This is a genomic window from Aequorivita sediminis, assembly GCF_032080575.2.
GTDB classification, from domain to species: Bacteria; Bacteroidota; Bacteroidia; order Flavobacteriales; family Flavobacteriaceae; genus Aequorivita; species Aequorivita sediminis.
The window spans coordinates 115,343-230,685 of the sequence record NZ_JAVLSO020000004.1 but is presented as its reverse complement, the minus strand read 5'-3'; the positions used below and the strand labels follow the sequence as shown (position 1 = coordinate 230,685).

Annotated in this window: 99 protein-coding genes and 1 tRNA gene (2 of these 100 running past the window's edge); 50 read left to right on the top strand and 50 right to left on the bottom strand. The window is 35.9% G+C overall.

Features of this window, described 5'->3' with window-relative positions:
- A protein-coding gene (locus RT250_RS09450) for a PKD domain-containing protein (RefSeq protein WP_313114320.1) crosses the window boundary here: on the bottom strand, positions 1–1,661 show its 5' portion. The gene continues 31 nt to the left of window position 1, outside the view; 1,661 of the gene's 1,692 nt are visible here — the first part of the coding sequence; the start codon lies at positions 1,659–1,661; its stop codon lies beyond the left edge, outside the window.
- A gap of 223 nt (positions 1,662–1,884) precedes the next feature.
- Here RT250_RS09450 and RT250_RS09445 point away from each other — a divergent pair, with 223 nt between their 5' ends.
- Complete coding sequence (locus tag RT250_RS09445; RefSeq protein WP_313114319.1) at positions 1,885–3,819, top strand: M1 family metallopeptidase; 1,935 nt, start codon at positions 1,885–1,887, stop codon at positions 3,817–3,819.
- Between the two features lie 146 nt (positions 3,820–3,965).
- Here RT250_RS09445 and RT250_RS09440 read toward each other — a convergent pair whose 3' ends face one another.
- Together RT250_RS09440 and RT250_RS09435 are read right to left on the bottom strand one after the other, a co-directional pair.
- Entirely contained in the window at positions 3,966–5,858 is a 1,893-nt protein-coding gene (locus RT250_RS09440) for a M56 family metallopeptidase (protein WP_313114318.1), read from the bottom strand.
- Positions 5,859–5,860: 2 nt separating this feature from the next.
- Entirely contained in the window at positions 5,861–6,226 is a 366-nt protein-coding gene (locus tag RT250_RS09435) for a BlaI/MecI/CopY family transcriptional regulator (protein ID WP_313114333.1), read from the bottom strand.
- 205 nt (positions 6,227–6,431) lie between these two features.
- Here RT250_RS09435 and RT250_RS09430 point away from each other — a divergent pair, with 205 nt between their 5' ends.
- Complete coding sequence (locus RT250_RS09430; RefSeq protein ID WP_313114317.1) at positions 6,432–7,007, top strand: PhnA domain-containing protein; 576 nt, start codon at positions 6,432–6,434, stop codon at positions 7,005–7,007.
- A gap of 280 nt (positions 7,008–7,287) precedes the next feature.
- Here the strand turns inward: RT250_RS09430 and RT250_RS09425 are convergent, their stop codons facing one another.
- From RT250_RS09425 to RT250_RS09415, 3 genes are all read right to left on the bottom strand, one after another.
- Positions 7,288–9,039, bottom strand: coding sequence for a tetratricopeptide repeat protein (locus tag RT250_RS09425; RefSeq protein ID WP_313114315.1), 1,752 nt, complete (start codon positions 9,037–9,039; stop codon positions 7,288–7,290).
- A gap of 5 nt (positions 9,040–9,044) precedes the next feature.
- Positions 9,045–10,817 (bottom strand): TPR end-of-group domain-containing protein, encoded by a 1,773-nt coding sequence (locus tag RT250_RS09420; RefSeq protein ID WP_313114314.1) that lies wholly within the window; start codon positions 10,815–10,817, stop codon positions 9,045–9,047.
- A 244-nt stretch (positions 10,818–11,061) separates the two neighbouring features.
- Entirely contained in the window at positions 11,062–12,450 is a 1,389-nt protein-coding gene (locus RT250_RS09415) for a dipeptidase (protein WP_313114313.1), read from the bottom strand.
- A gap of 194 nt (positions 12,451–12,644) precedes the next feature.
- Between RT250_RS09415 and RT250_RS09410 the strand changes: the two genes are divergently transcribed.
- Together RT250_RS09410 and RT250_RS09405 are read left to right on the top strand one after the other, a co-directional pair.
- A tRNA-Leu gene (locus RT250_RS09410) sits at positions 12,645–12,726 on the top strand.
- 267 nt (positions 12,727–12,993) lie between these two features.
- Entirely contained in the window at positions 12,994–13,506 is a 513-nt protein-coding gene (locus RT250_RS09405; protein ID WP_313114311.1) for an NADPH-dependent FMN reductase, read from the top strand.
- Between the two features lie 206 nt (positions 13,507–13,712).
- Here RT250_RS09405 and RT250_RS09400 read toward each other — a convergent pair whose 3' ends face one another.
- The 6 genes from RT250_RS09400 to sbnA all read right to left on the bottom strand — a co-directional run bounded on the left by RT250_RS09400 (position 13,713) and on the right by sbnA (position 20,720).
- Complete coding sequence (locus tag RT250_RS09400) at positions 13,713–14,243, bottom strand: T9SS type A sorting domain-containing protein (protein ID WP_313114310.1); 531 nt, start codon at positions 14,241–14,243, stop codon at positions 13,713–13,715.
- Between the two features lie 21 nt (positions 14,244–14,264).
- Positions 14,265–14,933: a hypothetical protein gene (locus RT250_RS09395; protein WP_313114308.1), complete on the bottom strand. Its 669-nt coding sequence runs from the start codon at positions 14,931–14,933 to the stop codon at positions 14,265–14,267.
- Positions 14,934–15,250: 317 nt separating this feature from the next.
- Positions 15,251–16,174: a ClpXP adapter SpxH family protein gene (locus tag RT250_RS09390; protein ID WP_313114307.1), complete on the bottom strand. Its 924-nt coding sequence runs from the start codon at positions 16,172–16,174 to the stop codon at positions 15,251–15,253.
- Between the two features lie 420 nt (positions 16,175–16,594).
- On the bottom strand, positions 16,595–18,037 hold the full coding sequence (locus RT250_RS09385) for a type III PLP-dependent enzyme domain-containing protein (protein ID WP_313114305.1): 1,443 nt from the start codon (positions 18,035–18,037) through the stop codon (positions 16,595–16,597).
- Positions 18,037–19,746, bottom strand: coding sequence for an FAD/NAD(P)-binding protein (locus RT250_RS09380; protein WP_313114304.1), 1,710 nt, complete (start codon positions 19,744–19,746; stop codon positions 18,037–18,039). The genes RT250_RS09385 and RT250_RS09380 overlap by 1 nt, the downstream gene beginning before the upstream one ends.
- On the bottom strand, positions 19,737–20,720 hold the full coding sequence (gene sbnA / locus RT250_RS09375; protein ID WP_313114303.1) for a 2,3-diaminopropionate biosynthesis protein SbnA: 984 nt from the start codon (positions 20,718–20,720) through the stop codon (positions 19,737–19,739). Before sbnA ends, RT250_RS09380 begins: the two co-directional genes overlap by 10 nt.
- A 528-nt stretch (positions 20,721–21,248) precedes the next feature.
- Here sbnA and RT250_RS09370 point away from each other — a divergent pair.
- A complete protein-coding gene (locus tag RT250_RS09370; RefSeq protein WP_313114301.1) occupies positions 21,249–21,605 on the top strand; it encodes a winged helix-turn-helix transcriptional regulator in 357 nt (118 codons plus the stop codon).
- A 60-nt stretch (positions 21,606–21,665) separates the two neighbouring features.
- Here the strand turns inward: RT250_RS09370 and RT250_RS09365 are convergent, their stop codons facing one another.
- From RT250_RS09365 to RT250_RS09335, 7 genes are all read right to left on the bottom strand, one after another.
- Positions 21,666–22,838, bottom strand: a complete 1,173-nt coding sequence (locus RT250_RS09365; protein WP_313114299.1) for an MFS transporter — start codon at positions 22,836–22,838, stop codon at positions 21,666–21,668.
- A gap of 55 nt (positions 22,839–22,893) precedes the next feature.
- Positions 22,894–23,625, bottom strand: a complete 732-nt coding sequence (locus RT250_RS09360; RefSeq protein ID WP_313114296.1) for an MgtC/SapB family protein — start codon at positions 23,623–23,625, stop codon at positions 22,894–22,896.
- Positions 23,626–23,692: 67 nt separating this feature from the next.
- Positions 23,693–24,940, bottom strand: a complete 1,248-nt coding sequence (locus RT250_RS09355) for an amidohydrolase family protein (RefSeq protein WP_313114293.1) — start codon at positions 24,938–24,940, stop codon at positions 23,693–23,695.
- 262 nt (positions 24,941–25,202) lie between these two features.
- On the bottom strand, positions 25,203–25,583 hold the full coding sequence (locus RT250_RS09350) for a nuclear transport factor 2 family protein (protein WP_313114289.1): 381 nt from the start codon (positions 25,581–25,583) through the stop codon (positions 25,203–25,205).
- A gap of 2 nt (positions 25,584–25,585) precedes the next feature.
- Positions 25,586–26,155: a YceI family protein gene (locus RT250_RS09345; RefSeq protein ID WP_313114287.1), complete on the bottom strand. Its 570-nt coding sequence runs from the start codon at positions 26,153–26,155 to the stop codon at positions 25,586–25,588.
- Between the two features lie 125 nt (positions 26,156–26,280).
- Positions 26,281–27,795 carry a catalase gene (locus RT250_RS09340; protein WP_313114285.1) on the bottom strand — a complete coding sequence of 505 codons (1,515 nt, stop codon included), beginning with the start codon at positions 27,793–27,795 and terminating at the stop codon, positions 26,281–26,283.
- 229 nt (positions 27,796–28,024) lie between these two features.
- Complete coding sequence (locus RT250_RS09335; RefSeq protein WP_313114284.1) at positions 28,025–29,065, bottom strand: endonuclease/exonuclease/phosphatase family protein; 1,041 nt, start codon at positions 29,063–29,065, stop codon at positions 28,025–28,027.
- A 100-nt stretch (positions 29,066–29,165) separates the two neighbouring features.
- On the opposite strand from RT250_RS09335, the gene RT250_RS09330 reads away from it, so the two are divergent.
- From RT250_RS09330 to RT250_RS09290, 9 genes are all read left to right on the top strand, one after another.
- Entirely contained in the window at positions 29,166–30,635 is a 1,470-nt protein-coding gene (locus RT250_RS09330; RefSeq protein WP_313114282.1) for a T9SS type A sorting domain-containing protein, read from the top strand.
- A 175-nt stretch (positions 30,636–30,810) separates the two neighbouring features.
- Positions 30,811–32,250 (top strand): pyridoxal phosphate-dependent decarboxylase family protein, encoded by a 1,440-nt coding sequence (locus RT250_RS09325; RefSeq protein ID WP_313114279.1) that lies wholly within the window; start codon positions 30,811–30,813, stop codon positions 32,248–32,250.
- On the top strand, positions 32,247–33,464 hold the full coding sequence (locus tag RT250_RS09320) for a BaiN/RdsA family NAD(P)/FAD-dependent oxidoreductase (RefSeq protein ID WP_313114277.1): 1,218 nt from the start codon (positions 32,247–32,249) through the stop codon (positions 33,462–33,464). The genes RT250_RS09325 and RT250_RS09320 overlap by 4 nt, the downstream gene beginning before the upstream one ends.
- A gap of 82 nt (positions 33,465–33,546) precedes the next feature.
- A complete protein-coding gene (locus RT250_RS09315) occupies positions 33,547–34,590 on the top strand; it encodes a T9SS type A sorting domain-containing protein (RefSeq protein ID WP_313114276.1) in 1,044 nt (347 codons plus the stop codon).
- A gap of 164 nt (positions 34,591–34,754) precedes the next feature.
- On the top strand, positions 34,755–37,538 hold the full coding sequence (gene acnA / locus RT250_RS09310) for an aconitate hydratase AcnA (RefSeq protein WP_313114275.1): 2,784 nt from the start codon (positions 34,755–34,757) through the stop codon (positions 37,536–37,538).
- A 7-nt stretch (positions 37,539–37,545) separates the two neighbouring features.
- Positions 37,546–37,872 (top strand): hypothetical protein, encoded by a 327-nt coding sequence (locus tag RT250_RS09305; protein ID WP_313114273.1) that lies wholly within the window; start codon positions 37,546–37,548, stop codon positions 37,870–37,872.
- A 115-nt stretch (positions 37,873–37,987) separates the two neighbouring features.
- Positions 37,988–39,055, top strand: coding sequence for an NADH:flavin oxidoreductase/NADH oxidase (locus RT250_RS09300; RefSeq protein WP_313114271.1), 1,068 nt, complete (start codon positions 37,988–37,990; stop codon positions 39,053–39,055).
- A gap of 106 nt (positions 39,056–39,161) precedes the next feature.
- On the top strand, positions 39,162–40,169 hold the full coding sequence (locus tag RT250_RS09295) for an LLM class flavin-dependent oxidoreductase (protein WP_313114270.1): 1,008 nt from the start codon (positions 39,162–39,164) through the stop codon (positions 40,167–40,169).
- A gap of 88 nt (positions 40,170–40,257) precedes the next feature.
- Positions 40,258–40,914, top strand: a complete 657-nt coding sequence (locus RT250_RS09290) for an HAD family hydrolase (RefSeq protein ID WP_313114269.1) — start codon at positions 40,258–40,260, stop codon at positions 40,912–40,914.
- 92 nt (positions 40,915–41,006) lie between these two features.
- Here the strand turns inward: RT250_RS09290 and RT250_RS09285 are convergent, their stop codons facing one another.
- Entirely contained in the window at positions 41,007–42,485 is a 1,479-nt protein-coding gene (locus RT250_RS09285) for an exonuclease domain-containing protein (protein ID WP_313114268.1), read from the bottom strand.
- 179 nt (positions 42,486–42,664) lie between these two features.
- Between RT250_RS09285 and RT250_RS09280 the strand changes: the two genes are divergently transcribed.
- Positions 42,665–43,441 carry a DUF1206 domain-containing protein gene (locus RT250_RS09280; RefSeq protein WP_313114266.1) on the top strand — a complete coding sequence of 259 codons (777 nt, stop codon included), beginning with the start codon at positions 42,665–42,667 and terminating at the stop codon, positions 43,439–43,441.
- A gap of 129 nt (positions 43,442–43,570) precedes the next feature.
- Here the strand turns inward: RT250_RS09280 and RT250_RS09275 are convergent, their stop codons facing one another.
- Positions 43,571–44,779 carry a Bcr/CflA family multidrug efflux MFS transporter gene (locus RT250_RS09275; RefSeq protein ID WP_313114264.1) on the bottom strand — a complete coding sequence of 403 codons (1,209 nt, stop codon included), beginning with the start codon at positions 44,777–44,779 and terminating at the stop codon, positions 43,571–43,573.
- 277 nt (positions 44,780–45,056) lie between these two features.
- Between RT250_RS09275 and RT250_RS09270 the strand changes: the two genes are divergently transcribed.
- Together RT250_RS09270 and RT250_RS09265 are read left to right on the top strand one after the other, a co-directional pair.
- Complete coding sequence (locus RT250_RS09270; protein ID WP_313114262.1) at positions 45,057–45,326, top strand: helix-turn-helix domain-containing protein; 270 nt, start codon at positions 45,057–45,059, stop codon at positions 45,324–45,326.
- Positions 45,327–47,297 (top strand): DUF2075 domain-containing protein, encoded by a 1,971-nt coding sequence (locus tag RT250_RS09265; RefSeq protein WP_313114261.1) that lies wholly within the window; start codon positions 45,327–45,329, stop codon positions 47,295–47,297.
- Here RT250_RS09265 and RT250_RS09260 read toward each other — a convergent pair.
- The 11 genes from RT250_RS09260 to RT250_RS09210 all read right to left on the bottom strand — a co-directional run bounded on the left by RT250_RS09260 (position 47,286) and on the right by RT250_RS09210 (position 56,661).
- The gene (locus tag RT250_RS09260) at positions 47,286–47,666 is read right to left on the bottom strand and encodes a (deoxy)nucleoside triphosphate pyrophosphohydrolase (RefSeq protein WP_313114259.1); all 381 of its coding nucleotides are present in this window, start codon (positions 47,664–47,666) and stop codon (positions 47,286–47,288) included. The two genes, RT250_RS09265 and RT250_RS09260, sit on opposite strands and share 12 nt — an antisense overlap.
- 48 nt (positions 47,667–47,714) lie before the next feature.
- A complete protein-coding gene (locus RT250_RS09255; RefSeq protein WP_313114258.1) occupies positions 47,715–47,954 on the bottom strand; it encodes a Kazal-type serine protease inhibitor domain-containing protein in 240 nt (79 codons plus the stop codon).
- A gap of 51 nt (positions 47,955–48,005) precedes the next feature.
- Positions 48,006–48,977 (bottom strand): L-histidine N(alpha)-methyltransferase, encoded by a 972-nt coding sequence (locus RT250_RS09250; RefSeq protein WP_313114256.1) that lies wholly within the window; start codon positions 48,975–48,977, stop codon positions 48,006–48,008.
- Between the two features lie 14 nt (positions 48,978–48,991).
- Positions 48,992–50,173: an ergothioneine biosynthesis protein EgtB gene (gene egtB / locus RT250_RS09245; RefSeq protein WP_313114255.1), complete on the bottom strand. Its 1,182-nt coding sequence runs from the start codon at positions 50,171–50,173 to the stop codon at positions 48,992–48,994.
- A gap of 132 nt (positions 50,174–50,305) precedes the next feature.
- Complete coding sequence (locus RT250_RS09240) at positions 50,306–50,758, bottom strand: energy transducer TonB (protein ID WP_313114253.1); 453 nt, start codon at positions 50,756–50,758, stop codon at positions 50,306–50,308.
- Between the two features lie 48 nt (positions 50,759–50,806).
- A complete protein-coding gene (locus RT250_RS09235; RefSeq protein ID WP_313114251.1) occupies positions 50,807–51,241 on the bottom strand; it encodes an energy transducer TonB in 435 nt (144 codons plus the stop codon).
- A gap of 15 nt (positions 51,242–51,256) precedes the next feature.
- Complete coding sequence (locus RT250_RS09230; protein WP_313114249.1) at positions 51,257–52,081, bottom strand: thymidylate synthase; 825 nt, start codon at positions 52,079–52,081, stop codon at positions 51,257–51,259.
- Positions 52,082–52,235: 154 nt separating this feature from the next.
- Positions 52,236–53,948, bottom strand: coding sequence for a NupC/NupG family nucleoside CNT transporter (locus RT250_RS09225; RefSeq protein WP_313114331.1), 1,713 nt, complete (start codon positions 53,946–53,948; stop codon positions 52,236–52,238).
- A 93-nt stretch (positions 53,949–54,041) separates the two neighbouring features.
- On the bottom strand, positions 54,042–54,665 hold the full coding sequence (locus RT250_RS09220; RefSeq protein WP_313114248.1) for a bifunctional nuclease family protein: 624 nt from the start codon (positions 54,663–54,665) through the stop codon (positions 54,042–54,044).
- Between the two features lie 155 nt (positions 54,666–54,820).
- Entirely contained in the window at positions 54,821–55,786 is a 966-nt protein-coding gene (locus RT250_RS09215; RefSeq protein ID WP_313114246.1) for an electron transfer flavoprotein subunit alpha/FixB family protein, read from the bottom strand.
- A 134-nt stretch (positions 55,787–55,920) separates the two neighbouring features.
- Positions 55,921–56,661, bottom strand: coding sequence for an electron transfer flavoprotein subunit beta/FixA family protein (locus tag RT250_RS09210; protein WP_313114241.1), 741 nt, complete (start codon positions 56,659–56,661; stop codon positions 55,921–55,923).
- A gap of 329 nt (positions 56,662–56,990) precedes the next feature.
- Here RT250_RS09210 and RT250_RS09205 point away from each other — a divergent pair, with 329 nt between their 5' ends.
- From RT250_RS09205 to hemL, 5 genes are all read left to right on the top strand, one after another.
- The gene (locus RT250_RS09205; protein ID WP_313114240.1) at positions 56,991–57,971 is read left to right on the top strand and encodes a pyruvate dehydrogenase complex E1 component subunit beta; all 981 of its coding nucleotides are present in this window, start codon (positions 56,991–56,993) and stop codon (positions 57,969–57,971) included.
- Between the two features lie 249 nt (positions 57,972–58,220).
- Positions 58,221–60,713 (top strand): DUF5686 and carboxypeptidase-like regulatory domain-containing protein, encoded by a 2,493-nt coding sequence (locus tag RT250_RS09200; protein WP_313114238.1) that lies wholly within the window; start codon positions 58,221–58,223, stop codon positions 60,711–60,713.
- Positions 60,714–60,777: 64 nt separating this feature from the next.
- Positions 60,778–61,701 (top strand): 1-aminocyclopropane-1-carboxylate deaminase/D-cysteine desulfhydrase, encoded by a 924-nt coding sequence (locus RT250_RS09195; RefSeq protein WP_313114236.1) that lies wholly within the window; start codon positions 60,778–60,780, stop codon positions 61,699–61,701.
- A 1-nt stretch (position 61,702) separates the two neighbouring features.
- Positions 61,703–62,530: a glucosaminidase domain-containing protein gene (locus tag RT250_RS09190; RefSeq protein ID WP_313114330.1), complete on the top strand. Its 828-nt coding sequence runs from the start codon at positions 61,703–61,705 to the stop codon at positions 62,528–62,530.
- An 87-nt stretch (positions 62,531–62,617) separates the two neighbouring features.
- Positions 62,618–63,907, top strand: coding sequence for a glutamate-1-semialdehyde 2,1-aminomutase (hemL, locus tag RT250_RS09185; RefSeq protein WP_313114329.1), 1,290 nt, complete (start codon positions 62,618–62,620; stop codon positions 63,905–63,907).
- Positions 63,908–63,970: 63 nt separating this feature from the next.
- Here hemL and RT250_RS09180 read toward each other — a convergent pair whose 3' ends face one another.
- The 3 genes from RT250_RS09180 to RT250_RS09170 all read right to left on the bottom strand — a co-directional run bounded on the left by RT250_RS09180 (position 63,971) and on the right by RT250_RS09170 (position 66,747).
- Entirely contained in the window at positions 63,971–64,507 is a 537-nt protein-coding gene (locus RT250_RS09180; protein ID WP_313114234.1) for a DUF4136 domain-containing protein, read from the bottom strand.
- A 12-nt stretch (positions 64,508–64,519) separates the two neighbouring features.
- Positions 64,520–66,502, bottom strand: coding sequence for a urocanate hydratase (gene hutU / locus RT250_RS09175; protein WP_313114232.1), 1,983 nt, complete (start codon positions 66,500–66,502; stop codon positions 64,520–64,522).
- Between the two features lie 74 nt (positions 66,503–66,576).
- Positions 66,577–66,747 (bottom strand): C1orf53 family protein, encoded by a 171-nt coding sequence (locus RT250_RS09170; protein ID WP_313114230.1) that lies wholly within the window; start codon positions 66,745–66,747, stop codon positions 66,577–66,579.
- Between the two features lie 100 nt (positions 66,748–66,847).
- Between RT250_RS09170 and era the strand changes: the two genes are divergently transcribed.
- Together era and RT250_RS09160 are read left to right on the top strand one after the other, a co-directional pair.
- Entirely contained in the window at positions 66,848–67,735 is an 888-nt protein-coding gene (era, locus tag RT250_RS09165) for a GTPase Era (RefSeq protein WP_313114228.1), read from the top strand.
- Positions 67,735–68,523, top strand: coding sequence for a M90 family metallopeptidase (locus tag RT250_RS09160; RefSeq protein WP_313114226.1), 789 nt, complete (start codon positions 67,735–67,737; stop codon positions 68,521–68,523). The genes era and RT250_RS09160 overlap by 1 nt, the downstream gene beginning before the upstream one ends.
- Positions 68,524–68,569: 46 nt before the next feature.
- On the opposite strand, the gene RT250_RS09155 is transcribed toward RT250_RS09160, so the two are convergent.
- Positions 68,570–69,061, bottom strand: coding sequence for a GTP-binding protein (locus RT250_RS09155; RefSeq protein WP_313114224.1), 492 nt, complete (start codon positions 69,059–69,061; stop codon positions 68,570–68,572).
- 242 nt (positions 69,062–69,303) lie between these two features.
- Between RT250_RS09155 and der the strand changes: the two genes are divergently transcribed.
- A complete protein-coding gene (gene der, locus RT250_RS09150) occupies positions 69,304–70,611 on the top strand; it encodes a ribosome biogenesis GTPase Der (RefSeq protein WP_313114327.1) in 1,308 nt (435 codons plus the stop codon).
- Between the two features lie 57 nt (positions 70,612–70,668).
- Here der and RT250_RS09145 read toward each other — a convergent pair whose 3' ends face one another.
- Positions 70,669–71,307, bottom strand: coding sequence for a YczE/YyaS/YitT family protein (locus RT250_RS09145; RefSeq protein WP_313114222.1), 639 nt, complete (start codon positions 71,305–71,307; stop codon positions 70,669–70,671).
- Positions 71,308–71,412: 105 nt separating this feature from the next.
- Positions 71,413–73,104, bottom strand: a complete 1,692-nt coding sequence (gene lysS / locus RT250_RS09140) for a lysine--tRNA ligase (protein WP_313114220.1) — start codon at positions 73,102–73,104, stop codon at positions 71,413–71,415.
- A 216-nt stretch (positions 73,105–73,320) separates the two neighbouring features.
- Between lysS and RT250_RS09135 the strand changes: the two genes are divergently transcribed.
- The 3 genes from RT250_RS09135 (at position 73,321) to RT250_RS09125 (ending at position 74,916) form a co-directional block, all read left to right on the top strand.
- Positions 73,321–73,479, top strand: coding sequence for a YqaE/Pmp3 family membrane protein (locus tag RT250_RS09135; protein WP_313114218.1), 159 nt, complete (start codon positions 73,321–73,323; stop codon positions 73,477–73,479).
- Positions 73,480–73,485: 6 nt separating this feature from the next.
- Positions 73,486–74,226: a hypothetical protein gene (locus RT250_RS09130; protein ID WP_313114216.1), complete on the top strand. Its 741-nt coding sequence runs from the start codon at positions 73,486–73,488 to the stop codon at positions 74,224–74,226.
- A gap of 150 nt (positions 74,227–74,376) precedes the next feature.
- Positions 74,377–74,916 (top strand): hypothetical protein, encoded by a 540-nt coding sequence (locus RT250_RS09125; RefSeq protein ID WP_313114214.1) that lies wholly within the window; start codon positions 74,377–74,379, stop codon positions 74,914–74,916.
- Positions 74,917–75,013: 97 nt separating this feature from the next.
- Here RT250_RS09125 and RT250_RS09120 read toward each other — a convergent pair whose 3' ends face one another.
- From RT250_RS09120 to rnhB, 3 genes are all read right to left on the bottom strand, one after another.
- Positions 75,014–77,287, bottom strand: coding sequence for a zinc-dependent metalloprotease (locus RT250_RS09120; protein ID WP_313114211.1), 2,274 nt, complete (start codon positions 77,285–77,287; stop codon positions 75,014–75,016).
- A gap of 234 nt (positions 77,288–77,521) precedes the next feature.
- On the bottom strand, positions 77,522–79,963 hold the full coding sequence (locus RT250_RS09115) for a hypothetical protein (RefSeq protein ID WP_313114209.1): 2,442 nt from the start codon (positions 79,961–79,963) through the stop codon (positions 77,522–77,524).
- A gap of 115 nt (positions 79,964–80,078) precedes the next feature.
- A complete protein-coding gene (rnhB, locus tag RT250_RS09110) occupies positions 80,079–80,678 on the bottom strand; it encodes a ribonuclease HII (protein ID WP_313114206.1) in 600 nt (199 codons plus the stop codon).
- A gap of 618 nt (positions 80,679–81,296) precedes the next feature.
- Between rnhB and RT250_RS09105 the strand changes: the two genes are divergently transcribed.
- Positions 81,297–83,180 carry a putative porin gene (locus RT250_RS09105; protein WP_313114204.1) on the top strand — a complete coding sequence of 628 codons (1,884 nt, stop codon included), beginning with the start codon at positions 81,297–81,299 and terminating at the stop codon, positions 83,178–83,180.
- Positions 83,181–83,401: 221 nt separating this feature from the next.
- On the opposite strand, the gene RT250_RS09100 is transcribed toward RT250_RS09105, so the two are convergent.
- Positions 83,402–84,544, bottom strand: a complete 1,143-nt coding sequence (locus RT250_RS09100; protein ID WP_313114202.1) for an acyl-CoA dehydrogenase — start codon at positions 84,542–84,544, stop codon at positions 83,402–83,404.
- A gap of 239 nt (positions 84,545–84,783) precedes the next feature.
- Between RT250_RS09100 and RT250_RS09095 the strand changes: the two genes are divergently transcribed.
- From RT250_RS09095 to RT250_RS09070, 6 genes are all read left to right on the top strand, one after another.
- A complete protein-coding gene (locus tag RT250_RS09095) occupies positions 84,784–85,905 on the top strand; it encodes an anhydro-N-acetylmuramic acid kinase (RefSeq protein ID WP_313114200.1) in 1,122 nt (373 codons plus the stop codon).
- Positions 85,906–86,034: 129 nt separating this feature from the next.
- Complete coding sequence (locus RT250_RS09090) at positions 86,035–87,261, top strand: Glu/Leu/Phe/Val dehydrogenase dimerization domain-containing protein (RefSeq protein ID WP_313114197.1); 1,227 nt, start codon at positions 86,035–86,037, stop codon at positions 87,259–87,261.
- 166 nt (positions 87,262–87,427) lie between these two features.
- On the top strand, positions 87,428–88,147 hold the full coding sequence (locus RT250_RS09085) for a MotA/TolQ/ExbB proton channel family protein (RefSeq protein WP_185099701.1): 720 nt from the start codon (positions 87,428–87,430) through the stop codon (positions 88,145–88,147).
- Positions 88,147–88,539 carry an ExbD/TolR family protein gene (locus RT250_RS09080; RefSeq protein WP_313114192.1) on the top strand — a complete coding sequence of 131 codons (393 nt, stop codon included), beginning with the start codon at positions 88,147–88,149 and terminating at the stop codon, positions 88,537–88,539. Before RT250_RS09085 ends, RT250_RS09080 begins: the two co-directional genes overlap by 1 nt.
- A gap of 95 nt (positions 88,540–88,634) precedes the next feature.
- Positions 88,635–89,453, top strand: a complete 819-nt coding sequence (locus RT250_RS09075) for an energy transducer TonB (RefSeq protein WP_313114189.1) — start codon at positions 88,635–88,637, stop codon at positions 89,451–89,453.
- Positions 89,454–89,568: 115 nt separating this feature from the next.
- Positions 89,569–90,786 (top strand): bifunctional folylpolyglutamate synthase/dihydrofolate synthase, encoded by a 1,218-nt coding sequence (locus RT250_RS09070; protein ID WP_313114325.1) that lies wholly within the window; start codon positions 89,569–89,571, stop codon positions 90,784–90,786.
- A gap of 56 nt (positions 90,787–90,842) precedes the next feature.
- On the opposite strand, the gene RT250_RS09065 is transcribed toward RT250_RS09070, so the two are convergent.
- Positions 90,843–91,187 (bottom strand): hypothetical protein, encoded by a 345-nt coding sequence (locus RT250_RS09065; RefSeq protein ID WP_313114187.1) that lies wholly within the window; start codon positions 91,185–91,187, stop codon positions 90,843–90,845.
- A gap of 348 nt (positions 91,188–91,535) precedes the next feature.
- Between RT250_RS09065 and RT250_RS09060 the strand changes: the two genes are divergently transcribed.
- Positions 91,536–92,519, top strand: coding sequence for a YheT family hydrolase (locus tag RT250_RS09060; RefSeq protein WP_313114184.1), 984 nt, complete (start codon positions 91,536–91,538; stop codon positions 92,517–92,519).
- 43 nt (positions 92,520–92,562) lie between these two features.
- On the opposite strand, the gene RT250_RS09055 is transcribed toward RT250_RS09060, so the two are convergent.
- The 5 genes from RT250_RS09055 to RT250_RS09035 form a co-directional block, all read right to left on the bottom strand.
- Entirely contained in the window at positions 92,563–93,360 is a 798-nt protein-coding gene (locus tag RT250_RS09055) for a TPM domain-containing protein (RefSeq protein ID WP_313114181.1), read from the bottom strand.
- Between the two features lie 18 nt (positions 93,361–93,378).
- Complete coding sequence (locus RT250_RS09050) at positions 93,379–93,840, bottom strand: TPM domain-containing protein (RefSeq protein ID WP_313114179.1); 462 nt, start codon at positions 93,838–93,840, stop codon at positions 93,379–93,381.
- A 99-nt stretch (positions 93,841–93,939) separates the two neighbouring features.
- A complete protein-coding gene (locus RT250_RS09045; protein WP_313114176.1) occupies positions 93,940–94,545 on the bottom strand; it encodes a LemA family protein in 606 nt (201 codons plus the stop codon).
- A 14-nt stretch (positions 94,546–94,559) separates the two neighbouring features.
- Positions 94,560–94,889, bottom strand: a complete 330-nt coding sequence (locus RT250_RS09040; protein WP_313114175.1) for a MerR family transcriptional regulator — start codon at positions 94,887–94,889, stop codon at positions 94,560–94,562.
- 51 nt (positions 94,890–94,940) lie between these two features.
- Positions 94,941–95,918 (bottom strand): M23 family metallopeptidase, encoded by a 978-nt coding sequence (locus tag RT250_RS09035; RefSeq protein ID WP_313114172.1) that lies wholly within the window; start codon positions 95,916–95,918, stop codon positions 94,941–94,943.
- A gap of 212 nt (positions 95,919–96,130) precedes the next feature.
- Between RT250_RS09035 and alaS the strand changes: the two genes are divergently transcribed.
- The 8 genes from alaS (at position 96,131) to RT250_RS08995 (ending at position 107,279) form a co-directional block, all read left to right on the top strand.
- Positions 96,131–98,743: an alanine--tRNA ligase gene (alaS, locus tag RT250_RS09030; RefSeq protein WP_313114170.1), complete on the top strand. Its 2,613-nt coding sequence runs from the start codon at positions 96,131–96,133 to the stop codon at positions 98,741–98,743.
- An 85-nt stretch (positions 98,744–98,828) separates the two neighbouring features.
- A complete protein-coding gene (locus tag RT250_RS09025) occupies positions 98,829–99,824 on the top strand; it encodes a GSCFA domain-containing protein (protein WP_313114168.1) in 996 nt (331 codons plus the stop codon).
- Between the two features lie 132 nt (positions 99,825–99,956).
- Entirely contained in the window at positions 99,957–100,481 is a 525-nt protein-coding gene (locus RT250_RS09020) for a Riean_0653 family protein (RefSeq protein ID WP_313114165.1), read from the top strand.
- Positions 100,482–100,674: 193 nt separating this feature from the next.
- On the top strand, positions 100,675–102,540 hold the full coding sequence (locus RT250_RS09015) for an outer membrane protein assembly factor BamB family protein (RefSeq protein WP_313114163.1): 1,866 nt from the start codon (positions 100,675–100,677) through the stop codon (positions 102,538–102,540).
- Between the two features lie 167 nt (positions 102,541–102,707).
- Positions 102,708–102,965 (top strand): hypothetical protein, encoded by a 258-nt coding sequence (locus RT250_RS09010; protein WP_313114161.1) that lies wholly within the window; start codon positions 102,708–102,710, stop codon positions 102,963–102,965.
- Complete coding sequence (locus RT250_RS09005; RefSeq protein ID WP_313114159.1) at positions 102,958–104,859, top strand: tetratricopeptide repeat-containing sensor histidine kinase; 1,902 nt, start codon at positions 102,958–102,960, stop codon at positions 104,857–104,859. Before RT250_RS09010 ends, RT250_RS09005 begins: the two co-directional genes overlap by 8 nt.
- A gap of 81 nt (positions 104,860–104,940) precedes the next feature.
- On the top strand, positions 104,941–105,588 hold the full coding sequence (locus RT250_RS09000) for a response regulator (protein WP_313114157.1): 648 nt from the start codon (positions 104,941–104,943) through the stop codon (positions 105,586–105,588).
- Between the two features lie 146 nt (positions 105,589–105,734).
- Positions 105,735–107,279 (top strand): M20/M25/M40 family metallo-hydrolase, encoded by a 1,545-nt coding sequence (locus tag RT250_RS08995; protein ID WP_313114155.1) that lies wholly within the window; start codon positions 105,735–105,737, stop codon positions 107,277–107,279.
- A 154-nt stretch (positions 107,280–107,433) separates the two neighbouring features.
- On the opposite strand, the gene metK is transcribed toward RT250_RS08995, so the two are convergent.
- Positions 107,434–108,690 (bottom strand): methionine adenosyltransferase, encoded by a 1,257-nt coding sequence (metK, locus tag RT250_RS08990; protein WP_313114153.1) that lies wholly within the window; start codon positions 108,688–108,690, stop codon positions 107,434–107,436.
- A gap of 372 nt (positions 108,691–109,062) precedes the next feature.
- On the opposite strand from metK, the gene RT250_RS13645 reads away from it, so the two are divergent.
- The 5 genes from RT250_RS13645 to RT250_RS08965 all read left to right on the top strand — a co-directional run bounded on the left by RT250_RS13645 (position 109,063) and on the right by RT250_RS08965 (position 113,063).
- Entirely contained in the window at positions 109,063–109,215 is a 153-nt protein-coding gene (locus tag RT250_RS13645; protein ID WP_435373073.1) for a hypothetical protein, read from the top strand.
- 433 nt (positions 109,216–109,648) lie between these two features.
- Complete coding sequence (locus tag RT250_RS08980; RefSeq protein WP_313114151.1) at positions 109,649–110,083, top strand: OsmC family protein; 435 nt, start codon at positions 109,649–109,651, stop codon at positions 110,081–110,083.
- Positions 110,084–110,121: 38 nt separating this feature from the next.
- The gene (locus RT250_RS08975) at positions 110,122–111,063 is read left to right on the top strand and encodes a pyridoxal-phosphate dependent enzyme (protein WP_313114149.1); all 942 of its coding nucleotides are present in this window, start codon (positions 110,122–110,124) and stop codon (positions 111,061–111,063) included.
- A 129-nt stretch (positions 111,064–111,192) separates the two neighbouring features.
- Positions 111,193–112,302 (top strand): acyloxyacyl hydrolase, encoded by a 1,110-nt coding sequence (locus RT250_RS08970; protein WP_313114146.1) that lies wholly within the window; start codon positions 111,193–111,195, stop codon positions 112,300–112,302.
- Between the two features lie 11 nt (positions 112,303–112,313).
- The gene (locus RT250_RS08965) at positions 112,314–113,063 is read left to right on the top strand and encodes a head GIN domain-containing protein (RefSeq protein WP_313114142.1); all 750 of its coding nucleotides are present in this window, start codon (positions 112,314–112,316) and stop codon (positions 113,061–113,063) included.
- Here RT250_RS08965 and gldA read toward each other — a convergent pair.
- Entirely contained in the window at positions 113,050–113,949 is a 900-nt protein-coding gene (gene gldA / locus RT250_RS08960; RefSeq protein ID WP_313114140.1) for a gliding motility-associated ABC transporter ATP-binding subunit GldA, read from the bottom strand. The two genes, RT250_RS08965 and gldA, sit on opposite strands and share 14 nt — an antisense overlap.
- Before the next feature lie 410 nt (positions 113,950–114,359).
- On the opposite strand from gldA, the gene RT250_RS08955 reads away from it, so the two are divergent.
- Positions 114,360–115,343: the 5' portion of a chorismate mutase gene (locus RT250_RS08955; protein ID WP_313114138.1), read on the top strand. 99 nt of this gene lie beyond the right edge of the window; 984 of the gene's 1,083 nt are visible here — the first part of the coding sequence; it begins with the start codon at positions 114,360–114,362; the stop codon falls past the right edge of the window.

Below are 115,343 nucleotides of genomic sequence, written 5' to 3'. Positions count from 1 at the left end.
GTGTGATTAAAGCCGTTAGAATGTGAGAACTTTACACTATACGGAGTTTCAAGATCTATCTTGTACTTATTGTTGCTTATAAATCGTTGTTTTAATCGCTTCTTCCCATTTTGAGATTCGCTTGAAATTATTGAACTTATATCCTGTGGAGTACAGTCTAAACCGCTTTCTACATAAATTGGACCGGTTGGAGTTATGGTTTTGGTTCCATTTTTTCTGTAACGGAACTTGTGAATAATTTTAGTTCCTCCGAATATAGGCCATCTATTCTTGATCTTTATTTTTAATTTCATTCTTTTTCCGTCTACTTTTTCTTTGTAAACTTCACTCATCTTGCCTCTCTTACAAGAATCCCAAGATTGCATAGAGGTAGTAACTGTGTTTACACATAGATTTAATTTTTCTATTGTTGCTGTTACATTGAAAGTTTCAACCGAACAAGGGGTAGGAAATGTATGAATTACCGTGTTGTTGTTCATTATAGTCTCCGGTGAACTGCCGTCTCCAAAATCCCAAGTTACACCGTAGTTTTGTGCGTTACCTAAGCCTTCCAGGGTAAATAACCACTTCCCATTTTTTGCGTCTAAAGGGGTTTTAGAAATTGAGATTGGACAATCTAAATTAAGTGATAAATTGTCCCTATCCATACAACTATTTCCACTCATAGGGTTTAAAACTCCAACCAAATCAACTAGCAGAAGAGGTACATAGGTGTTATAATTGGAATAATCTATATCTATAAAAACCTCATCACCAAGATAAGCCCAGCCAGCACCTTGTATTCCCCAGTCGATGTTTTGGCTTCCAGGCAATGAACCTCCAACAATTTCAACACTCGTAAAATCTGATACATTAGAAATGTAAAATGATGATTGTGGATTGCTTCCAATAGGAGCAATATAATTTGCTTTAAGTTTTATAGAAATTTGGCTATTCACCGCATCATGACTTAAAATTTCATGACTTATATAGGCTTGGAACCCACATTCGGACCCACTTTTTGTTTGATATCTCGGAGGATCATTTTTAATTGTAAGATTTTCTACGCTAATAGTTTCAAAATCGAAACGATTGTCTTGACAAATATCAATATTGCTGATTTTTTTATCGTTTACAAAAAAAGACATTTTCTCTTGAGCAAGCGGAGAACCGTCATATGTTTTTGCGAACTCGGAAAAACTTAGCATTGTACTATAATCAGAGCAATTATTAAATGGTATACGGTAAATAACACATCCGTCATCCCATATATATAGGTGTTCTCCAATTATTACCATCCCATCCTCGTTTAGGATAGTTTCTAATATAATATCACTAGTGTAATTCCATGAATCAAAATTTGGATCTTCTGGAATTAAACCATTATCCATATCCTCATCTTTTTTGCGTAGAGAGTAAAATGAAAGATCTTCTTCCCAAGTATTCAATGTTTCCTCATCTTGAGTAATGCTATATTCATTATATAAATCGCGATGGGTATTTTGAATTTCATCTAAAGAATCGAATTTCATAATTGGTTTTCCATCACAGGTAGGACCAGATGAAAATGAATTTTGATTATTAGGGTCTAACTGAATTTCAGAGTTTAGATTTTCTGGTTGACAGCCAACCAATAAAATTGCTGCTAAGAGCCAGAAAAAAGTGATTTTTAATTTTTTCATGATAATTTGTGTTTAGGTTAAACTTTGTTTTTATACTCCTATATACCTCTACAGTAAAAATGTTACCCCTAAATCATTTATCTTTTTGTATTATTATTATTATTATTATTTAAGAATTTAAAATAGTCTTGAGTACAAGAATATAATATTGGTTATTACTTTAATGGCACATTAAATTTTCAATTTACTATCTTCGCTAGTTGACTTATAAAAATTGAATAATATGAAGTATTTCAATAGCAGTTTATGGATAACGCTGCTTTTTTCCGTTGTGTCTTTTACCCTTTATGCACAAGATGTAAACCCAAACAATCAAAGTCTTTTCGATAATTTCACTTATAGACAGGGAAATGAATATCGCACAGCTTCGGGAAAACCAGGGCCAAAATATTGGCAAAACTCAGCCGATTATCAACTTGAAGTAACTTTAGACGAGAAAAACCACATAGTTACAGGGAATGTTGCTATTCAATACATCAACAATAGTCCGGAAGAACTAGATTTTATTTGGTTATACCTAGAGCAAAATCGTTTCACAGAAACTTCTCGTGGTACTTTAACTTCCCCTCTTGAAGGAGGTCGCTATAGCGGAGACGTTGAAGGTGGCTATAAACTTTCAAATTTTTCAGCTAAAACGAAAACAGGAACTTCTTCTAAATATCTGATTTCAGATACGAGAATGCAAGTTTTCTTAGATAAACCTTTAGCAGCTAATGGAGGAGAGGTTGAGATAAAAATGAATTTTGAATACAAGATTCCTGTTGAAGGAATGGACCGTATGGGTAGGTTTGAAGCAAAAGACGGAACAGTATATGCAATTGCACAATGGTATCCGCGTGTAGCAGTTTTTGACGATGTTGTTGGTTGGAATACAGATCCGTATTTAGGAGCAGGAGAATTCTATTGTGAGTACGGAGATTTTGATGTAAAGATTACCGCTGCTGCAGATCAAACAGTTGTATGTTCAGGAATACTACAAAATCCAAATGAGGTACTTACAAAAAACCAACAAAAGCGTTTAGCAAAAGCTGAGAAAAGTGATAAAACAGTTTACATTATTAAACCAGATGAAGTTGGTAAATCCGTAGCTCAAGCTAAAAATAACGGCACACTAACTTGGCATTTTAAAATGGAGAACACTCGAGATGTAGCATGGGCTTCCTCTAGAGCTTTTATTTGGGATGCGGCAAAAATGAATCTAGGAAATGGAAAAGTTGGATTGGCACAGTCTGTTTATCCTAAAGAAAGCGATGGCGAACACGCTTGGGGTCGTTCTACCGAATACACTAAGGCTTCTGTAGAATTTCACTCTAATACTTACTATCCTTATCCATATCACAACGCAATTAACGTAGCGACTAGTGTAGGTGGAATGGAGTATCCAGGTGTTAGTTTTTGTGGGTACCAAAGAGGAGGAGCTTCACTTTGGGGGGTTACCGATCACGAATTTGGACACAACTGGTTCCCAATGATTGTTGGTAATAACGAACGTCGTTACCCTTGGATGGACGAAGGCTTAAATATTTTTATTAATCACTACAGTACAGCTGCCTTTAATAATGGCGAATATCCAACTAGAACAGACAAACCACGTGACTTGGTTCAATACCTAACCTATGGAAATCGTGAAGGAATAGACACTTACCCAGATATTGCTAATGCACGAAACTTAGCCTACACTGCCTATTACAAACCAGCTGCTGGACTTTATATGCTTAGAGAATACATATTAGGGGAAGAGCGATTTGACTATGCTTTTAAGAGTTATATCCGTCATTGGGCCTATAAACACCCGCAACCAAACGACTTTTTTAATCATATTGAAAACGCTGTAGGCGAGGATTTATCTTGGTTTTGGAAAGGTTGGTTCTTCGGAAATGGAAATATAGATTTAGGAATATTATCGGTAGAGCCTTACCAAGGAAACTATTTAATTACGGTAGAAAACAACGGTGATATCCCAATGCCAGTTGAATTGTTGGTAACTTATGCTGATGATACTACGGAAATCATTAAGCTTCCTGTTGAAATTTGGCATCGAGGGAATGTTTGGAGCCACCTACTTAAAACAGATAAGCAGGTAAAACGCGTTGTTCAAGACCCTAACAAAATGATACCTGATATCAATATATTAAATGATACTTGGAATAAGTTATAATCTGTTTGACCATAAAAAAAGCCTCTAAAATCTAGAGGCTTTTTTTATTGTCTGTTCGAGCGCAGTCGAGAACTATGAGGTTTCGACTTTAGGTTATCCTGAGCGTAGCCGAAGGACTCAACCTGACACACTTAATTTTATTAAATTCAGCATCCACCTAAATGTACATCTGGGTATTTGCTAACATCTATAGTTGCTTCGTTGTTTTTCCGCACCAATTCAATCGCCTCATCTGTACTGTATTTGTGAGGGCCTATATAAAAAGTAGCGCCTCTTTTGCCTAATTCTTTAATATATTCCACCAAATCTTTATTTGGCGGCGGTGGGGCCTGGGATGCCGTGTATAAATTTCCGTTTTCTGCTGAAGGTGCTTTTGGAGCTGGCGGTGGAGGTGGCGGGATATCGCTTTTTTCACCTTTATTTACCTTTGGGGCTGATGGTAGAGGTGGTGGTGGTGGTGGCGGAGGAATACACTCCGGAAAAGGCTCCGCTTTTGCTTTTTGCGCGTCGGTCATTTTGCGATAGATAATCTCCAAACGCTCTAAATCTTTCTTTTTAATGATGCGTTTTTCAATGTCTACTGCATTGTATTTTATTGCGAGTTTGTTGTATTCGGCTATTTCAGCTTTGGTGGCTTTTTGTTGGATTATTTTTCCAGTGTTTTCGTCTCTCTCAACCTCTTCGCCCACAACAATCGACCACGGATTGTTTTTGTCATTTTTTATGTTTTGAGCTGCCTTTTTATACTGTTCATTTTTTTTCTGATTCTCTTGGTACAAAACTTCTGCTTCTTCAATAGATTTTCCAACCATAGGATTTGTCCACGGAATATGTTTAAGTCCAGAAGCTTTTTCTCCCTCAAGACTAGTTTCACTCCAACTTCTTATATTACTCGAATATAGTATTTCTCTTATTTTTTCGAAAAGGTTTCTTTGGCTATCAGCTTCAATAGTAATAGTTGCTGAAAGGTATTTTTGCTTTTGTTCTATTGTTAGGCTTGTGTTTAACTTGTTTATTTCTTCTTTTAAAGAAGAAAAAGCAACCGTTTTACCATTCAATGAAATTTTTGAATTTCTATCGATTCTTATTTGAATATCTTCAATAGAATTATTTGTTGAGGTTTTGATGTTTGAAAAGTCTTTTTGAACAACTTCTTTCGTGCTAAAACCATAAATTAATATGGATAGCAACGGTAATAACAATAAACTTCGAAGCCAAACGGCTCTTTTTGAGGTGTGTGTTTTCATAACTGTAAATCGTTTTTTGACCTGCCCGAATGAATTTTTTAAAATTAATCCGTTCAGGCGGGTGGATGAATAATTGATTGAATGTGCCAATGACGGCGTTAAAGCATTTGATGAGAATGCCAGTAATATTTTTTGATACTCTGAAGTTTCTGCGCCAGCGCTTAAAACAGCTCGGTCTGCTAAAAATTCGTGGTTTAGTTTAATGCTTTTTTTAATGAAATATAACAACGGATTAAACCAAAATACAATTTGTAAAAGTTCAACAAAAATTACGTCGAAACTGTGTTTTTGGCGTGCGTGTGCTTCTTCGTGAAGCATAACTTCCGCTGGAATTTCGTGATTTTCAAATTGTGTTTTGTTTAGAAATATGTAGCTGAAAAAAGTATGCGGAATTACATTTTCACTTAAAAGAATATTGATGAAACTACTGTTTCTGAACTTTGGGTTCTTCTTAATTTTTTGAATTAAACTGAAAAGATTTCTGAAAAATTTTAAAATAAAAAACAATACGCCCAAACCGTAAACCGTCCATAAAACAAACGACCAGTAATTTACTGTAGTTTCGGTCTCTATAAAAATCTGCTGTGGTGTGGCTGCTGTATGAGTTGCAATAATTGGCGATGCTTCAACATAGGTTGTAAAAGTTATCAGCGGAATTAAAAAAGAGGCCAATAAACTTCCTGATAAATAAAAACGTTTAAAATTATGAATGGAAGTGTTTTCCAAAAATAGCTTGTAAAAAGCGAAGAACAGTGCGAGGCAAGCGGCGGATTTTAAAAGATAGAGTTCCATAATTACTTTTTTTGAATTTCGGAATCGATTAAAGTTTTTAATTCTTCCAGCTCTTTTTTGGAGAGATTAGTTTCTTCAGTAAAAAATGAAGCAAATTGCGATGGACTGTTATTGAAGAAATTTTTAATCAACCCATTTACGTGTTTTGAAAAATAGTCTTTCTTTTTCACCAATGGGAAGTACTCACGCGATCGCCCAAGTTGAATATAATCCACAAATTTTTTATCCTGCATGCGTTTTAAAAGCGTGGCAACTGTAGTTGTGGCGGGTTTTGGCTCAGGATAGGCTTCAACTAAATCTTTCATAAAAGCACGCTCCTTTTTCCAGAGGAGTTGCATTAATTGTTCTTCAGCGTTTGAGAGAGTCATCATTGTGATTTTAAAATTAACTCTACAAATGTAGAACAATTATTTTAATTCTACAAGTGTAGAGCAGTTAATTTTGTCTTTTTGACTAATATGGGGATTCATTGGGTCATACGTATTCAACTAGTGGTAGGTAAATCTCACGAAAAATATATCTTTGCCTCATCAATCTCCAAAGCCTTGGCAACGGACTTAATTATTTTACATTATGAGCCTAGAAAAAGAATTACAACAGAGAAGCGAAAATAAATGTGAACTATGCGGAAGTGAAGAAAACCTCGGTGTTTTTGAAGTGCCTAATTCGCCAACGAGTGGAGCCGAAGCTTCAGTTTACATCTGTAGTACGTGTACAGAGCAAATTGAAGATCCAGAAAAAGTAGATGCAAACCACTGGCGTTGCTTAAACGACAGTATGTGGAGTACTGTGCCAGCTGTTCAAGTAATGGCGTGGCGCATGCTTAATAGATTAAAAGCTGAAGGTTGGCCACAAGATTTGTTAGATATGATGTATATGGAAGATGATGTAAAGGAATGGGCAAAAGCTGGCGTAGCAGAAACTAAAGCAGATGCGGTTATTCATCGTGATAGTAATGGTGTTGTTTTAGAAGCAGGCGATTCTGTTGTGTTAATTAAAGATTTAAAAGTGAAAGGAAGTAGTATGGTTGCTAAACAAGGTACTGCTGTACGAAGAATTTCTCTTGATCGTGAAAACGAAAAATATATTGAAGGTAGAGTAGATGGTCAGCAGATTGTGATTATCACCGATTATGTAAAGAAAGTATAAACTTTTAGACCTAACTGGTCCTTTTCATTTATCCTTAAAAATGTTGCCGCAGGCCTCCTTGTAGGTATAATCAAGAGATCGTTTTTTTCCCATTTTTACTAAAATTAAATTGCATTAAATTATCCTCGTAAACACGTAGATTACTTTATTGGTTCGTATATACCCATTTTGTGAGGAAGATTAAATATTTAGACCTGACAGGGTTCTACAACCTGTTAGGTCTTTTCTATTTGTATTCTGGCTTGTCGCCGCAGGCCTCCTTGTGGGTATTAAGCAGAACCTAATACTTATACCCAAGTTTTTTTATAAAAGCTTTAAATCGGGCTTGGTTTCTATAGGCTTCAAACATAGGTTCATTTGGTAATTCAATCAGCCCAAGATCCTTATAATTATGTGCTTTCTCCAGCCAATAGTACATTTTATCTTCTTTTTTAAGGACCGCATAGGTAGCAGCAATTTGATAGCTCCAAGACTTTTCATGATCAGCAATCAATTTCATTAATGCTGCTTCAGATTTTTCCTGATTGTCTAAAAGATGATAAATCATAGCTTCAGTATGTAGTCTAAAACCTGCTAAAGGTTCCTTTTTTATCACCTCTAAGGCCTTGCTATAATTCTCCTGGTTCATTAGTATTAATGCATACAATGAATACGCAACATCTTGGTTTGGATTAAGCCTAATGGATTCCTTAATATTTTTTTCAGCCTCTTTAAAATTTTTAGCCATATAATAAGTATTGGCCAAACTGTAATAGTTAGAAGCGTTTACGGGATCTATTGTTATTACTCTTTTGTGAATTGCTATGGCTTCTTCAGTATTCCCTCGTAAAAGTGCTACTTCTGAAGCTCTGTGCAAAGCGGTTTCATTATTGGTGTCTAATTGTAAAGCCTTTTGTGCTAGTTTGCCCGCTTTTCCAATATCATTTTTATACTCTAAGGAAAGTAAAGACATAAAGGCATAGATTTCGGCATAGGTGCTGTCTGCTTTTATAGCTTTTTCGGCTACATCGTAGGTCAATTTTTTTCCAGTTTCATAATCAATAATTCCGTAGTTGTTTTGTGTGTGATAAATATTACCTAATGTTATCAATGCTGCTGCGTAGGTAGAATCTATGGCTAAAGATTTTTTTAATAACTCTTCAGATTTAAGCAAAGATTCTGTATTGTAATTATTTTGATAGATGTAACGACCTTCTAAAAACAGAGCGTACGCTTCAGTATTCGATTCTACTACTCTTGGGATTATATTATCTAAAATTCGCAATTGAAGATTTTCTGCAACTGCTTCGGCTATTTCATTTTGAATCTTAAAAATGTTTTTGAGTTCCTTTTCCCAAGTCTGCGACCAAATATTATTGTCGCCATTAGTTTCAACAAGATTTACATTTACTCTAATTATACTGTCGTGAGTACGTACGCTTCCTTCTAGTATGTAAGAGACATTTAAGGTTCTTGCTATTTCCTGCAGGTCTATTTTTTTGTTTTTAAATGAAAATGCCGAGGTGCGTGAAGTAACTTGGAGTTCGTTTATTTTTGCGAGTGAGTTTAATACTTCTTCTGCCAAACCATCGGCAAAATACTCTTGTTGTTTGTTAGGCGACATGTCAGAAAAAGGTAGGACGGCAATCGATTTATCTGCTTTTGTTTCGAGAGCAACGGCATTTTCTTTATTTTCAGAACGCAGTCTAAATCTATCAACAAATAATAAGATTATTGCTATGGATAAAAATGCGATAATGAAAGTGTTGAGTTTTTGCCCTGTTTTTTGTGTGATAGACTTTTCCTTTGGAACATCTTTAGTTTTTTTAATACCGTCTGTAGTGATTTCAAAAAACCAGGAGATACAAATCCAAACAGGAAGCAAAACGATTAGGATAATCAAAATTATTTTCCCAAACCAAATAGGAGCGTTAATTATAGGGCTAAGAATAGCGATGACCTGAAGCAATACCCATGAAAAAATTAAATAAGAAACGGTGCCTTTAAAGACATTCCTTCGTTTTAATTCGTTAAAAAAATCGTTGAGATTCATTTGGTTTATTTTTCAATTTTTGGGAAACCCATTTTATCAATAAACTTTTGCCATCTTTTATCTGAATGTAAACTTCTAAAACGCGGTTCGGACAATACTTCATTTAAACCCACGTCGTGAACTTTATAAGCTTTGGTTAACCATTTGAATGCATTTTCCTTATCGTTTCTAAAAGCGTAGCTTTCGGCAATTTGATAGGCCATATCATTAGTGTATTTAGAAATAAGTTCCTGCATATAGGCATCGGACTTTTCTATATCGCCGAGTTTAAAGTAGATATCGGAATGTATCTGCAAACTCCATCCTTCATCATCTTCTTGTTTTATGGCTTCTAAGGCTGCAGCTACTTTATTTTGTTGCAATAAAATTCGTGCGTAATAATAATGCAAGGCATAGCGGTTTGGTTGTAATTCAATACACGTTTTAGCGGCCTCCACAGCTTTTTCAAGTAGGTCTGCACAGTAGTATGCATTCATTAATTGATAATGTGTATCTGGATTAAGCGGGTCTAAACTTGCTGAGTATTCTTGTAGTCGAACGGCGCTATCTACATTGCCTAAAGACAGAGCAAGGGTAGCCGTAAGGCTTATAATTTCTGGGTTTGAACCATCTAATTTTAAGGCAATTTCATTCAGTTGTTTCGCCTTTGCAAAATTCCAATCATAACTCAATTCATCATCTGCCAAATAAGCATAAGCAAGCGCGTTTTTCGGGTCTATGTCCAAAACTTTGTTGGTTGCTTCCTTAGCTAGGGTATAACCTTGTTTAAATCCTAATGTGCCGTTATTTGCTTGAGTTTCATAAACTCTTGAAAGCAATAACCAAGCTGGTATATAATTGCTGTCTATATTTAGTGCTTGTTTCGCTAAATCTACAGCTTCAATAAGTTTTTGTTTATCGCTAGAAAAATGGGAGGCTTGTACTGCCTGTAAGTATAATTTATAAGCCTCTGGATTGGTCTTTATCGACTTTGGAAGCGGTTTTGATTTTAATAAATTAAGTTCCAATGCTTGTACCACTGCTGCAGATACTTCATCTTGGATTGCAAAAATATTATCTAAATTTCTATCGTAAGTTTCCGACCATAAATGCTTGTCGTTTTTTGCATCGATAAGCTGTGCTGTAATGCGAAGAAGATTTCCCGATTTGCGTACACTACCTTCTAATATGTAAGTTACATTTAGCTTTTGTGCAATCTCTGGAAGCTGTAAATCTGAGTTTTTAAATGAAAATGTTGAGGTACGAGAAGTGACTTTTAAGAGTTCTACTTGTGTTAAAAGGTTGAGAAGAGCTTCAGTAAGGCCATCTGCAAAATACGAATTGTCATTTTTTTCAGAAAAGTCCTGAAATGGAAGTACAGCAATTGTTTTTGATTGAGATGCTAGGGATGGTAATTCAAAATTATTTTCAGAAATCTTATCGGTTATTACAAATCTGTCGATAACCAGGACAGCTAAACAGATTACTAGAAAAGCGATGATAATTTTATTGAGTCGCTTCCCAGTTTTTTTGCGAATGGAAGCAGATTCTGGAACTTTGCTAGTGCGTTTTAAACCTGTTGGAGTAAATTCATATATCCAAGAACCAATAAGATATAGAGGAAAACCTACTAAAAGTAAATAAAAAAGACTTTTTGAAATCCATAAGGGCATTTCTAAAATATCACCCAATAGTACAACTATACGTATAAGTAACCAAGCCACTACTATATAAGAAATAGCACCTTTTATTACATTACGTCGCTTTAATTCATTCCAAAAACTGTTTTTTCGTTTCACAATTTAGTGGATCTCTTTAGAAATCTATTCCTAAAGATAACGAAATAATACTTTTTATCTTAAAATATATAGGTTGGAAATATCAATTATATTGAAAGTAGTGTTTTGATTCTTACCGATTTATAAGTAAAATTATGATGGATTTACTAGCTGGGGAATTTGCGATTGGGTAGTATTTATAAATAATTAAACCTGACAAATTTTTGAAACCTGTCAGGTCTAAAATATTTTTTTTAATGATTTATTACTTACTCATTTCAGTAAAGTAATGGTAGAACTGAGGGATAGTTTCAATTCCTTTCAAATAATTCCAAACGCCAAAGTGCTCATTTGGAGAGTGGATAGCGTCGCTATCTAAGCCAAACCCCATTAAAATGGTTTTACTCTTTAACTCTTTTTCGAACAGTGCAACAATAGGAATACTTCCTCCGCTGCGTTGTGGAATTGGTGTTTTTCCAAACGTTTCTTCATAAGCTTTTTCTGCAGCTCTATAGCCTAAACTATCTATTGGAGTTACATAAGCTGTTCCTCCGTGATGAGGTTTAACTTTTACCCGAACACCTTTTGGAGCGATACTTTCAAAATGATTTTTGAAAAGTTCGGTGATTTTCTCCCAGTTTTGATCCGGTACTAAACGCATGCTTATTTTAGCAAAGGCTTTACTTGCAATTACCGTTTTTGCTCCTTCGCCTATATATCCACCCCAAATTCCATTTACATCCAAGGTTGGGCGTATAGAGTTTCTTTCATTTGTTGAATAACCTTTTTCGCCATAAACAGAATCGATGTCTAAAGCTTTTTTATAATCTTTTAAGTTGAAAGGAGCCTCAGCCATTTTCTCGCGTTCTTCTTTTGAAAGCTCTTCCACATCATCATAAAATCCTGGAATGGTAATGTGATTATTCTCATCGTGTAGCGAGGCAATCATTTTAGCTAAGACATTTATAGGGTTTGCCACAGCACCTCCATAAAGGCCACTGTGAAGGTCACGATTAGGCCCTGTAACTTCTACTTCAACATAACTCAAACCACGAAGTCCGGTAGTAATAGAAGGTGTGTCCTTAGAAATCATCCCAGTATCGCTAATTAGGATAACGTCATTAGCAAGTTTTTCGCGGTTTCGGCTAATAAACCATCCTAAACTTTCACTTCCAACTTCTTCCTCACCTTCAATCATAAACTTTACATTGCACGGCAATTGGTTGGTTTCTGTCATATATTCCAACGCTTTTACGTGCATATACATTTGCCCTTTATCGTCACAACTTCCTCGAGCAAATATGGCGCCCTCAGGATGAAGCTCAGTTTCTTTAATAACTGGTTCAAACGGTGGACTTGTCCATAACTCCAACGGATCTGGTGGTTGTACATCATAATGACCATATACCAAGACGGTTGGTAAGTTTTTATCGATTATTTTTTCACCATAAACAATTGGATAACCTGGAGTTTCGCAGATTTCAACTGAGTCACAGCCTGCTTTTTTAAGTTGAACTTTAACAGCTTCCGCTGTTTTTAGCACATCTTTTTTATAGGCAGGGTCTGCACTAATTGATGGTATTTTTAATAGTTCGATTAATTCGTCTAAAAATCGATCTTTATTTTCTTCAATGTAAGATTTCGCGCTTTTCATTATATTATATTTCAAGATTTGCTAAAGTACGAAACACCACTGAAACAGCGTACTAAATAGTGGAAATGCTGTTTGGTTTAACTAAGTTTTAGGAGATTTTAAAATTTTTAAAAATTTTTATTTCAAAAACCAAAATCTTGTTTATATTTGCACTCCTTTTACAAAGAATCCTAAGTATTGTAAAAGATTAAAATGCGGGCGTGGTGGAATTGGTAGACACGCCAGACTTAGGATCTGGTGCCGCGAGGTGTGGGAGTTCGAGTCTCCCCGCCCGCACGTAATGAAAAGCTGACTGTAAAAAGTCAGCTTTTTCTATTTATATAGTTAAGTGTTTTAGTTTAATTGTATGAACTCAAAGAGTCAGTACATAGAGCTTCTCTACGAAAGTAGGGAAGCTTTTTATTTTTATCTACTTTGTAAAAGAATGTTACGATAATAATTGCAGAAGTAGAAGCGAGAGTTGTTATAGTATTTTATGATTGAAGGCTACATAGTCTCAACAATATATATTTTCGTAATTTGTCTTGACTAAAAGTAAAACTCATGCGAATATTAGGAATATCTGCTTCTGCAAGTATATCTAGCAGTAATTTTTATCTTCTAAAAGCAATTCAGCGATTGCTACACGATAAAGATGAAATGCAAGTTTTTGAGGGTCTACAAGATTTTGATTTGTTTAGTCCTTATAGATTAACAGTGGGCATTCCTATAAAAATTCTTGAGTTGAAAGAAAAAATTGATGCTGCTGAACTGATAATCGTTGCAACTCCCGAATACACGCATAACATCCCTGCAGTATTAAAAAACCTAATGGAGTGGTGCACTGCTTCTGGGGAATTCGCACAAAAAAAAGTTCTTCCCATAACATTTACACCCTACGAACCTAGAGGAGAACACGCAATGACATCATTATTGCAATCGTTGCAAACAATGAAAGCTAAGATTGAAACTCAGCTTCCGCTTTATAAAACAGACGTAGAAATTAAAGAAAATCAAATTGTATTACCGGCAGAAATTATAGAGCTTTTAAATGCTGCCATTGACTTGTATCGATAAATTGAAATCACCTCAATTTTCACTTGTTTCCGCAAAATTGAACAGTTCTTCGGTGGGAACTATCGGCTTCAACTGCTGGTATTCTCCAACTTTATGCTGTTTATGCCTTTAAGCTTACGGTAATTGACGGAAAAGGCAAATAAAAAAGCCGTCCCATTTAGAAAAGTGAGACGGCTTTAAGCATTAAAAAATTTAATTTGTTGCTATTAGTTTTTTACAATTTTCAGGGTTTCAGTAAGTCCACCTTCAAATGTTGCTTTCACTAAATAGATACCTGATTTAAGAGTGCTTAAATCAATTTTTCCTTGTGAAATAGTGCTTGAATTTAGCATCATTTGCCCAATTATATTATAAACCTCAATCGACTCTACAGTTTTCTGTGATTGAATAGTTAACATGTTGTTTACTGGATTTGGGTAAAAATCAAATTCAACTGATGTGAAATCAGAAACGTCTAAGGTTTCACATTCTCCTGCTACGAAAAATATTGATTCTGCTTCTAATGGCATCCAGCTAGCACCTCCATCTTCAGACAACATGGTAATGGCACCATCTGTGCCGTTTTCTGTAGCTGCCCACCACACAGTAGAAGGTTGTGGAGTAGTGATTTTTGGTTCTAACCAATAAATTCCTTCTGTAAAAAGAACAGTTTCGGTTAAATCAAATACAACGTGATAAACAGGTTCGTCGTATAGTGCGGCGTAAGCTATAGCAGATGTTACATCAGCTTCAATCACCTCAATTATTTCGCCTGGTATTCAATTATTATTTGCTCTAATATTGAAAACACCGTGATCTGGAACTTGAACTTGATTTGTGCTAAGAGAAATTTGTTGAAGTGCAAAAGTAGTATTTGCTTCAACTGTAAAATCATTAGCTACAAATGTATTTGGATTAAGCGGATCTAAATTAAATGCTGCATCAACGCTTGGAGCGATGCCCATCCCTTGGAAGCAATCAAAATCTGGTTCTGGAACAACTACATCTCCCATACAATTTACTTTTATACTTACAGTAGTCGGTCCGCTTGTTTCATATAAATCGGCAATAATATAATAAGTTGTCCCTTCAACTAATTCTATATATTCCGAATGCTCTCCCGTCCAGTAAAAACCAGTGATATTCCCAGCCATATTACCACAGGCGTTCATAATCATAAAATCTGCATCACCTTCCCCTTGATCTAGATCCATAATGTGTAAACCCGAGGCGGTAGCGGTAAATTCAAATACTTGCTCCGATCCAGTATAGTTATAAGGCACATTAGAATAATTTGTCCAGTATCCCGCATTAGGAACCAAGTCGGCAGTATATTCGGTGTCGCAAGCTATTACGATTTTCTCATCGCAAGGTGGATCATTTAGTACATTGCCTTGGTTATTTGCAGTATTTGCGTGCAAAGTCATACCTGACAAAAGTGTAATCATTAGAAGATTTAAAAATCTTTTAGAGGGTAATTTTTTAAACATTGTAAAATAGAGTTTTTTGTTAACAGGGCGTAAACTTAAAGAAAAATTGCCGTTCTGCAATTGGTTAATAAAATATTTCAGAAAGCCTTTTTTCTATACCATCGATAACTTCTATCATCTTAATGATACCCTAATAAAACCAACACTTTGGGCAGGAAAATAGAAGGTGCGTGATTCAATATACTTGAATTATTTTTGAATATGCAGATTTTAAAAAAACGGTAAGCTTTTTTAAGCCTACCGTTGGATATACAATTATACTTTCTAAATTCAGTCTATTTTACTTTCCAAATAGAACCGTTTTTAGTCGTTAGTTTTTCTAAAGAACCTTTGGTTGTAAGTTTGTTCAGTACGTTTTCACTTTCATCTCGAGGAGTGCCCGAAAGTTCAGAAAATTCCTTAGCTGTAAGTGTAGGGTAGATAGCAAAAAGTGATTCCCAATTTTTACTGTATTCGCTTTTCAGGATATTTGGATTCGTTTTTAATATTGCCATTTCATAAAAGGCATACGGCCTAGCGCCGTAAACGGTTTCTTTATTTCCTTCGTTATCAACTACGAAAACAGTAGGGAACCCTCTCACACCATATTCTCTGGCAGCTTTTAAATCGTCTTGGAATAAAGTTTTTGCGTTTCCTTCAAAATCTGTTTTTAATTGTTCAACATCAAGACCAACTATTTTAGCAGCAGTAGCTAAATGTTCCCATTTGGCAATATTTTTCTTTTGTAAGAAAACCATCTCACGAATTTCACGCATAAATAAATTGGCTTTCTCTTTATCTTGCATTTGCGCAGCTTTATAAGCAATAGAAGGTGGGTAAGACGAATCTAATGGGTCTTCTAACCATAAATCCCCGTCTATAGGCATATCGTAATAAACGCTTACCTCGTCCCAATGTGATGCAACATCAGATGGTTTTCCTATCCCCCCACTGTTATAACTCCAATCGGGTAAAAGACCTCCCATTCTGTATTCAATTTCTATAAATTCTCCGTATTCTAATTTAAGCTTTCGAAGCTGAGGTTCAATTCCCCAACAGGAAGAGCAAATTGGATCTGTAAAATAAACCAACTTTACCGACTTTTTAGAAGCTTGAGCCTTTATTTCTGTTGGATCCTGTACATCATCGCCCGGCATTTCGCACATCCCTGTTTCTGGATCGCAAAGAAGCGGATTGTTTTTTATCTTATCGTTATTCATAATATTGTTTTTAAATTGTTGTGTTTTTACATGAATTATTTAATACGACCTATCTGACTCATATTTAAGCTATTATGCTTATAAATTTGAATACAAATATACTAATATTTAAGTGTATTTTTGATATGCGTTTCCTTTTGGGAAGTGCTTTCCTGCAGGAAACTACTTTGATACTTTCCTCGAAAAAAATTAAAATGAACAGCAGATTTTTGTGAAGATGTTGTAAACTGTACTGAATGTCTTGCTCACAATTCTAAAATTGAAGATATAAAAACATGCAGACCACAAGAATGCTTACTTGCGATTAATTTTAATAGGAATAATAAGGTTTTTTAAATCGCAAATTAATCGAGTTAATAATTATTGAGATAATACATTTTCGAAAGTAGATAGTTACTTTACATACCCTAGGTTAATAGCTTAATCTAATTTAAAATCTGAAATCTTAAGGTACTTTGTTTCCATATTATTGAATGTTAAATTGTTTGATAGGTTAAAAAGATGTGCCTGTCTTTCATAAAAATGCATTAAATAACCTGCTGTATTTACAAATACAACTATGTCACCAATTTCTGGAATTTGAGGAACTTCGGAAACCTTTTTAAGAATGATATCCTGTTCTAAACAGTAGGCACCTGTAAAATATACTTTCTTCCACTCTGTGTTGTTTTCAATAGGCTTTTTATAAATTATATATGGATCTAATAGAAAGTCAGAACTAGCGCTTTTAAGTTGAGACATATTCATTTCCAACCCGATTAAATTACGACCTTCGCTATCTTTTTTCCTATAATTCACCCTAGCAACTGTGATACCTACTTGTTGCAATAGTGATCTTCCAGGTTCAATTCTAAGCTGCAGATTGTGTTTATTTAAGGATTGAGCAATAGTTTCACCATTGTTCTGGAAATCTAAAATTTTCTTGATAAATGACTCTGTATGTATTTTATTGAAATATGGATAAGTGTTTAACGCACCTGAAAGTTTTCCGTCTAAATTGTCGTAACCTAAACCGTCACGTCTAAAAGTAAGTTCCTCGTTCTCTCTGTGCATTACCTGAGATTGAAGTTCAGCTTTAAATGTTTCTAATTGCGCCTCATTTTTAAGGTAATTCATGGTAATTCCGCCACCTATATCAATAAATTTTATCGGGAAAGAATTCTCCTTCATGTATTTAGTGAGTTCAATGGTCTGCAACAACGCTTGACTTCTTTCTATGGTAGAATATCCATTTAGATGGAAGTGTAATCCATAAATCTTAAGGTTTGGAAATCTTTTATTGTTTATAAAATTATCTTTGATAAAATCTTTAAACGAATCAATATCAATACCGAAACGACTGTAAAGTTTTTGTTCGTTAACCCAGAATCCACTTATTCGAACACCTATATGTGCAACTTTTCCAGCTGAGCCTGCAATTTTATCGTACAATTTAAATTCATCCTCGTTATCTAAAATAACGGGTACCTCGTGAGCTAGTGCTAATTTAAGTTGATTCGGCGTTTTGATTGCTGATGTTAATACTAGATTACTTCCGTTGCCACCTTTTTCAATGGCCTGATTTAATTCATTGTAACTAGCGGTATCAATACCAATATTTTCTTGTAGGGCTGAGTCTATTAAAGTAGCAGTTTTATTAGCCTTGCGTGCAAAATAGATCTGTCCATCAAGATGATAGTTTTTAAAGAGATCTTTATATGCGTTAATGTTGTTTTTAAAAGATGTAAGATTAAGTATATTAATGGGAGAATCATACTTTTCCAACAATGCGTGCATTAAATCGTTTTGGGCAAACAAATCGTGCATCCATTGTGAGGTAATTGGTTCGAGAGGTAAGGTTTTATTGGCTTTAAATACGTTCATTATTTTAAAGTTTTACAAAGGGCATTAGCCCAAGTTGAAGCAAAATTATTTCGAGTAGTATTTAGGGTGTCATTATCAAAGGTAATACCTTCAGTGGGTGTGCCATATAAAAAAATATTACTGTTTTTTGAATATACTACTTTTCCAATATTATCTATATGAATTGTGCCAGTTTTATATTCTTCATTAATAAATTCTCTACCCATATTATTTTTGATTAAGCTATCAAATAAAATGCTTTCACGACAACTTTTTCGAGGAATTCTGGCGTTTATCATATAGTCGATTTTCGATTCTTTCTTTCCTTTAGATAGTAGGAAACTTTTATCTGATTTTACAACTGTGGGATTTGCGCCAAAGGATAAATCTAGTAAGCCAGTGGCAGCAATAGCATACATTTTTTTAAAATTTGATACTGGAGGTCCATATGAAGTTCGGTTAAACAAATTGAAGTAATAATTATCGAAGAGTTTATGTGATTCTCCATCAAGACCACCAAAACTATATAATTCATTAAATAAATTGCTAATACTTCGCCACGTTCCTAGGGCATTTAGATAAGCACTATTCGAAATACCTTTTTCACACTCATCTATAAAAAATCTGCACAATGCTAAAAAAGTTTGATGATTGACAGGAGTACCATTATAAGGGTCTTCTACCATATTCCAACTGAATCTGATTTCAGAAGGAAATGCTTTATGAAATTTTTCTATTTGTATTTCAACTTGTTTAAAGTCTTTGTGATATTTTAACTCCCAATCATAATTATTAAAAAGAGTGTGATAATAATTGTAGCAATATTCTTGTTTAATTAAGGGCAACAATTGTCTCTCAAAATTTATTGGTTTCCTTGTAGAAATATTTTCAATTGTAAAATAATTTGGAGTTCTCTTTCTATCTTCATTGGGCAATCTGGGAACGCTAGGAATTCCGGTTCTTGAAAAAGCATATATTTTAGTTCTAAAATTTTCTGAAGGTTGATAAGTTAATGTATCATTATCAGTTAGAAATTTTCCACCTTGACCTTCTGTTAAATAAAGCAAGGTATCGATAAATGTGAGACCTAAACCTTGAATACCTATCTTACTGTCATTTGAAAGATGATTGAGTTTTTCGTTTAACGGGTATACAAAGGGCACTTCCGCAGCTGTTTTCGCTTTCTCATTAAAGGAAGCACCGGCTCCTAAATGACCTGTGGTACACATAATACTAAAAAAAAGAGTATTGAAAACCCCTTGATTTTTGGTGGTGATCTTCAAGGCATCTTTTTCAATACCAATAGCCGTTACAATATCTTCAATTTCAATAATCTCGATATTTGAAGGGATGGATTCTTTTAGCTGTTTATATCCATCTATAAGATATTCGCCTACTATTTTTCGAGGAGCATAAAATGATTTAAGAGTTTCAGGATAATTTTTTGCTAACCAGGATGTGAAATTTAAGGCTTCATTCACTATGGAAGGAGGTAGCTGTCTGTTCCAGATATCGATTTTATCGTTAGGAAAATTCATTATTAAATACTCAGGCTGCTGGGTACTATACACATCACCTGCGGCATAACTATTCGAGCTATTAAATAAATATATCTTTATAGAACGCGTAATCTTATAACTACTAATAGTGGCAAGCAATCGCTCTAATGCATAAAATCCTTTCGGTCCTAATCCTACTATAGCAATATTAACAGGGTTTTTTACTCCCATTTTGAAGTTAGATCTTTAATTTTCTCAGGACTTAATAAGAATTGTTTTTCAATCCAATCTTTATTGTAAATACTATCTATATAGCGTTCACCATCATCTGCTACAAGCATAACGCATTTAGAATTTTCTGGTAGTTTATCGGCGTAGTTTTCTATAGCAGTCAACGTTCCGCCTGTAGAGCCTCCTGCAAGAATGGCCTCATGGAGAAGAAGCTTCCAACACCCTTTGATGCAATCTAAATCACTTACTTGTACATTATCATATATAAGTTGAGTATCTAAAAAAGTTGATGGAATACTGGCTCCATGACCAGCAATTATCCTTTTCTCTGGTTTTTTTCCAAATAATACACTTCCTTTAGCATCTACAGCAATTACCTTGGTAGGTAGTTTATTTTCATCAATATATTTTGCAAAACCCATTAATGTACCACAAGTGCTTACCGATAAAAATATATAATCAGGCGCTTCTTTAAATTCCTCAAATATTTCTTTTGCTGTTGCGTAATAAGTTTTAGGGTTTTGTTTATTCTTATATTGATTAGGCCAGTAGGAGTTGGGAGTGTTGTCTATTAATTGTTGAACACGCTCCAACCGCGCACCTAAAAAGCCGCCAGTTTTGTGGGGCTTTTTAACCTTCTCAATGGTAGCGCCGTAAACTTTTAGAATATCGATAGTGCTTTTTTTTGCATTAGGATCTACCACTACAATTAAGTTTAAACCATAGTATGTGCACAATTGAGCCAGCCCTATAGCCATGTTTCCAGAACTAGATTCAATAACAGTATCACCTTGTTTTATTAATTTATTTTTAAGCGCCCAATCTATCATGTTTTTGGAAGTGCGAGATTTGAGACTCTTTCCTGCATTTAGGTATTCTAGCTTACCATATATTGCAATTGAATTAACTTTACTTAAATTTTCGAATTTAACTAAAGGTGTGTTTTTAATCGTCTCTAATAAATTATTTAACATTGGAATTTTACAGCTATCATTTAAAATTTATAAGGTATACAAATATAATCTAGTTGGTTTAATGCCTTTAAACATTATCAAAATGTTAACTAAGTTCGAGCAAATCATTACTTTACGCACAAATTCCATAAAAGGGTCAGTGTAGAAGTTTTTAAATAATATTGGAGGTTATACAATACCGATGTTCCACAATAGTGGGAAAAATTCTATTCTACAATTTACGAACGTCTTAAGAGTGCTTAGAAATTATTAATTGTGAGTGATAGTCTCTTATGGAAGTTCGTTATTTCTAAATTTATCAATCATTAAATTGCTTAGAAATATAATTATTTGAAAGAGATGTCTTTTTATTTAATCGTGTTTCTAGGAACTGCATTAATTGTTTTTTTGATTACCTCAATCATAATAATATCAAAGTATCCTATTAATTAAGTGTATATTTGATATGTATTTCCTTTTGGGAAGTGTTTTCCTGTAGGAAATTACCTTGTTAGATTTAAGTTGTAATTGTTTAATATTTAAATTGAAATGAAAAAGAAAGCACAGATAAACGACACCCCTGTATGTCAGGTTAGGATGCAAGCTATTAGTGATACGATGAGTATTTTATCTGGGAAATGGAAGTTTCATATTTTAGGAACACTAATAGAGGGTGACAAACTTGGTTTTATGGATTTGATGAGAGAAATAGAAGGGATAGGATCCAAAATGCTATCCAAAGAACTTCAAGACCTTGAAATGAATCATTTGGTTAGCCGAACTGTTATGGATACAAAGCCTATAACCGTAGAGTACGCCATTACAAAATATGGTGCGACACTTTCACCACTTATTAATGAATTGGCAAAATGGGGAATTCAGTACAGGCAATCGGTGCATGGATAATAAAATCAATTTCTCGCTATTAATTCTATATGTTCTTATTTATTATTTTATTTCATAAAATTAATTCAAAGCCTTTTTAGCAAAAACTGAAATTATAATTCCAGGTAAGGATAGTACAATTGCTAGGTAAACCAGACTCATTGGAGAGTAAATTCCCAATAGTAGGCCGGCAGCAGATGATGCAATCATAATTGATAGGTTGAAAACTGAAGATTGAACCGATGTAGCCACATCTTTAGCAGTTTCTACTTGTCTACTCACAGCTGCCTGTAGCAAGGTTACTAATGGCCCAAAGGAAACTCCCCATAGAAAGAAGGCGAAATGTCCAATTCCAGTGGCACCTCCAAACATCAGAAAAATAACCATTGAAATTATAATCAAACCAAACATTGCTATGGTTAGCAATCTCAAGTATTTATCGGTGTATTTTATAGCTATTAAGACTGAAATTAACGAACCAATTCCAAAAAATAGCAGTGCCATTTCAACACCTCCAGCAAGCTGAATTTCATCCACAAGACTTGTGATATACACATAAACGCCATAGTGTGCTACTACTCCGAGTAAGGTAAGTAACAATATTATTAACACTTCTGGTATTTTTAGTAATGCAAATGGCGAGGAGCTTTTAGTTAGTTTTTCTCCTGGAGTTGAGGGCAATGCAAAGAAACTTATAATTGCAATAACAAGGATAAATGCACCAAGCCCAATAAATTCTGTTCTCCAACCATAGTCATTCCCGATGGTTGTCATTATCGGCATCCCAACACTAATCCCTAAAGTTGTTCCTGCCATAATTACTGCAATCGCCTTTCCGTGATGCTTTTCATCTACCAACCGCATTCCATAAGCAGCAATCATTGGCCACATAACTCCAGCACAAATACCCCCAATAACTCTAAGTATTATAATTATGGTGTAATCGTAAACCAGTCCTGAAATAATGTTGGAAATAGCAAATCCTCCTAACAAAAGAAGTAATAAATATTTCCTGTTGAATTGCATTGTCAAGGAAATAAGCGGAATTGCAAAAATAGCAGAAGCTATGGCATAATACCCAACTAAATTCCCTGTCTGAATTTCGTTGATATTCAAATCGTCCATCATAAGGGGTAAAACCCCCGAAGGCATCAATTCAGAGAGAATTCCTACAAAGGTTACAGACGACATTAAAATCATTATCAACCACGGAAAAGCACTTTTAGTTTTTTCCGCAATATTTTGTTTGCTCATAGTTTTATTTTTAATTCTGTGAAATACACAAATAATTTAATAGAATGAGTTGGGGCTAATATTCTGTTTCTCGCCCTACTAATTTCCACCCTGCTCGAGTTACTTCGAGTTTCATAGTAAGACCTGTAACCAAGTATTCCAATAAGTTTTCTTGTTCGCCAATAGTGGCCACTTCTATTTCAATGACTACTTCTTCTGTATTAGATTCTAAAGTTTTTCTATTAATTGAACGTACCAATAATTGATCGTTAGTTTCTATATGATTTAATAACCAAAATCGAACATTTGCTTCTGTACTCACGGGACATTGGATAGAAATCTGGTAGTAAGTTTCTTTAACTCTGGTTTTTCGATAAGCCGAAATCTTTGATAAACGAACACTTATGGGTCTTAAAATTAAGTGAGATAAAACCACGGCGATGGTGGTAATTAAGGCTTCTAGCAAAAAGCCCATCCCTGCCAATGTTCCTACTGCTGCGGAACACCATATGGTGGCTGCGGTATTTAGTCCTCTCACATTAAACCCGTCTTTCATTATAACCCCAGCACCAATAAAACCAATACCCGTAACAATTTGCGCCGTTACTCTCCCGGGATCTCCACCCGCTAGGCTATATAAGTCTATAGATAGCAATACATACGAAGCAGCGCCAATCGCCACTAAGGTATTGGTTCGCAATCCTGCGTTTTTTTGTTGCCACTGTCTTTCAAAACCAATAATTCCGCCTAATATAAAAGCAGTGCCAATACGGAAAATGTATTCTGATAATTCAACAAATCCATCCATAATACCTTTGAGAAATTAGTGGTTTGAAACTATAATGATTTTCCTAAAAGCAGTGAATACGATATGTTTACAGATTCAATGGCAGGTCGTATTCTACCTCCTTGCGACGGAATAAAAACTCACCATTTCGAACCGAAGCCAATACGTCTACTCTTTTTCGAATGGCTTCATACACTGTAGTTTCGTTCAGTACAATAAAATTGGCTGCTTTTCCTACTTCTAGACCATAACTATCTTGAATATTCATACATCGTGCGCCGTTGTAGGTAATCAAGTCAAAACTTGTTTTTATCTCTTCTGGCGACATGGTTTGTGCGAGGTGAATTCCGTTATCTAGAATATTCATCATGTTTCCATTCCCCATTGGGTACCACGGGTCGTTTATGGAATCTTGTGCGAAAGCAACATTAATTCCTAATTCTAGAAACTCTTTTACTCTAGTTAATCCACGACGTTTTGGGTAGGTGTCCTGTCGACCTTGTAAATAAGCGTTTTCGGTGGGACAAGCAATAAAGTTTAACTTACTCTTTTGAAACAGATCCATCATTCTAAAAGCATAGGAGTTATCTGCCGAACCAAAGGAACAGGTGTGACTCGCGGTGGTTCTAGTGCCGTAGTCCTCCATAAGAACAAGTGCATTCAGTAACTCCACAAAACGCGAATGGGTGTCATCTGTTTCATCGCAGTGAACATCAATCATTTTATCGTATTTCAGTCCGAGATTAACAATGTCGTGAACAGATTTCTCTCCAAATTCCCTAGCTGGTTCGTAATGTGGGATTCCTCCAACAACATCAGCCCCCATTTTTAGGGCTTCTTCTACGAGTTCTAATCCTCCTTTATAAGTGTACATTCCTTGCTGCGGAAAAGCCACAATTTGAATATCGACAGTATTTTTTAGGTCTTCTTTCATTTCAAGCATCGCTTTCAACGCCGTGAAATTTGGGTCGGTAACATCTATATGCGTTCGAATGTGCTGCACCCCTTGAGAAACCTCATCGTGAATTCCTTTCATTGCAAGTTTTTTCACACTTTCAACTGTCAAGGTTTCTTTAAACTTAGGCCACAGTTCTATCGCTTCAAATAAGGTTCCTGAGCCCGCGCCTTTTTGCCCAAGTTCCGATAAAGTGTAAACGTAATCCAAATGCAAATGAGGGTCAACATAAGGAGGTAAAACTAACTTCCCACCTAAATCAATTTCTTCGTCACATTTAGGTAAATTTTTCCCGATTTGGGCTATTTTACCATTTTCCACAATCATTTCAGTAGCTTCATCATTGCGATAGATTTCCGCATTAAAAAACTTTTTCTTCATTATACATTTATTTAAAAGTTAATACTATTAAGTAATGCCCAAAATTTAAAAATCGCTTATATAATTGGCGTTAGGACAAGTTAACAATCTAAGCCTTAAAGATGAAATTGGCAATGATAAATGTCATACAATATATTGATTGTAAGTTAATTGTTGTGTTTTGAAATACCATTTTTAAAAGAGTTGAAAATATAATTAGATAAAAATACCTAGTGCTATAAACTGCTAGCACTAGGTTTATTTTTAAAAGAAAACACAAAGTTTACGCTACCTCTTCCGACGTAGCAAACTCTTCCATTTTTGTAATTAATCTGTTTTCAACGGTATAAATTTGAACCCATTTTTGCTTTAGTTCTCTTCCCGAGCGCTTAACCTTTTGATGTTCTTTTCCTAACACCACAACCATATTGTCTTCAACAATATATTGCTGAGGTTCAAAATTGATTATTTCAGTCCTTTCGAGAATATTAGTAAAAAAGGTTCTAACGCCTTCTTTTTTTCCAAAAGTTCCGGCGGGAATTATCTGGGTTCCGTGATAAATCCAAACCGTATCTTCGGAAACCGTGTCTACTATTTTTTCTACATCTCCTTCACTGAAGGCTTCGAACATTTTCTTGACTACTTCTATTGATGAATTTTTCATAATTATTGTTTTGCAAACTGCAAGTGAACAACAATAGTTACATCTTTTCCAACACCTGCAGCAGTTGGGTCGAAATTGATGTTGTAGTCAAATCTATTAATGGTGGTTTTGGCTTTCATTCCTAATTTTTCACCTTTATCACTCTTAACAGTTCCTCCATAATGCACATCAAAAATCACATCTTTAGTAACGTCTTTAATAGTTAATTTACCATACAACAAATACTTATCTGGCTTTCCAGTTGCTAGAATTTTAGTGCTTTTGAAAGTCATGTTAGGGTATTTTTCAACCTCAAAAAAATCAGCACTTCTCAGGTGATTGTCTCTATCCGTTACATTGGTGTTTATACTGTTTACTTTTACAGTAAAATCGAAGTTTGCATTATTTAGCGCTTCTCCATCGGTAGTTAAGTTTCCTGTGTATTCTAAAAAGTTACCGTTTACAATGCTAATTCCTGAATGGGAAATATTAAAGTTTAGCGAAGAGTGATAAGGATCGACTTTCCATTGTGTTTGTGCAAATGAACCTATGGTAAAGAGTGCAATTGCAATTAGTGATATAAATTTTTTCATAATATCTAAATTTTAAAGGTTATTAAATGTTAGAGAAATATTTAAAGTTAGCATAAATGCCATAAATAATCGAATATCGACCATCTATGGCATTTGCTTTTATTGTTGCTATTTTTTAAAAAGCACTATCCATTACTTGGTCCGGGTGCCCATTTGTTATAAGGAGTCATATCAAAGTTATTTACCTCATCCATCGTTAAATCAAGTGCTTTTGCTACACCTTCGCCATATTCTGGGTCGGCTTTATAACAATTTCTGATATGTCTTATTTGAATAAACTTCTCGGCTCCTCCAACTTGTGCAGCAGTGTTTTTAAATAAAACATCAGCTTTTCCATCCGCTTTAATAATGCGGAATAAATCTCCAGGTTGGGTGAAGTAATCTTCATCATCATCCCTAAAGTTATGAGCGTAAGCATCACCACTCAATTCTAAAGGTGGTTCTTGGGCGTGAGGTTGTTCTTGCCATTCGCCATAGCTGTTTGGTTCGTAATGTTTTTTTGCACCGTAATTGCCATCTACTCGCATAGCTCCATCTCTGTGATATGCGTGATAAGGACATTTAGGTTTGTTCACGGGAATCTGATAGTGATTTACACCAAGTCTATACCGTTGCGCATCTCCATACGAAAACAATCTACCTTGAAGCATTTTATCTGGAGAGAAGCCAATTCCAGGAACGATATTTGTCGGATTAAATGCAGCTTGCTCTACATCTTGAAAGTAGTTTTCAGGATTTTTATTTAGCTCAAATTCCCCTACAGGAATTAAAGGGAAGTCCTTTTTAGACCAAACTTTCGTTAAGTCGAAGGGATGAAAACGGTAGGTTTTTGCTTCTTCTTCCGTCATTACTTGAATAAACATCTTCCATTTTGGGAAGTCATTGTTTTCAATGGCATCAAAAAGATCTCTTTGAGAAGATTCCCTGTCCATACCTACAATTTTTGCCGCTTCTTCATCGGATAGGTTTTCTATCCCTTGTTGCGTTACAAAATGGAATTTCACCCAATGTCTTTTATTGTCTTTGTTAATAAGGCTATAGGTGTGGCTGCCAAAGCCGTGCATATGTCTGTATCCTCTTGGAATACCGCGATCGCTCATAATAATTGTTACTTGGTGAAGTGCCTCAGGTAATAAGGTCCAAAAATCCCAATTGTTATTAGCGTCCCGCATATTTGTCTTTGGGTCGCGTTTTACAGCGTGATTTAGATCTGGAAATTTCATCGGGTCGCGGAAGAAAAACACGGGGGTATTATTACCTACTAAATCCCAGATTCCTTCCTCGGTATAAAACTTAAGTGCAAATCCTCTAATATCTCTTTCTGCATCTGCAGCACCTCTTTCTCCAGCCACGGTAGAAAAACGGCTAAACATTTCTGTTTTTTTTCCTACTTCGCTAAAGATGTCAGCTTTTGTGTACTGTGAGATGTCGTGTGTAACTGTAAATGTTCCAAAAGCCCCTGAACCTTTCGCGTGCATTCGTCTTTCTGGTATAACTTCTCTGTCGAAGTTTGCCATTTTTTCAAGAAACCAAGCATCCTGCATTAACATGGGTCCGCGGGGCCCAGCTGTTTGTACATTTTGATTATCTGGAACAGGAGCTCCTGTTTGCCTAGTTAATTTAGGTTTTTTCTTATCCATTACATTAGTTTTAAGATTGATTTAGCCAATGAAGTTACGAAAATTCCTAAACTTTTCAACTGACATAAATCAGTTTTAAACCCTTTTGAGTTTTAAAACGTTAGGTTTTGGACATTAAATTCACTGTTCTGGCTTAAACCTTTTATGTTTTTGAAACAAAGTAAAATTTTGAGGTAGCTTAATAGAGTAACTACAGCATGTAAGCACTATAATTTTTAAAGAAAAGGATTTATTCGTTATCCTTTCCTTCCTCGATCAATTCTTCAATTTCGTCTTTGTCATCCCCATTAAGTTTAGGGTTTTTTGGAGGGGATGCTTTTTTTTTATGATGAATTTCATAGTACATCGCAAAGTGGTCGCTTCCAAAGTTGTTGGAACGTATCATTTTACCTACGTACAAATCACGGGTGTGAAAAAGATGGTCTAGAGGAAACCTTAAAAAGAAATAATCTGCGTGAAAAGTAGAGAAAAAACCACGCCCAACCCGAGGGTCTATCATTCCTGTCATTTTTTTGAAAAGTCGTGTTGTGCGGCTCCAAACTACGTCATTCATATCGCCACAAACCACCGTCGGCTTGTCAATATTCCTAATTCTCTTTCCCGTAAGCATTAATTCGGCGTCCCGTTCCTTAGAAGTTTCATTTTCTGTAGGACTTGGAGGAGCCGGGTGAAGACAGCAAAAGAAAATAGGCGAATCTTTATCGGTATAATAGTCGAAAAATATAGAAGGTTTATCGTCTTCAATCTGATATTTTACTTCAACGTTTTTTACTTCAACTTTAGAATAAAGATGCATTCCGTAAAAATTTTCTAAAGGAACTTTCACTGTAAATGGGTAGTCTTTTTCAAGTTCGGAAAGTCCATTTTCCCAATCCTTGTTGGATTCCATCGTGAGCACTAAATCTGGATCAAATCGTTTTACCTCTTTCAGGAAATCTGAATAGCAATTATTGGTTTGTAAAACATTTCCAGCTAAGATAGAAACATATCCGTCTGTAGCATCGTGCGATCTTCTTCTTGGAAAAAGTGAACTGTATGGTGTTATTTTAAAAAGTTGGTAGATGATGCTTGCAATAAGCGTAAAAAGTAAAATCCAACTAAAAGTAGTGTAGTTATCTTCAGTGTAAATGAAAATTCCAAGAAGGATTAATTGTATAACAACCGATTGAAGTCTTACAAAATCTGCAGTACGAAAAAACCAATGAGGATGCCTAGTAGCCGGAAAGAAGGGGCTAATGATGAAGAATATTGTAATAATATATAATATCATATTTCAAAGTTAGTCAATTTGTAGCGATGTAATAAGATTTGAAAATTCTTTTTTACCTAGTCGCTACTACCTATTTTTACAAGCAATAAAAATCTATAAAATGAAAAAAATTACCCTTACAACGTTATTAACTTTTTTTGCGTTTGCCATAACATTCGCACAGACCTATACAACTCCCAACACAGGAGTTACTTGGACCTTAGACGATATTGCGGCTGCAAGCCCTACTACAATTACTGTTTCCGGCAGTGAGTATACCCTTTTAGAAAACTTAGAAATTGCTGAAAATGATGCCGTAATTATCGATACAGACTTAACCCTTTTGATTGATGCGGACTTATTGATTAAAGTGTATGGAGCATTTACAGTAAGCGCTAACGAAGTTACAATTACAGCTTTAGATGAAGCTGCTCCTTATGAAGGTTTTCGTTTTGAAGAGTTTTCAGAAATAGATATTAAAAATTCAACAATATCATACGGAGGAGGACTTCGAGTGTTAACTGAAACTTTTTCTATTGACAATTGTACGATAACAAATAATGTTTCTGGAGCTACTTCAAGTGCTGTTATTCAGCTTTCTCGTGGGATGGCACAGATTACGAACAACCTTATACAGTTTAATGAAAATCCTGCGGTTGGATCTGCTGCAAACTCTGGGGTTTCTCCTTATATCTATAACAACTATATTGAAGGAAATAATACCGATAATGCTAACCGTCCGCAAATTAATATCGGAACTACATTAGCAAACGAGCCTTTGCAGATTATTCAAAATACAATCATCGGAGATTCTAATTTAACCATGGTTGGAGGTATTGCAATTGCAAATTTTGTAGGTGCAAATGTAAATGCTGTTATTGAAGATAATGTTATTCAAAACAATAGATACGGGATTACTATCATGGGGCCTGTAGATGCTGCTTTAATTAAAAACAATCTAATTGAAGACAATAACACTCAAGGAGATCCTGCTCTTGGTGGAAGTGGAATTAATATTCTTACAGGTTCTGCTAGAAATGAAGTAGTAGTTACAGGTAATACATTACGAAGAAATATTTGGGGGATTACATTACAAGACCAAGCTACAATTAACCTTGGGGATGAAATAGACAACCCAGGAGGTAATGTGTTTTCTGAAAATGGAAATGGTGGTGTAGTTTATGCGCTTTATAACAATACAGCTAATCCAGTAATGGCCAAAAACAACTGCTGGATTGAAGGGGAAGAGAGCACTGTGGAAGAGGTTGAAGATGTAATTTTCCACCAAGTAGACGATGCAACCTTAGGTTTAGTAACCTTCGATCCATTTGATTGTGGAGTTGCTTCAGTTAACGATGTAGCGGCTTCAAGCTTTAGCTTTTATCCAAACCCAGTAAAAAATGAAATTAACTTCAACAATATCTTTTCTTTTGAAAAAGTTGAAATATACGGAGTTCAAGGGAACTTAATCGTTTCAAAAAACATTTCTGAAGGGCTTAATACAATGCCAATCAACCTTGCTTCTGGACTTTATTTTGTAAACTTTAGTAATAATAATAACAGTGTTACTAAAAAAATGATTGTTCAATAACCGAAAAGAATGTCTGGTCGAGCCCAGTCTAGGCCTAATATTTTTAAGGACTAGTACAGCTGTTTTCTAAAATGCCTTGATGTAATTATCAAGGCATTTTTTATTGAAATAAACACTGTTTTTCCCTATCTAAAACAGTATTTTTGCACTTTGAAAAAAATAAAGAAAAAGACACGTGAAGATTCAGAATAAAGCGACATTAGAGTTAAGCCATGACGAAATGAAAAGTTATGGGTATGAGGTAGTTGATGCAATTGTAGATCATTTTTCTACACAGAATGAAAAGCTCCCTGTGGTTTCGGGTACAAGGAAAGAAATGGAGGCATTATTTCTAGAAGAAGCTCCTGAAACTCCATCCGACCCTAAAAAGGTGTTGGATTTTGTTTTGGAGGAGGTAATGACCAAAAGTAATATTGTTTCTCATCCAAAGTCGTATTCATTTGTGCCAGGGCCTAGTAACTATATCAGTGCCATGGCAGACAGCTTAACAGCTGGTTTCAATATATTCTCTGGTGGGTGGCAAGCGTCTCCTGCAGCCGCACAAATCGAAATTGTAGCTATGAACTGGCTTTTAAAAATGTTTGGCTTCCCTCAGAAAAAAGGGGGAGGAATTTTTACTAGTGGGGGTTCTATGGCCAATTTAACTGCCTTAGTAACTGCTCGAAGAGTAAAATGTGGCGACGACTTTAGTAAAGCTGTAATTTACCTTTCAGACCAAGCGCATTCTTCAAATATTAAAGCCATTCGCGTATTAGGTTTTAGAAAAGAACAGATTAGAATTATTCCTACTGATGGGGAGTTTAAATTCTCATTGAATAAATTAAAAAACGCTATTGCAAAAGATAGGTTGGAAGGGCTACAACCTTTTTGCTTGATTGCAACTGCCGGGACAACAAATACCGGAACGGTAGATCCGCTTTCCGACATTGCCAAAATCTGTAAAAAAGAAGATATCTGGTTTCATATCGATGGGGCCTATGGTGGTTTTGCTATACTTTCTGAAGATGGAAAACAGCTTTTAAAAGGAATTGGGAAAGCCGATTCACTTACTATAGACCCTCATAAATGGTTTTATCAGCCCTATGAAATCGGTTGTCTTTTAGTGAAAAATCACAAATGGCTTAAAGGAACTTTTACCGAAAAACCTGAATATTTACGCGATATTGAAGGCAATGAGTCTGAAATTAATTTTTACGATCACGGTATTGAGCTTACAAGACGTTTTAGAGCTTTGAAGTTTTATATGTCGGTAAAAACTTTTGGAATGGGTGAGTTCAGGCAGGCCATAACCTACAATATTAAGTTGGCAGAAGCAACAGAAGATTTTTTAAGATCGAGTAGCAATTGGGAGGTTATTTCACCAGCCACATTGGCGGTTATTAACTTTAGATACAACCCAATTGGCAACAAACTTTCAGAGAAAAAGCTTGATGCGCTTAACCAACGCATTTCCCAAAGTGTGGTTGATTCAAAACAAGCTTTATTGGTGACTACTGTTCTTAATGGGCAAATAGTACTAAGAATGTGTTTGATTAATCCTAGAACGACATTAGACGATGTAAAGGAAACTATCGCACTTTGCGAATCTTTTGCTGAAGGAAAATCCTTGTCGTGAAGCAAGCAGATGTCATAATAATTGGCGGCGGAGCTGCGGGATTTTTCACGGCAATAAACGCTGCGGAAAAAACCCCCCATCTTAAAATTGCAATTTTAGAACGTGGAAAAGACGTTCTTACCAAAGTTAAGATAAGCGGCGGTGGACGATGCAACGTAACCCACGCCGAGTTTCTTCCAAAAGAATTAACCCAAAACTATCCACGTGGCGAAAAAGAACTTTTAGGGCCGTTCCATACATTCATGACAGGCGATACCATTGAATGGTTTGAAAAAAGGGGCGTGGAACTCAAAATTGAAGAGGACGGCAGGATGTTTCCAGTTTCCAACTCTTCCCAAACTATCATAGATTGTTTTCTGTCAGAAACAAAAAGATTAGGGGTTGATGTACTGCTTAGTCAGCCGGTAAAGGAAATTCAGAAAAATGAAGGCCGATATATTTTAACTACTAGTACCGATACTTTTTCCGCAGAAAAAATTGTGGTTACCACGGGTAGTAATCCTAAAATTTGGAAGTTGCTCAAAGATTTAGGGCATAGTATAGTTCCCGCCGTACCTTCACTTTTTACATTCAACATCAAAGATAGTCGTATAGCAGATTTGCCCGGACTTAGCACAAATGCTTCGGTAAAAGTTTTAGATAAAAATGGTAAAACAGTTTTGGAAAGCGACGGGCCGTTACTAATTACCCATTGGGGTATGAGTGGTCCTGCAATTTTAAAACTTTCGGCTTGGGGCGCTAGAATATTAGAGCCTATAAAATACAATTTTACTATTGAAGTGAATTGGCTTAATACGCTTACGGAAGAGGATGTGTTGGATTCTTTGAAAAATTTAAAAATATTACAAGGCAAGCAAACAATTTATAAATACGCACAATTCGAATTGCCCAAGCGCCTTTGGCAAAGTATAGTAAAAGCAGCAGGCATTGCCGAAACGCTTACATGGGCTGAGGCAACCCGCGAGAATTTTCAAAATCTAGCCAATCAACTTACCGCAGCAATTTTTGAAGTAAACGGAAAGAGTACCTTTAAAGAGGAATTTGTAACAGCCGGCGGGGTAGATTTAAAAGAAGTAAACTTTAAAACTTTCGAAAGTAGGATTTGTAAAAATCTTTTCTTTGCTGGGGAAGTTCTTGATATAGATGCTATAACGGGAGGATTTAACTTTCAAAATGCTTGGACTAGCGGCTATATCGTTTCGCAAAACCTTTAATCTCTGTAACTTCTTTTCCTAAAAAATGATGACTTTTTAATACTCGTCCGATATATAGTTATAATCCTTAAAACTATATGTCATGAAAAAAATTCTTCTTTTTACTCTTATATTCACATTTATTGCAACTTCCGTCAAGTCACAAAATTTATTTGGGGCTGCAACAGATGTTTATGTAATGGAAAATTTTACCAATCCGGGCCAGTTTGGTACCATTCCACTTGCTGGACCTTATTATCCGTTAGGTACAGTGATTACTAATGATGCTCCTACAATGTTGGGAGGGGATTTCAACGATGCTGGAGAACTTTATACATTTATTTATCAAAATCCAGACTATGTATTGGGAATTGTAGATTTAACTACGGGAACTGTAAATAATACTGTTGCCGTATCCGGCAATGTAGGTGGACAATTTATAAATCAGTTATCTTATAATCCTACAAACGATACTTTTTACGCCTTGAGTGCAGATCCTAACAATAACTCTGGAACACAATTTTATGAAGTTAATATTTCCACTGGTGTACTTACGCCAATAGGTACGGGTACTGGCATTTTAAATGGTGTTGCTATGGAAATCGATAACAACGGGAAGGTGTATGTTGCCGATGCCAATACAGGAAATTTGTACATTGTAGATATTAACACAGGTGTGGGTAGCGTTGTGGGTAATATGCTTCCCAATGGCACATATCCGGTACGAAATGGTTTTTCTGTTGACCCTGCCACCAATGTGATGTATGCTGTTTTGCAGAATAGTGACGGGGTAATATGGAATAAATTCTATACAGTTAATCTTGCAAATGGTGAACTTACAGAACTTGGGTTTGGTGGCTCTAGACAATATAGCCTTTTCGCTATTAATGGTGAATCTCTTGGGGTAAATGAAAATAATTTGACTTCCGTAACTGTATACCCAAACCCGACAACTAAAATTATATACATAGAGAATCCTACCGAAGATGCATTTAATAGCGTTAGACTTTTTGACCTACTAGGCAAAGATACCGGTGCCGTTTTTAACAGTGGGGAGTTGAATGTAGAAAACCTAATGAAAGGTATTTACTTCCTTCATTTAGAAACTAAAAATGGCACAATTACCAAAAAGATTATAAAGGAATAGATTAAGCTATTGAATGTTGTGAAAAGAAGCTTCCAAGGAATTGTGTCTTAGGAGCTTTTTTTTATAGTAAATACCTTCTTTTTGTTAACACATTGTTAAACAAAAGTGTATTTGTGTAGGGATATTTAATTATGGTTAACTTTAGTAGTTAAACACTACTCACCATGAAACAAGATATTTACAACATTAAAAAATCGCTCGATACTTCAAAAGGTAAACTTTCTTACTACAGCCTTCCCGAGCTTGAAAAACAAGGACATAATATAAGTAAACTCCCATTCTCAATACGAATTCTTCTAGAGAATGCACTGCGGAATTACGACGATTTTTCGGTAACCAAAGACCATTTAAAAACAGTTTTAAATTGGACGCCAGAACAGAGTGAAAAGGATGTAGCCTTTAAACCCGCTCGTGTTTTGATGCAGGATTTTACCGGAGTTCCAGCGGTAGTGGATATTGCTTCCTTACGTGCCGAAATGGCTCGAAAAGGTGGAGATGCCTCAAAAATTAATCCGCTTATTCCAGTAGATTTAGTGATAGACCACAGTGTACAGGTAGATTATTTTGCAGCACAATACGCATACGATAAAAATATAGAAGAAGAGTATAGACGTAATAAGGAGCGCTATACATTTTTAAAATGGGCACAGCAATCTTTTGACAATTTTAGCGTGGTGCCTCCAGGGATGGGAATTTGTCACCAAGTAAACTTAGAATACTTCTCTAAAGGCGCAATCGCTCGCGACGGAATGGTGTTTCCAGATACCTTAGTAGGAACCGATAGCCATACGCCTATGGTAAACGGAATTGGAGTAGTAGCATGGGGTGTGGGCGGAATTGAAGCCGAAGCAGCTATCTTGGGTCAGCCAATCTATTTTATTAGTCCAGAAGTTATCGGTTTAAAACTTACAGGGAAACTTCCCTTAGGTTCTACGGCTACAGATTTGGTGCTTACCATTGCTAACCTACTTCGAAAATATGGAGTAGTAGGAAAATTCGTTGAGGTTTTCGGGCCTGGGCTTGATAATCTCTCTGTACCTGATAGAGCAACTATCGGAAATATGTCGCCAGAATTTGGATGTACAATTACTTACTTCCCGATAGACGATAAGACTTTGGAATACATGAGAAACAGTAACCGAAGTGAAGAGCAAATTAAGTTGGTGGAAGAGTATTGCAAGTCGAATATGCTGTGGCGTCAAGACGAGGATAAAATAGAATATACCGATGTTGTAGAGCTTGATATTTCAACAGTTCAACCTACAGTTGCGGGTCCTAAGCGCCCTCAGGATAAAATTCTTCTCAAAGATTTAAAAGAAAAGTTTATCGAGCTAGAACACGCTTCTTTTGGCAGAACGTACATTGAACCTTCTGAACGGGAAGAAGCAATTACCCGTTGGAAGGAAGAAGGGGGAAGTCAGCCAACAAAACAATCGCACAACCCTGCGCCAGATGTTGAAGTAGAGAAGGCCGAAATGAAAAATGGTTTAAAAACAGTTTGGATTTCTCAAGGAAATGAAAAATATATGCTTTCAGACGGGGCTGTTGCCATTGCAGCTATAACGTCTTGTACCAATACCTCAAACCCATTTGTAATGATTGGGGCGGGATTGGTTGCCAAAAAAGCTAGAGAACTTGGGATAGACGTAAAACCATGGGTTAAAACTTCCTTAGCGCCAGGTTCAAAAGTAGTAACCGATTATCTAGAAAAAGCCGATTTGCTAAAAGACCTTGAAGCGCTTCAATTTCACTTAGTAGGTTACGGGTGTACTTCTTGTATTGGTAATTCAGGACCTTTGCCACCAGAAATTTCTAAAGCTGTAGAAGAAAACGATTTAATTGTAACTTCTGTACTTTCCGGTAACCGAAACTTCGAAGCACGCATACATTCACAGGTGAAAATGAATTTCCTAATGTCTCCAATGCTTGTTGTAGCTTTTGCCATTGCTGGAAGAGTAGACATAGATCTTACAACCGAACCGCTAAGCTGCGATAGAAATGGTAAAAAGATATATTTAAAAGACATTTGGCCAACAGACGATGAGATACATGCAGTTATGAGTGAGGTGCTTACGCCAAAAGACTTTAAAAAGAATTACGACGAAATATTTGAAGGAAATGAAATCTGGAGAAACCTAGAAGTTCCAAAAGATAAGCTCTACCAATGGGAAGACGATTCTACTTACATTAAGGAAGTGCCGTTTTTTCACAATCTTTCAGACGACCCTCAACCGCTTAAAAATATTGAAGGAGCAAGAGCTTTGCTGATGCTAGGGGATAGTATTACCACCGACCATATTTCACCTGCGGGTGCTTTTTCAGAAGACTCGGCTGCAGGACAGTATTTAATTTCTCGTGGGGTTGAAAAGAAAAGCTTTAACAGTTACGGTTCTAGACGTGGAAACGATGAAGTAATGGTACGCGGTACTTTTGCAAACGTGCGCATAAAAAACCAATTGGCCGACAAGGAAGGTGGCTACACAAAATACCTCCCAACTGGCGAGGAAATGTCTGTATATGATGCTGCACAAAAGTATATTGCCGATAAAACTCCGCTAATCGTGCTTACTGGAAAAGAATACGGAAGTGGTTCATCTCGCGATTGGGCCGCCAAAGGAACAATTCTACTAGGGGTTAAAGCCGTTTTGGCAGAGAGCTACGAACGTATCCACCGAAGCAATTTAATTATGATGGGGGTACTTCCGCTAGAGTATGTTAAAGGTGAATCGGCTGCCTCGCACGGGCTAACGGGGAATGAAGTGTTTAGTATTTCAGGAATCGAAAACGACTTGTCGCCATTAAAGAAAGTAACAGTAACTGCCAAAACCGAGGATGGCAAGGAAATTGAATTCAAAGCTATTGCAAGACTAGATTCTCCAATTGAAGTTGCATATTACCAAAATGAAGGAATCTTACAATATGTATTGCGACAGTTTTTAAAACAGTAACCATAAGTTGATATTAATAGTACAATCAAAACTGCTCCGTAAAAATTTTAGCGGAATTACTATTTGGCCATTTGTGATTTTAAAACATCAGGAATTAAAGAATGATGCTATTTTATTAAATCACGAACGTATTCATTTGCGCCAACAAGTGGAGCTATTGGTTGTTTTTTTCTATATCTGGTACAGCCTTGAGTTTTTAATTCGCTGTATTCAATACCGAAATAGAAATCAAGCTTATAGAAATATTTCATTTGAAAGAGAAGCATATTACTATCAAAGTGATTTTGGTTACTTGAAAAAACGAAAGTTCTATGGGTTTTTAAAATTTTTATAAGTTTTAAAACTACCCTTGTAAACAACAAACAAATTTGAAAAGGCTATATAATTTTCAAACTACGAACTTAAACTGAGAATGTTATTAGCCTTTATTATAAACCATAAAAATATAAATGAGCATACTTTTTTCTCCTTTAAAAATTAAAAATACCACACTTAAAAATAGAACCGTAATCTCACCTATGTGTATGTATAGCTGCGTTGACGGCTTTGCAAACGATTTTCATTTGGTTCACTTAGGAAGCCGCGCTTTAGGAGGAACGGCTTTAATTATTCAAGAAGCTACAGCCGTTTCTCCTGAAGGAAGAATTTCATACGGAGATATGGGAATCTGGAGTGATGAACACATTTTAAAACCTAAAGAGATTGTAAATTTTCTTCACGCACAAAAGGCGTTGATAGGAATTCAATTGGCGCATGCGGGTAGAAAAGCAAGTCATCAACTGCCACAAGAGGGTGCTAGAAAAATATCTCCAGACGATAAAAACGGATGGCAAACAGTATCTTCTTCAGCCTTGCCTTTTAGAGAAGGAGAACCGGCACCGCTAGCGTTAGATGCTGAGGGAATTGAAAAAGTAAAACAAGATTATATAGCGGCCACACGTCGCGCAGAAAAAGCAGGGTATGACGTGGTTGAAATTCACGCCGCACACGGATACTTATTTCACCAATTCTATTCGCCTTTAGCAAATAATCGCACCGATGAATACGGTGGAAGTTTCGAAAATAGAATTCGCTTACTTCTTGAAGTTACTGAATTAGTTAGAGCAGAATGGCCAGCCGAAAAACCACTTTTTGTTCGTATTTCAGCAACCGATTGGACAGAAGGAGGGTGGACGATTGAAGATTCGGTAAAACTCGCTGTAGAATTAAAAAAACGAGGGGTGGATCTTATCGATACCTCTACAGGAGGGAATGTGCCAAAAGCGATAATACCGAGTGAGCCTGGGTATCAAGTTAAATTTGCAGAACAGATTAAAAAAGAAGCAAATATTTTAACCGGTGCAGTAGGTCAAATTACCACTGCTGAACAATCGGAAGCAATTTTAAAAGAAGGGAAAGCCGATTTAATTTTCTACGGAAGAGAAAGTTTAAGAGATCCACATTTTGCCCTTCGTGCCGCTAAGGAACTAAACGCAGATATCGAGTGGCCAATACAATACCAACGAGCTAAATTATAGTTACAGTGTTGATCACGTGGCAATCGAAAACCTAATCGCTTATTTAGATGGTCGATGCGTTTTATTTTAAAGTAATACAAAACAATTAATAGCTACTCAATATATTATGACCAAAGAAGAACATAAAATAAATATACCATTTTCAGTTTTAGACCTCGTTCCTGTAATTCAGGGCAGCAGTCATAAAACGGCCATGGAAAGTAGTGTGGCATTAGCTCAAAAAGTAGAGGAGCTAGGTTTTAAACGCTTTTGGATTTCGGAGCATCACAATGCTGAAAGTTTAGTGAGTTCTGCTACACCGTTATTAATTGGTTATGTTGCCGAAAATACTAAAACCATTCGCGTGGGGTCTGGCGGGGTGATGCTGCCAAATCACGCTCCTTTAATCGTTGCAGAGCAGTTTGGAACACTGGCTACGCTTTATCCAGATAGAATAGACTTAGGTTTAGGACGTGCACCAGGTACCGACCAGCTTACAGCGAGAGCGCTAAGGCGAGAGCGTACCGAATCTGTAAACGATTTCCCTAATGATGTACAGGAATTACGACAATTTTTTTCTGCAAGCAATCAAAACAGTTTAGTTAGAGCCATTCCTGGAGAGGGACTAGATGTGCCATTGTACCTATTGGGTTCAAGTACCTACAGTGCCCAATTAGCAGGAGCATTAGGATTGCCGTATGCCTTTGCGAGTCACTTTGCACCAACACATTTGCACGATGCATTACGATTGTACCACGGAAATTTTGAAGCGTCTAAACAATTGGAGAAGCCTTATACTATGGCTGGAATCAATGTGGTAGTTGCCGATACCGATGAGGAAGCCGAATATTTATCTTCGAGTATGAAGTTGTTTATGCTGAATATTATCCGCAACACTCGTGCCCCACTGCCACCACCAATAAAAGATATGGATGCCGTGTGGAGCCCGATGGAAAAAGCACATATAACTAAAATGATGCAATTCACTTTTATTGGGAGCAAGGAAACAGTTCGGAAAAAACTTCTCAATTTTATAGCAGAAACAAGAATTGACGAAAGTATTGTGGTTGCCCATATTTACGATCAAGAAGCGAGATTAAAATCGTTTGAATTACTGTCGGAATTAAAACAATAGAGCTTCAACCCTAAACATTAATACATACTTTTAGAAGGAAGTTTTTAAAAAACATTGTTTTCTGTACCTTCGTCAAAAATTTTTCAAAATGCTGAAAGCTGTTCTTTTTGATATGGATGGTGTTATTGTAGACACCGAACCTTTACACCGCAAAGCGTACTTTAAAATGTTTGAGGAGGTGAAAATTGATGTAAATGAAGAACTTTACGATTCGTTTACAGGGCAAGCCACTTTACCAATTTGTAGAACCTTATGTGAACATTTTAGTCTTACAGATGCTCCGGAACACTTAGTTGCCACTAAAAGAAAGCATTTTAAATACCTTTTTGAAAATGATACGAGCTTAGACCTTTTAGATGGAGTTTACGACTTGATTAAAAACTACTACGAAAACGATCTAACTTTAGTATTGGCATCTTCGGCCTCTATGCCTAACATCAATCGTATTTTCGACCGATTCGATTTAAATAAGTTTTTTAAAGCGAAAATTAGTGGCGCCGATTTAAAAGCTTCAAAGCCACATCCTGAAATATTTATAAAAGCGGCAGCCCTTGCAGAACAGCCTACTGAAAACTGTATGGTGATTGAAGATTCTACTAACGGAATAAAAGCTGCCAAAGCAGCAAATATTTACTGTGTAGGTTTTAAAAGCCCACATTCCGTAAACCAAGACTACACCAAAGCAGATAAGGTGATTACTAGTTTTGATGAGATTCGTTACGAGAATTTAACGGATTTATCATAGCCGACTATAAAGACCTGACAGGTTTCTAAAACCTGTCAGGTCTAGTTCTGGGAGAGAAACCTGTCAGGTCTAAGTTCTAGTAGAAAAACCAGTTAAGCCAAATCCCAATGGCTAAACACGTCTTCTACTGTAGATTTAACTCTTTTGTTTCGCAATGTTTCCACTCTGTAATTTGCGAGTTGAGGTGATTCATCAAAATGAATAACATTTCGTTCTCCGTGTTTTTTAAGATGACTTCTTATAATCGCGTGGGTGTGATACGTAGCTTGTTGGAGTTTTAAGAAAGGCTCGTAATCTTCCACATTGCAAATAGCGTCGCTTCTATCAAAATATCCAAACCCTCGATACTGCCCTTCAACAACTAAGGCAAAGGCTATTTCGTCTTCCGTTCTACCTTTCCCTTGAATGGCAAAACTGGGTTTGTTTTCGTATAAATCTTGTAGAGCTGCTTGCACTTTAGCGTTGTAATCTTCAATTGTTTCAGTGTCCTCACAAATTCCTTCACAATTTTTTATGCGGTAGTGGCTGCATATTTCAACATTGCTTTGCAACGTACAAAATCGCGGACAGAGTTTATACGTTTCACAAATTTCTTCTAACTTTTCAAGAGCCTCGGTTTTGTTGTAAAAAGTGCCAACCGAATTGTGCAATACCTTCGTTTTGCTTAGCGCAAGCTGAATTATCCCGCGTTGATTGGTATAACTAATAATTTGATAGGTGGTTGTAGGCCACTTCTGGGCACGGTTAAACTTTGGGTAATGTTTTCTAATATGTTCCGATTCCACCAAAAGAGCTAACAGCTCGTTGCCGGTAATTTCAAAATCTATAAAATGTGTTTCTTGCCCGAGTTGGTATTCCTTGGTTTTTTTATCGTAGAAATGTGAGAGTACCCGCTTTTTGATGTTTTTGGCTTTCCCCGCATAAATCACCTGATGTTTTTGATTTTTAAAAAGATAAATCCCAGGCGCTTCTGGGAGTTCGTTTATCTGTTCGGTTGCAATATGAGGTGGGAGAGTGGCTTGTTTGGAACGCGGATTTAAAAACGTATTGATCGTTTCCCAATTTTCATCTAAGGAAAGCAATCTCTGAAAAAGAATAACCGTTGCATCCACATCGCCTTCCGCTCGGTGTCGGTTGAGGTGTGGAATGTTTATGGTATTACAAAGTCTGCCTAAACTATACGAAAGATGTCCAGGAATCAATTTACGGGATAGTCTAACAGTACAGAGTTTCTTTCGGTTGTAGTGTTGTCCTAACCTTCTAAACTCACCTCGTATAACATTGTAGTCGAAGCTAACATTATGTGCTACAAAAATGGCATCTTTAGTAAATTCTTCGACAGTTTCTGCAATTTCAAAAAAACGAGGTGCATCGGCTACCATTTCGTTGTTGATGCCTGTAAGTGCAGTGATATGTAAGGGAATTTCGCGCTCCGGATTTACAAGCGATGTAAACTTGTCTATCACCTCGCCATCTTTTAAAAGTGCGATGCAAATTTCGGTAATCCTATTCCCTGCAATACCGCCTCCGGTAGTTTCAACATCTATAATTGCAAAAAGTTGTGATTGCATTTTTTATTGCTTGAAAAACAAATGTAGGAAAAGTATTTTTAATATTTGGAATTATTCCTGTAAAATGGAAATAATCCAATTTAATATTTTTTAAAATTTATAAATGCTATAGGGACGCGTAATTTCTTTCCCTACTAGTAGTATCTTTATAATTTAATATTTATACTTGAAATTTTACTGTGAAAAACTCTTTTAAAACCCTCGCCATTATTGGCTTTATTTCCAAAGGAATCATCTATTTGGTAATAGGGATACTTTCTTTATTGGCGGCGTTAAATATGGGAGGGGAGAGTTCTGGTACCAGTCAGGCACTCACGTTTTTAAAAAAGCAACCATTCGGACAAATTCTCTTGTTGTTTTTAGGCGTTGGTTTGTTTTGTTATTCGTTTTGGATGTTTGTACAAAGTATAAAAGATCCAGAAAAGAAAGGTTCCACGCGCAATGCCTTATTACAACGGTTTGGATTGTTTATCACTGGATTAGTTTACGTTTTCGTAGCGGTTTTAGCATTTTATCACCTGGCTACGCCTACGGATAATGAAAAAGTAAAAAGTACCTATCTCGATTTTTTGGAGCCAACTACGCTCGCTGTGGTCTTTGTAATTATTGGAATTATACTAGCGATACAAACTGTAGTTTTAATTATAAGCGTTTTTAAAGGGGGAATGTTAGACCAATTTAACTTGGAAGGAAAAAGGTTTTCTTCTCTAATGAGGAAAGTAGGGATGTTCGGCTTTTATTCACGTGCATTTGTGGTGGGGATTATTTCCTATTTCTTTTTCCACGCAGGATTCTACACTGGCAGCAATAATATTAAAGGAATACAAGAAGCTTTTGAATTTTTAAACCAATCCAGCTTTGGAAAAGTGTTAATGGCAATTACTGCCATAGGTTTTATTTCCTATGGGGCGTTTTATGTATTTCTTACGCGATATAGGAGTTTTGAGGAAGAATAATTGGCAGAGATTATTCGAAGAGAAAGAATGTAAATGCGTATTTTAAACACTATTCTTTTTCCAAATAGATTTTTGAAATCTATATTTATCATTACCTAGATTTCCTAGCCATTCATGAAAAAAAGTTAATCAGGAAACGACTACCTCCTCTAGGTTTTTTATTTTCCGATTTCCCCAGTACAGCATAGATAATGAGGTGAGCGCACATAAAAACATGATTCCCGTCATAGGCAGCGGCGTGTCATTGCTCAACACCGATACTAAAGCAGTAATCAGCGCGCCAATCCCCAATTGAAGGGCGCCCATAAGGGCCGAGGCGGTTCCTGCATTCTTTTCAAAAGGTGCTAAAGACAAGGCAGAAGTATTAGGAAACGCAAAGCCTTGAGTGCTTAAAAAGAGGAATACCAAAACTATCATAGCGTACATGTCTACAAGCTTAAATACAGTTCCGAAAAACAAAAGAGCACCCGCAATAACTTGGCAGATCAAGGTGACTTTTACTATTTTTTGACTGCTGTATTTTCTTAATAGAAATGTGTTTACCTGACTGGCGATAACTAATCCCATGGCAATTATTCCAAAAATCCATCCGTACTGTTTTTCAGAAACTCCATAGAGTTCCATAAATACATGTGGAGACCCTGCGATATACGTATAGAGCCCACTAGCCGCAAAAGCCCCTGTTAAGGTATAGGTGTAAAATTGCGGTGTTTTAAATACATTCCAGAATTTGGAGCTAATGGATTTTGGTTTTAAGGACATGCTAGTATCTGGAGGTGCCCCTAAAGGTAGCCAGAAATACACGAGAATTATATTAATGGCTGCCAACACGGCTAAAATTATAAAAATAGAGTGCCAGCCCCAGTACGCTGTTGCGAATCCGCCTAAAGTAGGTGCGACTATTGGCGAAACTGCAATTACCAGCATAAGCAGACTGAAAACTTTGGCAATCTCCGACACGGGGAAAAGATCGCGCACCAAGGCACGAGCAGCCACCATCCCAGCACACCCTCCAAGTGCTTGTATAAAACGAACGAGAATTAGCGAATCTACAGAAGTTATATATACGATATAGATAGATGTAAACAGATAAATAAACAGGCCGATTAAGAGTGGAGTGCGTCTGCCAAAACGGTCTAATAATGGGCCGTAAATCATTTGCCCTATGCTTACGCCAATAAAATAACTAGAAAGCGAAAGAGCCACTTCCCCAGTAGTAGTGTTGAGGTCACGCGCTATCTCGGGAAACCCTGGTAGGTATAAATCGATAGAAAATGGCCCAAGCGCAGAAAGCAGCCCCAAGATAAGTATAACAAGCGTTCGTTTTTTCTTTTGCATTACATTTTTAAAAGCCTTCAAATTTACAAAAGCTATCACTGTAAAGCGGAGATATTAATATAGCTTTAGGGAAATGGGGGAAGGTAGAAACGCATTTATACTTTTACACCCATTAATTCTGTGAGTGTAGTAGTAAATGGTATTGCAGATGCGCTGCCAAGCTTGTAGTTTTTTAATTTTCTGAATTCCCTAGTGTTTATATAATATCTTAGTATAAACATAGGAATGAGACTTATTGTATGTTGATTTTCGCATACAATAAGTATAGTTTCGGATAATGATAAATAAATTTTTACTTAACGAATTTGGCGCAAAAATTCGTGAGCTAAGAGCAGAAAGAAATTTAAGTCAAGAACAACTTTCTTTTAGTACAGGTTTCCATAGAACTTATATTGGAATGATTGAAAGGGGAGAACGAAATATATCCCTAACAAATATCGCAGTATTTGCGAAAGTGTTTGAAATGGATATTTCTGAATTGGTATACTTCCATAATCAGAATTCAAAACATAGCTATCACGATTATGAATTAAAGGCTGATAGTTAAATGAAGAGAGCTTATTATAGTAATACGATTTTAGGCTTCTTATCTGAGGACTCAAATTCAATTTTAGGGCAATTAAGTTTAAATCATACAAATAGGTCTTTAGAGGATTTGCAAAAGAATGCTTGGGTTAAACAAATTCAAATTCTAAAGGATCAATTAAAAGGTATAAATGGTTCTATATATTTTGAGTTTTCTATACCTAGAATGGGAAAGAGGGTTGACAATATTTTAATTGTAAATGATTGTATTTTTGTTGTTGAATTTAAAGTGGGTGATGACGTTTATGGGAAACATGCGCAAACTCAAGTTATAGACTATTGCCTGGATTTACAAAATTTTCATGAAGGAAGTCATCATATTAAATTAATACCAGTTTTAGTATCAACTAATGCAGATTCCACACATTGTATTATAAGTGAGGTTGAAAAACATAATCAAGTAGCAAAATGCAATAAATCTGGATTAAGAGAAATTGTAGAAAAGTTCACTGATTTTACAAAACAAGAAATAGATATTAAAAAATGGGAGAATTCTATATATAAGCCTACGCCAACAATTATAGAGGTTGCTCAGGCTTTATATAAAGGTCATAAAGTAGAAGAAATATCTCGTCATGATGCTGGAGCTATAAATCTTTCTAGGACTTCTACATATATTAATCAGGTTATTGAAAAATCTAAATTATATAAGAAAAAATCAATATGTTTTGTTACTGGTGTACCTGGGGCAGGAAAAACACTAGCAGGTTTAAGTGTTGCAAATCAAAGGATGCTAGCGGATGAAGACGAGCATGCTGTTTTTCTATCAGGAAACGGACCCTTAGTTGATGTCTTAAGAGAAGCTTTAGCTAGAGATTACGTTTTAACTTCTAAAGAAAAAGGTGAGCGTGTAACAAAAGAAAATGCAAAAAGAAGGACGAATGCATTTATTCAAAATATACATCACTTCAGAGATGAATATCTTAATTATAATATAAAACCAACTGAAAAGGTAGTGGTGTTTGATGAAGCTCAAAGAGCATGGACAAAAAATCAAGTTAGTTCCTTTATGAAAAGGAAGAAGGGAATAGAAAACTTTGATATGTCAGAACCAGAATTTTTGATTGATGTTATGAATCGTCATGAGGATTGGTGTACTGTAGTTTGTTTAATTGGTGGGGGTCAGGAAATAAATACAGGTGAAGCGGGATTAGAGGAATGGATTAGTGCCTTTGAAAACGATTATAAAAATTGGGATATTCATTATTCTAATTTAATAGTTGATAGTCCCAATTATATAAAAACAGAAAATCAACGACAATGGCTATTTAATAATGCTACTTCTGTAACAGAGTTACATTTATCAGTATCTGTTCGCTCTTTTAGATCAGAAAAAGTTTCAGAATTTGTGCAAGAGCTTTTGGAGTTAAATACTGATGAAGCTAAGAGGGTATATTTAGAAATAAATAATGATTTTCCAATTTATCTTACTAGAGATTTAGGCGTGGCTCAGAACTGGCTCCGAGAGGTAAGTAAAGGTTCTGAAAGAATTGGGTTAATTGCTTCTTCAGGAGCAAGGAGATTAAGAGCTTTAGGGATTGATGTAAAAAACGAAATTTCTCCACCTAACTGGTTTTTAAATGACAAAGAAGATGTAAGGTCTTCATATTTTTTAGAAGATGTTGCTACAGAATTTGATGTACAAGGTTTAGAGATTGATAGAACTTGTTTAATATGGGGGGCAAATTTTTATATTGATAATAACAAATGGGTATACCAAAATTTTAAAGGAAGTAAGTGGATGAATATCAATCAGGAAATTAGCAAAGATTACCTTAAGAATACATATCGAGTTTTGTTAACTCGTGCAAGGCAAGGCATGGTGATTTTTATTCCTGAAGGTTCGAAGTTAGACCATACCCGCCCCAGTAAATTTTATGATGGCACCTATAATTATTTTAAGGAAATAGGCATAGAAGAGTTAGTTAAATAACAACTCCTCCACCACAGGTACATCCGCCTCAGCCCAATCCAAGGCTGGTAATTCATTCTTATCCACTAAAACATAATCCGCGTGCTCTCGTAGCTTCAACTCCCCTGAAACATAGTCAGCGGTATATGGAATCAATTTTATTTTAAAATTAGGATAAGCATGGATTACCGGTGTCAGTCGGTTTTTGACTTCAACATTAATATTTAATTCTTCTAGAACCTCGCGCTTTACGCACTCTATTTCAGATTCTCCTTCTTCAATTTTACCACCCGCAAATTCCCATTTCAAAGGAAGTAACATTGTTGAACTTCGTTGTACGGCAAGAATTTTTTCATCTTTTAATATTACAGCGCAAACTACTTCAATCATTTTTATAAAACTTAAAAATCAAATTTATTCAAAGTAAACTGTGTACAATCAAATCCCCTCCCCACACTTCCCAGGAACACTAGCGGTTACTCCAGCTCGTTGGGCTACGCAGGGGTTGGAGTAGGTTTTGCCGTCGCAGCCGCATACTGGGTCGTATTGCATGGTGCAAGGGCCGTCGCTAATTTTGGATTCGTCAATACAGTCGGTGGGTTTTTTTACTGCGCAAGAAATTATAAGTAGGGCAACAATTAAAAATGATATGAGTAGAAAGTAGGGTGATGTTTTCAAGCTGCTTCTGTTTTGGTTAGAAATAGAAGCATCTAAATTAAACAATATTTCCTAAATTTTTCGCAAGACGTAGTCTTTGTAATACCCATTTTTATCTGTAAAGGAAGTTTCAATGGTAAGGCCTGCTTGTTCGGCCAACCAAGCCACAGTTTTATCGTCGTATTTTTGTGAAATTTCGGTGTGGATGGTTTCCCATTGTTCAAAACTTATATCGAGATCAAGGTGTTTAATGTGTACATCCATGGCTTCGGTAGCTACTAAAAAGCTTTTTGCCGTGCCGGTTTCTGGATTGTAGGATTCCCAATGTGTGAATTTATCTACATCAAAATTCGCGTTTAACTCTCGGTTTATTCGGGTTAAAATATTTTTGTTGAAGGCAGCAGTAATTCCTGTTTGGTCGTTATAAGCATCCAAAACAGTCTGCGGATTTTTCTTTTGGTCGAAACCCATAAACAGTAGGTCATCTGCCAGCATCGTATCTTTTAGTTTGCTGAGAAAGTCGATGGCTTTAGGATGTAGCAAGTTCCCAATATTACTGCCTAAAACCACAATCACTTTTTTCCGCTTATTAAACCCTTTAAGGCGTTCTAAAACCTCAAAATATTCCCCTATTTCGGCATCTACCGTTAGCGATGGCATTTCTTGGGCTAGGTTGTTAGTGAGTAATTCTACTGCGTTTTCACTAATATCTATAGGCTTGTAAACAAAATTGAAGTTATTGTCGGTCATATACTTGAGCAGCAATTTTGTTTTTTTACCATCGCCAGCGCCAAGTTCGATTAAATCTAAACCGTTCTCGCGATCGCGAAAAAGTTCGCCTATGGTTTTCGTATGCGTAGCGAGGATTTCGAATTCGCAACCGGTAAGGTAGTATTCTGGCATAGCCATAATATCCTGAAATAGCTTGTCGCCTTTTTTATCGTAAAAATATTTAGACGAAAGGTATTTCGGGAAGCTGCTAAGGCCTTCCTTAACTTCGGTTTTAAATGTAGTATCTCTTTGAGTTTTTGCTTTAATATCCATAGGTGAGGTGTCTGTTATTTTGCTAATCGCAAACCTGTAAATTGCCAACGCAGGTTTGTTTGAAAGAAGTTGCGGTAGGTGGGGCGGGTATGGTTTTGTGAGGTTGCTACCGAGCCGCCGCGCAGCACTTTTTGGTTTACCATAAACTTGCCGTTGTATTCACCAATGGCTCCAGGGGCTTTGGTGTAATTGGGGTAGGGAAGGTAGGCGCTCTCGGTCCATTCCCAACGGCTGCCCCATTCAAAGTTGTTTTGTGCAGTTTCCCATTCGAATTCGGTAGGAAGTCGGCAAGATTTCCATTGGGCGTAGGCAAAGGCTTCATAATAGGAAATATGCGACAGCGGCGCGTCAAGATCGATTTCTTGAAGTCCTTGTAAGGTGTATTGATGCCACTTACCGTCAATATTATGCCAATACATCGGAGCTTTAATGTTGTTAGTTTTTATCCAATCTAAACCTTCGGCATGCCATAGGTTGAAATCTTCGTATCCGCCAGCGTTTATAAATTCAAGGTATTCGGCATTGGTCACGAGTTTATTCGAAATTTTATAATTGTGTAGATATACTTTATGTCGTCCCAATTCATTGTCGTAGCAGAATGCGTCAGGATTGTTATGTCCAATTTCATAAATTCCTTCTTTTATATCTATCCATTCTCTATCGAAATTTTGGATGGGATTTTCAGAAAAGGTATCGTTGTATTTAGGCAATAAGGGATTATTCCCTAAGATGTATTTTATATCGGTTGTAAGTAGTTCTTGATGTTGTTTTTCGTGGTGTATTCCTATAAGAAGTACATCTTTTAATTCTTCTGAAATTCCCTTGTCGGAATTGTTGAGTTCAGTAAGAAAATCTTTCATTTCTGAAGTAACGTAGTGCCGGTAATCATAAACCTTAGCTACGCCTGGTCGAGAGAGGTTTCCGCGGTCGTTTCTAACCACGCGTTTCCCTACATTCTCGTAATAACTATTGAATACAAAAGCGAAGTCGTCGTGGAAAAGTTTGTAGTTTGGCTTGTATGGCTTTAATATGAATTCTTCGAAAAACCATGAGGTATGCCCAAGATGCCATTTAGGAGGGGAAACATCTACAATAGGCTGAACAACATAATCTTCAATTTCCAGCGGTTTGCAAATGTCTTCTGTATGTTGGCGGGTTTCAAGAAAAAATGAAACCAAAGTATCGGTAACAATCATAAAAAAGTGTTTTTAACTGAGTAAACTCACGAATTATCTACACTTTAAATATAATTATTAATATTGTTTAACGCTTTGATTGTCTCGTTAAACAGTTGTTAAACTAGAGAATTTAATTTTTTGCCTTGAATTTTACTTCTCTTTTTTGGGAGGTTCAATTTTAAAAACAATGGGAAGTGCATAAAGTACTCCCACATCTTTACCGAGGTGGTATCCGGGTTTCATTTTAGGAAGTTTACTTACCACGCGTACGGCTTCTGCTTCAATTTCAGCTCGGTCTGCATTCGCCTGAACATCTACTACGTTGCCATATTTATCAATTTTAAATTGCACGGCAGTTCGGTAAATTTTTGGAGGCAAATTTAAAGCCTCCATTTTTTTCATATTAAAATGCTGGTTGACAAAGGCCGAGATATTTTCGGACATACATTTTTTTAATATTCTATTATCATCTCCGGTACATCCTGGATATATAGGAACTTGGTCGATTACCGCAAATGGGACGTCTGCCCGTAATGTATTAGCGTCTTGAGCGAATGAAATAGTAGTAAAACCAAAAGCTAAGATGAGTAGAAAATTTTTCATGATGGCGAGGATAAAATTAATTTTATTCTAAAAAAACCTGTTTAAAAATTACTTCCCAGTTTTAAAATTAAAAGGAACGGCCATTTTAATTTTTCTTGGTTTCCCTGCCATCATTCCTGGTTTCGCCATTTTAGGGATGGCCATAATATTTCTTTTTGCTTCTTCTTGTAGCGATTTGGTTCCCCCGGTAACCTTGGTTACTTCAACCAGTCCTTTTTCATTGATTACGAATTCAACCGTTACCTTTCCTTGCTCATTTCTCTTGTAAGCATCGGCAGGATATTTAAAGTTTTTAGAAATATGGGCCGATAATTTCTGGTTAAAACAATTGTCGCGTTCGGCTACGTTTCCTTTTTCGCATCCAGGCCATACTGGGCCAATTTCTTTAAGGGTAACTTCGTTTTTATTTACATCACCCCATTCTTGTTGCGCAAAAATGGTTGTGGAAAATAATATACATACGGCAATAAGTAGGTTTTTCATAATAGGTTTTTAAAATTATATGGCAACTGCACCTTTAATATGTGGATGCGGATTGTAGTCCACTAGGGTAAAGTCATTAAAAGTGAAGCCAAAAATATCTTTTACATCCGGATTTAAAATCATTTTTGGAAGTGGACGCGGCTCGCGAGACAGTTGAAGGGCAACTTGTTCGTAGTGATTACTATAGATATGCGCATCGCCAAAAGTATGCACAAAGTCCCCTACTTCGTAACCGCAAACTTGTGCCATCATCATAGTAAGTAGGGCGTAAGACGCTATATTAAACGGCACCCCTAGAAAACTATCGGCACTGCGTTGGTATAGTTGGCAAGACAGCTTTCCATCGGCTACATAAAACTGAAAAAATGCGTGGCAAGGCGGAAGTGCAGCTTTTCCATTGGCTACATTTTCGGCAAAAGGTTTTGAGGTGTCTGGCATCACGCTAGGATTCCAAGCGCTGACTAACATTCTACGGCTGTCTGGATTCTTTTTAAGGGTTTCAACAATTTCTGAAATCTGGTCTATTTCTTCACTGTTCCAATTTCGCCATTGATGTCCGTAAACAGGTCCTAAATCGCCATTCTCATCGGCCCACTCATTCCAAATTCGCACTCCGTTTTCTTGTAAGTACTTTACATTGGTATCTCCATTCAAAAACCACAATAGCTCGTAAATGATAGATTTTAAGTGAAGTTTTTTAGTAGTAACCATCGGGAAACCTTCGCTGAGGTCAAAACGCATTTGATAGCCAAAAACACTTTTTGTGCCTGTACCTGTGCGATCCTGTTTTTCAGTTCCGTTTTCAATTACATGTTTAAGTAAATCGTGGTATTGTTTCATTGTAAAGAAAAATAATTCAGAAAATAAATATAAAAAATCAAACCAACTATTAAACTAAAAAATAGAACAATTATTGCTGACAATTAGGAAATCAAATTGTTAAACCATGCTACTTCCGCAGCGGTTACTTTCTAATTAAAAGCTGCTCGGCACACTACCCAATAATCATTCCAGCGATAGTTGCTGAAATAAGCGATGCAATTGTTCCCCCAAGTAAAGCTTTCATTCCAAACTTAGAAAGCGTTTTACGTTGCCCTGGAGCTAACGATCCAATACCGCCAATTTGAATTCCGATAGAAGCAAAGTTGGCAAAACCGCAAAGCATATACGTAGCCATAATAATACTTTTTTCGTAATTAAGATGAAGTCCGTTAGCTACATTTTTAAGTTCAGCAAGTTGAATATATCCAACAAACTCACTGGCTACCAATTTAATTCCGAGTAGTTGTCCCATCATCATCATATCTTCTTTAGCCACTCCAATTAGCCACATTAAGGGCGCGAAAACAGTACCGAGTACTGCTTCTAAAGAAAGTGAGCTGTATGATGAATTTGCTGCCACCCATTCGTTTAGGTTTGTGGTGTCTCCAACCCAGCCTAAAATTCCGTTTATCATAGCAATAAATGCTACAAAAACCAATAACATAGCGCCAACGTTTACTGCAAGTTTTAACCCTTCGGTGGTTCCATTGGCTATGGCATCTAGAAAGTTAGATCCTATTTTTTCTGAAGAAACTTTTACGTCGGTGTTTATCGATTCGGTTTGTGGGTATAATATTTTTGATATTACAATTGCTCCTGGTGCTGCCATAACTGAAGCCGCTAGTAGGTGCTTTGCAAAAGTAAGTCTAAGCGCAGGGTCGTCGCCTCCTAAAAATCCGATATAGGCTGCAAGTACGGCCCCAGCAACAGTTGCCATTCCTCCAATCATAACCAAGAGCATTTCACTCTTGTTCATTTTTTCTAGGTATGCTTTAATAAGCAAAGGAGCTTCTGTTTGCCCCAAAAAGATATTCCCTGCAACACTTAAACTCTCTGCTCCGGAAATGTGTAGGATTTTGGTGAGTAACCATCCCATACCTTTTACTACAATTTGTATAACTCCTAAGTAGAAAAGTACAGAAGTTAAGGCAGAGAAAAATATGATAGTTGGTAACACCTGAAGGGCAAAAATAAATCCGTATGAATTTACGTCTAACATTCCTCCAAAAAGGAATTCACTACCTGCTTTGGTGTAATCTAATACGTTTACGAAAACTTGCCCAATGGCTTCAAAAGTAGCTTTTATAAATCCAACTTTTAATACGCCAATGGCAATTATCATTTGGAATAGGAGTCCGATTCCTACTGTTTTCCAGTTAATTGCTTTTCGGTTTGAACTGAAAAGCACTGAGATTAATATAAGGGAAATCATTCCTAAGGCACCACGCCAAATACTGTTAAATGAAATTCCTTGACTTGGGATTATCTGCGAATTGCTAGTATCGATATCTAAAACAGTTGCAGCTTTTATGGTATCGGCTTGTAAACTGTATGTAAAGTTGTTCTCGGAAAGGGTAAGGGTGCTATCTGTTAGTTGTTCTACTCTAAATCTACGAATACTGTCGTTTTCACTGTTAAAGAAAAGTACTAATAGGTTGTTCTGAAGGATGTAATCTCCACTTGCTAGGGTGCTATCTTTTGGAGCTAGAAGGTATTCAAAAGAACCATCCTTAAGATTTAGGTAGTCTTTTTCGGGATTGATATCTATGATGGAGAGCCCGGCTTGATCTTTTACTTCGGTAAATTGCCAATTCTTTTCGATGCTTTGCCCAAAAACGGTTCCGATGAATAAAAGCGCAAAGGCTACAAGAGTAAATTTATACATATACTTAAAATCCCAAAAATTATATTCTAACATAGTTAGTGGTTGAATTTACGGTATTTTGTATTGCTACGTTAACCGCTACTTGCCACTTATTTACTTTCGTTTTGATATTTCGTCACGTATGCTAGCGGCCTTTTCGTAATTTTCATTCTTTACGGCTTCATCTAGCATTTTATTCAGTTCGGTTAAACTAAACTTTGTGTAATCTTCTCCAGCCGGTTTTTTAGACTCTTTATCATCCCCTAAAATTAAATTCTCAATCACTTCTTCCTCTTTTTTAGAGAGAGGTTTTTTTGAAGTAGGTGTTTTTAAATAGATACCAGCTTTGTCTAAGATATTTTTATAAGTAAAGATAGGCGCGTTAAACCTAAGCGCCAAGGCAATGGCATCACTAGTTCTAGCGTCTATTATTTCTTCTATTTTGTCGTGTTCACAAATAATACTTGAATAAAATACGCCATCCACTAGTTTGTGAATTATCACGTGTTTTATCACAATTTGATAACGGTCGGCAAAATTTTTAAATAAGTCGTGCGTAAGTGGGCGCGGCGGCGTTATTTCTTTTTCAAGTGCTATTGCTATAGACTGTGCTTCAAACGCACCAATAACTATTGGTAGTTTACGCTCGCCGTCAACCTCATTTAAAATAAGTGCATAGGCACCATTTTGCGTTTGGCTATACGAAATTCCTTTTATGCTAAGTTTTACTAAGCTCATTCTTCAGTAATCAATACGCAATGAGTTTCGTCAATGCGCAATTCTTTAAACAATTGTTTATAAAAATAACGAATTTAAATCAATTAAAAAGGCTGTTTAAATGAGGGTGTTTCCTAATTTAAACAGCCTTTTTCGAGGCACAAATTAATAAAAAATTATGCGTTTTGAGCCTTAAACTCTTTTAATTTTTTGTTTAGCTCAGGAACGATTTCAAAAGCATCGCCTACCATCCCGTAGTCTGCAGCTTTAAAGAAAGGAGCCTCGGGATCGTTGTTGATAACAACTTTCACTTTAGAAGCATTTATTCCTGCTAAATGTTGAATAGCTCCAGAAATTCCGATAGCAATATAAAGGTTTGAAGCAACTGGCTTTCCAGTTTGCCCTACGTGTTCGCTATGTGGTCTCCAGCCCATATCACTTACTGGTTTTGAACAAGCTGTAGCAGCACCTAAGATGTCTGCAAGCTCTTCAATCATTCCCCAGTTTTCTGGTCCTTTAAGACCACGACCTCCTGAAACAACTATTTCAGCATCAGCAATAGTAACAGTATCGGTAGCCTTATCTACAGAAACTACTTCCATGTCAAAATCGTGAGCGTCAAGGTTTGCAGTGAAAGCTTCTGTAGTGGCTGAAGTTTCATTTTCTTTTAAACCGTATGAGTTTTTACCAATTCCAACTATTTTAATATCAGTTGTAATTTCGGTATTAGCAAAAGCTTTGTTTGTGAAAACGCTGTGCTTCACTTTAAAAGGTGAAGTGCTAGATGGCAATTCAACAACGTTAGGAACAAAACCTGCTTCTAAGTTTACAGCCAATGTAGGCGCTAAAAACTTACAGTTTGCACTGGATGTTAATACAATAACTTTTGCCCCTTCACTTTTAGCAGCTTGTCCAATTACATCTGCATAAGCTTCGCCGTTAAACTTGTTTAATTTATCGTCAGAAACTTCTAAAACTTTAGAAGCACCGTACTTTCCTAATTCTGAAGTATCATTTGCATTGATAGCTACAGCTGTAACGGAAGTACCCATTTGGTCTGCAATTCCCTTTGCGTAAGAAACTGCTTCCAAAGCTATTTTCTTTAACTTTCCTTCTTCTGATTCGGTATATACTAAGATCATATCTCTTTAAATTTTGTAATTATTATTTCCCCGATAGCTATCGGGATTGGAATTTCAAATTATCTTTCAAAAATTCCAATCTGAAGCTCCAAATTCCAAATAACTTCTAATTTTTTGTTTTTTGGCGCTTCAAATTAAATAGCCTTCGCTTCGTTGTGAAGTAGGTCAATTAATTCGTCTACGCTATCAACCAATTTTACAGCTCCTTTTGGGGCTGGTTTTTCAAATGAAACAGTATTTGTTTCAGAATTTGCATCAACAGGCTCTTTTACATTTAATGGCTTAGTACGCGCTTGCATAATACCACGCATATTAGGAATGCGAAGATCACTCTCTTCTACCAATCCTTTTTGACCACCAATTACAAGCGGAAGTGATGTTTTAAGCGTTTCTTTTCCACCGTCAATTTCTCTTATTGCTGTAGCCTTATCACCTTCAACTTCTAAGTTAATACAAGTGTTTACAAAGTTAGCTCCTATTAGTTTTGCAACCATTCCTGGAACCATTCCACCGTTGTAGTCGATAGACTCACGACCACCAATTACTAAGTCGTAATCCCCTTCTTTAGCAACGTTTGCAAGTTGTTTTGCTACAGAAAATCCATCGGTTGCAGCAGTGTTGATTCTAATAGCTTCATCAGCACCAATTGCCAAAGCTTTTCTTAGTGTAGGTTCGGTTTCTGGACCTCCAACATTTACAACGTGTACGGTTGCACCTTGCTTTTCTTTAAACCACATGGCACGCGTAAGACCAAATTCATCGTTTGGATTAATTACAAACTGAACACCGTTAGTATCAAACTTAGTGTCGCCATCAGTAAAGTTAATCTTTGACGTTGTGTCCGGTACGTGACTAATACAGACTAATATCTTCATTTTTATACTATTTTTGAATTGTAAAAATTGTGCAAACCTACTAGTAGGTAATATACAGCGGTTTGCTTGCGGGCGAAGTTAATAATAATTTAGCTTTTATTTGCTATGCATGCATAATAAATTTTGGTTAAATCTTTGAAATATTACATAATCAGATTGGAATTATAGTATTTTTGCTTTCCCTTAAAAAAAACTTAAGAAAATATTCTTTGGGTTTTTCAAAAGGCTGCAACGTTTTAAAAAAAACGAAACAGGAATAAAATTTTGTAAAATAAATATGTAAGGCTTACTAGGTTTATAATAAAGCTTAGGATAAACTACAACGAGATATGAAAACACTACAATTTAGAGAAGCTATTGCTGAAGCGATGAGTGAAGAAATGCGTCGCGATGAAACTATTTATTTAATGGGGGAGGAAGTTGCCGAGTATAACGGAGCTTACAAAGCTAGTAAAGGAATGCTAGATGAGTTTGGAGCTAAACGTGTAATTGACACACCAATCTCCGAAAACGGATTTTCAGGTATTGGTGTAGGCTCTGCAATGAATGGCAATAGACCAATTATTGAGTTTATGACTTTTAACTTCTCGTTGGTTGCAATCGATCAGATTATAAACAACGCTGCTAAAATGCGCCAAATGAGCGGTGGGCAATTTAATATTCCTATCGTATTCCGTGGGCCAACAGCTTCAGCCGGACAACTTGCGGCAACACATAGCCAGGCTTTTGAAAGCTGGTACGCCAACTGCCCAGGATTAAAGGTGATAGTTCCTAGTAACCCTGCAGATGCAAAAGGACTGTTGAAAAGTGCAATTCGCGATGACGATCCCGTTATTTTTATGGAAAGTGAGCAGATGTATGGCGATAAAGGGGAAGTGCCAGAAGGTGAATACCTAATCCCAATTGGAGTTGCCGATATTAAAAGAAAAGGAACGGATGTAACTATCGTTTCCTTTGGAAAAATAATTAAAGAAGCTTATAAAGCAGCCGAAACTCTTGCTGAAGAAGGAATTGAATGTGAGATTATCGACCTGCGTACTGTTCGTCCATTAGACTACGAAGCAATTTACGAATCGGTGAAGAAAACAAACCGTTTGGTGATTTTGGAAGAAGCATGGCCTTTTGGAAACGTTGCTACAGAAATTACGTATCAAGTACAAAACAATGTGTTTGACTACTTAGATGCTCCAATCGTGAAAATTAACACTGCCGATACTCCAGCACCATATTCACCTGTACTATTGAAAGAATGGTTGCCAGATAGCGAAGACGTTATTAAGGCAGTGAAGAAAGTTCTTTATAAAAAGTAGAAGGTAAACAGGATTGGCTAGTTTGTAGTTGGGATGCAAAAGAATTTTTTATTGCCTTATTACAGAATGGCCAATTAAAATGTGACTAAAAGTTTACTTTTTTAAATAACGGCGTTTAAGAAAATTCTTTCGACAATTATCGAAAAATTAGCAAAATAGTTTTCCCTTTTAAACATAGTTTTATTATTTGAGCTTTGTTATTTAACCATTCTTACAGAATAAATATTTTATCCTCCACAGTAAATTTATATGAAGCACTTTTTAATCATTTCGCTTTTAATTATAAGTGCCTCGGTTTTTGGTCAAACGAAAGTTAGTGGGGTAATTAAGGATGAAACAGGATATCCTGTATCTTTTGCCAACGTTATTTTTAAAGATTCACAAGAGGGGACTATTTCTGATGAAAACGGACGATTTTATTTAGAAAGCGATAAGACTTATAAGGCTGTAGTGTTCTCATTTATGGGGTTTACTACTAAAGAGCAGGAGCTTACTGCACGAAGCACTTACAATATGGAAGTGGTTTTAGAAGAAACTTCCGATGCGCTGGATGAAGTGGTGATTTATACCGGAAAGACTTCAAAAAAGAATAACCCTGCGCTAGATATACTGCGTAAAATTTGGGAAAACCGAAGAGAGAACGGGGTTAAAAAGTTTAAACAATACCAGTACGATAAATACGAAAAATTAGAATTCGATTTAAACACAATCGATAGCGCACTAATGAGCAATCGTATTTTTAAAGGAATGGAATTTGTCTTTGAACAAACCGATACATCTCGCATTACTGGAAATACCTACTTGCCAATTTTTATAAACGAAGCAGTTTCAAAAGTGTATGGTGATAATACCCTGAAACAAGAAAAAGAAGTACTTCAAGGGAATAAAAACTCTGGTTTTGACAATAATCAAACGCTTATTGCCTTTATAAAAGATCTTTATAGCGAATACGACGTTTACGATAACTATCTAAAGTTTTTTGATAAAGCTTTTACCAGTCCGCTTTCCCGTACAGGAATAGATGTTTATAACTATGTGCTTCAAGACAGTGCGTATCGCGACAATAAATGGTGTTACAATATTGTGTACTATCCACGCCGTAAAAATGAACTTACTTTTAAAGGAGATTTTTGGGTAAACGACACCACTTGGGCAATTAAGGAAATTAACCTAAAGGCTTCAAAAAGTGCAAATTTAAACTGGGTGCGGGATGTGTATATCGAACAGGAGTTTGATGTGTTAAACGACTCTATCTTCCTTATTACCCGCGATTACTTTTTAAGCGATTTTAGTTTTCAGAAAAAAGAAGAAGCCAAAGGAATTTATGGTAAGAGAACAACACTTTATGATAAGTATGTATTTGATATTCCTCTGGACAAGAAATTCTACACCAAACAAGTAGATCCATACAATTACGATGTTTATAACCGTCATGATGATTTCTGGGATGAAAACAGAATGGAGAAGCTTAGTAAGGATGAAAAGGGAGTTTATAAAATGCTCGATACCTTAAAAACAGTTGGGCGTTTTAAAGCCTTGTATAATATTGGTGCAACCTTAGCAAGTGGGTATTACGAAGTAAACAATTTTGATATTGGTCCTGTATTTTCAATTTTCGGATTTAATGAAGCCGAAGGAATGCGCATTCGCCTTGGAGGACGTACGTACTTTAGTCAGAACGACCAATGGCGTTTAGAAGGTTTTGGCGCGTATGGTTTTAAAGACGATAGATTTAAATATGGACTATCCGCCAAATGGCTTTTAGATAGAAAATCAAGACTAACAGTTTTTGGAGGTAATAGAAGAGATGTAGAACAAACTGGTTCGAGTTTAACCAACAGCAACGATGTGCTAGGGCGTAGCCTTGCGTCGTCTTCACTACTTTCTGTAGGTTCTAACGATAGACTTTCGAGGATAAACCTAAGTACAATTGGGTTTGATATTGAGCCTTGGAAAAACTTCATCATTCGCTTAACGGGATCTTACCGAACCTTAAAATCGGCTACCGACACATTTAGCATTGATTATAAAGTAATGGAAGATGGTGTTTTTACAGGAGATGTAAAAAGTCATTTAAAACAAGCTGAAATTCAATTTGGATTTTTTTACACTCCAGGAAAAAAAACTTCTGGATATGGAGTGGAGCGAACTGTGATAAACACTGGCAATTTCCCATCGTTTTTTGCGAGCTATAGCTATGGTTTAAAAGATGTGATGGGTGGAGATTTTGAATACAAAAAGTTGCAAGCCCTCTACACACAACCGTGGAATATCGGCGGAATTGGCCGACTGTTATCTACTGTAGAAGTAGGAACAACCATTGGAGCTGTGCCTTTAAGTTTGCTAAATCCGATTCCTGGAAACCAAACGTACTTTAGTTTATACAACACTTTTACCCAGCTTGATTATTACGAATTTGTAAGCGATACGTATGCCTCGTTACACTTACAACACAACTTTGGAGGTAGAGTTTTCTCAAGAATTCCATTGCTTAGGAAGTTAGATTTACGTGAAGTAGTTGGGTTTAGAGCAGTTTACGGAACCATTTCGCAAGAAAATATAGATTTAAATGCCTCGAACATTGTTTACAAGGCTCCTGAAGATATTTACTGGGAGTGGAGTGTAGGTGTGGGAAATATTTTCCGTGTGTTTAGGTTAGACTTTAACTTCCGTGGAAACTACCTAGACAATCCAGGGGCAAGAGACTTTGGCGTTACTGGAGTTTTTGGGTTTGAGTTTTAGGTCAATAAACTCATTTCTTTAGAAGTGCTTTTAAGTACTAAAAATATACTTTTACCTTTGCCAAATGCCATTAAAAACCACTCATATTACGAGCCCGATTCAAGAAGTTGATCTCAGTTTGTTTGGTATTAGCGGATATTCACTTTTTGTAAAACGCGAAGATTTATTACACCCTTTCGTTTCTGGGAATAAATTCAGAAAATTGAAGTACAATCTGCTTCAAGCCAAAGAAGAAAATCACGAGACGCTACTCACTTTTGGGGGAGCATATTCAAACCACATAGCAGCGGTGGCAGCAGCAGGAAAGGAAATGGGTTTTAAAACCATCGGCGTAATTCGAGGGGAGGAACTCGAAAGTAAAATCTCTGAAAATCCAACCCTTAGCTTTGCCCAAGAATGTGGCATGAAGTTTCTTTTTATTTCCCGTGAAGCGTATAGAAATAAAGACAGTCAGTCCGTTCTTGATTCATTAATTCAAAAAATAGGCAAGTGTTACATCATTCCTGAAGGGGGTAGTAATCTTTTAGCTGTAAAAGGATGTGAAGAAATCTTAAACGAACACACTAAAAAATTCGATACTATTTGTGTTGCAGTTGGCACAGGAGGAACAATAGCTGGTTTAATAAAGGCTTCAGAAGAACATCAAAATATAGTCGGGTTTTCAACTTTAAAAGGAAATTTTCAGACTTCTGAAATTAAAAAATACACTGCTAAAACTAACTATTCTATTACCGATGCGTATTGTTTTGGGGGTTATGCTAAAATAGATCCTAAATTAATACGTTTCATAAATGAGTTTAAGGAAAAAACGGCAATTCCGTTAGATCCTGTCTATACTGGCAAGATGATGTACGGCATTTTTGAGCTCCTTAAAAATGAGTATTTCAAAGAAAATAGCTGTATTTTTGCTGTGCATACTGGAGGCCTTCAAGGCATTGCTGGTATTAATAAAAAGTTGAAAAAGAAAAACCTTCCTACAATTGAATAATATGATTGCTAGACTTATCGCCCTTTTACTAATTAGTGTACTATTTTTCGGTAGTTGTAAATCCAAAAAAACAGCTACTCGCTATACCAAAAAGCCAAAAACAGAACGTGTTGTAAAAGTGCAAAAACCTGATGAAAAAGGGACCAAAGCAGAAGAACCGGAAGTAGTTATTATACCTAAAAACCTTTCGTATAATGAGCGCGTTGAATTTTATATAAATCAGTATCGCGAGATTGCTAAGGACAATATGGTAAATTATAAGATACCTGCAAGTATAACTTTGGCGCAAGGGATTTTAGAAAGTGGTGCTGGTGCAGGAGAGCTTACTCAAAAAGCAAATAACCACTTCGGAATAAAATGCCATAAAGGTTGGGATGGCGAAAGAGCATATCACGACGACGATGAAAAGCAAGAGTGTTTTCGAAAGTACCCTCATCCAAAGTATTCGTACCGCGACCATTCTTTGTTTTTAACGCAACGCAGCCGTTATCAAAATCTTTTTAGTCTTCGTATCGACGATTATAAAGCTTGGGCGAGAGGACTTCGTAGAGCGGGTTATGCTACAGACCCTAAATATCCGGAAAAACTTATTAGTATCATCGAAAGATATCGTTTGGATAGATTCGACAAAGAAGTTTTGGGTGGCAAAGTTTCAGAACCAACTCCAAACGATACCCAAATCGCTACTTACTACGTAAAGCCAGGGGATACCTTGTATAATATATCGCAACGCTTCAATTTGAGTGTGGAAGCGATTAAGAAATACAATGGTTTAATAGATAATACCATTTCTGTAGGGCAGGTTTTATACTTGGGTTCAGCAAAATAATAATACATTAAAATATACCTTCCTACACCTTTGATTATGTGGTGTGGAGATAGGTGTGATATAGAATTAAAGAATTTTATTATGAGTATGATTTATCAAAGAAGTAGTGCTTTATTTGTGGAAGCACAAAAAGTAATTCCAGGGGGAGTGAATTCTCCAGTAAGAGCTTTTAAATCGGTGGGAGGTACGCCAATTTATGCTAAAAAAGCAGAAGGAGCTTATATCCACGATGAAGATGGAAATAAGTTTATCGACTATATTAATTCGTGGGGACCAATGATTTTAGGGCATGCTCACAAACCTGTAGTTGAAGCTGTAATCGACATGACCAAAAGCGGAACATCTTTCGGGATGCCAACCGAAATTGAAACCGATATTGCTAAACTAGCAGTATCTATGGTTCCAAATGTTGATAAAATTCGTTTTGTAAATAGTGGAACTGAAGCTTGTATGAGCGCTGTTAGATTGGCACGTGGGTTTACAGGAAAAGATAAAATTATCAAGTTTGCTGGTTGTTACCACGGTCATAGTGATTCATTTTTAATTCAAGCGGGAAGTGGAGCGATTACATTTGGAGAACCTAACAGCCCTGGGGTAACCGAAGGAACTGCGAAAGACACTTTACTCGCTACGTACAACGACTTAGAGAATGTAGCGGAAACGATTGCTGCTAACCAAGGAGAAATTGCGTGTATCATTCTTGAGCCTGTTGCTGGAAATATGGGATGTATTCCACCCGCAGATGGTTTCTTAGAAGGGTTGAGAAAGCTTTGTGATGACAACGACATCCTTTTAATCTTTGATGAGGTGATGACGGGCTTTAGGCTTGCACCTGGAGGCGCACAAGAGCTTTTTGGGGTTGATGCAGATATTGTAACCTTTGGGAAAGTTATTGGTGGTGGACTGCCAGTAGGGGCTTTTGCTGCAAGAGCAGAAATTATGGATTATTTAGCGCCAATTGGTCCAGTTTATCAAGCGGGAACCTTAAGTGGAAACCCATTGGCTATGGCTGCTGGACTTGCAATGCTTAAAGAACTAGATGCTAATCGCACTATTTTCAATTCTATAAACGAAAAGACAGCATACTTACATAAAGGATTAGCTGAAGCTCTTACTTCTGAAAATGTAAAACATACTATCAACCGCATTGGTTCGATGATTTCAATACACTTTTCTGAAACACCAGTTACCAATTTTGATTCGGCAGCTGCTGCGAGTAATGATAACTTCAAAAAGTTTTTCCACGGAATGTTAAACGAAGGTATTTACATTGCGCCAAGCGCTTTTGAAACTTGGTTTATCTGTGATGCATTAACCTATGAAGATTTAGATTCTACTATTGAAGCTTGCCGCAAGGTTGCTAAAAATCTTTCGTAACGGAAAGTACGTATAAGAATAAAAAAAGGCTTTTACATTTCGGTAAAAGCCTTTTTTGTTGGGTTATTTCTTCAATCCTGGAGGATATTCCGCTAAAATTTTAGCTACAATCTCCCGAATTCTTTCTTCTTTCTTTTCCATATTGCTAGTCACTAAATCTGCATTTCCCATTCCCTGCCAAACCAGATTGTTAGTTTTTGCATCTATTAAATCTATAAATAGTGTGCCTTCAGTAGTGCGTGAAACGCTATTTCCACCATAGTATGTTCCGTAATACCACGGGCTCCATCCCCAACCCATTCCAAAATTATTATTGTAGACGTCCACACGCTCGCGTTCTTTAGTAAAAATACTTACAAGTAAGTCTGGTGCTTCAGATTTCGACATTCCTTTTGCACTTAGGTTTGCATCAATAGCACGAAGGATTCGTTTTTTATCTAAGTCGCTTATTTTAGCCTTGTCTATTCCAGGCTTAAAAAAGGCAAAAGAACGGTATTGATTAAAATTAGCTTCTTTATCGTAATCAGTTGCTACACGAACAGTGGAGCAGGAAGTGAAAACGAAAAGCAGCAACAGCGGTAAAAATTTAAGTGCTTTCATAGATTTTATTTTTTAGGTGAATAAACTATCATCAACGAAATTTGGAAGCGTTACTTTTAGGTTTGGATTATTGTCCATTGCGCGTTTAATAGCGAAAACAGCTTCGTCATTTCTTGCCCAGCTACGTCTTGATATTCCGTTGTTTACATCCCAGAAAAGCATGTTTTCAAGTCGTCGTTGTGCGTCATTAGTACCATCAAGAACCATTCCGAAACCTCCGTTTATAACTTCACCCCAACCAACGCCACCGCCGTTGTGTATACTTACCCAAGTAGCACCTCTAAAACTATCGCCAATAACATTTTGAATAGCCATATCTGCCGTAAACCTACTTCCGTCGTAAATATTAGAGGTTTCACGGTAAGGAGAATCAGTTCCCGAAACATCGTGATGGTCGCGACCTAAAACAACAGGTCCGATTTTCCCTTCGGAAATCGCTTTGTTAAATGCTGAAGCTATTTGGATTCTTCCATCGGCATCGGCGTAAAGGATACGGGCTTGAGAGCCAACAACAAGTTTGTTTTGCTGAGCTCCTTTAATCCATGTGATGTTATCTTGCATTTGCTGTTGTATTTCTTTTGGGGAATTTTTCATCAATTCCTCAAGAACTTCACAGGCAATTTCATCAGTTTTCTGTAAATCTTCTGTTTTTCCTGAGGCGCAAACCCAACGGAAAGGTCCGAAACCAAAGTCGAAACACATTGGACCCATAATATCTTGAACGTAGGAAGGGTATCTAAATTCTTTTCCTTTTTCATCAGAAAGCACATCGGCACCGGCACGCGAAGCTTCTAGTAAAAATGCATTTCCGTAATCGAAGAAATACGTTCCTCTTTCAGTGTGTTTGTTGATGGCTGCAACTTGGCGACGTAAACTTCGCTGAACTTCCTTTTTAAATTGTTCAGGGCTGTTGGCCATCATTTCATTGGCTTCCTCGTAGGTTAATCCAACAGGGTAATAACCTCCTGCCCATGGATTATGAAGTGAGGTTTGATCACTTCCTAAGTCAACTTTAATATTATCTTCAGCAAACTTCTCCCAAACTTCAACCACATTTCCATCGAAGGCAATAGAAACTATTTCCTTATTAGCCGTAGCTTCTTTTACACGTCTTGAAAGTTCGTCTAAATCTGAAATAACTTCATCTACCCAACCTTGAGAATGTCTAGTTTCTGTAGCTTTTTTATTTACTTCGGCACAAACAGTAACACATCCTGCAATATTTCCAGCTTTAGGCTGCGCGCCGCTCATTCCTCCTAAACCAGAGGTAACAAATAATCCGCCTTGGGTTGATTTTTTAATTTTTCTAAACCCATTAAGAACCGTAATTGTAGTTCCGTGCACAATTCCTTGTGGCCCAATGTACATATAGCTTCCCGCCGTCATCTGTCCGTATTGAGTAACCCCAAGCGCATTGAATTTCTCCCAGTCGTCTGGTTTTGAATAATTCGGAATCATCATTCCGTTGGTAACTACAACTCTTGGCGCGTCTTTGTGCGAAGGAAAAAGTCCCATAGGATGTCCAGAATAAACAGCTAATGTCTGCTCATCGGTCATTTCTGATAGGTATTTCATCGTTAATAAATACTGCGCCCAGTTTTGGAAAACAGCACCGTTTCCTCCATAAGTAATAAGCTCGTGTGGGTGTTGCGCTACAGCATAATCCAAATTGTTTTGAATCATTAGCATAATTGCTTTTGCCTGCTCACTCGTTCCTGGATATTCTTCGATAGGGCGAGCGTACATTTTATAATCTGGACGGAAACGATACATATAAATACGTCCGTATTTTTCCAATTCCTCACGAAACTCGGGTAGAAGCGTAGCGTGGTGTTTCGGTTGAAAATAACGAAGCGCATTGCGTAAAGCCAATTCCTTTTCTTCGTTCGTTAGAATTTCTTTTCGCTTTGGCGCGTGATTAATAGACGGGTCGTAGGTCTTCTTTTCTGGTAAAGTAGAAGGAATTCCTTGTTGTATTTGTTCTTTAAAGTTCATTAAAATTTATTTTCTCTCAAAGCCTTAAAGCTTATTAGTTATATTAATTTTCTCTAGTCTCTAGTCTCTAGTCTCTAGTCTCTTCTCCCTGTTTTTTTGTTAAACCCATACGGGCAATGGCGGCATCCACTTTGGCAACAATACCCGCGTTTTAAATGATATTGTTCGGTAAAGCATTTATATCCTTCAGGAGTAAGGTAGTAATCACCTTCTTCTAGTTCTATTTTTTTCTTTGGAAATAACATATTACAAAAGTACGGATTTCAATGATGAATTTTTAAAAATGAATTGGAATCCATCCATTCAATAATTAAGCTTTAAATTTGCAAGACAAACACTACCGTAATGACAAAACATAAAGCTGGATTCGTAAATATAATAGGAAACCCTAACGTAGGCAAAAGTACCTTAATGAACGCTTTTGTGGGCGAGCGACTATCAATTATTACTTCTAAAGCGCAAACCACCCGTCATCGTATTTTAGGGATTGTAAATGGGGATAATTTTCAAATGCTATTAAGCGACACCCCAGGAATTATAAAACCTGCTTATCAGTTGCAGGAAAGTATGATGGACTTTGTGAAATCTGCTTTTGAGGATGCCGATGTATTATTATATTTGGTTGAATTAGGGGAAAAGGAGCTTAAAGACGAAGCGTTCTTTAATAAAATTAAAAACGCTAAGATTCCCGTATTACTTCTTATCAATAAAATTGATCAAGGTAATGAAGAGTTGCTTACTGAAGCCCTTCAGCTGTGGCAAGAAAAAGTACCAAATGCCGAGATTTTTGCTATTTCAGCCCTTCAGAATTTTGGTGTTCCTGAGGTATTTAATCGAATCATCGAATTGCTTCCTGAATCGCCAGCTTTCTATCCAAAAGATCAATTAACAGATAAGCCTGAACGCTTTTTTGTAAATGAAGCTATCCGCGAAAAAATATTGATTCACTATAAAAAGGAAATTCCATATTCTGTAGAAATTGATACAGAAGAGTTTTTTGAAGACGACGATATAATTCGAATTCGCAGTGTGATTATGGTGGAGCGCGATACTCAAAAAGGGATTATTATTGGTCATAAAGGTTCGGCCTTAAAACGAGTAGGAATAGAGGCAAGAAAGGATCTAGAGAAATTTTTTGGGAAACAAATTCACCTTGAACTATATGTAAAAGTGAATAAAAATTGGCGTAGCGACGAGAGACAATTACGCCGTTTTGGGTATAATAGCAAATAATGATTTATATAATTCTCTTTATTGCATTAGTAGCGTTTGCGTTTTATGCTTTTACACAAAACAAAAAACGGCCCGTTAAACCATTTCCTGAGGAATGGAAACCGCTTTTGAAGAAGAATGTTCTTTTTTATAGAAATCTTTCTGAATCTGAACAAAAAAGGTTTCGCAAGCGAATGATGCTTTTTTTAAGCGAAGTTTATATCGAAGCCGTTAATACAGATTTAGAGGAGTTGGATAAAGTGCTAATTGCTGCAAGTTCTGTAATTCCTGTTTTTGGTTTTAAAGAATGGCATTATAACAATTTAAGTGGGATTATTCTTTACCCAGATAACTTCAATGACGAGCTTGTGTTTGAAACTAAGGGTGAAAAGCGGGTTATCGCTGGCCTCGTGGGTTCGGGAAGATTTGAAAAGCAAATGATTCTTTCTAGAAATGCACTGCATCACGGTTTTGCGAATGAAACGGATAAAGGAAATACATCCGTTCACGAATTTGTTCACCTTATCGACAAAATGGATGGGGAAGCAGATGGTGTGCCGGAGCGACTACTACAACGACAATATATTACCCCATGGTTGAAATTGATGCACGAGGAAATGGAAGCCATAAATAGTAATAAATCTGATATTCGTGCGTACGGCGGAAGTAGTGAAGTGGAATTCTTAGCAGTAGCTTCAGAATATTTTTTTGAACGACCAGCGCTTTTTAAAAGAAAACATCCTGAACTATACGAAATGTTAGAAAAATGTTTTCAGCAAAATCCTGCGAAGAAGAAGTCAAAAAAGTGAAATTTAAAAATTGTTTCTATTTAATTAAAAAAGGATTACTCGTCGACTATTTAGAATTTAAAACTTCATTCATAAAATCATAGAGCTCTCGCATTCCCGGCTTTCCTTTTTTCTTTCCGATGCTACCAGCTAGGTAAAGTAGAATCCAAATAATTATCAATGCTACCGCTATCCCGACTTGAAGCGCTATGGGATTTCCTAAACTATAATTGGAATAAAGCCAGATTAAATCTACCATAAACAATATCGCTACTACCACGTGAAAAAACATAAACATAGTCCAAATCGTTGGATTTGGTCCAAAGAAACCGTGAAGGGTGCTAGTATTTTCATATTCAGAAATTTCTAAATGAAGCTGTGGAGACCAAAAATGCTGCTCCTTTTTTGGAAGTTTTATGAAAATATGATCGTCTATACAAGATATATGAAATTTCTCTTGTGCTTTTTTTGCTTCTGAAAATTTGTCAAGTATCTGTGAGTGTGGTTGTTCTAATTCTATTTTAAACCGCGGTCTTAAAACTATTTCATTCGGAAGCATAATTTACGCTTGTGCTTTTAATAATTAAATAGAAGATTCAGTATCCTATAAGCTTTGTCTGAAACCTGAAAGTAATAAGAATTTTCAGACGTTTTTTAAGTTATAAAACCCTGCTGTACTTCGTCTTCTGTGTTACAGATTTACCTGATATTGAAATATCAAATAGTAACTATTTTTTTATAAGCGGTTAAAATAGTATTTTTTGTGCTAACTAAAACCTATTTTTGCACCCTAAATTTAAGATTATGAGCATTGTTGCCATAGTGGGGAGACCAAATGTTGGGAAATCCACTTTTTTTAACAGATTAATTCAGCGTAGAGAGGCTATAGTTGATGCTGTGAGCGGTGTTACTCGCGACCGTCATTATGGAAAGAGCGACTGGAATGGAAAAGAGTTTTCGCTGATAGACACTGGGGGATATGTAAAAGGGAGCGATGATATTTTTGAAGCTGAGATTGATAAACAAGTAGAATTAGCAATAGATGAGGCCGATGCAATTATCTTTATGGTAGATGTAGAAAGTGGCGTTACAGGTATGGATCAGGAAGTTGCTAAACTGCTGAGACGATCAAAAAAACCTATTTTCCTTGCTATTAATAAAGTTGACGGTGCATCTCGTGTAAATGCCGCATTAGAATTCTATTCTTTAGGGTTTGAACATCAATACAACCTATCCAGTATAAATGGAAGTGGTACAGGAGACCTTTTAGATGATCTTGTAAAAGCATTGCCCGATACTGATGAGCCAGATGATAGTGAGTTACCGCGATTTGCTGTTGTTGGGCGTCCGAATGCCGGGAAATCATCGTTTATAAATGCACTTATTGGGGAAGATAGGTATATCGTAACAGATATTGCAGGTACTACTCGCGATAGTATAGATACAAAATACAACCGGTTTGGATTTGAGTTTAATCTAGTTGATACTGCAGGAATTCGTAAGAAGAGCAAGGTAAAAGAAGACTTAGAGTTTTATTCTGTAATGCGGAGTGTTCGTGCTATCGAGCATTGCGATGTTATTATTCTTGTTTTTGATGCCACAAGAGGGTTTGACGGACAAGTTGAAAACATCTTTTGGTTAGCACAGCGAAACAATAAAGGTATTGTGATTCTTGCTAACAAATGGGATTTAGTTGAAGATAAAGACACAAGTAGTGTTAAGGATTACGAAAAGTATATCCGTCAACAAATAGAACCTTTTGTAGATGTACCGATTGTTTTTATTTCAGTACTTACAAAGCAACGAATTTACAAGGCTATTGAAACAGCTGTCGAAGTTTACAATAACCGAAGCAAAAAAATTAAAACTAGCGAGCTAAACGAGGTAATGTTGCCGATAATTCAAAATTATCCGCCACCAGCATACAAAGCGAAATATGTAAAAATTAAGTTCTGTATGCAATTGCCTACTCCATACCCTAGTTTTGTATTCTTCTGTAACTTACCGCAGTATGTAAAAGATCCATACAAGCGCTTTATAGAAAATAAACTTCGAGAAAACTTCGACTTTAATGGAGTGCCAATTACTATTTACTTCAGAAAGAAATAATATTCTTTATAAAAGAAACTAATTACAAATAAAGGTTTGCTCAAGTAGAGTGAACCTTTATTTTTTTTCTAGTTTTAATCGCAAGCGACTAAAGAATTTAAGAGAAAATTGAAAAACTGGGCTCAATAGGAAGGTGTAGATAAAAGTCACCCAAAAAACTGGTCCTCCTAAGAAATATCCTATAACTAGTACAATACTTTCTACCAAGATTCGGGCTTTGCTAATAGACCATCGCAAGCGTTCGGATATAGAAAGCATAAAGCCGTCTCGCGGACCTGCGCCTACGCCGCCAGAAACATATAATCCGCCACCTATACCTATAAGTACAATTCCTACTAGTAGAATTAAATAATCTGTCCAAGTATTACTTGCATTAGGTAAAATATCTATCCATAAAAAGAAATCCATTATGGGGCCAATTAATAGGGCGTTTAAAAATGTACCGATATTTACGTATTTCTTACTTACTACTAATGATACCCCAATTAAAACTAAACCTACAATAATACTCCATGTGCCAATAGTTAGCCCAAGTTGATCGTAAAGGGCTATGTTTAATACATCCCACGGATGTAATCCAAGGTACTGCACTTTAATTGAAAAAGCAGCTCCGAGACCAAAACAAACTAAACCGCTAAAGTAAAATACATAGCTGATGATGTTTTGTAGGGGAGTGGCTTTAGGTTGTTTTTTCATATTGAATTACTAATAGAAAAGTGTAGACTTGAATTTAAATTGCTGAAATAAAAAAGGGATGCATCCAAAATGGAGCCTCCCTTTTATAAAGTTTTAAATTTTGATTTATAGTAAAGAAACAGTCAAACCTGCGTCTGTTTTTTCAACTTTTGCAACCTTACTTTTTGTAAGACCTTTAATAGTTTTGTCCCATTTCTTATTGCTTAAGCCACTTTGAGTTTTCAGCTCTTCTAAGGCAATAGGAGAATTAGCTTTTAAAAGATTGTAAACAGCTTTTTCGTCTTCGGTCATTTCAACTTTCTTTTTCTCTGGGCGCATTTGCGGGAAGAAAAGAACTTCTTGAATAGAAGCATTATTCGTTAAAAACATTAGTAATCGGTCCATACCAATTCCCATTCCACTTGTAGGAGGCATTCCGTATTCAAGCGCTCTTAAGAAGTCGAAATCTATAAATGCTGTTGCTTCATCATCACCTCTATCGGCGAGTTTTAACTGAGCTTCAAAACGCTCACGTTGGTCTATAGGATCGTTAAGCTCGCTATAAGCATTTGCAATTTCTTTCCCACAAACCATTAGTTCAAAACGTTCTGTAAGTTCTGGATTATCGCGGTGTTCCTTACACAATGGACTCATTTCTTTAGGATAATCTGTAATGAAAGTTGGCTGTATAAAATTGCCTTCGCATTTTTCACCAAAAATCTCATCGATTAATTTACCTTTTCCCATAGTGTTATCTACAGGTACATCTAAGTCTATTGCAGCCTGACGTATTTCATCTTCAGTTTTTCCAGTTATATCAAACCCTGTAAATCTTATAATAGCCTCTGCCATTGTAACTCTTGGGTAAGGTGCTTTAAAGTCGATTTTATGTTCTCCAAAAGTAGCTTCAGTTGTACCATTAACTTCCATAGCACAGTGCTCTAACAATTGCTCACAAAAGTCCATCATCCAGTTGTAATCCTTGTAGGAAACGTAAATTTCCATTGCAGTAAACTCTGGATTATGCGTTCTGTCCATCCCTTCATTTCTGAAGTTCTTTGAGAATTCATACACTCCATCAAAACCACCTACAATCAATCTTTTTAGGTATAATTCGTTTGCAATTCGCATATACAAAGGAATGTCAAGCGAATTGTGATGTGTTACGAAAGGTTTGGCAGCCGCACCACCTGGAATGGGTTGTAAAATTGGAGTTTCAACTTCAAAATAGCCACGCTCGTTAAAAAAGTCACGCATGGCATTGAAGAGCTTAGTACGTTTTATAAAAATCTCCTTCACGTGTGGGTTTACAACTAAATCGGCGTAACGTTGGCGGTAACGTTGCTCTGGATCGGTAAAAGCATCGTGAACATTACCATCGGCATCAATACGAGGTTGTGGTAGGGGTTTTAAAGCTTTGCTTAAAAGCGTGAAATCTTTAACCATTATGGTTTTTTCACCTACTTGAGTTTTAAAAAGCTCGCCTTCAATCCCGATAAAATCGCCTATATCTAATAATTTTTTATAAACGTCATTGTAAAGCGTTTTATCTTCGCCTGTACAAATTTCATCTCTGTTAAAATATACTTGAATACGACCTTCGGCGTCTTGGAGTTCGGCGAAGGATGCTTTCCCTTGAATTCGTCTAGACATAAGGCGTCCGGCAACAACTACTTTTTTACCTTCTTCAAAGTTCTCCTTAATCTTTTTTGAAGTTTCGGTAATTGGGTATAGTTCTGCTGGGTAAGGGTTGATACCCATTTCTCGCAGCTGCTTTAATTTGTCTCTACGGATGATTTCTAGTTCAGAAAGTTGCATATATTTTATGTAAAAAATGAATTTGCAAAGATAGGGAAATGAAATGTGAAATAAGAGGAGAGAATTGTCAAATGAAAAGTGATATTTTCGAAATTTTATTTGTTGTGATTATTTCTAATAAAATACAATGTATTGGGTGAGATTTCCATAAATTTCAGGGCAAACGAATTTGAATTTATGTAAACTTCATTATTAAAAAAAACGTAGCTTTGTTTTATGAGTTTTTGGAGAGTCTTACTTGCAATTATTTTTCCACCACTAGCTATTATAGACAAAGGTTGTGGATCTGTTTTAATAGTCCTGATACTAACCCTTTTAGGTTGGATTCCAGGTGTGATAGCGGCTTTAATTATATTAAACAATCCTAATAAATAAACACTTATGAAAAAATTAATTATTCTAGCTCTGTTAGCTATCTCAATTGTGAGTTGTCAATTTTCAGAAACCCTTGTTATGAACGAAGATGGTTCTGGAAATTTAAGTGTTGAAGTTAATCTTAGTGAAATGATGGCTTTTAGTGCAGGGGCGATGGGAGATTCGGTACCTGTAAAACTTGATACTATAGTGTATATAAAGCAATTTTTGGAGGAGAAAAAAGATAGTATCGCGACGCTTTCGGCCTCTGAACAAAAAAAATTAAAAGCCTTAGAAAACTATAATATCGGAATTAAAATAGATTCTGATGCCTCTGAAATGGTTTATAATATTGCAACAAATTTTAAAGATATAAGTGAAGCAAATAATATTCACGAGGGCTTAGGCCAGATGGGAAATATGGCGCCAAACTTAAATTCAAATTCTTCGGAAGAAAAGAAAAAAGAATCTTCAGAAGAGAGTATTGCCGTCCTTTATACCTTTAGTAATGGTGTGTTTAAGCGCGACGCTTATATTAAAGATGAAGCAATTCATAAAAAAGAAGTAGATAGCTTAAAAAACACCGAAGCATTTTTAAGTAGCTCTAATTATACGTTAAATTATACCTTCCCTAGAAAAATTAAAAAAGCTTCAAATCCTAAAGCAACTTTTTCGGCAGACCAAAAGACACTAATTTTAAAGGAGTCGTTTATAGAATATTTTAAGAATCCAGATCTATTGGATTTGGAAATAATATTGGAAGAGTAATTTCTTAACAATACTTCAAGCTCTTTTTTCGGCAGTTGCATAATACAGGTTTAATACTTGTGTGCTTAATATTTGGTTTGGTATTTGTATATTTCAGGTATAGACGGTTAAAAAATCAATAAATCATACACTAACCTTAAACTCTCAAATATGAAATTACTAGTATACATGTTGCCGTTATTAATGGTTGGCGCTTGTAAAACAACGCAAACCGATTCAGTTATTACTAACACCAACACAATGGAAGAGACTATACACAAGCATACGGGGTGTCCTGAAGATGGCACCTGTGGTATTGAAGTATATAAGAATAAAAAGTTGACTATTCTGGACGACGGCACCGGTTCCTTGTACCCTGAAATGATTGAAGGAGATGCGATGGTGGTTGAATATACTTATTTTAGAGAGGGACCTGAGGGAACTGTAGATGGAAATTATTCGGAAACTATTCACTTCGAAATTCCGCAAACAGCTGCAAATATTAAAAAGGAAAATGCGGCTTTAGCTGATGTAAACTTATACTATGGAAAACATTGTTTCTGTAAAGGAGAAGCGGGATATTACCCAGTAACAGATGGAAAACTATTAGTTGATGTTAGCGAAGAAGGGCTTGTATTTGATTTGATTTTTAATGTAAATAAAACCTCCCAAGTGGTAAGACATATTTCTGAAATGATAAAATTGGAATAAATCTTACATTTACTTTAAAATAGAATATTTATAAAATTAAAATGGCCGCCTATATTAAGGCGGCCATTTTTTATGGTTTAAAAAGCTTGATTAAGAATTAATTTTTCATCAATTTCTTAGTCGCAGTTTTATTTCCGTTTTTAACTACTAGGAAGTACATTCCACTATCAATATAGTTGTAGTCTAATTGTTTGCTAAATACTCCAGAAGTATTCACATCGTCATAGATAAACTGATTGATAATTCTACCTCTTAGGTCGTAAAGCGATACTTCAATGTTTTCACTAGAATCCGGAGTAAAACTTAAGTTAAATACTCCACTAGATGGGTTAGGGTATACAGAGAAGTTCTCGAATGAGAAGTCTTCAGTACCTACAGTACCTTCTACAATAATTTTAGTATCGTTAATAGAGTAGAAAATATTATCCGAAGCCATAACCATAACTCTACCATTGTTTGTATTTACATTAGGTACGTTGATAGTTGCACTTCCTGTGTTTGACACATTAAGAGCAATGGTAATTGGGTAAGTTAAGCCACCATCAGTTGAAAATTTAATATCAACATTAGAGCAGTTTACTGGAGCTGCATCACTATTTGCAACATCCCAAGTAATAACTTCAGTAGTTTGTGTAGTCCAGTTAATTGGGTTGTTAGGATCAGACTGAGATGTTACTTTAAATGGTCCGCTATTTTCATCAACCGTTACAAAAGTGTTGTCACTTGCTGTAGCTCCACCACCGGCAGCGTTATCTCTAACAGTATATCTAAAGTTCATGTTTCTACCTACTGCAGGAACTGCTTCCCATCTATTTGCAGTTGGAGGATTGTTTCCACCAAGATCACCAACAAGAACAAAATTAATTCTTGGCATAAATCTATCAGGTGAATCTGAAGGCTCTTCCGATCTAAATGCTGGTCCGCCAATTGAAGTATTTCTTGGTGGCATAGGAGCAATTTCGGTATTCATTTGTTCCCAAGTATGTGTAAGAGCATCGCCATCAGGATCTGAAGCTGTACCCATTAATATAAAGGGAGTAGACTTTGGAATTGTACGCCCAGGACCTGCATCTGCCACAGGAGGTTGGTTTCCTGTTGGTGTTTGTACACCACATTGACCCACACCAGAAGATATATTTATCCACATTTCTTGGATACTTCTCGCATGGAAATAATCATCACTTCTACTCTGTACGTTAGGGTTACAAATACCAGCATATGCCATAATTGTAGATCCACTACCTGGTTCTACAGCAGTACTGTTATTACGGTTACCATTACAAGAATTATTAAAAGTGTGATTAGCACCATATTGGTGACCCATTTCGTGTGATACATAATCTACGTCATAAGCATCTCCTTTTGGATTACTTGTACCTGTTACTCCACGAGCTTTATTAGGAGTACATGGAGATCTTAGCTGAGCTAAACCACCAGCACCTGTGCTAAAGGTATGCCCGATATCGTAATTTGCAGGACCTATTTCAGCGTCAATTACAGTCTGACTTTGATTGATAAGTACTCCTGCATTGTTATTTGTAAATGGATCAGTTGCTGCATTTAAATAAATAATATCTGTATTGTTTGGAACTAAAATCATCGTAAGAGATAAATCTCTTTCGTAAATACCATTAACACGCGTCATTGTTACGTTTATAGCAGCAAGAACAGCCGCTTTTTTTACTTCGTCTGTAGCTGAAGCAGGAATACCTTGATCATTTAAGTGGTATTGAGAGTATTCTCCAGTTGTTGCAACTGCTAGTCTGAAGGTTCTCAACATTCCATCGTTAGCATTTCTCTCGTTATAATTTGGTTCTGGTCCTACAGCTTCTTCTACTAAGCACTCAAAACTATCTGGATTAGATGGAAGTTGGTTTAGGCTGTAAGAAATATAAAAATTTTTGTTTTGTGTAAACGGGTCGATGTAAACAGTAGAATGATTACCAGAAGTAATCATACCGTGTAATCCTAAGTCAGATACACTAAAACGCGCTACAGCAGTTGGGTCGTCGATACCTTTTGCAGTATACGAACGAATGTTTCTGTATCTGTTTTGTAATTCAGGAGACATAACTGAAGCCTCATAAACGCGGAAGCTTTGAAGTTCGCCATTATTTGAAGGAAGCTTTATAATTACATTTGAATTTCCAGTATTTCGAGCTGGAGCTTGTGCTAATGCAGATCTTAGCGATGGGGTATTTAATTTGTATAGGCTGTATTCTGCAGGCATAGTTCTGCGAAATTCTTTTTGCAGAGACTCTGTGTCTGTGTTGTGGGCTTTCGTCCACAACGAATTGTTCTGGGCACTTAATCCAAAGCTAAATAAAGCAATGATTAAAACCAGTAGTGGTTTAAAAGTACTTTTTTTCATTTTTAGGTATAATTTTTATGAATGTTTAGAATTGTAAATATAAGAAACCTTTAATAGATTTAAGGAAAATTTAAGAGGTTATGTGTTGAGTTTAGTAGATAAATATTGGTATTCAGCTCAAAACAACTATTTATTCGCTATCGAACTAATCCAATAATTATATGATTATAGACTTACAAAGCCCCACACATTAAAAATTATCTGAGAAAAAACTGTAGAACTAACGCACTATTTTTACATTGAATACATTATTACAGAATTTGCATCCCCTTTAACCACTAGGTTTGTAGTCCGTTTCCCTAGACTTAAACTCGCTTCTGAAGTTCCGTAAACAGGAAACCCATTTTGAAGTTTTCCATTTTCGTCAAAAACATAAACCTTTTTCTCTTGAGTTTCGGTTATGGTAGTGTAGTAGTTTCCATTTATCCTATAAAGCTGAGGTTGTGTGTAGATTCCCAAAGGCAATTCTGCTAACTTGCCATTTATTCGCAGTAAATTATCATCCAGAGTAGCCTTTGTGTTGCCAGAAATTGTAAACCAATAATTAGCACTAACATCTAATTTTAAAGATGAGACTTTACCGTTTTGAGAGATTCTTTCTTTAGTGTTTTCTTTTGTAATTACCACAAAAGTGTTGTCCTCTTCGGCAATTGGAATACTTGAAAAATTGAATTTTTTAGAAACTGAAACCCTAGATTTCCCAACGCGACTTAAAATGTTTAAACTCCCGTTTTCTTCGGCAATTACGATATAATCTTTGTTGCCCATCCTTATGTGAATTGGCGATTGTACAATTGAGCTTTTCGCTTTCTTAAAGCCAAAGCCTGTAACTAGTTTCGCGTTTTTATCGTACATAAGTACTTCCTTGTCCTGAATAACTACAAAACGATAATTTCCATTGTTGTCGTAGTCAAACACAGAAAGTGACTGGGTTACATCATCTTTAAACTTTATCGGAAACGATTTTGAATCTTTTCCATTTCTATCTAATAGATGGAAAGCATTTTTAGTGGTAAACGCAATGTGCTTGTTCCCTGAAATGGAAACCTCCTCAACTTCCCCGAGAATTGCGGAATCTAAGTTTTTTGTCCAAAGAATTTTTCCGCTTTCAGAGATGAAGTAAAGCTTATTCGAAATGTCTTGGACAACAATTTTACTCTCTCCATTCTTTGTTTTAACAAGTTTAGGCGCATTTAAAATTGTGTTTTCAAGTTTTACATTGAAGTTTTCTGAAACTTTTTCTGACGATTTTTTTACATTACCATCAACTTCTTTGCAGCTTAACGTTACGTGAGCGAAATTGCGATCGTAGCTAAATTGTAACGCTGCAAGTGGAAATTTTTCAAATGAAATTTTCTTAAAGGTATTGTCATTTCCAAAAAACATAGATAGCGACTCAGACAGTTCTCCTTGTAGTTTTAAAATTAACAAAGAAGAAGCGGTGCTTAAATCTACAATAGTGTTTTCAAAGTATGATGTGTTTTTTAAGGTATTGTTGTTTTTATAATCACTGATAATCTGTTGTGCAGAAATTTCACTTTCAGAAAAAATGAAGAAATTATCTAACTGAAAAACATAGTTAGCTCTTGTAGAATTTATAAGCGGTGAGAACGTATCGCTAAACAATTTTGGCTCGCTAAAACTTTTAATTTCCACTTCACGAAATGAACTTTTTGAAGTAACAAAGCGGGCCAAAGCATCGCTGGTTAATAAGGCGTCTATGCTCTTTATGAAAATTGCAGATTCTTGTTTAAGTTCGATTATCCCTGCCTCACTTACCGACCCAAAAATACCAGTGGTTTGTATGGGTTTTGTTTCACCTTTATAACTGCCAATTTTTTCTTGAATTCTCTCTGCGTCGTTAAAAGTAAAGCTTAATGCACTCTTTGCATCTGACGGGATTATCAAGGCAACATCATTTTGTTGCGGAACTTGACCTTCAAATATATTGAGAAGTTGAGGAATAGTGTCTGTCGCCATGCTAATCCCGGTCGCTGTAAAATTCTCTGAAGAAAAGCTAATATCTAAAGCACTCCAAGATGTAAAATTTATTTTTGTTGAATCATTTATAGCCTCATTTTTGCCGCGAAGTAAGGCCGTAAAGTCGTTGGAGGATGGTAAGTTAAACACTTTTTTAAAAGTAGTATTCCGCTCTGTCTTCCCGTTTAAGATATTCTGAATAATTTGTTGGGACGAAGAAACAACGAATACACTATCAATGATTGTTGAGTAAGCGGTGTTTTCATCAATTGAAACCCTTTGAAATGACTTTTTATCCAACGTTAAAGTTTCAACAGATTTATTTTTTACAGAATCTAATTGAAATAATTTATCAGTGTGTTTTGTAATAAAGGTATAAGCAGAAACAGAGTCGTTAATTTTATTTATACTTAAAAGACTCTGCGAAGTTGGATGAAGGTTTTTAAGAATTTTATCCTTTTTAGTTAAATAAGAATAGATTTCGGTATTTTCGAACTTAGAAAGTAGTGGGCTATTTTCTATATCTGCCTGTAAGTTGTCGAAATTTGAAATCTTTAAAACTACAGCGGCATTTTCTGGAACAAAATCCATTAGTGTTCCTGTTTTTGAAGGTGAGTTATCACAACTTGCAAAAACTCCCAAAAGGATTGGGATGAAAAGTAAAACCGCGAATAAATTTCTATTAATTTTTCCCATAAAACAAAAATAGCAATGTAATGCAATCGTTTAGCATATTGTTTAAATAGTTTATTGACGGGTTGTCAACAGTTATTCTCCGTAATTGACACACCTAAACAATTAAGGAGGTAAATTATAAATCTAATAAAGTTGGGTCGGGTAGAAGTTTAAAGCTTTTCCTGTGAAAAATTGAACTCCCTAATTCGCGAATAGCTTCCCGGTGCTCCTTGGTTGGATATCCTTTGTTTTTCTTCCAGTTATACTGCGGAAATTTTTCGTGAATTTCATACATAAACTCATCGCGATGGGTTTTTGCTAAAATAGAAGCTGCTGCAATATGCAAATATTTCCCATCCCCTTTCACTACGCATTCATATGGAGTGTTCTTAAAAGGCTTAAATTTGTTTCCGTCAACTGCAATAAATTCAGGGGTTATAGATAAATCTGCTATGGCACGATGCATTCCTAAAATAGAAGCATTTAGGATGTTTATTTTATCAATTTCATCCATCATTATATGTGCTACAGAATAGCAAATAGCTTCTTTTTCAATAATAGCTCTTAGCTCTAATCGTTTCTTTTCTGAAAGTTGCTTGCTGTCTGTTAAAAAAGGATGCTGAAAATCGTTAGGTAGAATTACAGCAGCCGCCGTAACTGGTCCAGCCAAGCAGCCCCGGCCAGCCTCATCGGTACCACATTCAATGAAATGATTGTTTATTTTTAATTTAAGCATACTAACTACAAATTTCTTGAAATTTTATAAATACGGCTAATTAAAAAGCACCAATTATTTAAAATCCAAATTCCAAAATTTCAAAATTCTTCTCTATGTCATTTTAAGTGGGTTGTTTATTACAAATTTCAAATTTTGAACGGTATTCTATGGCTTAGCAAAATTTTACGTAAAAAATGATGTGGGTGGAGGACTAAGCAAACTTGCACCAGCCGCTAAAATTATTTTAATTTTAACAGTTTAAAAACTATTAGATATAGTGTATAAATTTAAGTGAACCTTTAGTTTGCGCCGTAACGAGGGAAACTTTTAGTAAAGTATTGTTCTGCCTAGACTTTTTTTGGTTCGTTTTTTTTGGCAATGAAAAAAAATGAACAATTATATTCACATTAATCAATTATAATAGTTATCACATTATTCATTAATACTAAACTTAATATACCTACTTTAATTAATATGATATTAAAATTCCAAAATTTTACCAATCCCTCTTTTTAATTGAATTTTTGACTTTTCATTTCTGGAGTTTATTTGAAATTTGGATATTGTTATTTGAAGTTTTTACCAGTTCTCTTTCAATTAAAAATAAATTACCTTTGCCCAAAAGTTATCTCGAAGATGAAAAAACTCCTATTGCTACTTCTTATATTGTTCGCTTCGGGAACTGTTTATTCGCAAAACAAAATTTCTGGAAAGGAGAAACCACCAATAGATTTTTATAAAATTATTTCGCACGATAGGGATACTACTTATGTTGATACCACACTTAGTATTTATAAGAAATACAAATTCAATTATTTGCGAAGAGATAATTTTGAATTACTACAGTTTTCTAACGTGGGTCAAACCTATAATTCACTAGCCTATTCCTTTAATAAATTAAACTTAAAGCCACTTTTTGCAGCGCAAGCGAGACATTTTAACTATAAGGAAATTGAAGAGGTAAACTATTTTAATGTGCCTACACCCTTAACCGAATTATATTTTAAAACAGCCTATAATCAAGGGCAGCAATTAGATGCTTTTTTTACGGTAAATACCTCTCCACAGTTTAATTTTTCTATTGGTTATAAGGGAGTGCGGTCGCTCGGAAAATATCAAAATATATTAACAAGTACAGGGAACTTCCTTTTTACTTCCAATTATCGAACAAAGAACAATCGTTATGTTGTTCGCGCACACGTTGCCGCACAGGATTTAATGAATCAAGAAAATGGAGGTTTAACCGATAATTCACTGCGATTATTTATAAATGGTGACCCTGAGTTTAGCGACCGAGGCAGGTTGGATGTGAATTTTGAAGATGCTGAAAACAAATTGGAAGGGCTTCGCTTTTACGCAGACCATTATTATGAACTTCTCAGCCAGCGCGATAGTACAAATTATTCTATATTAACAATCGGAAACGTGTTAAGCTACGAGGATAAGTTTTTTGAGTACAAGCAGGACACCCCATTTAGTGCCTTTGGTCCGTCTTATGAAAATGCCGATTTGTACACAAAAACCAAGCTAGAAGATTTTAATGTTAAAGCTTACGCCGACTACAACAGCTCGTTGTTGGGGAAAATCACTGCTTGGGCTGGTTACAACGATTTTAATTACGGGTATAATTCGGTTTTAATTCTCGATGAAAATAGGATTACAAACAGGATTAAAGGAAATATTTTAGAAGCTGGAGCAGCATACGAAAAGGAATATCGAGGGTTTAAATTATCGGGAAAAGGAGCAATTAATATGGTTGGAGATTTTGATGCAAATTACCTGCAAGCAGCTGCTTCATACGACCTAAATGAAGAGTACAATGCGAAGGCATCTTTAACAACTCACTCTGTAGCTCCAAATTTCAATTTTCAATTATATCAAAGTGATTACCAGAATTACAACTGGAAAAACAATTTGAACAATGTAAAAACGCAAGAGCTAAAGTTTGAAATAAGCACCAAGAGGTTCGGAAATGCATCTGTGAGCTATACGGGTATTGACGATTACACCTACTTTGGAATTAGAGAAAACGACAGTACTCCGTCGCCAATTCAAGCTTCCGAGCGTGTAGATTACCTTAAAATAAAGGCGCAAAAAGAATTTACGTTTGGAGTTTTTGCTCTGGAAAACACAATAATGTATCAGCAGGTTTTTAATGGAGATAATGTGTTTAACGTACCTCAGTTAATTACTAGAAACTCGCTTTACTATCAAGACCATTGGTTTAAACGTGCGTTGTTTATGCAAACAGGGGTTACATTTAAGTATTTCACCGAATATAATATGAATGCTTACGATCCTGTACTTGCTGAATTTTACGTGCAGAACGATCAGAAACTGGGAGGGTATCCATTGGTGGATGTATTCTTTAATGCTAAAATTAGACAAACCCGCATTTATTTCGTGTACGAAAACCTTACCTCTTTGTTTGGCGGGAATAACGATCACTTTGCTGCACCAAGACAACCGTATCGCGATGCAGTATTGCGCTTTGGATTGGTATGGAACTTCTTTTTATAGTTTCAGGTCTGCGTTGCTGTTTTTTGCACAAATTGAAATCAAGCGACTAGTTAAATATAAACTTCGATTGGATTTCAATATTTTTTACTTGTCAAGATATTGCTTTGCAAATATTTAGACTGTCTATTAATTTTAATACATTAAACCACAAAAAAACCCTTGAATTATCAAGGGTTTTATAATATCTAAGAAAGTGTTTTGCTTAAAACAGATGATTCAATCTAGTTTTGTAACAATCCTCTAGAAATAACAATTTTCTGTATTTCTGAAGTACCTTCATATATCTGTGTAATTTTTGCATCACGCATTAATCGTTCTACGTGGTATTCTTTTACATAACCATTTCCACCGTGAACTTGAACTGCCTCCACCGAAACGTCCATTGCAACTTGACTAGCGTAAAGTTTTGCCATTGCACCGCTCATATCGTAGTTGTTTCCTTGGTCTTTATCCCAAGCAGCTTTCATTACTAAATGGCGTGCAGCTTCAATGCTAGTGTGCATATCAGCTAGTTTAAATGCAATAGCTTGGTGATTGCAAATTTCTGTACCAAAAGCTTTACGTACTTTAGAATACTCACGCGCTAAATCGTAAGCACCAGATGCAATTCCTAAGGCTTGAGCAGCGATTCCAATACGTCCGCCAGAAAGTGTTTTCATGGCAAATTTAAAACCGAAGCCATCTTCACCAATTCTATTTTCCTTTGGTACTTTTACATCGTTAAAAATTAAAGAGTGCGTATCACTACCTCTAATTCCTAATTTATCTTCTTTAGGACCAACTTCAAAACCTTCCCAGCCTTTTTCAACTATAAAAGCATTAATACCTTTATGTTTCTTCTCTTTATCTGTTTGGGCGATTACTAAATAGTAATCGGCAGACCCTCCATTGGTGATCCAGTTTTTTGTTCCATTCAATACGTAGTGGTCACCTTTATCTATTGCAGTAGTGCGCTGCGATGTTGCATCACTACCTGCTTCTGGTTCGCTTAAGCAGAAAGCGCCAAGCTTTTCTCCAGTAGCTAACTTGGTTAAGTATTTTTGCTTTTGCTCTTCAGTTCCAAATTTTTCAAGACCATAACAAACTAATGAGTTATTTACTGAAACAATTACTGAGCAAGAAGCGTCGACTTTGCTCAACTCTTCCATAACTAGAACGTATGAAATAGTATCCATTCCGCCTCCACCGTATTTTGGATCTACCATCATTCCTAAGAAACCGAGTTCGCCCATTTTTTTAACTTGTTCGGCAGGGAATTTTTGTTGGTTATCACGTTCTATTACACCTGGTAAAAGTTCGGTGCGTGCAAAATCACGAGCTGCGTCGCGAATCATTAAATGTTCTTCGGATAGACTGAAATCCATAGGCTTATTATAAGTGAAATTTGTGTTTTATAAGAAAGGGCAAAGATACTTATAAAATGTAAATACCAAAAAGACAATTCTTAATTTATAAAGAAACATCAAGCGCTACTTTTCAATAGATTAGAGCAAAATTCTGTCGATATTTATCTTATCTCAATATTATTTAGAATTTGGTTCTCTTAATATGAATTTTTTAGTATCATCATTGGTATCTTTAAATTTGTAATATTCTCTAAATTTTGGCAAAAAAAACGTATCGTATAATTGGTGTAATGAGCGGCACATCCTTAGACGGGATAGATTTGGTGGAATTAGAACTATATGTTTCAATTCAAAAAAATAACCTAGGGTCGCTTCAGGGTATAAGTCATTATGAGAGTGACTTTATGGGAAATTCTTGGAGTTTTAATATCCGTGCAGCTGAAACAGTGCCATATTCTATAACTTGGAAAAATAATTTACAAAAAGCAATTAACTATTCTAAAGATAAACTTGAGGAATTAAATCGTAGATACACCGAAAAGCTTGCCGAAGAAATTACAAAGTTTATTGAAAAACACAATATTCAAAATATTGACGCTGTGTGTAGTCACGGACATACAATCTTACATCAACCCGATAAAGGAATAACTTTGCAAATTGGTAACCTGCCTCATATTTCAAAACTAATTGGTTTAAAGGTTGTTTGCGATTTTAGAGTGCAGGATGTAAAGCTTGGCGGGCAAGGCGCGCCTTTGGTTCCTATAGGCGATAGGTTGCTGTTTTCAGCTTATGACTATTGTTTGAATCTTGGAGGTTTTGCAAACTGTTCCTATGAAGAAAATAATAAAAGAATCGCTTTTGATATTTGTCCAACCAATATCGTATTAAATAAATATGCAGAAAAGCTTGGCAAAGCATATGACGAAGGCGGTAAAATCGCTGAAGCAGGTGAGGTAAATCAAACTTTGCTTCAGCAGTTGAATTCACTGTCATTTTATTCTGAGAAGCCTCCAAAATCTTTAGGATTTGAGTGGGTGAAAAAAAATATCTTCCCTTTAATAGATTCGTTTAACATTTCAACTCAAGATGTTTTACGAACTTTTACCGAACATATAGCTATTCAACTCAAGGCGCAATTCAACCACAATGCTTCCGTTTTAATAACGGGTGGCGGAGCTTATAATTCATTTTTGATTAAAAGATTAAAACAGATTTCAACTGTTAATGTTATAATTCCCACTTCGGAAATTGTTGAATATAAAGAAGCGTTGATATTTGGGCTTTTGGGAGTCTTGAAATTACGTGGCGAAGTTAATTGTTTGGCTAGTGTTACTGGGGCTTCAAAGGACCATTCTTCTGGAAAAATCTATCTTCCATAATTTTTCTTAAAATCCACTTATAAACTCTTACAAGTTTTATATTTGCTTTTGCCGAAATGGTATAAATAAATAAATAGTAAATACGCTCCTAAGCAATAGCACGGGAGAATTTTAATGCTAAATATAATAATGAAAGAACTGCTTAAAAAGTACGAGGAAAAAGATCCTGAAATTGTATTCCATTGGAAAGACCCTGAAACAGAAGCCGAAGGCTGGACGGTAATCAATTCATTGCGAGGTGGAGCAGCTGGTGGGGGAACTAGAATGAGAAAAGGACTTGATATGAATGAAGTACTTTCTCTTGCTAAAACTATGGAAGTGAAATTTTCAGTTTCTGGACCTGCAATTGGAGGTGCTAAATCTGGAATTAATTTTGATCCCGCCGATCCACGTAAAAAAGGAGTTTTAGAAAGATGGTTTAAAGCTGTTTCTCCGTTATTGAAAGGATACTATGGTACCGGTGGCGATATGAATGTTGATCAAAAAACTGAAGTAATTCCATTTACTGAACAAAGCGGTTTATGGCATCCTCAGGAAGGAGTTTTTAATGGGCATTTTACACCTTCAGAAGCTGAAAAAATTAATCGAATTGGTCAATTGAGAAATGGTGTAAGCAAAACCTTAGCGAGTGCAGAATACTGCCCAGACGTAACAAAAGGTTATAAAGTAGCCGATATGGTTACTGGTTTTGGCGTTGCTGAAGCTGTTAAGCACTACTACGGAATTTATGGTGGTGATGTAAAAGGAAAACGAGCAATAGTTCAAGGTTTTGGAAATGTAGGTTCTGCTGCAGCCTATTACCTTGCGCAAATGGGTGCTAAAATTGTGGGTATTATAGATCGCGATGGTGGAATCATCAATAAGGATGGCTATTCTTTAGAAGAGGTAAGACAACTTTTCCTTAATAAAAATGGAAACGCCTTGGTAGCAGATAACATGCTATCTTTTGATGAAATAAATGAAAAAATTTGGAATCTCGAGGCCGAAATATTTGCGCCTTGTGCTGCATCAAGATTGATTACTAAAGAGCAAATTACTAATATGATTGATACCGGTCTTGAGGTAATTAGCTGTGGAGCAAACGTTCCTTTTGCTGATAAAGAAATTTTCTTTGGTTCAATTATGGAATACACAGATGAGCGTATCAGTTTAATTCCAGATTTCATCAGTAATTGTGGAATGGCACGTGCGTTTGCATATTTTATGGAAGGCAAAGTTGAAATGTCTGATGAAGCTATATTTAATGATATTTCAAATACTATTAAAAAAGCAATCCAGAATACATTCGACAAAAATAACTCTAAGACGAATATAAGTAAAACAGCATTCGAAATTGCTTTAAAAGAGTTACTATAACTTACTGAGTAGCGAAAGGAAGAAGTTTGCTGTTTTGAAATTAATTGATGCAATTGGGCTATGTTTTTTTGCATTAAACTTCTTCTTATTTCGATAAATTATATTTCGCTACTTATAACAATTTCTATTATCAATTTCCGTTATTCACTAAAACAAAACTTTATTTATGTTAAACTTCTTTATTCAAGAGGGTGCTGATATAGCACAAGATACCGATTCTATCGCTGAAGGCATACCAGTCGAGGCTCAAGAAAAAACTTTATCAATAATGGATCTGTTGTTAAACGGAGGCGTTGCAGGACAAATAATAATAGGTGTTCTGTTTATCCTTCTTTTTGTAGCAGTTTACATTTATTTTGAACGCTTATTTGCGATTAAAGCAGCGTCTAAAATGGATAACAACTTTATGAATCAGATTAAAGATAATGTTAGCTCTGGTAATATTCAAGCTGCAAAAGTTTTGTGTGCGCAAAACAATACCCCGGTTTCACACCTAACAGAAAAAGGAATCTCTAGAATTGGAAGTCCTTTGGAAGACATAAATACGGCAATTGAAAATGCTGGACGTTTAGAAGTTTACAAATTAGAGAAAAATGTAAGCGTTTTAGCGACTATTGCTGGTGCTGCACCCATGATTGGTTTCTTGGGGACTGTAATTGGTATGGTTTTGGCTTTCCATCAACTTGCAACAAGTAGTGGTCAGGCTGAAATGGGAGCTTTAGCAGAAGGTATTTATACAGCGATGACAACTACAGTAGCAGGATTAATAGTAGGTATTATTGCCTATATGGGTTACAACCATTTAGTAGTGCGTACAGATAAAGTGGTTCACCAAATGGAAGCCACTGCAGTAGATTTTCTAGACATGTTAAACGAACCTGCATAATGAATTTAAGAGGAAGAAATAAAGTTAGTGCCGAATTTAGCATGAGCTCAATGACAGATATAGTATTTCTGTTGTTAGTTTTTTTCTTGCTTACTTCGCCTGCCATTACACCAGATGCTTTAGATTTAATTTTACCTAAGGCAAAAGGAAAAACTTCTAATGTGCAAAAAGCTTCTGTAAGTATTACGAAAGATGGAGCCTATTATGTAGATAAGGAGCGTGTAAGCGAGTATAGTATTGAAAATGAACTTAAAAAAGTTCTTGCAGGTCAAGATGAACCCACAATTATTCTTAGAGCCGAAGAAGGGGTGCCTATTGAAGATGCTGTATTTGTAATGGATATTGCAAATAAAAATAAGTTTAAGGTAGTCCTTGCTGTAAGACCTAATTAAAAGTGAATATTGTCCTATTAGAGTAAGCTGTCTACTTACTATTAAAATAATTTTTACTACAAACCCTAATCTCGGTTACAAAGCGAAATCGAAACATGAAACTTTTAGATACAGAACATAAACGTAAAAGTATGATCATCACGGTAATCGTGCATGTGATTATTTTAATTCTTCTGTTTTATGTGGGGATGAAGTATCTCGACCCACCACTAGAGCAAGGAATTGCAATTAATTTTGGAACAACTGAAACTGGAAGTGGGGAAGTACAACCTGTAGATAGAATTCAATCTGCGCCAAAAGACACAACTCCCGAACCCGTTTCTCAGCCTAAAGCTGAAATACGAGAAGAGGTAGTTACGCAAGACACGGAAGAAGCTCCAATTATTAAAAAGGAGAAGCCGAAGAAGGAACACACCCAGACTCCAGTAAAAGAAGAACCTAAAAAAGAGGTAAAAAAGCCAGATCCAAAACCAGATAAGTCAACTACTGATGCACTTTCAAGCATATTAAACGGACCTAAAAGTGATGGAACTGCTAAAGGTGGCGAAGGAAACGATGGAAAGCCGGGAGATAAGGGTAGTCCAGATGGTGATCCTAATGCCAGTTCTTATTACGGAACAGGTAAAGGTCTAGATGGCGATGGAAATTATATGTTAGGTGGAAGGAAAGCACTCAATAAAGAAAAATTTATTCAGGATTGTAACGAGGCTGGAACGGTGGTAGTGAGCATAGAGGTGGATAGAAGTGGAAAAGTAATAAATGCTACTCCTGGAGTTCGTGGAACAACCAACAACTCTCGCTGTCTTATTGAGCCTGCTAGACGTGCTGCTCTTGCAACCAAGTTTAATGCAGACGATAAAGCACCTGCCAAACAGGTGGGAAAAATTATTTACAGATTTAGTCTGTCCGAATAGATTGTTTTGATATAAAAAAACCTTCATTTATAGTTATCTTTAAGCCTTTATTGGTGCAGTAAAAAATGCATTTGTAAAGGCTTAATTTTTTTATTCATTTTTAAATCTCTTTCTTATCAATTATTCTGAAACCATTGCATGGCTTTTTAACCAATTGCCAATGTACCAAAAGGTAGGGCAGTCTGCTTATAAAGCAGATTTGACTGCTACCATTACTCTTGCTAACTACTTAAACAATCCAGAAAAGAGCTTTAAAAGTGTACATGTAGCTGGAACGAATGGAAAAGGTAGTACGAGTCATATGATAGCTTCCGTACTTCAGGAGGCTGGGTATAAAACTGGGTTATATACTTCTCCCCACTTGAAAGATTTTAGAGAACGAATTAAGATTAACGGTAATATGATTCCTGAAGAATATGTTTCAGGATTTGTAGAAAGGCATAAACCGTTTTTCGAAAGCAATCAACTATCTTTCTTTGAAATGACAGTAGGTTTGGCTTTTGACTATTTTAGAGAGGAAGAAGTCGATATTGCTATAATTGAAGTGGGAATGGGAGGAAGGCTCGATAGTACAAATATTATTTTACCAGAGGTTTCTGTGATTACAAACATAGGATTAGACCACACAAAGTTTTTAGGAGATACGCTAGAAAAAGTGGCTTTTGAAAAAGCAGGAATTATAAAAGAAAATATTCCAATAGTAATTGGAGAGACCATTTCAGAAACTGAAAATATTTTTAAACGAATTGCTGTAGATAAAAATTCTGTAATTGAATTTGCCGAGACAATAGATTCGTCTAACTATATATCTGATTTAAAGGGAATTTATCAGCAGAAAAATATTAAATCAGTTATAAGTGCTTTAAAGATTTTACAAAACAAAGGTTGGGTGATTTCAGAAGAAAATATTCGAAACGGACTTTTAAATACTGTCAACAATACAGGCCTAATGGGGCGCTGGCAAATTTTGAATAAAAGCCCAAAAATAATTTGTGATACAGGTCACAACAAGGAAGGTTTAAAATTAGTTCTTAAGCAATTAAAAAACGAAGATTATCAAAATCTACATATAGTTTTGGGAGTGGTGAACGATAAGGATTTGACATCTGTACTTCCTTTGTTTCCTAAAGAAGCTACCTATTATTTCTGTAAACCTAATATCCCACGTGGTTTAGATGCCTCATTATTATTATCGCAAGCAAGAGGTTTTGGACTCAAAGGAGATGACTATTTTTCTGTTAATAGCGCTTATGAAGCAGCAAAAAATGCCGCTTCAAAAAACGATTTGATTTTTATAGGAGGAAGTACTTTTGTAGTTGCGGAAGTAGTATAAAAAAACCCTTTCATCTTAAAGAGAAAGGGTTTTGCAACTATAATTATAATCACTAATTATTGAGTTTTATTCCATTTAGCGTATTGCTCCTCGGTTAAGGTTTTCTTCATAATACCATCTAATGAAGAATCAAATTTTTTCTTATTTGCGATTACTTTTGCGTCAGTTGCATCTTTACCTTCAATGTGCTTTTGGTAGTTTATTTCTTTAGCAACAAGAGCTCTGAAAATGGTTCTACTTTGTTCCCCGTTAAGGCCTAAAGTTTCAGTTAATTCAGCAGTTTCTGCTTTTGCAATTACTTCAGGTCTGTTTTTGTCAACAGATAGAGACTGTGCTGATATGTTTTGAACACCAAAAAGCATAGTAGCTGCAAATGCAATTATTGTAAATAAATTTTTCATTTTTTTTATTTTAAATTTTAAAGTTACTAAAATAGTATATTCTATTTATAATAGAACAATTATTACGCCAAAATTAACTAATACTTTTTATTTTTCATTACATACTAGGCTTCATTGTCTATGAGACTACTTATAAAACGTGAAAATGCATTTAAATCATTAATTCTCTATAACTTCTTAGAAGAATCAAGATGTTTTTATGACCTATCCATATACCCTAAATAACGCTATTATTCACTATGTGGATGATTATAGAAAGAACAATATTCTTTGCTGGCTTGTCTTTTGAAAATATAAAATACCCTTATCTTTAAGGAGAAGCAAAATAGAATACTTAAGACTACCGCTATGCCCTATATTGGTAACTCATCATACGAAACAGACTTCATTTTTCAAAATGGGCATATATCAACTATATATGCAGGCATTGTTAGTAAGCTAGAAGCGCCAGCGTATCAGCGACAACGATTACCCTTAGCAGATGGTGATTTTCTGCTTTTGGATTATATAATAAAGGATTCTAAAAAAGCAATTATACTGTGTCACGGGTTAGAAGGCAATTCAAAGAAAAACTATAACAATGCTTGTGCTAATTTTTTTTTAGAAAAAGAATATACAGTCTTTGCCTGGAATAACCGGAGTTGTGGAGGAGAAATGAATTTGCTTCCCAATTTATACCATCATGCATCTATAGATGATTTGGAAGCGGTAATAAAGTATGTTTTGGCTCAGAATTTTCAAGAAATTTTTCTAGTGGGCTTTTCGTTGGGTGGCGATCAAATTTTAAATTATATAGGTAGAAAGGTAGTTTCTGAGAAAATAAAAGCTGCCGTGGCTATTTCTGCACCTTTTCAATTAAAATCTAGTGCTGAAAAAATTCAGGGAGGGATTAGTAAAATTTATTTAAGCCGTTTTATCCGCAAAATACGAGGGAAAATTCAGCATAAAGCAATTCAATTCCCTGGTTTGATTTCAAAAGAAGTTTCTAAAAACATTAAAAGTTTTGAAGATGTAATCGACAGGTTTATCGTTCCCGTTCACGGTGAATATGCAAATCTAGCCGACTATTACAAAAGAGCATCCCCAGCATATTCTATTGATGGTATTAATCTACCAGTACTGGTGATAAATGCGTGGGACGATCCCATTTTAGGGAAGGAGGACCATCCAATTGCTATGGCAGAGCAACATAAATATCTCTACTTAGAAATTCCTCGTCACGGAGGGCATTGCGCCTTTCCTTTAAAAATTTCAAAGCATCCCTATTCTGTAGTTCGTGCCTTTGAATTTATTGAGATGCATACAAAGTGCAAACGATGGGATGCGAATTAGCTTACGATTTCTGCTATTAATTTGGATGAATTAATTGTTGGATTTACCAACCTCCGCTGGCACCTCCACCACCAAAGCCTCCACCGCCGAAGCCGCCGCCGAAGCCTCCTCCGCCACCGAAGCTACCGCCGCCTCCAAAGCTACCACCGCCACCGCCAAAACCTCCACGGCCAAGGCTACTCAGTACAATAATATCTAGGAGGGTTCCACGTCCGCCTCCACGGCCACCACCACGACCACCTTTATTCATAAGGGCGATAATAATAATGATAAATAGGAAGATTAGAAAAAACGGAATAGGAGTAGCATCCTTTTTTCCGAAATCACGGTCTTCTTTAAACTCACCTTTTAATGCTGCAAAAATGGCATCACTACCTTGATCGAGACCAGCGTAGTAGTCGCCGGCTTTAAAATTTGGGATGATAATTCGATTAATAATTCGCTCAGCCATTAGATCGGTTACTCGATATTCTATTCCATACCCGGTGTTTATATCTACTCTACGATCGTCTTTTGCTAACGTTATTAAAATTCCATTGTCTTCACCTTTTTGACCGATACCCCATTTCTGTCCCCATTCGGCACCAAGCATAGAAATATCCTCACCATTGGTAGAACCAATAATAATACAAACAATCTGTGTAGAAGTTGAGTCGGCATAACGAATTAATTTACTTTCCAACGCCGATTTTTGGGAAGGCGTTAGCAAGTTTATATAATCGTAAACCGAGGTTTCAACCGCAGGCTTAGGCGGAATTTCGTATTGCGCCAATACATTTCCAGAGATAAGCCAAGCAATGAAAAATACGAGAATTGTTGAATATTTCTGAATTCTAATCATTAATCTTTCTTTTACAAACTATCCAACAGAGATGTCGTCTGGAAGTTCGTTTTTATCATCTTTTTTATAAGGGAAATGTTTTTTCAGCTGTTGTCCAGCTTTTAAAATTCCATCTACTAAACCTTGTTTCATATCACCATTTTTAAAGTGGTTAATGATTACATCTTTAGTGCCTTCCCAAAAGTTTTGACCAACAACATCATTGATGCCTTTATCGCCCATAATAACTAATGTGCGGTCTTCTACAGCTACGTAAATTAACACTCCGTTACTTTCCTTTGTGTTGTGCATATTAAGCATGTCAAACACTTCAGTAGCTCTATCAAAAGCATCAATGTGTTCATTTGGTTCTTCAGAAGAAATTGATTTTGCTTCAAGATGAACCCTAATTTCACCTGATGTGTTTTTTTCTGCTATACGAATAGCTTCAACAATTGCAGATTCTTCTTCTGAAGTAAGAAAGTTTTCTACTCTAGACATATTTTGTTTGGTTTAAATTATCTAAATAATATTCAGCCAGTCAGGTTATAGCATGCAATCTCGCTAAACCGAGCCAAAGTATTTTTAGAAAAAAGATTTTTACTCTTCCGATCCGAAGTCAAAATTCACCTCAGGAGCGCTTTCGGTTCCATCGTCTGCTTTAAAATAGGCCTTTTCATTGAAACCTAAGATGCCAGCAAAGAACTTTGTTGGGAATTGTTTTACTTCGGTATTAAAAATCCTTGCTTGTTCATTAAATCTGTTACGCTCTACGTTAATTCTGTTTTCTGTACGTTCCAATTCGTTAATTAATTCCTTGAAATTTTCATTTGCCTTTAAGTCTGGATAGCGCTCAAAAACTGCTAACAATCGTGAAAGTGCAGAAGTAAGCCCTTGTTGAGCTTGTTGGAATTGTGCTAATTGTTCAGGTGTAACATTAGAAGGGTCGATGTTTATGGAGGTAGCTTTACTTCGTGCTTCTGTAACTTTTATCAAAGTTTCCTGCTCAAATTCGGCGTATCCTTTTGCGGTGTTTACAATGTTAGGAATAAGATCTGCTCTTCGTTGGTACGAGCTCTCTACGTTAGACCATTGAGCAGTAGCTTTTTCGTCTAATACTACTAATTTGTTATTTACTTTTGCTAGGTATAATCCAATTAATAGGATTCCACCAAGGATTATAAGTATTGGTAACCATTTTTTCATAATAAGGTTGATTTTTAGAGTTGTTCTTTAATTTTAATTAGTTCTGCTTTAACCGATTCCAATTTGCGAATAATTTCAAATTGATCTAGTATTTTCTTTTTATTTTCTTTTAAATGAATTTTTGCACCCTCCAAAGTAAATCCACGCTCTTTAACCAAATGATAGATTAGTTCTAGACTTTTTATATCTTCTTGTGTGAACTTTCTATTTCCTTTAGCGTTTTTTTTGGGTTTTAAAACGTCAAATTCCTTTTCCCAAAACCGTATTAACGATGTATTCACATCAAAAGCCTTGGCAACTTCGCCAATGCCATAATACATTTTTTCTGGGAGGTCTATATGCATTATTTAATTAATGAGTTTAGTAGTTATGTTTAAGTTAGATTATGGCTTAGATTAATCGAGAGATTGGTTTTCTTCTTGCGATTTTCTCAAGATGTCAGCAAATTCTTCCGAAGTTAAGCTTCCATAATAAAAGTTTATCGGGTTAATGCGTTCGCCGTCTTTAAACACTTCATAATGGCAATGTGGCGCCTGACTTCTACCGGTACTTCCTACAAATCCGATGATATCACCACGCTGCACTTTTTGCCCAACTTTCACATTGTATTTATATAAGTGCGCATATAGGCTTTCATATCCATAGCCGTGATCTATAACTATGTGATTTCCATATCCGCTCGCCCTGTTGTCGGCACGTACAATTTTTCCATTTCCTGTTGCGTAAATTGGAGTTCCCCTTGGGGCGGTGAAATCCATGCCATAATGAAACTTACGTGCTTTTGTAAATGGATCTGTTCTATAGCCATATCCAGAAGCCATTCTAGTTAAATCTTTGTTTTTAACCGGCTGAATTGCTGGAATTGCCTCTAGTAACTTTTCTTTTTCTTCGGCTAGTTTAGCAATTTCATCCAACGATTTAGATTGGATGACGATTTGTTTTGTTAATATATCAAGGTTTCTAGACGAGTTTGTAATTAGCTTAGAATTATCAAAACCTTCTAGATTTTTATAGCGATTTATCCCACCGAAACCTGCTTTACGCTGTTCCTCTGGAATAGGGTTTGCTTCAAAATATATACGGTACAAATTGTTGTCTCTTTCTTCAATTTCAGATAAAACCACTTGTGCCTGCTCCATTTTCCTATTTAAAAGCTCGAACTGTAATTGCATATTGTGAAGTTCGCGCTGTAAGGACAACTCTTTAGGAGTTTGAACAGATGGAAGGTTTATATATACAATAAGAAGTAAAAACCCACTCAAGAACATTCCAAGAATACTTAGAGCGAAGATTTTAATTTTTCTCCCTTTTTTCTTCTCTATTTTTTTATACGAAAGTGTTTCGCTATCGTAATAATATTTAACCTTAGACATGCGTTAAAAAATTGCTATTTTTGCGCGTTGATTGTCAGCGCGAAGTAAAGGTAACGTTTTTACAAATATAGAAATTGTTTACTAGTGCGCCTAACCAATAATTTTAGTATAATTTTATAATAAATTGAAACATCTTATCTGAAATCTTAAGATAATTAAAAAGTTTAGGCCAAAGATGAGACAAGACCTTCAGAATTAAACATAAACAAAGCATGAAGTCAAAGGAAATACGTTCCAAATTTTTAGAGTTTTTCAAGTCGAAAGAACACCTTGTAGTTCCATCGGCGCCGATGGTTGTGAAAAACGATCCAACATTAATGTTCATTAATAGTGGGATGGCCCCATTTAAAGAATATTTTTTAGGTAACGGTAAGCCAAAGAGTAATCGTATTTCTGATACACAAAAATGTCTTCGCGTTAGTGGAAAACACAACGATCTTGAAGAAGTTGGGATGGATACCTACCACCATACCATGTTCGAGATGTTGGGGAACTGGAGTTTTGGAGATTATTTCAAAAAAGAAGCAATCGAATGGGCCTGGGAACTATTAACCGAAGTTTATAAAATAGATAAAGACATTCTTTATGTAACTATTTTTGAAGGTGATGAAAGCGAAGGATTAGAGCGTGATACTGAAGCATATAACCTTTGGAAACAATTTGTTCCGGAAGATCGAATTTTAAACGGAAACAAGAAAGACAACTTCTGGGAAATGGGTGATCAAGGGCCGTGCGGACCTTGTAGTGAGATTCACGTAGATATTCGGTCAGACGAAGAAAAAGCTAAAATTTCAGGAAAAGAATTAGTTAACCAAGACCATCCACAAGTTGTTGAGGTTTGGAATTTAGTTTTTATGCAATTCAACAGAAAAGCAAATGGTAGTCTTGAAAAATTAGCTGCGCAGCACGTTGATACAGGAATGGGCTTCGAGCGTTTGTGTACAGTTTTACAAAACAAAACTAGTAATTATGACACCGATGTATTTACTCCGCTAATTCGTGAAATTGAAGCTATAACTGAGACTAAGTACGGAAAAGACGAGAAAAAAGATATCGCAATTCGCGTAATTGCAGACCACGTTCGTGCAGTGGCGTTTTCTATTGCAGATGGTCAGTTACCAAGCAATACTGGTGCTGGTTATGTAATACGAAGAATTTTAAGAAGAGCAATCCGTTATGGTTTTACTTTCCTAGACAAAAAAGAGCCATTTATTTTTAGGTTGGTGGCAACACTAACAGACCAAATGGGAGAAGCTTTCCCAGAACTTGTTTCTGAAAAGAATTTAATGACAAATGTTATCCGCGAGGAAGAACAATCGTTTTTAAGAACATTAGACCAAGGACTTATTTTACTTGAAAATATAATTGCATCAGCAGATTCTAAGATGATTTCTGGTAAAAAGGTTTTCGAACTTTATGATACTTTTGGATTCCCAATAGATTTAACCGCTCTGATTTTACGTGAACGAGGATATTCTTTAAATGAAGAAGAATTTAATGCTGAGCTTCAACAACAAAAAAATCGTTCTCGTGCTGCAACTAAAGTTGAAACTGGCGATTGGATTGTCTTAGAAGAAGATGAAGTTGAAGAGTTTGTAGGGTACGATACTTTAGAAACTCGAGTTAGGATTACGAAATATCGCAAAGTGGAAAGCAAGAAGGATGGTGAAATGTATCAGCTTGTTTTCAACCTAACGCCATTTTATCCTGAAGGTGGAGGCCAAGTAGGGGATAAAGGATATTTAGAAGCTGCAGATGGAGGGGTAACTTATATTGTTGATACGAAAAAGGAGAACAATTTAATTATTCATTTCTCAAAAACACTTCCGCGTAATATAGAAGATCCATTTTTAGCCGTTGTAGATGAAACACAACGCCTTAGAACTGCGTCCAACCACACAGCAACGCATTTGCTTCACCAAGGTTTAAGAAATATTTTGGGCGACCATATTACTCAAAAAGGGAGTATGGTACACAGCCGAAACTTGCGATTTGACTTTTCGCATTTTGCAAAAGTTACAGATGAAGAGTTAAAACAAGTAGAAGATTTTGTGAATGCTAGGATTCGCGAAGGAATTGCCTTAGAAGAAAGAAGAAGTATTCCTTACCAAGAGGCTATAGACGAAGGTGCAATTGCACTTTTTGGAGAGAAATACGGCGATGCTGTTCGTGCAATTAAGTTTGGAAAATCGATGGAGCTTTGTGGGGGTACTCACGTTAGTAATACCAACGATATTTGGCACTTTATTATTACTTCAGAAGGGGCTGTTGCATCTGGAATTAGAAGAATAGAAGCTATTACTGGTGATGCTGCAAAACAATATTTTATTGATAGAAGTGAATCGTTTGCATCGCTTCAAAAGGCACTGAATAATACCAAAGATCCGGTAAAGGCTGTAGTGAACTTACAAGAAGAAAATAGCAATCTGCAAAAACAGATTCAGCAGTTGTTAAAGGACAAGGCTCAGAATTTAAAAGGCGATTTAAAATCTGAAATTCAAAACCTAAACGGCATCAACTTTCTTGCTAAAAAGATAGATTTGGATGCAGGCGGAATGAAAGATTTGGCTTTTGAAATTGGCGGAGAGTCTGAAAATTTATTTCTAGTTTTCGGGGCAGAGAATGACGGTAAAGCCTTGCTCGCTTGTTATATTTCAAAAGAATTAGCTACAGAAAAAGATTTGAACGCTGGTAAAATTGTTCGCGAACTTGGAAAATTTATCCAAGGAGGTGGAGGTGGCCAGGCGTTCTTTGCTACTGCAGGAGGTAAAAATCCAGACGGAATTGATGAGGCTTTAGAAAAAGCTAAAGATTATTTAAAATAATATTATCACTTTGCATACTCTGCGTCTCTGCGGTAAATTTTATACTGCAAAGACGCAAGATATGTGGAGGGTTTTTTAAAATATTATGAAACTTCAAACCGAAATACCCTTAACGCCTGAAGAAAATCAGATGGATTATTCTTCAAAAATTCTTCTGTTAGGAAGTTGTTTTTCGGAAAACATTGGGGCGAAGTTCGATTATTTTAAATTTCAGAATATTCAAAATCCATTTGGAGTAATTTTCAATGTTGTTTCACTTGAGAAATTGGTGATGCGAGCCATTGAAAACAATCTTTTTTCAGAAGAAGATATTTTTCACCACAATGGCATTTGGAAATGTTTTGAAGTGCATTCAGAATTGAATTCACTAAACAAAGTTGAGTATTTAAAGAATCTCAATGCTGCGCTTCAGAAGTTAAGAAGCGCGGTTTTAAATTCAACTCATATTATTATAACCTTAGGTACGTCTTATGTTTATAGATATGTGGGGGATTCGTCATTTAATATCAAGACAGATTCAGATACGCTTGCCAAACATCAAATTGTAGCCAACTGCCATAAACTTCCACAGAAAAACTTTAAAAAAGAACTTCTATCAATTGAAGAAATCACAGAAAGGATTCAGAAAATACTAAATAAGATTTCGGAAGTAAACCCCAAGACCATTGTGTTGTTTACTGTTTCTCCGGTAAGGCATATTAAGGATGGTTTTGCAGAAAACACCTTAAGTAAAGCGCATTTAATTTCGGCCATCCACCAATCCTTGTCATCGCAAATACAGTCGAAAAGTTTCTACTTTCCATCTTTTGAAATTATGATGGATGAACTTCGTGACTACCGCTTTTACGCTGAAGATATGCTTCATCCTAATAAAACCGCCATTAATATTATTTGGCAGAAGTTCTCTAAAGTTTGGATTTCTTTAGAGACACAATCACTTCAAGCGGAAATAGCAAGAATACAAAGTGGACTGCTTCACAAACCTTTCAACGCTGATAGTGAGGAGCATCTTCAATTTTTAGAAAAGCTTCAACAGAAAATTTCTTCAGTTAAAGAGCAATTTCCCCACATTCATTTTTAAAAATCTGCCGTCTCTCGCTAAAATTAAACATATCATTATACGTCAATTGCCTTATTGATATGAGTTGCTTTTTGATGCAACTTTGTTTTTATAATAATAAAACTTCCAATTCGGAAACTAAAACCAAAAATTATGAAAACATTCAACAAAATTTTTTTAGTCTTAATGTCAGTGCTAGCAATAAGTTTAACCTCTTGTAGCAAAGACGACGATGGGGGACAAGACCCAAGTGGGGGAACAGGAACTTTTAAAGCAAAAGTAGATGGAGGTTCTTTTAACCCCTTAAACGGAACCATTGCCGGAGAGATTACTGAATCTGGTCCAACTAAGGTTTTTGCTATTAGTGCAGGTACCTCCAATTCGGAAAATTTACAAATGGTAATCACAACTTTTGATGGGGTGGGGACTTACGATTTAAATTTCACAAATATAGGTACGTATAGTTATTTGCCAGACCCAAGTAATCCAGATCCTAATACCGTTGTTATTTATACTACTGGTAACGGACAGCCTACAAATGGCGAAATTAAAGTTTCGAGTTTTGAAAATAACATTGCTAAAGGGACCTTTAGTTTTACCGCCTATAATTTAGATAATCTATCGCAATCTGTTTCTGTTACAGAAGGTGAGTTTAATATTGAAATGACTGTAAATTAGAGTACTGTAAAACCTAATGTTAGTTTAAACCGATTTCAAGATGCAAGTTTTGTATTCGGTTTTTTTATTAAACTACATGTACGGGATAAGTCTACTCTATAATTGCTTCTAACTTAAGAATACGTCAATTGCCTTATTGATTTTTCCCTCATACATGATCATATTTGAATAATAAACTAATAACCAAAATATTATGAATACCTCAAGAAAATTTTACGTGCTTTATGCTATTTTGTTCCTAACGTTAAACACTGGGATTGCACAAAGAGCTGAGCAACCTGACTTTAGATATGACACAGGTGCCAAAATAAATGATATGATATTAACTCAAGGTGGAACAATGGTTGTTGCTACTAACGATGGTTTGGTGGGGATTAAGCCAGGTAGCAACCAACTGTTGTTTAATTTTACCGAATACGGACGTGTAAAACCTGAGGAACTTACTTTTGTTCCAAATGCGCCATACGTTATAGTTGCACAAGGTGGGTTCGCTAATTTGACTGCAAAAAAATCTGTTATCGATTATATGTCTGGACAAGTACTTTTTAATACCGAAAGTAATGGTTGGAAAGTTGCTTACAGTTGTGAAGTTAAAATGCCACAGAACAAATTAGTAGTTACAGGCCAACGGCGAGCAGATGAAAAATATGCAACTGCTGTGGCGGTTTATGATTTAAATACTGGGAAGGAGGATTATCGTTTTAATCTTGGAGATCCTGGAAAAGTTACTGTGGGTGCAGGAATGCAACCGAGCGGATCTGTGTTATTGTTGAAAGATTACCTTATTGTACCAACAACTAAAGGATTATTGGCAAAAAAAGCACAGACAGGTGAAACTCTTTGGCAAAATGATATGAAGAATATAAATTGGATGGTAGCTGATGCTACTGAGAACGAAATTTATGCCTTCGAAGGTGTAAATCAGGGGAAAAACACTCGAATTCACAAAGTGGGTGTAAACGGTCTAGAGCTTTGGAAGGATGATCATAAAGTAAAGGGTCAAGTGGTAAATTTTGAAATCTTGCCAAAAGGAATAGCAGTAGTTAGCAATCAAAATGACGGAGGAAATAACAGCATATTTGCAACCAAAAACGAATCCAACATTGCATTTTTAAGTGCTACTAATGGGGAAGATCTTTGGGATAAAGCCCCCAAAACTAAAGGTTACGTACAACATTTTTATGTAATGGAAGATGGAATTCTCTTCGGAATATATCAAGGTGGAATTAATAAGATTTCATTTGATGGGCAAACGCTTTTCAAAAAACCATTAAAAACAGGAGAAAACATTTTAACTATGGCGCATACGCCACAGGGATTATTTTATATTACTTCCGAAGATGCCAATATTGTAAATCTAGAAAATGGGGAACAGGTTTGGCAAAAGCCGCTTAAGTATAAAAGAGCAGGAGCGGTAAGTTCAACTCTCGACAAAAGAAACAACCGCTATTTAATTAGCGCAGATGAAACTTTGTACGCTGTAGATGCAACCTCTGGGGATGTTAGCACTTTAACCGAAACTAAATTTGATGGCAAGGAAGATCCTTCACACGTTGAGATTCGCGATGGCGGTATTTTGTTAACCAGTGATCAAAATATGCAATTAATAGATTGGGATGGCAACAAACAATGGCATGAATATTATCGCGCACCAGGTAAAAGTGCAATGGGTGCCGTTTTAGCCGGAGTTGCAGCCGTAGCAACTGCTACAACTGCTGTTGCTGCTGCAAATTCATCCATGCAGAATAAGCTTGCAGGCTATGATGAAGAATCTGAAAGCGATGCAAGATTGGCAGGAGGAATGGCTGCGGCAAGTGGCGCTTCGGTTGCCGAAATGTTAAAGCGATTTAAGGCTACTGCCGCAACTAAAAACGACCAGTTTATTCTTACAAAACTAGACAAAGGTATAGGTTTGGTGAAAGTTAGTAGAGACACAGGAGCAAAAGAAAAAGAAATTGTATTAAAGGATAAACAGCCGGAGTATATTGTAGATGAAATTGGAGGTTTGCTGTATTACAAAGCAGATAACAATTCTATTTTCGCGTACGATCTTAACTAGTAAAACGAAATTAAAATCACTATTTAACCACGGACGAGGTGAGGAGCGTTCAAGGTTTTGAAACCCCATGGTAATGCATGGGGTTATTTTTTTTGAAATAGTAAATAGGGCAAATGCCTTATATAGTTGATTTAATATTAAATGTATCTTTATTTATTAAAAGCCTTATGGAAATAGATTTTACAATTCTTTTTGTTGCCATTCTTACATTAACTATTTCGGGATTGTTATGGTGGCACTATATTGTTCGAAAAATGGCTATTCAATTACATTCACAAATTAAGGAGGAATTACATGAAACTATTGAGCAGCATAAAAGCCAACTTTTTTGTCGAGCACAAAATTTGAATAATTATAATTTTTTAATTCATAACTTAGAGCAGGCTTTAATTATTCAGCCCGAAATAACTTTAAAATATGATTAGAATGTTATTTTGCTTCGTTGGTCTAATACTTATAGAAGCTAACTTATTTGCACAACCTAAAAAAATCGATAGTCTTAACGATTATGCTATTTCAATCTATAAACAATCCCCTCAGAGAGCTATAGAGATTTTAAATGAAGCTCTACGATTAGCTCAAGATGGTATGTATAAACCGGAATTAGCTAAAACAAAAAATAACCTTGGTATTGTACAACGAGATTTGGGTGCCTTGGAACTAGCACTGTCCTTGTCCAAAGAGGCTTTTGAAGCCAGCCCAGATTCTCTCGTGAAAGCTTCGGCACAAAACAACTTAGGGGTAATAAATAGAAAACTGGGCAATTACGAAGACGCTCTTGAAAACTATATTTATGCCGATAGGATATACGAAAAGATGGGCTTGGAAAAAGAGCAGGCGACGGTGAATAATAATATTGGGATGGTATATAGCATGCTGCAGATGAATGAAAAAGCCGTTGAGTATCACGAAAGAGCGCTCGAATTTTTCAAAAAGATTGCTGACAAAAAAGGCATTTCAGAGGCAAAGAACAATATAGCTATTATCCATGCATCTGAAGGTCGATTCGAAGAAGCACTTTCATTTTTTAAACAATCTTTTGAGATAGAGAAATCCTTGGGTGATAAAAAAGGAATGGCTGAATCGGTAAACAATATTGGGGGTGCATATTACTATCTGGGACGTATAGATTCTGCGGTTTATTACTTTAAAAAGTCTGCCGTGATTGAAAAATCTATCGGTAATTTTTCGGGAGTAAGTGCTAGTTATAACAATATTGTTCAAGTTTTGCTTGACAAAAATGAATTAAACAAAGTTGAAGTTTATTTGGATTCTGCCTATCAATTCGCAAGACAAAGCCAAACCGCCGAGGACATCGAAATGGCCTTGCTTAATTATTCAGATTATTATGCAGCTAAAAAAGAAACCGGACCATCCTTTGAATATTATAAAAAATATGTAGCCTTTAAGGATAGTGTTTTAAGCAAATCCAATATAGAGACCTTGCAGGAAATGGAGGTAAAATATGATACCGAAAAAAAGCAAAATGAAATTTTACAACAACGAGCCCAATTGGCAGAAAAGGAAATGGAGGTACGCCAAAAAAATACTTATATTTTCGGCAGTCTCGGCCTAGCTTTGGTTCTAGGACTGCTAGGTTATTTACTCTATAATCAGCAGAAGCTTAAAAACCACCAACTTCAAAAAGAAGGTGAGTTAAAAACGGCTTTGGCAAAAATTGAAACCCAAAATAAACTGCAGGAGCAGCGTTTGCGTATTTCTCGAGATCTTCACGACAATATTGGAGCTCAGCTCACTTTCATCATATCTAGTATTGACAACCTAAAATTCGGCTTTACAGATATTGGTGAGAAACTTGGCAATAAACTCAGTGCTATTAGCACCTTTACCTCCCAGACCATTTATGAACTTCGCGATACCATTTGGGCAATGAACAAAGAGAGAATAACCTTTGAAGATTTACAAGCGCGAATAGCAAACTTTATTGAGCAAGCAAAAAGCGCATCGGAAAATATTGAATTCTCATTTAACATTGAAGAAAGTGTTGAAGAAACGCACGTATTTTCGTCTGTAGAAGGTATGAATATTTACAGAATCATTCAAGAAGCAGTAAACAATTCATTGAAGTATGCCGTTGCCGACGAAATCGAGGTCAATATTTCAAAAGAAGGTGAACAATACCAAATTGAAGTTATCGATAACGGCAAAGGATTTAATCCCGAGACCATCGCTATGGGCAACGGCCTTAATAATATGAAAAAACGCGCACGGGAGATTAATGGTACACTTGAAGTTCAAGCCTCTAAAAAGGGAACTTCTATTTTGCTGAGGTTGGCAAAACCATTTACAGTAGAATAGATTAATACGGCAAATGCCTTATTTTACGGTTGTCTTTTTTGAGCTAAATTCATTATCTTTAAACGACTAACCGAATATAAAATGTTGAAACTCGCTATTGTTGACGATAACTCCTTCCTCATACATGCCATAAAGGAAAAACTATCTTTTTTTGAAGATGTTTCGGTGAAGCACACCTCTTTGAATGGCAGTGAGCTGCTTACAAAACTACAGGAAAACCACAACCTCGATTTAATATTGATGGATATTGAAATGCCTGTTTTAAACGGTATAGAGACTACACAGATGGTAAAGCAGAAATATCCGCATATCAAAATAATTATGCTAACTGCTTTTGATAATGACGAACATATTTTCAATGCTATAAAAGCAGGTGCCGATGGATATTTGTTGAAAGAAATTAATCCCAAAGATTTATACGAGGGAATTTTGGAAACACTAAATGGAGGTGCTGCCATGACTCCTTCTATTGCTATGAAAACTCTAAAATTACTTCGAAATCCTATCGATATTCAAAGTTTAAGAGATAAAGAACAAATATCTCTCTCCGCTCGTGAGGTTGAGGTTTTAGATCAATTAAGTAAAGGTTTGACCTATACTGTAATTGCTGAGCATCTTTTTTTGTCGCCTAGCACTGTACGAAAACACATTGAAAATATCTACAAAAAACTTCAAGTGCACAGTAAAATTGAAGCTGTTCAAAAAGCGAGAAACCACAATATTATCTAATACTTTAGATCTTCCCTATGATTTAATACTTAGAATCGGGCATTTTCTATTTCTGTGGTTTGTTTGTAAAACTTTTCTTAATATAAAATATATTGTAGTTTTAGCTTTTACATTTAAAATTTGATACCGAACACAAACCCCTCATTATGAAAAAACTATTAACGCTTGCCTTTTTAATTTCGGCAACCTTTACAATCTCTGCACAAGAGAATGATCCTGTAATTGATAACATTTTAAAGGAGGCTTACGAAAACTCACAACTAGAAACTCTAGGTCACCAATTAATGGACGACATTGGGCCGCGATTGGTCGGAACTCCACAAATGCAAAAAGCACACGATTGGGCCGTTGCAAAATACAAATCTTGGGGAATTGATGCCGAGAATCAACAGTATGGTGAATGGAAAGCTTGGGAACGAGGCATTACGCATATAGATATGGTTCACCCTAGAGTACAATCTTTAAACGGAACGCAACTAGCTTGGAATCCTGGAACATCAAAAAATGGTGTTACGGCCGAATGTATTATTCTTCCAGAAGTAAAAGATTCTTTATCATTTCAAAAATGGCTTCCTAAAGTAAAAGGTAAGTTTGTTATGATTGCTATGAAACAGACCACTGGAAGACCTGATTATAACTGGGAAGAATGGGCAACTCCAGAGTCTTTTGAGAAAATGAAAAATGAAAGAGAAGCTCAAACTAAGGCTTGGAATGAAAATATTAGTAGAACTGGTTACAATAGAAGAAGTATTATTTCTGCATTAGAAGATGCAGGTGCAGCTGGAATTATCGATAGCTATTGGTCTAGAGGTTTTGGCGCTAACAAAATTTTTGCAGCCCGTACTAAGAAAATACCAACTGTAGATATTCAATTGGAGGATTACACTATGTTATATAGAATGGTTGAGCATGGTGATAAACCTAGAATAAATATAATAGCACAATCTAAAGATTTAGGTGTAGCTCCTGCTTTTAACACTATTGCTGAAATTAAAGGAACCGAAAAACCAGACGAATATGTAATTCTTTCTGCTCATTTCGATTCATGGGACGGAGGAACAGGTGCTACAGACAATGGTACTGGAACACTTGTGATGATGGAGGCAATGCGAATTTTGAAAAAAGTTTACCCAAATCCTAAACGTACAATTCTAGCTGGACATTGGGGAAGTGAAGAGCAAGGACTAAACGGATCTTCTGCCTTTGTTGCAGATAATCCAGAAATCGTAAAAAATATGCAAGCAGCTTTTAATCAAGATAATGGTACAGGAAGAGCAGTTAAAATTAACGGAGCAGGATTCCTTCACTCTTACGATTATATATCCCGTTGGTTAGCTGCAGTGCCAGACACTATTAGCAAGCATATTGAAACAACTTTTCCAGGATGGCCGTCAAGTGGAGGGTCAGACAATGCTAGCTTTGTAGCCGCGGGGGCACCTGCCTTTAATTTGAGCTCTTTAAGCTGGAGTTATTGGAACTATACTTGGCACACCAACTTAGATACCTACGATAAAATTGTATTTGACGATGTGCAACACAATGCTATTCTAGCTGCAATTATGGCTTATAAAGCTTCGGAAGATCCAGAGTTTACCTCTAGAGAGCAAATAAATCTTCCTATTAATAAAAGAACTGGAGAGCAACAAAAGTGGCCTACACCAAGAACTCCAGAAAGAAAAGGTGGTATGTAAATATTAAAATCACCAAATAAAAAAATCCCAAATTCCAAAAAAATAATTTCTGGAATTTGGGATTTTTTATTGTTATCAATTCGAAAACTATAAATATAAAGGGTTTATATCTTAGTTCTTCCTAAACAAAGTTGAAGGGCTCAACCTGACTTTGTTAAATGTTAAAAGCTTTTTTTACTTCATCAACATACTCCAAGTTTTCCCAAGTGAAAAGTTCAACTTCTTTTTCTACTTTCCCGTTATACGGGCTTTCGAAAGTTTTAGTGATTTTTTGTGGAGTTCTTCCCATATGACCATAAGCAGCCGTTTCAGAATAAATTGGTTCTCTAAGTTTTAATCTTTTTTCAATTGCTGCCGGACGCATATCGAAAATCTTTGCAACTTTTTCAGCAATCTCACCATCAGTAAGGTTTACATTTTTAGAGTTGTAAGTGTTTACTAAAATTGAAGTAGGTTTTACTACACCAATAGCATAACTTACCTGTACCAAAATCTCATCAGCCACCCCTGCGGCAACAAGGTTTTTAGCGATATGTCTAGCCGCATAAGCAGCACTTCTATCAACTTTACTCGGGTCTTTTCCACTGAAAGCACCACCACCGTGAGCACCTTTTCCACCATAAGTATCAACGATTATTTTTCTTCCTGTTAAGCCTGTATCTCCGTGGGGCCCACCAATAACAAATTTTCCAGTTGGATTAATGTGGTAAGTAATACCATCATTGAATAATTTTTGAACATGCTCCGGGAATTGCTTTTTAACGCGAGGAATTAGAATTTCCTTTACGTCATTTTCAATTTTTTTGAGCATAACTTTGTCGTCTTCATCAAAGTCGTCGTGCTGTGTAGAAACAACAATTGTAACAATTTTTTGTGGAATATTGTCATCGCTGTATTCAATTGTAACTTGGCTTTTTGAATCGGGCCGCAAATATTTTATTTCGTCCTCTTCTCTTCTAAGCGCTGCCAATTCATACATTATTTTGTGTGAGATATCCAATGCCAATGGCATATAATTATCTGTTTCTTTGGTAGCATAGCCAAACATCATTCCTTGGTCTCCCGCACCTTGTTCCTCTTTATTTTCGCGATCTACACCTTGATTAATATCTTGAGATTGTTCGTGAATTAATGAAATTACGCCACAAGAATCCCCACTAAATTGATACGCTCCTTTAGTGTAACCAATTTTATTAATAACATCACGGGCAATCGTTTGTACATCTAGATAAGTATTGCTTTTTACTTCTCCAGCAAGAACAACCTGACCGGTGGTTACTAAGGTTTCACAAGCAACTTTACTTTCGGGGTCGAATGCTAAAAAATTATCTAAAAGCGCATCACTAATTTGATCTGCAACTTTGTCTGGATGTCCTTCAGAAACACTTTCTGATGTAAATAAATAAGCCATAATCTGAATTTAAATTTTTAAAAAATATTTAAACAACTTAGGATAAAATTTTTAAGACTTGCATATGGCGTACACTAATAATTAAGTGGAAAGCCTAAAGTCCTATGTTTTATAGTCTTAAGTCATTTATTTAAAAAAAGATTTGACGGGTCGCGACCTTGGGAAGTTCTCACTGCCTTTAGCATTTTTTAGGGAGGTTGCAATCAGTCAAATCTTTCCTCTTAAATAATCTGCAGCAAAAGTATATAATTAAAATGAACTGAAGATTTGTTTTAAAAAATTTTGACAAAAAATTAGGTTATTAAATTATCGACTTTAGGGGAGAAACCTGATTGAATTATTTTATCAAATAAAAATTGTAATAAATTACGATTGTTTAGTTCAGTTCTAAGATCGGCAATTGATAATGGATATACAGAGCTAGACCTAAAGGAAAATCTTTGTGGTAATGACGTTGGAAGGAAATTGCTTATCTTGGCGCGTGAATTAAATTTGCATAATGAATTGAAAGATATTACGATTTAAAACTTAATTCCAAAGGATTTACGGAACGTTTCAAAAAAATAATTTTGGAGCAATTGAAAGAGTTGGTTGTTCCATTTCAGATTAAAAAGAAAAACCAGCCAAAGAACTTTGTTTTTCGATATGAACAGATTTACACGACCATTTGTCTGAGAAAACAGGCGCTCTTTTAAATGTAAGTTTAGTAAATGTTTCTAAAAATAGCATGTTAGGTGTTTTAAAAGGAAGCTTTTCAATTTTCGAAAAATATACAGAGAGTTACGGTGATAATCCAATTGTAATTTGAGGCGCAGGGGCTGATAAAGCAGTAACTGCTCGTATTGTTTTTGAAGATATTTTGAGAATAAGTGATAAGGATTAAAAAAAGACCTGAGACTAAAAGTATGAAAATAGTTTTAGGCCTCAAGTCATTAAAAATAAAAGAAAACTTATAAATATGAAAGTAAATTTAGAGCGTAAAAACGATAAGTTTTTATTTGAAGCAAAAGGAAATTCTGAGGTTCCAGTTTATATCGATAATAAAACAGATGAAGCTTCAAAAGGAGCAAGTCCTATGGAACTTTTATTAATGGGAGTTGGAGGATGTAGTGCCATTGATGTTATTTCAATATTACAAAAGCAAAGACAAGAAATAACTTCTTATAAAATGGAAGTAGAAGGTCAACGCGAAGAAGTTCGTGAGGCAAAACCATTTAAAGCTATTCACGTAACACTTTATTTGGAGGGAGATATTGATGAAGCTAAAGCGGTTCGCGCAGCAAAATTGAGCTTTGAGAAATATTGTTCAGTTTCAATAACTATGGAAGCTTCGGTAAAAGTGACCTATAGCATTGAGTTAAATGGAAAGAACTTAAATATTCTAGTGGCTTAGGCTAAACTTGTATTTGCTTATATCTAATTTCGATTTAAATGATTCCATCCCAGCGTGAAGTAGAAGAGGCTTATAGACGTGTAAAGCCATACGTTCACAATACTCCTGTGCTAAAGTCTTCTTTTTTAAATAAATTTTCAGGTGCTGAAATTTATTTTAAATGTGAAAATTTTCAGCGAATGGGAGCATTTAAAATGCGTGGTGCTGTAAACGCAATTCTTCAGCTTACTGAAGCTCAGAAAAGAGCAGGAGTTGTAACACATTCTTCAGGGAATTTTGCACAAGCTTTGTCCTTAGCAGCAAAAATTTTAGGGGTTAACGCATATATCGTAATGCCTAAAAATGCACCCCAAGTTAAAAAAGATGCCGTTATAGGTTATGGCGGAATCATCACAGAATCTGAATCAACAACAATTGCAAGAGAGCAGCAGGCCGAAAGGATTCAAAAGGAAACTGCGGCAACTTTTATCCACCCTTCAAACGATAAAAATGTAATTTTAGGGAATGCGACATCAGCTTTAGAATTGTTAAAAACACATCAGGATTTAGATTATCTGTTTGCGCCAGTTGGGGGTGGAGGATTAATTTCGGGTACTTCTCTTGCTGTAAAATATTTTGGAAAGAATTGTAAAACAATTGGTGGAGAACCTTATGAGGTAGATGATGCTTTCCGAAGCCTTCAAACTGGGAAAATAGAGTTGAACGAAACCACAAACACCATTGCAGACGGGCTTAAAACATCTCTTGGGGATGTTAATTTTCCTATTATTAAAAATTTAGTTTCAGAAATAATTAGAGTTGAAGAAATCGAAATAATTTCAGCAATGAAATTTATTTGGGAGCGTTTAAAAATTGTTGTAGAACCTTCTAGTGCTGTGGCCTTAGCTGCTTTGCTTCGCGAGAGAGAAAGATTTCAGAACAAGAAAATTGGAATAATTATTTCAGGAGGAAATGTGGATTTAAAAAATTTACCATTCTAAATTTTATTTGAAATTAATACTGTGTAACGGCCTAGGTGTTAACGGTAAAGGTAGAAGCAAAGAAAAGAAAAGAAATGCTCTATTTTATTGTTTATAGTTTAGTTTATCTTTGTCGCCGACAAAATAAATATGAGGCATTTTCTTTTAAAATTTACTGTTCTCTTAATAAGCCTTCCATTTTTTTCTCAAGAAAAAGAGTTGAAGCCTGTTTCTTTAGAAGCGGATTTTTTCTACGGAACTATTTTAGAACACAATTCCGATATTCAGCATGTAATTACGGGGCATCCCACGGGTTTTATATTTTCGTTTAATCGAAAAACATATGGTTTTAACGAATGGGAGCGTAGATATAATTATCCAGACTGGGGATTTACGTTGGCGCATCAAAATCTTCACAACGAATTTTTAGGCAAAGCTGTAGGTTTTTACGGTCATTTTAATTGGTATTTTTTAAACAGACATTTAATGTTGCGTGTTGGACAAGGGGTTGCTTATGCCTCAGATCCTTTTAACCCCGATACAAATTATAACAACAGTGCCTACGGAAGCCATTTGCTAAGTTCAACATTTTTGAAAGGAAATTTTGTACGTGAAAATATTTGGAAAGGTCTAGGCTTCCACGCTGGTTTTACTCTTATTCACTACAGTAATGCAAATTTAAAAGCACCAAATAATAGTACCAACACCTTTGCTTTAAACGCAGGTTTGAGCTATCAACTGGATTACAAAGAATTTCCCGAGTATATCAAGAAAGATGATTCCCTTAGTAGAACTTATGCCGAAAAATTTAAATATAATCTTGCTTTTAGAACAGGTATAAATGAAAGTGATGTGATAGGTTTAGGGCAGGAGCCTTTCTATGTAATTTCAGCATTTGTAGATAAAAGAATCAATTACAAAAGCACTTTTACAGCAGGTGTTGATATATACTTTTCAATGTTTTTAAAAGAATTGATTAATTATCGCTCCATAGCCTATCCTGAAGACGGGTTATCTGGAAATGAAGATTATAAACGAGTTGGAGCTTTTATAGGTCACGAATGGCGTTTTAATAAAGTTGCTTTTGTGAGTCAGTTAGGGTATTATGTATACTGGCCTTATGAGTTTGAGAATAGAGTTTATAATCGATTAGGATTAAAACGATATTTCTTTGACGATAAAGTATTTGTGGCCATAACCTTGCACGCACATTGGGCAAAGGCCGAAGCTGTTGAATTTGGAATTGGGTATAGGCTTTAAGTACGAAAATAATGAAGAAAATAGCATATCTATTAATAGTGTTACTAACGGTAAGCTGCAATTCAGATTCGGGTTGGGACTGTATGCAAACTGCTGGAGATATTATTCAAACTGAAATTGAGGTTCCCGAGTTTACGAAGGTTTTGGTTGCGCAACGAGCAAAGCTTATTGTTCAGCAAGGGGAAGAGCAAAAAGTTGTGGTGGAAACAGGTGAAAACTTGTTAAGCGATGTTGAGGTTTCGGTTGTGGATGGTGTGCTCAAAATTTATAATCACAATTCCTGTAATCTAGTTCGAGATTACGGACTGACAAAAATTATAGTAACCGCTCCAAATCTTACTGAAATTCGTAGTAGTACTGGCTATTTAACCGAAAGTATTGGTGTTTTGAAATATCCCAAATTGAGTTTGCTTTCGGAAGATTTTGGGATGGAAGATGAGTATCATACAAATGGCGATTTTAAAATTAATCTGGAGGTTGAAAACCTTACAGTTTCGGCAAATGGGCTTTCTAAATTTCACTTAAGTGGAAAAGCTACAAATGCCAGTTTTGGATTGTATGCTAGTGATTGTAGAATTTATTCAGAAGACTTAGTGGTTCAAAATTTAAATGTGTATCATCGAAGTACGGGGCCAATGGTTGTAAATCCTCAACAGTCAATTAAAGGAATAATTGTCGGTTTAGGCGATATTATTTCTAAAAATAGACCGCCTGAAGTGGAAGTTGAAGAGTTGTATAGCGGCAGACTTATTTTTGAGTAGTAAGTTCGGTAAACAACTTTTCTAAGGTTGTGTTTTTCTGATGCAGTTGAAGGATTTTTAAGCCATTGTCGTGCGCAAAATCAAAAACTTTTCCACGCATATCTTGTTCAGTATTGAAGTATAGCTGATATACAAAACCTATGGAGTTCTCAACCTTATCAATTTTTGGTAGTTGTTGTAAGGCAACATCTTCAACACGATAGTCGAATTCTACTTCAATAATTTGTTGTTTGTTCTTTTTTAGGTCGGCGAGTTTTTTGTCTAAAACAATTTGTCCTTTATTTATAATAATCACACGGTCGCAAATAGCTTCCACTTCCTGCATAATATGGGTAGAAAGCAGCACTGTTTTATGCTCTCCAACGTTTTTAATTAGCCGACGTATTTCAATCAACTGATTAGGGTCTAAACCGGTTGTAGGTTCGTCTAGTATTAAAACATCTGGATCGTGAAGAAGTGCATTTGCCAATCCAACACGTTGTCTGTATCCTTTTGAAAGTTGTCCAATTTTTTTATTTGCTTCTGGAGTAAGGCCGGTTTTTTCAATAACATTTTCGACCTCAGATTTTGGAATATTATATATACCTGCATTAAACTGAAGGTATTCTCGAACATACATATCTAAATAAAGAGGGTTGTGCTCAGGCAAGTATCCTACGCTCTTTTTAACCGAAATATCGTCTTTAGATACTTCAAAATCATTTACAATTGCAACACCTTCCGAAGCAGGAATATAGGTGGTTAAAATCTTCATCATTGTAGATTTTCCAGCACCATTAGGGCCAAGAAAACCAACAATTTCACCTTTCTCTACTGAAAATGAAACATTGTTTAGCGCTTTTTGTTCGCCGTAGGTTTTGGTTATATTTTCGACTTTAATAGACATATTGAAATAAGTTGAGCAAAGTTACACAATGAACGCATTTAACCTTTTTAGATTGTAGAAATTTTTAAAGAGTTTAATAAAATGGCAAATTAAGTCTTTTTAACAATACATAAATGTTTACCTTAGCACTATATTATCACAAGATGATCTCGATTTTTAACTTTAATAACCATTGGCACTTCTATTTAATAAAATAGAAGAGGGATGGTTGTGTAGTTATTTGTATTATAAAACATTTAAAGTCTCGGAAAATTTCTGGGACTTTTTTGTTTAAAAAAAACAGTAATATTTTAATATCAAGATAACCAATATTATAGTTGGCTAATAATCTTTAAAACATTGTAATGTGTTTACTTTGTAAATGTTTTGTTTGAAGGTGCAAAGCCCTATTAATATTTAAAGATTATTAAATGGAAAACACTAAATCATTGCGCAATTGGTTGAACGCTATGGAGCTCTCTCATCCATTGGTGATTGCAGGACCTTGTAGTGCAGAAACAGAAGAACAAGTTTTGAAAATAGCGCATCAGTTAAAACAAACTGACGCCACAGTGTTACGTGCGGGAATTTGGAAGCCTCGTACAAGACCTGGAAACTTTGAAGGTGTTGGCGCTTTAGGACTAAAGTGGCTTCAAAAGGCAAAACAAGAAACAGGTTTAATGACTGCTACCGAAGTGGCAAATGCCAATCACGTAGATTTAGCGTTAAAGCACGATGTAGATATACTTTGGGTAGGAGCAAGAACTACTGTTTCACCATTTATTGTTCAAGAAATTGCTGACGCTTTAAAAGGAACCGAAAAAATTGTTTTGGTAAAGAATCCCGTTAACCCAGACTTAGCCTTATGGTTAGGTGCTGTTGAGCGATTTTACGCATCAGACGTAAAGAAACTTGGGGTAATCCATCGTGGGTTTTCAACTTATGAGAAAACACGCTATAGAAACAATCCCGAATGGCAAATCCCTATCGACCTTCAAAATAAATTTCCAGATTTACCCTTAATATTAGATCCTTCACATATTGCGGGACGAAGAGACATTATTTTTGAACTTTGCCAAACAGCTTTAGATTTAAATTACGATGGCTTAATGGTTGAAACACATTACGACCCTGATAATGCTTGGAGTGATGCTGCACAACAGATTACGCCAGCAAATTTAGATAAGATGACGGTCGATCTTAGAATTCGAAAACAAGAAGGTGATGCCGTTGAGTTTAACAACAAGCTAGCGACACTGCGTACACAAATAGATGTAATAGATCGTCAATTAATCGATTCATTAGGAAATCGTATGAGGATTGCCGATAAAATAGGCTTGTTAAAAAAGAAAAATAATGTAGCTATTTTGCAAACAAAGCGATGGAATGAGATTTTAGGGAAAATGATTTTAGAA

Excerpts from the sequence above, each read along its gene's own strand:
- alaS (WP_313114170.1), top strand. The coding sequence starts at position 96,131 with ATGAAGTCAAAGGAAATACGTTCCAAATTTTTAGAGTTTTTCAAGTCG.
- RT250_RS09370 (WP_313114301.1), top strand. The coding sequence starts at position 21,249 with ATGAAAAAGAAAGCACAGATAAACGACACCCCTGTATGTCAGGTTAGG.
- RT250_RS08995 (WP_313114155.1), top strand. The coding sequence starts at position 105,735 with ATGAAAAAACTATTAACGCTTGCCTTTTTAATTTCGGCAACCTTTACA.
- RT250_RS09405 (WP_313114311.1), top strand. The coding sequence starts at position 12,994 with ATGCGAATATTAGGAATATCTGCTTCTGCAAGTATATCTAGCAGTAAT.
- RT250_RS09010 (WP_313114161.1), top strand. The coding sequence starts at position 102,708 with ATGGAAATAGATTTTACAATTCTTTTTGTTGCCATTCTTACATTAACT.
- RT250_RS09445 (WP_313114319.1), top strand. The coding sequence starts at position 1,885 with ATGAAGTATTTCAATAGCAGTTTATGGATAACGCTGCTTTTTTCCGTT.
- RT250_RS09275 (WP_313114264.1), bottom strand. The coding sequence starts at position 44,779 with ATGCAAAAGAAAAAACGAACGCTTGTTATACTTATCTTGGGGCTGCTT.
- RT250_RS09345 (WP_313114287.1), bottom strand. The coding sequence starts at position 26,155 with ATGAAAAAATTTATATCACTAATTGCAATTGCACTCTTTACCATAGGT.
- RT250_RS09295 (WP_313114270.1), top strand. The coding sequence starts at position 39,162 with ATGACCAAAGAAGAACATAAAATAAATATACCATTTTCAGTTTTAGAC.
- hemL (WP_313114329.1), top strand. The coding sequence starts at position 62,618 with ATGATTTATCAAAGAAGTAGTGCTTTATTTGTGGAAGCACAAAAAGTA.
- RT250_RS09340 (WP_313114285.1), bottom strand. The coding sequence starts at position 27,795 with ATGGATAAGAAAAAACCTAAATTAACTAGGCAAACAGGAGCTCCTGTT.
- RT250_RS09025 (WP_313114168.1), top strand. The coding sequence starts at position 98,829 with ATGAAACTTCAAACCGAAATACCCTTAACGCCTGAAGAAAATCAGATG.
- RT250_RS09005 (WP_313114159.1), top strand. The coding sequence starts at position 102,958 with ATGATTAGAATGTTATTTTGCTTCGTTGGTCTAATACTTATAGAAGCT.
- era (WP_313114228.1), top strand. The coding sequence starts at position 66,848 with ATGACAAAACATAAAGCTGGATTCGTAAATATAATAGGAAACCCTAAC.
- RT250_RS09290 (WP_313114269.1), top strand. The coding sequence starts at position 40,258 with ATGCTGAAAGCTGTTCTTTTTGATATGGATGGTGTTATTGTAGACACC.
- acnA (WP_313114275.1), top strand. The coding sequence starts at position 34,755 with ATGAAACAAGATATTTACAACATTAAAAAATCGCTCGATACTTCAAAA.
- RT250_RS09075 (WP_313114189.1), top strand. The coding sequence starts at position 88,635 with ATGAAACTTTTAGATACAGAACATAAACGTAAAAGTATGATCATCACG.
- RT250_RS09135 (WP_313114218.1), top strand. The coding sequence starts at position 73,321 with ATGAGTTTTTGGAGAGTCTTACTTGCAATTATTTTTCCACCACTAGCT.
- RT250_RS09430 (WP_313114317.1), top strand. The coding sequence starts at position 6,432 with ATGAGCCTAGAAAAAGAATTACAACAGAGAAGCGAAAATAAATGTGAA.
- RT250_RS09205 (WP_313114240.1), top strand. The coding sequence starts at position 56,991 with ATGAAAACACTACAATTTAGAGAAGCTATTGCTGAAGCGATGAGTGAA.
- RT250_RS09190 (WP_313114330.1), top strand. The coding sequence starts at position 61,703 with ATGATTGCTAGACTTATCGCCCTTTTACTAATTAGTGTACTATTTTTC.
- RT250_RS09160 (WP_313114226.1), top strand. The coding sequence starts at position 67,735 with ATGATTTATATAATTCTCTTTATTGCATTAGTAGCGTTTGCGTTTTAT.
- RT250_RS09425 (WP_313114315.1), bottom strand. The coding sequence starts at position 9,039 with ATGAATCTCAACGATTTTTTTAACGAATTAAAACGAAGGAATGTCTTT.
- gldA (WP_313114140.1), bottom strand. The coding sequence starts at position 113,949 with ATGTCTATTAAAGTCGAAAATATAACCAAAACCTACGGCGAACAAAAA.
- sbnA (WP_313114303.1), bottom strand. The coding sequence starts at position 20,720 with ATGTTAAATAATTTATTAGAGACGATTAAAAACACACCTTTAGTTAAA.
- RT250_RS08965 (WP_313114142.1), top strand. The coding sequence starts at position 112,314 with ATGAAGAAAATAGCATATCTATTAATAGTGTTACTAACGGTAAGCTGC.
- RT250_RS09055 (WP_313114181.1), bottom strand. The coding sequence starts at position 93,360 with ATGATTAGAATTCAGAAATATTCAACAATTCTCGTATTTTTCATTGCT.
- RT250_RS09045 (WP_313114176.1), bottom strand. The coding sequence starts at position 94,545 with ATGAAAAAATGGTTACCAATACTTATAATCCTTGGTGGAATCCTATTA.
- RT250_RS09235 (WP_313114251.1), bottom strand. The coding sequence starts at position 51,241 with ATGAAAAACCTACTTATTGCCGTATGTATATTATTTTCCACAACCATT.
- RT250_RS09195 (WP_313114236.1), top strand. The coding sequence starts at position 60,778 with ATGCCATTAAAAACCACTCATATTACGAGCCCGATTCAAGAAGTTGAT.
- RT250_RS09230 (WP_313114249.1), bottom strand. The coding sequence starts at position 52,081 with ATGAAACAATACCACGATTTACTTAAACATGTAATTGAAAACGGAACT.
- RT250_RS09330 (WP_313114282.1), top strand. The coding sequence starts at position 29,166 with ATGAAAAAAATTACCCTTACAACGTTATTAACTTTTTTTGCGTTTGCC.
- RT250_RS09130 (WP_313114216.1), top strand. The coding sequence starts at position 73,486 with ATGAAAAAATTAATTATTCTAGCTCTGTTAGCTATCTCAATTGTGAGT.
- RT250_RS09385 (WP_313114305.1), bottom strand. The coding sequence starts at position 18,037 with ATGAACGTATTTAAAGCCAATAAAACCTTACCTCTCGAACCAATTACC.
- RT250_RS08980 (WP_313114151.1), top strand. The coding sequence starts at position 109,649 with ATGAAAGTAAATTTAGAGCGTAAAAACGATAAGTTTTTATTTGAAGCA.
- RT250_RS09145 (WP_313114222.1), bottom strand. The coding sequence starts at position 71,307 with ATGAAAAAACAACCTAAAGCCACTCCCCTACAAAACATCATCAGCTAT.
- RT250_RS09015 (WP_313114163.1), top strand. The coding sequence starts at position 100,675 with ATGAATACCTCAAGAAAATTTTACGTGCTTTATGCTATTTTGTTCCTA.
- RT250_RS09115 (WP_313114209.1), bottom strand. The coding sequence starts at position 79,963 with ATGGGAAAAATTAATAGAAATTTATTCGCGGTTTTACTTTTCATCCCA.
- RT250_RS09180 (WP_313114234.1), bottom strand. The coding sequence starts at position 64,507 with ATGAAAGCACTTAAATTTTTACCGCTGTTGCTGCTTTTCGTTTTCACT.
- egtB (WP_313114255.1), bottom strand. The coding sequence starts at position 50,173 with ATGATTGTTACCGATACTTTGGTTTCATTTTTTCTTGAAACCCGCCAA.
- RT250_RS09035 (WP_313114172.1), bottom strand. The coding sequence starts at position 95,918 with ATGTCTAAGGTTAAATATTATTACGATAGCGAAACACTTTCGTATAAA.
- RT250_RS09155 (WP_313114224.1), bottom strand. The coding sequence starts at position 69,061 with ATGCTTCCGAATGAAATAGTTTTAAGACCGCGGTTTAAAATAGAATTA.
- RT250_RS09250 (WP_313114256.1), bottom strand. The coding sequence starts at position 48,977 with ATGGATATTAAAGCAAAAACTCAAAGAGATACTACATTTAAAACCGAA.
- RT250_RS09050 (WP_313114179.1), bottom strand. The coding sequence starts at position 93,840 with ATGTCTAGAGTAGAAAACTTTCTTACTTCAGAAGAAGAATCTGCAATT.
- RT250_RS09335 (WP_313114284.1), bottom strand. The coding sequence starts at position 29,065 with ATGATATTATATATTATTACAATATTCTTCATCATTAGCCCCTTCTTT.
- RT250_RS09270 (WP_313114262.1), top strand. The coding sequence starts at position 45,057 with ATGATAAATAAATTTTTACTTAACGAATTTGGCGCAAAAATTCGTGAG.
- RT250_RS09065 (WP_313114187.1), bottom strand. The coding sequence starts at position 91,187 with ATGAAAAATTTATTTACAATAATTGCATTTGCAGCTACTATGCTTTTT.
- RT250_RS09105 (WP_313114204.1), top strand. The coding sequence starts at position 81,297 with ATGAAAAAACTCCTATTGCTACTTCTTATATTGTTCGCTTCGGGAACT.
- RT250_RS09315 (WP_313114276.1), top strand. The coding sequence starts at position 33,547 with ATGAAAAAAATTCTTCTTTTTACTCTTATATTCACATTTATTGCAACT.
- RT250_RS09125 (WP_313114214.1), top strand. The coding sequence starts at position 74,377 with ATGAAATTACTAGTATACATGTTGCCGTTATTAATGGTTGGCGCTTGT.
- RT250_RS09380 (WP_313114304.1), bottom strand. The coding sequence starts at position 19,746 with ATGGGAGTAAAAAACCCTGTTAATATTGCTATAGTAGGATTAGGACCG.
- RT250_RS09100 (WP_313114202.1), bottom strand. The coding sequence starts at position 84,544 with ATGGATTTCAGTCTATCCGAAGAACATTTAATGATTCGCGACGCAGCT.
- hutU (WP_313114232.1), bottom strand. The coding sequence starts at position 66,502 with ATGAACTTTAAAGAACAAATACAACAAGGAATTCCTTCTACTTTACCA.
- RT250_RS09085 (WP_185099701.1), top strand. The coding sequence starts at position 87,428 with ATGTTAAACTTCTTTATTCAAGAGGGTGCTGATATAGCACAAGATACC.
- metK (WP_313114153.1), bottom strand. The coding sequence starts at position 108,690 with ATGGCTTATTTATTTACATCAGAAAGTGTTTCTGAAGGACATCCAGAC.
- RT250_RS09265 (WP_313114261.1), top strand. The coding sequence starts at position 45,327 with ATGAAGAGAGCTTATTATAGTAATACGATTTTAGGCTTCTTATCTGAG.
- RT250_RS09040 (WP_313114175.1), bottom strand. The coding sequence starts at position 94,889 with ATGCATATAGACCTCCCAGAAAAAATGTATTATGGCATTGGCGAAGTT.
- RT250_RS09020 (WP_313114165.1), top strand. The coding sequence starts at position 99,957 with ATGAAAACATTCAACAAAATTTTTTTAGTCTTAATGTCAGTGCTAGCA.
- RT250_RS09090 (WP_313114197.1), top strand. The coding sequence starts at position 86,035 with ATGAAAGAACTGCTTAAAAAGTACGAGGAAAAAGATCCTGAAATTGTA.
- RT250_RS09215 (WP_313114246.1), bottom strand. The coding sequence starts at position 55,786 with ATGATCTTAGTATATACCGAATCAGAAGAAGGAAAGTTAAAGAAAATA.
- RT250_RS09355 (WP_313114293.1), bottom strand. The coding sequence starts at position 24,940 with ATGAAGAAAAAGTTTTTTAATGCGGAAATCTATCGCAATGATGAAGCT.
- RT250_RS09365 (WP_313114299.1), bottom strand. The coding sequence starts at position 22,838 with ATGAGCAAACAAAATATTGCGGAAAAAACTAAAAGTGCTTTTCCGTGG.
- RT250_RS09240 (WP_313114253.1), bottom strand. The coding sequence starts at position 50,758 with ATGAAAAATTTTCTACTCATCTTAGCTTTTGGTTTTACTACTATTTCA.
- RT250_RS08970 (WP_313114146.1), top strand. The coding sequence starts at position 111,193 with ATGAGGCATTTTCTTTTAAAATTTACTGTTCTCTTAATAAGCCTTCCA.
- RT250_RS09120 (WP_313114211.1), bottom strand. The coding sequence starts at position 77,287 with ATGAAAAAAAGTACTTTTAAACCACTACTGGTTTTAATCATTGCTTTA.
- RT250_RS09395 (WP_313114308.1), bottom strand. The coding sequence starts at position 14,933 with ATGATTACACTTTTGTCAGGTATGACTTTGCACGCAAATACTGCAAAT.
- RT250_RS09080 (WP_313114192.1), top strand. The coding sequence starts at position 88,147 with ATGAATTTAAGAGGAAGAAATAAAGTTAGTGCCGAATTTAGCATGAGC.
- RT250_RS09390 (WP_313114307.1), bottom strand. The coding sequence starts at position 16,174 with ATGAATAACGATAAGATAAAAAACAATCCGCTTCTTTGCGATCCAGAA.
- RT250_RS09220 (WP_313114248.1), bottom strand. The coding sequence starts at position 54,665 with ATGAGCTTAGTAAAACTTAGCATAAAAGGAATTTCGTATAGCCAAACG.
- RT250_RS09300 (WP_313114271.1), top strand. The coding sequence starts at position 37,988 with ATGAGCATACTTTTTTCTCCTTTAAAAATTAAAAATACCACACTTAAA.
- RT250_RS09060 (WP_313114184.1), top strand. The coding sequence starts at position 91,536 with ATGCCCTATATTGGTAACTCATCATACGAAACAGACTTCATTTTTCAA.
- RT250_RS09200 (WP_313114238.1), top strand. The coding sequence starts at position 58,221 with ATGAAGCACTTTTTAATCATTTCGCTTTTAATTATAAGTGCCTCGGTT.
- lysS (WP_313114220.1), bottom strand. The coding sequence starts at position 73,104 with ATGCAACTTTCTGAACTAGAAATCATCCGTAGAGACAAATTAAAGCAG.
- RT250_RS09170 (WP_313114230.1), bottom strand. The coding sequence starts at position 66,747 with ATGTTATTTCCAAAGAAAAAAATAGAACTAGAAGAAGGTGATTACTAC.
- RT250_RS08975 (WP_313114149.1), top strand. The coding sequence starts at position 110,122 with ATGATTCCATCCCAGCGTGAAGTAGAAGAGGCTTATAGACGTGTAAAG.
- RT250_RS09000 (WP_313114157.1), top strand. The coding sequence starts at position 104,941 with ATGTTGAAACTCGCTATTGTTGACGATAACTCCTTCCTCATACATGCC.
- RT250_RS09440 (WP_313114318.1), bottom strand. The coding sequence starts at position 5,858 with ATGGAACTCTATCTTTTAAAATCCGCCGCTTGCCTCGCACTGTTCTTC.
- RT250_RS09210 (WP_313114241.1), bottom strand. The coding sequence starts at position 56,661 with ATGAAGATATTAGTCTGTATTAGTCACGTACCGGACACAACGTCAAAG.
- RT250_RS09350 (WP_313114289.1), bottom strand. The coding sequence starts at position 25,583 with ATGAAAAATTCATCAATAGAAGTAGTCAAGAAAATGTTCGAAGCCTTC.
- RT250_RS09225 (WP_313114331.1), bottom strand. The coding sequence starts at position 53,948 with ATGTATAAATTTACTCTTGTAGCCTTTGCGCTTTTATTCATCGGAACC.
- RT250_RS09285 (WP_313114268.1), bottom strand. The coding sequence starts at position 42,485 with ATGCAATCACAACTTTTTGCAATTATAGATGTTGAAACTACCGGAGGC.
- RT250_RS09415 (WP_313114313.1), bottom strand. The coding sequence starts at position 12,450 with ATGAAAAGCGCGAAATCTTACATTGAAGAAAATAAAGATCGATTTTTA.
- RT250_RS09260 (WP_313114259.1), bottom strand. The coding sequence starts at position 47,666 with ATGATTGAAGTAGTTTGCGCTGTAATATTAAAAGATGAAAAAATTCTT.
- rnhB (WP_313114206.1), bottom strand. The coding sequence starts at position 80,678 with ATGCTTAAATTAAAAATAAACAATCATTTCATTGAATGTGGTACCGAT.
- RT250_RS09435 (WP_313114333.1), bottom strand. The coding sequence starts at position 6,226 with ATGACTCTCTCAAACGCTGAAGAACAATTAATGCAACTCCTCTGGAAA.
- RT250_RS09360 (WP_313114296.1), bottom strand. The coding sequence starts at position 23,625 with ATGGATGGATTTGTTGAATTATCAGAATACATTTTCCGTATTGGCACT.